Below are 115,343 nucleotides of genomic sequence, written 5' to 3'. Positions count from 1 at the left end.
ATTAATTAAAAATACATTTCTTAAAAAGTGGATATTGAAGTTAGGGAAATTTATTGGACTTTATTGTATTACTGCTAAAATACTTGTCTTTATTAAGTGCCAAGTGGAATGAAACTTCATTTGAGGCTGTACTGAGTACACTAGATACAAACTAAACGCACATTTTATGATTAAATTAAATGAAAAAGGAGATAAAAATGGCTATAAACATAATTGAATATAATAGGTCTTATAAGGAAGAGTTAATCAAATTTATTTTATCGATTCAAAAAAATGAATTTAATATAAATATTGATAGGAATGATTAACCTGATTTGGAAAACATCGAACATAATTATTTGAATAACGGAGGTCAATTTTGGCTTGCAATAAACAATCATCAAAATATTGTTGGTACTATAGGTTTGATTAGACTAGATAATAATATGTCTGCACTTAAAAAAATGTTTGTTGATGAAGGTTATAGGAATTTAAAAATAGGTAAAAAACTTTTAGATAAAGTTATAATGACATGTAAAGAACAAAATATCGATGGTATTTATTTAGGAACAATTGATAAATTTATTAGTGCACAGTATTTTTATTCTAATAATGGCTTCCGTGAAATTAAGCGAGGAGATTTACCAAGTAGTTTTCCTAAATTAGATGTAGATAATAGGTTTTATTATAGAAATTTAAAAGATTAATTCAATGCAATGAATAATTGATATGACAATCTTAGTAATATTCATTTTAAAAGTGACACATAGCGTTTAAATATAAAGGCTGACGTGATATATCGTCTGGTTTAAATTAGAGGATAGGCTGCATTTCACTTTATTTTCAATACATGTTAGTTTATTCAACTTTTTAAAAGTAAATTCCGAATAGCATATCTTAATGATTCTGTTACAGTAAGATGCATAAAATATAAAACGAACCTTTTTTGTAAAAATATAATGAAAATAGCAGTTATTTTGTTAAAAATTCAAGAATCTATGATAATCTATGTTATGTAGTAAAATCGACAAATTTATATGTGGTTTGCAGTAATGAAATTAATTGTAATAATTGTTTTCTACTTAATAAAAAATTTAAAACTATCTTAATTAAGGGTTAAATCAATTAATGAAAATCAGTGCAATATTTTATTTTCAAAAATATTGTGATATGCTACAAAATAGAGAAAAATAAATGGGGCGTTTATTAACATGGATACAAAAGACTTTAAACGTTTAGAAAAAATGTATTCCCCGCGATACTTACCCGGATTAGATGGATTGAGGGCATTCGCAGTTATAGGAATCATTATTTATCACTTGAATGCACAATGGTTAAGTGGGGGCTTTTTAGGAGTAGATACATTCTTCGTTATTTCAGGTTATTTAATAACAAGTTTGTTGATAAGTGAGTATTATCGGACGCAAAAAATCGATTTGCTAGAGTTTTGGAAGCGACGATTGAAACGACTCATTCCGGCAGTGTTATTTTTAATCTGTGTCGTGCTTACGTTCACACTGATATTTAAACCGGAATTGATTATACAAATGAAACGAGATGCTATTGCAGCTATATTCTATGTTTCAAACTGGTGGTACATTTCACAGAATGTAGATTATTTTAACCAATTTGCTATTGAACCACTCAAACATTTATGGTCTTTAGCCATTGAAGAACAATTTTACTTGCTTTTCCCATTGGTTATCACGTTCTTATTACATAGATTTAAACCGAGAAATATTATTCAAACGCTATTTATTGTATCGTTGATTTCTTTAGGACTTATGATAGTGATTCATTTTATCACTGGAGATAATTCACGTGTGTATTTTGGGACAGATACACGACTGCAAACTTTATTGCTTGGTTGTATATTAGCATTTATTTGGCCTCCGTTTGCTTTGAAAAAAGATATTTCTAAAAAGATTGTCGTATCATTAGATATTATAGGGATATCTGGTTTTGCGGTGCTAATGACTTTGTTCTTTATAGTTGGAGACCAAGATCAATGGATATATAATGGAGGATTTTACATTATATCATTTGCAACTTTATTCATTATTGCGATTGCGGTACATCCTTCTAGTTTATTTGCTAAATTTTTAAGTATGAAACCTTTACTAATTATAGGTAAACGATCATATAGCTTATATTTATGGCATTATCCTATCATTGTTTTTGTGAACAGTTATTACGTACAAGGACAAATACCGGTATACGTTTATATTATAGAAATTTTGTTAACAGCGTTAATGGCTGAAATTTCGTATCGCTTTATTGAAACACCTATACGTAAAAAAGGATTTAAAGCTTTTGCATTTTTACCTAAAAAGAAGAGTCAATTTGCTAGAACTGTGTTAGTTATCTTATTATTGATTCCATCTATCATTGTGCTCAGTGGGCAATTTGATGCACTTGGTAAACAACATGAAGCTGAGAAGAAAGAGAAGAAGACTGAATTTAAAACAACGAAGAAAAAGGTCGTTAAAAAAGATAAGCAAGAGGATAAGCAGACGGCGAATAGTAAAGAGGATATTAAAAAGTCATCACCACTATTAATTGGTGACTCGGTTATGGTGGATATTGGTAATGTCTTTACTAAGAAAATACCAAATGCACAAATTGATGGTAAAGTTGGACGGCAACTCGTTGATGCTACACCAATTGTGAAATCGCAATATAAAGACTATGCTAAAAAAGGTCAAAAAGTTGTAGTAGAGCTTGGTACAAATGGGGCATTTACGAAAGATCAATTAAATGAATTATTGGATAGTTTTGGAAAAGCAGACATATATTTAGTTTCTATTAGAGTACCTAGAAATTATGAAGGTAGAATAAATAAATTAATATACGAAGCAGCTGAAAAGCGTCCTAATGTACATCTAGTCGATTGGTATAAAGCTTCTGCAGGTCATCCAGAGTACTTTGCTTATGACGGCATACATTTAGAATATGCAGGTAGTAAAGCATTGACTGATTTGATTGTAAAAACGATGGAAACACATGCTACAAATAAGAAATAACTTGATGCACTAAACTTTTGAAATATTACATTACTTCTGATATTTATTATCAAAAAGGATGTATTTCATTAAAAGTTTAGTGCTTTTTTATTTTCAAATCCCATGTTAACAGTGCAGAAAAAGTGTTGTGAACATTCTAATTGGTATATTACATTCAATGATGCTTTGTTAGGAACAGATTACATTATGATAACAAAGACCACAAGGTACCTAATCTCTGTTATAGTTTGTTTTGTCGCAAAACTATAAAAGTTATAATTATTTGCATACTAAAAAAATAAAAAATATAAAATTTAAAATAATTGAGTCGCTAATGACTATATGTATAGAGTGTTTTGATTATTGGGAGGATATTTAATTATGAAAAAAATCGTTACAGCTACAATCGCTACAGCAGGACTTGCCACTATCGCATTTGCAGGACATGATGCACAAGCCGCAGAACAAAATAACAATGGATATAATTCTAATGACGCTCAATCATACAGCTATACGTATACAATTGATGCACAAGGTAATTATCATTACACTTGGACAGGAAATTGGAATCCAAGTCAATTAACGCAAAACAACACATACTATTACAATAACTACAATACTTATAGTTATAACAATGCATCTTACAATAACTACTATAATCATTCATATCAATACAATAACTATACAAACAATAGCCAAACAGCAACAAATAACTATTACACTGGTGGTTCAGGTGCAAGTTATAGCACAACAAGCAATAATGTTCATGTGACTACAACTGCAGCGCCATCTTCAAATGGTCGTTCAATTTCTAATGGTTATGCATCAGGAAGTAACTTATATACTTCAGGACAATGTACTTATTATGTATTTGATCGTGTTGGTGGGAAAATTGGTTCAACATGGGGCAATGCTAGTAATTGGGCTAGCGCAGCTGCATCATCTGGCTATACAGTGAACAATACACCAAAAGCTGGCGCTATCATGCAAACAACACAAGGCTATTACGGTCATGTTGCTTACGTTGAAGGCGTTAACAGCAACGGTTCTGTTCGTGTTTCAGAAATGAACTATGGACATGGTGCTGGTGTGGTTACATCTCGTACAATTTCAGCAAACCAAGCAGGTTCATATAATTTTATTCATTAATCAAATGTAAATCAAATGACGTCAATATTCTCTAACATGAGAGTATTGGCGTTTTTGTTTTATATAAATATAAATGAGAGCGGTTTATTCACTGATCTTTAGGGAACTAAGTAATAAAATGATAATTTATACTATGTCAGTATGATTGAGAGTGATTCAATTTAGATGAAAAGCATGAAAAAATATATCAAAACAGCATTTTTCTGTAGTATGTATTGGTTAATTGTTCAACTAAATATAGCAAATTTAGGTACAAGAATTCCTGACAAGTATTTTCGTCAGAAGCATATAATATTTAAATCATTTAACTTTGAGAAGCATGGAAAATTTTGGAACAAATGGTTTTACGTAAGAAAATGGAAGCATAAGATTTTAGATGGTCATAAGCTTAATCGAAATATATATGATCAGCGTCATTTAATGACAATCAATACTGATGAAATTGAAAAAATGATTATAGAGACAAAGAGGGCAGAGTTGATCCATTGGATATCGATACTTCCAGTCATCATATTCATTAAAGGACCTCGTTTAGTAAAGTATATAAATGTTTTCTATGCAATGATAGCTAATGTTCCAATCATTATTGTGCAACGTTATAATCGACCGAGATTAACGCAGTTACTACGCATATTAAAACGAAGAGGTGAACGTCATGACTAAACATATCATCGTTATTGGTGGTGGCTTAGGTGGGATTTCTGCAGCAATTCGAATGGCACAAAGTGGCTATTCGGTCTCATTATATGAACAAAATAATCATATAGGAGGCAAAGTGAATCGTCATGAATCAGATGGCTTTGGCTTTGATTTAGGTCCATCTATTTTAACGATGCCTTATATTTTTGAAAAATTATTCGAATATAGCAAGAAGCAAATGTCAGACTACGTTACAATCAAGAGATTGCCACATCAATGGCGTAGCTTTTTTCCAGATGGAACGACTATCGATTTGTATGAAGGTATTAAAGAAACAGGTCAGCATAATGCGATATTGTCGAACAAGGATATAGAGGAACTGCAAAATTATTTGAATTATACAAGACGAATCGATCGTATTACTGAAAAAGGGTATTTTAACTATGGTTTAGATACACTATCTCAAATTATTAAATTTCATGGACCATTAAATGCACTTATTAATTATGATTATGTACATACTATGCAACAGGCCATAGACAAGCGTATCTCGAATCCATTCTTGCGACAAATGTTAGGCTATTTTATTAAATATGTAGGTTCTTCATCATACGATGCGCCAGCAGTATTATCTATGTTATTCCATATGCAACAAGAGCAAGGCCTTTGGTATGTAGAAGGTGGAATCCATCATTTAGCCAATGCCTTGGAAAAGCTAGCGCGTGAAGAAGGTGTCACAATTCATACAGGTACACGTGTGGACAATATTAAAACATATCAAAGACGTGTGACGGGTGTCAGATTAGATACAGGTGAGTTTGTAAAGGCAGATTATATTATTTCAAATATGGAAGTCATACCTACTTATAAATATTTACTTCACCTTGGTACTCAACGATTAAACAAATTAGAGCGGGAATTTGAGCCAGCAAGCTCAGGATATGTGATGCATTTAGGTGTTGCTTGCCAATACCCGCAATTAGCACATCATAATTTCTTTTTTACGGAAAATGCTTATCTCAATTATCAACAAGTTTTTCATGAAAAGGTATTGCCAGATGATCCGACCATTTATCTAGTAAATACGAATAAAACTGATCACACACAAGCGCCAGTAGGTTATGAAAATATCAAAGTCTTACCACATATTCCATATATTCAAGATCAGCCTTTTACAACTGAAGATTATGCGAAGTTTAGGGATAAAATTTTAGATAAATTAGAAAAAATGGGACTCACTGATTTAAGAAAACACATTATTTATGAAGATGTTTGGACACCGGAGGATATTGAAAGAAATTATCGTTCTAATCGTGGTGCAATATATGGTGTTGTAGCAGATAAAAAGAAAAACAAAGGATTTAAATTTCCTAAAGAAAGTCAGTATTTTGAAAACTTGTACTTTGTAGGGGGATCAGTAAATCCTGGTGGTGGCATGCCAATGGTTACATTAAGTGGGCAACAAGTCGCAGACAAAATAAACGCGCGAGAAGCGAAGAATAGGAAGTGATATCTATGAAATGGTTATCACGAATATTAACAGTAATAGTGACCATGTCTATGGCGTGTGGTGCATTGATATTTAATCGTAGACATCAGCTAAAGGCGAAAACGCTGAACTTCAATCATAAATCATTAACAATTATTATTCCGGCTAGAAACGAAGAAAAAAGAATAGGTCATTTACTACATTCGATAATACAACAGCAAGTTCCAGTAGATGTCATTGTTATGAATGACGGATCGACAGATGAAACAGCACGTGTAGCGCGTTCGTATGGTGCGACTGTAGTAGATGTTGTTGATGATGTTGACGGTAAATGGTATGGGAAATCACATGCTTGTTATCAAGGTGTGACGCATGCATGTACGAATCGTATTGCTTTTGTAGATGCTGATGTAACTTTCTTAAGGAAAGATGCTGTTGAAACGTTGATTAATCAGTATCAATTACAAGGTGAAAAAGGATTGTTAAGCGTACAGCCTTATCATATAACAAAGCGTTTCTACGAAGGGTTTTCAGCGATATTTAATTTAATGACAGTCGTTGGTATGAATGTATTTTCTACCTTAGACGACGGTCGGACTAACCAGCATGCATTTGGACCGGTGACATTAACAAATAAAGAAGATTATTATGCAACTGGAGGTCATAAAAGTGCGAACCGTCATATTATTGAAGGATTTGCTTTAGGAAGTGCATATACTTCACAATCATTGCCCGTAACAGTTTATGAAGGATTTCCATTTGTTGCATTTCGCATGTATCAAGAAGGATTTCAGTCATTACAAGAAGGATGGACAAAGCATTTGTCGACTGGGGCAGGTGGCACAAAGCCTAAGATCATGGCAGCAATTGTGTTGTGGTTGTTCGGTTCTATTGCGAGTATTTTAGGGCTATGTCTTAGTTTAAAATATCGCCAAATGTCTGTAGGAAAAATATTAACAGTTTACTTGAGCTATACTACACAATTTATTTATCTGCATCGAAGGGTCGGCCAATTTTCTAATTTATTAATGGTATGTCATCCATTGTTATTTATGTTTTTTACTAAAATTTTCATCCAATCTTGGAAACAAACGCATCGTTATGGTGTAGTTGAATGGAAAGGTCGTCAATATTCTATATCTAAAGAACAATAAATCAAGGTAATGGCATTTCAATATAGGAGGACTAGTATGACAATGATGGCTATGAATTTTAAATATTGTCATAAAATCATGAAGAAACATTCAAAAAGCTTTTCTTACGCTTTTGACTTGTTACCAGAAGATCAAAGAAAAGCGGTTTGGGCAATTTATGCTGTGTGTCGTAAAATTGATGACAGTATAGATGTTTATGGCGATATTCAATTTTTAAATCAAATAAAAGAAGATATACAATCTATTGAAAAATACCCATATGAACATCATCACTTTCAAAGTGATCGTAGAATCATGATGGCTCTTCAGCATGTTGCACAACAAAAAAATATCGCCTTTCAATCTTTCTATAATCTCATTGATACTGTATATAAAGATCAACATTTTACAATGTTTGAAACGGACGCTGAATTATTCGGATATTGTTATGGTGTTGCTGGTACAGTAGGTGAAGTATTGACGCCGATTTTAAGTGATCATGAAACACATCAGACATACGATGTCGCAAGAAGGCTTGGTGAATCGTTGCAATTGATTAATATATTAAGAGATGTCGGTGAAGATTTTGAAAATGAACGGATATATTTTAGTAAGCAACGATTAAAGCAATATGAAGTTGATATTGCTGAAGTGTACCAAAATGGTGTTAATAATCATTATATTGACTTATGGGAATATTATGCAGCTATCGCAGAAAAAGATTTTCGAGATGTTATGGATCAAATCAAAGTATTTAGTATTGAAGCACAACCAATCATAGAATTAGCAGCACGTATATATATTGAAATACTGGACGAAGTGAGACAGGCTAACTATACATTACATGAACGTGTTTTTGTGGATAAGCGGAAAAAAGCAAAGTTGTTTCATGAAATAAATAGTAAATATCATAGAATATAGGTGGTTGAATAATGAAGATTGCAGTAATTGGTGCAGGTGTCACAGGATTAGCAGCGGCAGCCCGTATTGCTTCTCAAGGTCATGAAGTGACGATATTTGAAAAAAATACTAACGTAGGCGGGCGTATGAATCAATTAAAGAAAGACGGCTTTACATTTGATATGGGTCCCACAATTGTCATGATGCCAGATGTTTATAAAGATGTATTTACAATGTGTGGTAAAAATTATGAAGATTATATTGAATTGAGACAATTACGTTATATTTACGATGTGTATTTTGACCGCGATGATCGTATAACGGTGCCTACAGATTTAGCTGAATTACAGCACATGCTAGAAAGTATAGAACCTGGTTCAACGCATGGTTTTATGTCATTTTTAACGGATGTTTATAAAAAATATGAAATTGCACGTCGCTATTTCTTAGAAAGAACGTATCGCAAACCAAGTGACTTTTATAATATGACGTCACTTGTGCAAGGTGCTAAGTTAAAAACGTTAAATCATGCAGATCAGCTAATTGAACATTATATTGATAACGAAAAGATACAAAAGCTTTTAGCGTTTCAAACGTTATACATAGGAATTGATCCAAAACGAGGCCCGTCACTATATTCAATTATTCCTATGATTGAAATGATGTTTGGTGTGCATTTTATTAAAGGCGGTATGTATGGCATGGCTCAAGGGCTAGCGCAATTAAATAAAGATTTAGGCGTTAATATTGAACTTAATGCTGAAATTGAGCAAATTATTATTGATCCTAAATTCAAACGAGCTGATGCGATAAAAGTGAATGGTGACATAAGAAAATTTGATAAAATTTTATGTACGGCTGATTTCCCTAGTGTTGCGGAATCATTAATGCCAGATTTTGCACCTATTAAAAAGTATCCACCACATAAAATTGCAGACTTAGATTACTCTTGTTCAGCATTTTTAATGTATATCGGTATAGATATTGATGTGACAGATCAAGTGAGACTTCATAATGTTATTTTTTCAGATGATTTTAGAGGCAATATTGAAGAAATATTTGAGGGACGTTTATCATATGATCCTTCTATTTATGTGTATGTTCCAGCGGTCGCTGATAAATCACTTGCGCCAGAAGGCAAAACTGGTATTTATGTGTTAATGCCGACTCCGGAACTTAAAACAGGTAGCGGAATCGATTGGTCAGATGAAGCTTTGACGCAACAAATAAAGGAAATTATTTATCGTAAATTAGCAACAATTGAAGTATTTGAAGATATAAAATCGCATATTGTTTCAGAAACAATCTTTACGCCAAATGATTTTGAGCAAACGTATCATGCGAAATTTGGTTCGGCATTCGGTTTAATGCCAACTTTAGCGCAAAGTAATTATTATCGTCCACAAAATGTATCGCGAGATTATAAAGATTTATATTTTGCAGGTGCAAGTACGCATCCAGGTGCAGGCGTTCCTATTGTCTTAACGAGTGCGAAAATAACTGTAGACGAAATGGTTAAAGATATTGAGCAAGGCGTTTAAGGGAGTAGTCTAAGAGAAAGATGTGAGAAAAGTATAAGGGGAACGTAAAAGGCATAGTGAAATAAGTATGTGCTTAAGAAGTTTTATTTAACAATGAATGACGCCTGTTAAGGTTCACGTTTGAATACGTACCTTGATGGGCGTTATACTTTATATAAGCATATCTAACTGGTTGCGCATGCGGATATGCATGGCAGTTAAATCCTAACGATTGAGCGCATATTAATCTGAAAATTCCTAATATTGACAATAATATTGTACCTACCTAAAATTAAAATAAATTCATTCAATACAACGTGTGTCATAAGTTCTGTTGAACATAACGGTGAATGGCGATGTCATTGTAACCATCTAAATGAGAGTGATACAAGTTGTTAGGATTATGATAGTCGCCCAGGCTATGTTTAATGATAGAGGAGGAATTTGATGATCTCTAACAAATTAGCAAATATCCCTGATAGTTATTTCGGGAAAACGATGGGACGTAAAATCGAACATGGACCATTGCCATTAATTAATATGGCAGTTGGAATCCCTGATGGGCCCACGCCACAAGGTATTATTGATCATTTTCAAAAAGCACTAACTATTCCTGAAAATCAAAAATATGGTGCTTTTCATGGTAAAGAGATGTTCAAGCAAGCCATTGTAGATTTTTATCAAAGACAATATGATGTGACGTTAGATAAAGAAGATGAAGTATGTATTTTATATGGTACAAAAAATGGATTAGTGGCAGTACCAACATGTGTTATCAATCCAGGAGACTATGTATTACTACCTGACCCAGGCTACACTGATTATTTAGCAGGTGTACTTTTAGCTGATGGCAAGCCTGTTCCGCTTAATTTAGAACCGCCGCATTATTTGCCAGATTGGTCCAAAGTTGATTCACAAATAATAGATAAAACAAAACTCATTTATTTAACGTATCCAAATAATCCAACTGGATCGACAGCTACGAAAGAAGTTTTTGATGAAGCGATAGCTAAATTTAAAGATACAGACACTAAAATCGTGCATGATTTTGCTTATGGTGCTTTCGGTTTCGACGCTAAAAATCCTAGTATACTTGCTTCGGAAAATGGGAAAGATGTTGCGATTGAAATTTATTCCTTGTCTAAAGGTTATAACATGTCAGGTTTTAGAGTCGGGTTTGCAGTTGGTAATAAAGATATGATTCAAGCTTTGAAAAAGTACCAAACGCACACAAATGCTGGGATGTTTGGTGCATTACAAGATGCCGCAATATATGCTTTGAATCATTATGATGATTTTTTAGAAGAACAAAGCAATGTATTTAAAGCACGACGTGACCGATTCGAAGCCATGCTTGCAAAAGCTGATTTGCCATTTGTTCATGCTAAAGGTGGTATATATGTATGGTTGGAAACACCGCCTGGTTATGACAGCGAGCAATTTGAGCAATTTTTAGTGAAAGAGAAGTCAATACTTGTTGCTCCAGGGAAACCATTTGGAGAGAATGGTAATCGTTATGTGAGAATCTCATTGGCGTTAGATGACCAGCAATTAGACGAAGCTGCAATAAGATTAACAGAACTAGCATATTTATATGAATAATAAAGTTAAGGGTGATGTTAAAATGACAAAAATTAAAATCATGAGTGTACGTGATGAAGATATGCCTTATATCAAGGCGTGGGCAGAGAAACATCATGTTGAGGTAGATATTACTAAAGAAGCATTAACTGATGACAATGTTGAAGGTGTCGCTGGTTATGATGGCTTATCGCTATCACAACAAATACCATTATCAGAGCATGTTTATAAACGATTAAATGAACTAGGTATTAAACAAATCGCACAACGTAGTGCTGGATTTGATACATATGATTTGGAGTTAGCAAATAAGTATAACTTGATTGTGTCAAATGTGCCGTCATACTCTCCGAATTCAATTGCGGAGTTTGCTGTGACCCAGGCTATTAATGTGGTTCGTCATTTTAATCAAATTCAAACGAAAGTGCGAGAGCATGATTTTAGATGGGAACCTACTATTTTATCGAAATCCATTAAAGATTTAAAAGTAGCTGTTATTGGTACAGGTCGAATTGGCCGTGTAGTAGCCGATATATTTGCCAATGGTTATCAAAGTGATGTGGTCGCATATGATCCGTTTCCTAATGCTAAAATTGCAACGTATGTCGATTACAAAGATACGATTGAGGAAGCGGTTGAAGGTGCTGATATCGTGACATTACATGTACCTGCAACGAAATATAATCATTATCTATTTAATGCTGAATTATTTAAACATTTTAAAAAGGGCGCAGTATTTGTCAATTGTGCGTGAGGTTCTTTAGTAGATACTAAGGCGTTATTAGACGCATTAGACAATGGTGTGATTAAAGGTGCAGCACTTGATACGTATGAATTTGAACGCAAACTTTTCCCAAGTGATCAAAGGGGCAAAACACTGAACGATCCATTGTTAGAATCGTTGATTGACAGGGAAGATGTCATATTAACACCACATATTGCGTTTTATACTGAAGCTGCAGTTGAAAATCTAATTGTCGATGCATTAGATGCAACATTAGATGTATTGCAGACTGGAGATACTAGGTTACGAGTAAATTAAAAATCGAACTGATGAGATAATTTGGATTGTTGGGATTCTCATCAGTTCGATTTTTTAATTTGGTGTTGATGACGTTGAATATTGCCTAATTAAACGACATCGTAACCTTGATCTTCAATTGCGTCTTTCATTTGAGATACAGCAACTTTACTGTCATCATATTGAACACTTACTTGACCATTTTCAAGGTTAACTTCAGCTGAAGTGACACCGTCAATATTATTTAATGCAGATTCAACAGCACTTTTGCAGTGACCACAGCTCATACCTTCAACATTTAAAATTTCTTGTGACATAGCATTCACCTCCTTTTAGGGAGTGGGACAGAAATGATATTTTCGTAAAATTTATTTCGTCGTCCCACCCCGGCAAGGTTGACTAGAATTGAAAAAAGCTTGTTACAAGCGCATTTTCGTTCAGTCAACTACTGCCATTATAACTTTGTAGAGCATAGAACATTGATTTATGTCTCAGGCTCTTATGCAGTTGGAGCGAAGATCCAACTGTAAACCATAGTGTACTTATTATTTATAATAATGTTGGAACCTAATAGGCAAAGCTATTAGGTAAGATACACTAATTCGCCAAGCGAAAAGTGTAACTATATATGCAGTTGGAGCGAAGACCCAACTGTAAACCGTGACATTATAGAGCCAATCACTAGCCTATCTCAGAATCACCAACGAATCCTTCATTATTAAGGAATCTAGGCATCTTTACGGCGTGGTTCTAATCGCATCTTTTTCAATCTAAGTGCGTTTGTGACAACACTTACTGAACTTAGTGCCATTGCAGCACCAGCAACCCATGGCGCAAGTAAGCCCAATGCAGCTATAGGGATACCGGCAATATTATAGCCGAATGCCCAAAATAGATTTTGACGAATATTACGAATGGTTGCTTTACTTGCATAAATGGCTTTAGGAATAAGCATCAAGTCGCCACCAAGAATAGTAATATCAGCTGCTTCAATGGCAACTTCTGTACCTGTACCAATGGCGATACCGATATCAGCTTTAACTAATGCAGGTGCATCATTTACACCGTCACCAACCATCGCAACCTTCTTACCTTGTTGCTGTAGTTTCGCAATTTGTGCAGCTTTTTCTTCTGGTAAAATATCTGCAATAACAGTATCTATGCCTACTTGTTTTGCAATAGCTTGAGCAGTATTTTTATTATCGCCAGTTAACATGGCAACTTCAATGCCCATATCATGCAATTGTTTTATAGCATCTTTAGCATGATCTTTTACAGTATCTGCCACTGCGATGATACCAGTTAATGAATAATTAACAGCAATGAGCATAGCAGTTTTACCATCTCGTTCATAATGTGTTAAATCATCAGAAATATGCTTAGGCAAGCTAATATCATTGTCAGCCATTAATTTACGGTTACCAACCAATATATGGTGATGATCAATCGTTGCTTCAATTCCATGACCAGGTACTGCTTTAAATGTTGTTGTCTCAGTTAATGTTAATTGCTTTTCTTTTGCATAATTGACAATGGCTTCTGCCAATGGGTGTTCAGAATCTTTTTCAGCAGTAGCAAGTAGTTGTAGCGTTTGATCGTCACCATGATAATCTGTCACGACTGGACGACCATTTGTAATGGTACCCGTCTTATCTAAAACGATGGTATCAATTTGATGTGTGCGTTCAACAAACTCGCCACCTTTAAATAAAATACCATTTTCAGCAGCGCGACCGGTACCTACCATAATAGAAGTTGGTGTAGCAAGTCCTAATGCGCATGGACAAGCAATGACGAGAACGGAAATACTCGCAACAAGTGCAGGTTCAAATGTACCTGGTGTAACTAAAGTAATCCACACGATAAATGTTAATAGTGCGATACCAACAACGATAGGAACGAAATAACCAGAAATAATATCTGCCAATCGCTGAATCGGCGCTTTAGAACTTTGAGCTTCTTCGACAACTTTAATAATATTTGCCAACGCAGTGTCCCCGCCAACTTTTGTTGCTGTCATAGTAATAGTACCGTTTTTGTTCATCGTTGAACCAATTACAGTATCATCAACATTCTTTTCAACAGGGATAGATTCACCTGTTAACATAGATTCGTCGATGGCAGTCATACCTTTAATAATTTTGCCATCAACAGGTATCTTTTCACCTGGTTTAACGATAAGTGTATCTCCAACATGTACCTCATTTAGAGGAATCATCACTTCATTACCATCTTTTAAAATGCGTGCTTCTTTAGCTTGTAAACTTAATAATTCGCCAAGCGCATTGGTTGTTTGAGACTTCGCTCTAGCTTCTAAATACTTACCGAATAAGATTAAGGTAATTAGTACGGCGCTTGTTTCAAAGTATAAATGCGGTTGCGTTGTTGAGCCATTTAGCCAACGAACCATTTCATAAATACTGTAAAAATATGCTGCACTTGTACCAACAGCAACAAGTACATCCATATTGGCGCCACCATTTCTTAAGTTTTTATAAGCACCTACATAAAATTGCCATCCAATAATAAATTGTACAGGTGTAGCTAAAATAAATTGGAACCATGGATTCGTAAATAGTGCTGGTATATGCATATTGAAAAGATGCACAAACATTAACATTAATAGCGGTAAAGATAATACTGCTGATATGATAAGCTTAATCAATTTATGTTGTAGCGCTTCAGCTTTGCGTGACGTTTGATCTTTATTGTTATCTTTAATAGACGCGTCATAACCTAATTTTTGAATGCGAGTGACAAGTTTATCAGCATCTGTTTCTTCAGGATAATAGTCAACTTTAGCTTGCTCTGTTGTTAAATTGACCGTTGCATTTTGAACGCCGTCCATTTTATTTAACACTTTTTCAATACGGCTTGAGCATGCGGCACAAGTCATGCCTGTAATGTCTAATTCGACAGTTTCTACAGCGACACCGTAACCTAAATGTTGAATCGTATTAATAAATTCTTGGACATCATGTTGATCAGGGTTATACTCAACAGTTGCTTTCTCTGTAGTTAAATTCACTTGGGCATTAACGTCATCAAGTTTATTCAGTTTCTTTTCGATACGATTTGAACATGCGGCACAAGTCATACCAGTGATATCTAATGTTGTTTTTTTCGTATTAGCCACATTATTGCCTCCCTGTGATTCATTGTTACACGTCTAATGTACCCCCTATAGGTATATAAGTCAATCGTTGCGTTTTACTTTTACCAATTTTAAAAAGAAAAAGAGAGATTGCCGTGCAAACATTGCACAACAATCTCTCTATTTAGCATCTATATAAAAGAAGTCGTAATTAATATTAAAGGATGTATGAATGAAAGGTAAAACTTAAATGACTTCTGGATTTGCAATTCTTAGGTGACTTAAAAGAAATCAGATGGGTTAAATTCTTTCGCATGTAAATTTTTAAAATTATTAAGATGGATGACTTTATCATCATCTTTGTTGTCTGACAACTGACGACTCGTGTCGTTTGTCATTTCGTAATCTTGTATCGTTTTAACTAAACCTAGAATGATTAAGATAGCAACTGTGCCTGTAATTAATATTCTCATCGCTATCATACTCCTTTATATTTCTCTTACTCACATTGTACGTTAATAGATTAAAAAATGAATGCGTCTGTAGTATTGAATTTATCTACTACTTTAGCAGTATTTGATGTGAGAATTGTATAGATAAGGGTGATAAGGTCATGATTTCATAATGTTATAGCGAATTAGTTGCATAGGCGAATGTTTATTTGATTAACTTTTAAACAAGTAAATAAGTTATTAGGAGTTGAAAGGTGTAATGACTGAAAAAGAAAAAATGTTAGCAGAAAAATGGTACGATGCAAACTTTGATCAAGACTTAATCAATGAACGTGCACGAGCGAAAGATATTTGCTTTGAATTAAATCATACAAGACCGAGTGACACAAATAAAAGAAAGGAATTAATCAATCAATTATTTCAAACAACAACGGACAATGTCGAACTCGCAATTCCTTTTGATACTGATTATGGATGGAACGTTAAACTTGGGAAAAATGTCTTTGTAAATACCAATTGTTATTTTATGGATGGTGGACAGATTACAATTGGCGATAATGTTTTTATTGGACCTAATTGTGGATTCTACACAGCGACACATCCACTTAATTTTCATCATAGAAATGAAGGTTTTGAAAAAGCAGGACCAATTAACATTGGCAGTAATACTTGGTTTGGCGGTCATGTAGCCGTGTTACCAGGGGTGACGATTGGAGAAGGTAGTGTGATTGGTGCAGGTAGTGTTGTCACAAAAGATATTCCGCCACACAGTTTAGCGGTTGGAAATCCTTGTAAAGTCGTTCGTAAAATTGATAATGAGGTACCATCAGAAACATTGAACTATGAAACACTAAATTAGTTGTCATGACGCTTCTAAATTTTAAAAAGTAACTAATCATTTTCAAAATGCTTGAGAAGAAAGGTATAAAGCACAAAAATGAAAGCGATTGCAAAACCGACCTTACTCATAGTAAAATGAGTTTAAATGATGTTATATCATTAAATCAAAGGGTTAAACCACTTTCAAAATTTATAGGGGGTAAGTGTACATGGTAGTAGAATTTAAAAATGAACCTGGTTACGATTTTTCAGTCCAAGAAAATGTGGATATGTTTAAGAAAGCATTGAAAGACGTGAAAAAAGAATTAGGTCAAGACATACCATTAGTGATTAATGGAGAGAAGATTTTCAAAGATGACAAAATTAAATCAATCAATCCTGCAGACACATCACAAGTGATTGCAAATGCATCAAAGGCAACAAAACAAGATGTTGAAGATGCATTTAAAGCAGCAAACGAAGCTTATAAATCTTGGAAAACATGGTCAGCAAATGATCGTGCAGAGCTTATGTTACGTGTTTCGGCAATTATTCGTCGTCGAAAAGCGGAAATTGCAGCAATTATGGTTTATGAAGCAGGTAAGCCATGGGATGAAGCAGTTGGTGATGCAGCTGAAGGTATTGATTTTATTGAATACTATGCACGTTCAATGATGGATTTGGCTCAAGGTAAGCCAGTACTTGATCGTGAAGGTGAACACAATAAATATTTCTATAAATCAATTGGTACAGGTGTTACAATTCCACCGTGGAACTTCCCGTTTGCGATTATGGCTGGTACGACTTTAGCACCAGTTGTTGCAGGTAATACAGTGTTATTGAAACCTGCTGAGGATACACCTTATATCGCTTATAAATTAATGGAAATTTTAGAAGAAGCAGGATTACCAAAAGGCGTAGTTAACTTTGTTCCTGGTGATCCGAAAGAAATTGGTGATTACTTAGTTGATCATAAAGATACGCATTTCGTTACATTTACAGGATCACGTGCGACAGGTACTAGAATTTATGAACGTAGTGCCGTTGTTCAAGAAGGTCAAAACTTCTTGAAACGTGTTATCGCTGAAATGGGTGGTAAAGATGCCATTGTAGTTGATGAAAATATTGATACAGATATGGCAGCAGAAGCTATTGTAACGTCAGCGTTTGGTTTCTCTGGTCAAAAATGTTCAGCATGTTCACGTGCAATTGTGCATAAAGACGTTTATGACGAAGTATTAGAAAAGTCAATCAAACTAACAAAAGAATTAACGTTGGGCAATACTGTAGACAATACGTATATGGGCCCGGTTATTAATAAAAAACAATTTGATAAGATTAAAAATTATATCAAGATTGGTAAAGAAGAAGGTAAATTAGAACAAGGTGGCGGCACTGATGATTCAAAAGGTTACTTTGTAGAACCAACAATCATTTCAGGACTTAAATCTAAAGATAGAATCATGCAAGAAGAAATTTTTGGTCCAGTTGTTGGCTTTGTGAAAGTTAACGATTTTGATGAAGCAATTGAGGTTGCAAATGATACGGATTACGGTTTAACTGGTGCAGTGATTACAAATAATCGCGAGCATTGGATTAAAGCGGTAAACGAATTTGATGTGGGTAATTTATACCTTAACAGAGGCTGTACTTCAGCAGTTGTTGGATACCATCCATTTGGTGGTTTCAAAATGTCAGGTACGGACGCTAAAACAGGTAGCCCAGACTACTTATTACACTTCTTAGAACAAAAGGTTGTTTCAGAAATGTTCTAATGCTTCATAATGAACAAGGGCCATCCATTGCGGTTGGCTCTTTTTATTTATAACTTTAAAAATTAAGTAATAGCAACCATATTTTTAGAAAAGGATTATAGGTATAAGAATGTGAGATACGTTATTTTAATAATCATGGCAATTGTATTAGCAATTTGGTCATTTAAACAATTGAGTCAAAGTCATTTAGATAGCGGATTTATGTTTTTCTTCATAGTTTATGTGTTGTGTATCAGTTATTTTAATAGCGATAAGCACGATAAAAATAAAAAACGATAGTAGTACACGAATTCATTAATGTGTAAACTATCGTTTTTATTATGAATGTTGGTAACGCTTATGAGCCTCTAATCTACTATTTAATCTTAATATTTATTACCTTATGGAAAATTTTATCAATTTCCTCGCTAGGCCAATCAATTTTTTCATCTTTAATCCAATGTAAAAATCCTTCAATCAATGAACCGTATATATAAAATAATAAATTATTAGGAATATCTCCATCGACATCAATTCTGTCGCTATTGTTTTTGATGTCGTCATTCATAATTTTAATGCAAACATTTTTTAAAACTTTATTAAACTCTGCATCTTCTTGTTGGAAGTCTGCTACTTTTTGTAAGTCTTCTTTATTATTAATTGTATCGTTAATCGTTTGGAATGGGTGGTTAAGGCGATCACTAATATCAGTCGCAAAATATGCTTTGGTCAATTGATTGAACAAATATTCAAGTAAGTCATATTTATCATAAAAATGTTTATAAAATGTTGTACGGTGTACGAGCGCGTTATGACAAATTTGGTTGACAGTAATTGTCTGGAACAAATGTTGTTCTAACAATTGAAGCAAACTTGAAGACAATGCTTTCTTTGTCTTAATCACTCTTAAATCGGTCTCTTTCATCTACATTTCTCCTTAATATGTAGTTTAAAATACAGAATTCAAAAATTAGTTCTTTAAGATGTATGGTATAGATACTATAATCGAACAATAATCTACACTGTATAGTTAAACTATAACGTTGATTTTAAAGGGAGGCAATATATTTGGCGAAATTTTTATACAAGATGGGTACATTTATCGCAAAGCATAAGTGGTCCACATTAATCGCATGGGTAATTATTGTAGCTGCAATATTTATACCAATTGCTACAAATGCACCGAAATTTGACAATGATATTAAAATGACTGGATTAAAGTCATTAGACACGAATGAAAAGATTGAAAAGTATTTTAATCAAGATAGTGAAAAGGCACAAATTCGTGTGGTCTTTAAGACGACTAAAGATGATGGAATTGTACAACCGAGTATCACTAAAGATATTAAGAAAACGTTAGACGATATTAAAAAAGATGACAAACACATCGATAAAATATCAGATCCATATGAAAATAAGCAAATTAGTAAAGACAAAACAACGGCATTTGCAGATATCACATATAACGTGAGTCAAACATCTTTGAAAGATGATTCTAGAGATAATATTAAAAGTCATTTAAAAGATTTGCGTGACAATCATAATGTACAGACTGAATTAACAGGAACAGGTATGACCTCTACAGAAGTAGGCGGTAATTCTGAACTAGTTGGTATCATTGTTGCATTTGTAGTGTTATTGATTACATTTGGTTCAGTCATTGCTGCAGGATTACCAATTATAAGTGCATTGATTGGTTTAGCATCTGGAGTTGGTATTATTAGCCTATTGACCTATGTCTTTGATATACCTAATGTTACATTAACTTTAGCGGTAATGATTGGGCTCGCTGTTGGTATCGATTATGCATTATTTATTTTGTTTAGATATCGACAAGTAATGAAAACTGAAACAGACTATGCTAAAGGTATCGGACTTGCAGTGGGAACAGCAGGTAGCGCAGTCATCTTCGCTGGTGTGACAGTTGTGATTGCCGTATGTGGTTTATCGCTAGTTGGCATAGATTTCTTAGCAGTGATGGGGTTTGCTTCGGCAATTAGTGTTATATTTGCTGTATTCAGTGCACTGACTTTATTACCTGCGTTAATTAGCATTTTCCATAAACGCATTAAAGTGAACAAATTGCAGTCTAATTTTAAAAAAGATATTGATACGCCGTGGTCTAAATTTATTACTGGTAATGCACTTGCAGCAGTATTATTAGGTTTAATTATATTAGTTGCAGCGGCTATTCCAGTTAGTCATATGCGTCTAGGCATTCCGGATGATGGCGTAAAGCCAGCAGATTCTACTCAGAAAAAGGCATACGATATTATTTCAGATAAGTTCGGTGAAGGATTTAATGGCCAAATACCGATGCTGATTAACGTTAAAGATAAAAAAGATGATCCACAAGGATTACAACAAGATTTACAATCTGTGTATAAAGATATTAAAGATAAGAAAAATGTAGATATTGTTACGCCGCCACAAATGAGTAAAGATAATGATTACGCTTTGATGGTCGTGATACCTAAGCAAGGGCCTAATGCAGAGAGTACAAACGATTTAGTGCATGATTTACGAGATTATCATAAAGATGCACAAGATAAATATGGGTTCAAAACGGAGATTTCAGGACAAAGTGTCATTAATATTGATATGTCTAAAAAGTTAAATGAGGCGATACCTTTATTTGCAACAGTAATTGTTGTATTGGCATTTTTCTTATTAATGATTGTCTTTCGTTCAATTCTAATACCGTTAAAAGCAGTTTTAGGATTCGTCTTGTCATTAATGGCAACACTAGGTTTTACAACCTTTGTAATGCAAGATGGCTTTATGAAAGGATTATTCGGCATAGAAACGACAGGACCAATGCTAGCCTTCTTGCCGGTTATTACAATTGGTATACTATTCGGCTTAGCAATGGATTACGAAGTCTTCCTTATGTCGCGAATTCATGAAGAATATAGTAAAACAGGGGATAATGATTATTCTATCAAAGTAGGATTGAAAGAAAGTGGTCCTGTTATTGTAGCAGCTGCATTAATCATGTTTAGTGTCTTCTTTGCGTTTGTATTCCAAGAAGATGTCATGATTAAATCAATGGGTATGGCATTAGCGTTTGGTGTACTCTTTGATGCCTTCGTAGTCAGAATGATGTTAATTCCTGCATTAACTAAATTGTTTGGAAAAGGTTCGTGGTATTTACCAGCATGGTTGAATCGTATTATTCCACGAGTTGATATTGAAGGACATGCACTTGAAAAATATAAAACGGTTGAATCACAGGAATCTGAAGCTAAAGATAGTAAGGAAACATACGACACAACCTTTAAAGTATATCCACAAGGTGCAACAAATGTATCGAAACATCAAGATGTACATGGGCAAGATGATGCACGTTCAATAGTACTAGATGATAAAACGATGGCATTGTACCAAGAAGTGAAACAGCAAACGACGAATCCATTGTTCTTATATGATGCTTTAATGGATTATCAAAACAAGCATCAACTAAATTCAAAACAACAAGCAACGAATATAGAACAGTTGAATAAAAATATTGAAAAACTCAATCAATTGTTAGAAAAAAACTTAAGAAATAAATCATAAAATAACATGTACATGCCTCCGCTTTAAATGTCTATCAATGACATTTGAAGCGGAGGTTTTTTGCATGGAAGCGATTATACAAAATATTTTTGCAATGTCACAAATTTTACATGAAAAATGAAATTTATTTAAATAAAGTATTGCGAGCTACAATTTTAAGGGTTATGATTTTTAAGTGATAATGATTATTATTTCTAATAGGAGAGCGAAATAGTATGTTAAACATTAAAAATGGTGAAATGAATAAGGCTTATAAAATAAAGCGAATGGATATTGCTAATGAGAATATGTTGTATCGTCTAAGTGCCTTTGGGTTAACAGATGACGCTATCATAACGATTAAACAAAAATGTTTATTTAAAGGGCCATGCATTATTGAAGTAAACGGACAACAGTTAAGTATTAGACATTGCGATGCTTGTTCTATTGCATTAGAAGAATAGGAGTCGGACGAATGGAAAATTATTGTATTTTAGGAAATCCTAATGTTGGTAAAACATCTTTGTTTAACGCTTTAACTGGTTCGTATGAATACATAGGCAACTGGAGTGGCGTAACGGTAGAGAAAAAAGTAGGGAAGCTAAAAGAAAATGTAGGACAATTAATTGATTTACCAGGTACATATGATTTATCGCCGATTTCTAAAGATGAAACTGTAGTGACAGACTATTTATTAAACGATTCATTTTCAGGAATCATTAACATTGTTGATTCGAGTCAACTAAAAAGAAATATGCAATTAACAGTACAATTGTTAGAACTTAATCAACCAATATACATCGGATTAAATATGATCGATGTAGCTACAAAGCGCGGGATAAAAATCGATTATCATAAATTGATGAAAAAGTTAAAAACACCTATTTTTCCAGTTGTGGCACGTACAGGCAAAGGAACTAAACATTTACTTGGCGAAATAAAGCATCTAGGGGAAGGGTATCGACCGCATTTTAAAATCAATTATGGTGAGAAGATTGAAGAGACAATTAAAAATATGTGTTAAATAATAATGACAGAGACATCTCATGATAAGTATCAAGCTAGGTTTATTGCGATTCAATTCTTATTAAATAACATGCAAATTGCAAACGAACTTAATTCAGAGGTTGTAAATAAATTGTCGAGTTTACGTTATCAAGTTGCTGAACAAGTAGGGGCTGTATCTGTTCGTCGAGAGATGGAGCGTATACGCAATCATTATATTGAGACATTATTGCAAGACGTGGTAACGTATCCAGATGAAGATAAGCAATATTTCAGCTCTAGAATAGACAAGATATTAACACATAAATATATAGGGATGCCTATTTTTCTAGCGATTATGTGGTTGATCTTTCAAACTACATTTACATGGATTGGCACACCTTTGTCGGATCAACTCGATGCATTTATAGGTGGTACATTTACAGATAGTGTGAAGACGATTATGAATTATCTTGGCGTTATACCATTTTTACAAGATTTAATTACAGATGGCATTATTGCTGGTGTAGGATCAGTATTAGTCTTTGTACCACAAATTGTTGTGCTCTTTTTCTTTATATCTTTATTAGAAGATTCAGGTTATATGGCACGTATTGCGGTTTTAATGGATCGTATTATGGAATCGTTCGGTTTAAGCGGGAAGTCTTTTATACCGATGATTATCGGATTTGGTTGTAACGTACCGAGTATTATGGCTGCGCGCAGTATTGAAAATGAAAAAGAGCGTTTAACAACGATATTAATTGCACCATTCATGTCATGCTCTGCTAGACTGCCAGTGTATGCGTTGTTCGTAGGTATCTTTTTCAAAGAGAATCAATCTTTAGTAGTATTAAGCTTGTATGTTTTAGGTATTATTATGGCATTTTTAGTCAGTACAGTACTTACTAAGACGGTTTTAAAAAATGATAATGCAATCTTTATTGTGGAATTGCCAACATACCGTGTGCCTTCCATTAAAACGTTGTGGCGTAGTACTTGGGAAAAGGCTAAGGGCTTTGTTCGTAAAGCAGGTACATTTATTTTTGGCGGCTCAGTAGTCATTTGGCTATTAAGTTATGTAGGGCCACATGGTATCAATGTGAATATCAATCAAAGTTTTTTACATATGGTTGGTAGCTTCTTTGGTATGTTAGTGCAACCGCTCGGATTTGGAACATGGCAAGCAGGTGCTACGTTAGTGCCAGGATTTTTAGCAAAAGAAGTTATCGTAAGTTCGATGGCGATTATCTATTCATCAGGTGATGCAGGCCTTGTTAATGTGATTCAAAATCAATTCACACCGCTATCTGCGTATGCATTTATGATATTTATACTATTGTATATTCCTTGTGTTTCTACAGTGGCAGCAATCCGTAAAGAGACTTATTCATGGAAATGGACGGCACTTGCAGTTGCCTATCCTCTAGTCACTGCATATGTCTTAACATTCATTTTTTATCAAGTCGGACATTTATTTGTTTAAGGAGTGGTTAAAGTGTCAATCATTATTAACATTTTAATTTTTTTAGCAATTTTCGGATATGCCTTGTATACGTTAGTTAAATTTTTCAAACGTTCGAAACAAGGAAAATGTGGTACATGTGACATTGATCGTGATTGTTGTGGAACAGAACAACACACAGCGAATCATTTTCCTGGGAAATAATTTTAAAAATGAGCACAGGAGAGGGCGTCCTGATGCTCATTTTTTGATACGCTATATGTTAAAGTATCATGATTTACCTTTGACGACTAATTCGTTGTCTTCGATATCTAAATCCACATGTTTAACGTCTGTATGATCTAAATAATAATCTGTTATTTTGTCACGCACTTGTTGTTCAACAATACGTCTTAATGGGCGTGCGCCTAAGTCTTCATCATAACCTTCTTCAATTAACCAATCTTTTGCATCTTGAGAGACATTCATCGTAATACCTTTTTTATCTAATGTTACTTGGACATCATCCAACAATAAATTAATGATTTCTTGTAGTGACTCTTTATCTAGGTGTAAGAATTCCACAATACCATTGAAGCGGTTAAGAAATTCAGGGCGGAAGAATTTTTTCATTTCTTGCATAATGTCATCGTATTCTTGGTCTGTACCGTTACCAAAACCAGCGTTTGACGTACAAATAATGATTGTGTTTTTAAAGTTGATGACGTTACCTTGACCATCTGTTAAATTACCATCATCCATCACTTGTAGTAATAATGTTAATATTTGTGGATTAGCCTTTTCAATTTCATCAAATAGAATGACTGAATATGGATTGCGTCGTACTTTTTCAGTTAATGTATTTGAATTATCGTCATAACCGACATAACCAGCAGTTGTACCAATCATTTTAGAAACAGCAGTAGTATCACTATATTCACTCATATCAAGTCGAATCAGTGCCTCTTTATTACCAAATAAATCAATGGCTAACTGTTTGGCAAGCTCTGTTTTACCAACACCAGTAGGACCGACAAATAGGAAGCTACCAATTGGACGATTGCCATCATCAAAACCAGCTCGATTACGACGAATGGCACGAGAAACCATTTCTACAGCTTTATCTTGACCGATGATTTTACTTCTTAAACGACTAGAAATATTTTTTAAACGTTCAATGTCATTGGCATCCATTTGAGATACAGGAATACCAGTTAATCGTTGAATGGTATCAGAAATATCGTGCACCGTTGCTACTGCAGTATGTTCACCATTACTGTTTTCTAATTTATCTTGTAGAGATTTAATTACATTTTGAATGTCATCTGCTTTTTTATATTCTTCAGCACTTACAGCTTTACGCTTATCATGTTCCAATTCAGAAATACGTTTTTCAGTCGCGACTTTATCAATAGCAGGGCTTTGTGCAGATAAATGTGCAGCTGTAATATCTAATACATCGATTGCTTTGTCAGGCAATAAGCGTTGTGGAATATATTGAATGGATAAGTCTACACATGCCTTTAATACGTCATCAGGTAATTTGACTTGATGGTGTGTTTCAAATTTTTCGCGAATACCTTTTAAAATTTCAACAGTATCTTTAGCGCTTGGTTCACTAACAAGCACTTCATTAAATCTGCGCGTTAATGCAGCATCTTTAAGAATATTATTGCGATATTCATCTTGAGTCGTTGCACCTATAATTGAAATTTCACCACGACTTAATGCTGGTTTTAAAATATCAGATAACCCTTTACTACCGGAATCACTTCCTGTTGCGCCGGAACCGATGATTTGGTGAATTTCGTCAAAGAAGAGCACAGCATTTTGTGATGATTTAACGCCTTCAACTAACTTTTGGATGTTTTCTTCAAAGGCGCCACGATATTGCGTTCCAGCTTCAAGCGATGAAATATCTATAGATATAATTTCTTTATCTTTGATTGCTGCAGGTACGTTCCCTTCAACGATTGCTTGCGCTAAACCTTCGACAATCGCAGTTTTACCAACTCCAGCTTCTCCGACTAGGATAGGATTGTTTTTAGTGCGTCTACTTAAGACTTCTGCAGTTTCTTGGATTTCTTTATCACGACCGATGACTGGATCTAATAATCCGTCACGAGCCTCTTGCGTTAAGTTACGACCAATTTGTTCTAGATAATTGCCATTGCCACTTTGTTGACCTTGTTGTCTTAGTGCTGCTTGTTGAAAAGCTTGCGCACTTTGTTCGGCAGAATGATTACCACCTTGTTGCGTAAATTGTGCTAATTCTTCCGGTGAAACTTCTTTACCATTAATATAGTATTTCTTGTTACTAGTCTGATTTGAGTTTTGCATGTCTTGCATCATTCTTCGTAAAATAGAATCGAAGTCACTATTGAAAAAATTGTTATTCATAAACATCACCTCTAAAATTTTAAACTAATAAGTAAAAGAAAATACATTGAAACTATATGCAAACTATAAACAATGGCAATTCTATTTTTCCACCATTGTAGTTTTAAAAACGGCGCATTGTAGGCACTTTATGAACTTTTTGTGTAATTTTTGAAGTAAGTAAGAATTTAAAAGTAAATATTAATCAATGGTTAAGAAATGTATGTGTTGATACATAGTTAATTAAGAAATGGTATATTGTGTTGGTAGTCTATGTGAATTTTGATTTGGAAGTGAATAGTTGATCTTGATAAAGCATAAAGTGTTAATCATTTTCATAAAGTTAAATGAATAGTATGATGATGCAAAAGGAGTGTGTGTTTATGGTATATAAGAGTTACTATGATTCGCCTGTAGGACGATTGGAACTTGTGAGTGATGGGGTAAGTCTGACCGCTGTTTTGTTTGAAAATCAACAAGATGATAGTACTAGGGAAGAAAATACGTCTTTAGCGATATTTAAAGAGGCGACACAGTGGTTAGACGCGTATTTTAAAGGGGACAATCCTGAAATCACAATACCTTTAAAGCCAACAGGTAGTCATTTTCAACAGTGTGTTTGGAATGAATTAAGACGGATTCCTTATGGGACGTTAACAACGTATGGTGCTATTGCCAAAAAAGTAGGCAAGGTACTTGATAAGCCAAAAATGTCAGCCCAAGCGGTTGGAGGTGCAGTCGGAAGTAATCCATTATCTATTATCGTGCCATGTCATCGTGTTGTCGGTAAAACGGGTAGCTTAACAGGATTCGGTGGAACGATTAATAATAAAATTAAGCTGTTAGAGTTGGAGAATATCGATATGTCAAAGCTTTATGTACCAAAACATAGCACGAAGCCGTAACGTATAAATATGTTAGAAAAATAAATCTATGCATTGTTAAATACGTTAAATTATTTTAAAAACTAATCAAACTAAATTAATGATAATTTTAGAAAATTAACATCTAGAAATATTGATATATAGATCATTCGGTAATAACATTAAATTGCGCGCAAAGCATTTGATGCATTTAATCTTAAATGAGAAAAGGATGATCTGAAAATGAAAGCGAAACTATGTTTTTTATTGACAACTTTGGCATTTTTGATTGCAGTAACGGGATCTATTGGAATAGCAGAAGTAAAAGCAAAAACAACTGGATTGATTACAGAAAATAGTAATGACAGTTTAAAAGAGCATTATGCACAAAAATTTGAAGTTTATACGAATAAAGAAGTAACAGGAGTTGGGGAAAATTATATAGACGCGAAAGTTGACACCTACAATGTACGGACAGTGCTCTACAACACTGATTATTTGAAACAGTTTAAAAATCAAGACAAAGTTAATATATGGGGAACATTATATGAAAACCAACAATCTAAAGTATATCGTGGCACAGTAGTTAAGTATGATCCTATATCAAAAGTAACTAACTTATCTTATAGAATGAACTTGTTTGTTAACGGTCATCAAACTAAAGTCAATCCAGACAGTTTATTAGAAGTTAAGAATAAACAGATTTCTCTAAAAGAAACAGATTTTAGAATTAGAAAATATTTATTAGAAAAAGAACACCTATATAGTAATTACAATTCAGGGGAACTAATTGTAGAAATGAAAAATGGAGCAAGACATAAAATAGATTTAGGCGACATATTGAGCGACTCACAAGAAAAAACGTTTGATTTTGATAATATTAGTCATATAGATATTTATATGAAATAGGTCGTTCCAACATAAAATGCGTCTAGGGTACTTTGACTTTGACAATTTAAAATAGAATAGCTTAGGACATTAAGTTCTTAGGAAAACTTCAATAATATGTCAAATAGGCATAATGAATTCATTCAAGACGAAGCATTATAAATAGAAAACAGCAGTAAGACGATTTCGATGAGAAGCTGTCTTACTGCTGTTTTTAGGTTGTATTTAAATGTCTTTCAAATACACAGATTACTCTGGTCTGTGATATTCGCGAACGTTATTTTCAATATTTGATAAGTAGAAAATATGACGATCTTCATGAACAGCATCTTGTTCTTCGTCAAAGTCAACGTCATCAAAACGTTTGAAGAATGTTTCATATGCATCAACAGATACTTCAGTACGGTTATTTAATAATGCTTTGTGCGCAGCCTGATCTAAATGATCTTTGTAGCCTTCAACTAATGTCGCACTATAAAATTCACCAACTGAACCTGAGCCATAACTGAATAAACCGATTGTTTCACCAGCTTGTAAATCACGATTTTCAAGTAATGATATTAGGCTTAAATATAATGATCCAGTATAAATATTACCGACATAACGGTTATAATCTACAGCATCTTCATATCCTGAACGTAAACGCTCTTGAGTTGTTTCATCAGCGTTATCAATGATTGACTCTAATGCCTTTTTACCCATTTTTGTAAATGGAACATGGAAGCATAGTGATGCGAAGTCAGCTAGCGACTTACCTTGACGTTTTGCGTATTCATTCCAGCTTTGTTGGAATGAGCGGATATAAGCATCTTTAGATAATGCACCATCAACTAATGGATATTTATGTCCAGTTGGACGCCAGAAATCATAAACGTCTTCAGTGTAAGCAACAGCATCTTCATTTAATGCCAAAATGCTTGGATTATGTGCAATAACCATCGCAACTGCGCCAGCACCTTGTGTTGGCTCGCCGCCTGAATTCAATCCATAACGTGCTGTATCTGTAGCAATAACTAATACTTTTTCATTCGGTCTAGTTGCTAAATAATCTTTAGCTAATTGAATTGCTGGTGTTGCAGCATAACAAGCTTCTTTCATTTCAAAGCAACGTGCAAAAGGTTGAATACCTAATAAGTTGTGAATTTGAACAGCGGCTGCTTTAGCAGCATCAACTGCTGATTCAGTTGCCACAATTACCATACCAATTTTCTTTTTATCTTCGTCTGTTATAATGTCCTTAGCAGCGTTAGCGCCCATTGAAACGATGTCTTGATTTACAGGACTAACAGCCATTTCAGTTTGACCAATTCCAATTAAAAATTTGTTTGGGTCTACTTGGCGTGCTTCTGCTAATTTAGCCATGTCTACATAGTACTTTGGAACGTAAAAGTTTATTTTGTCGATACCTATTGTCATAAGGTTTTACATCCTTTCAAATTTATAAAAGCAACACTTGTATCATATCAGAATATGCTAATCTTATACAAAGAAATACACTAAATTTAAAAATGATTTGACGTTTCTTGTAAGCGTTTTAATTTACCTTGCTTTATTTTATAGTTAAAACAACAATTATTCAATTGAATTTTAAGACGAATAACGTTATTTTATGGTAAAAATAGTAGTGATTGAAATGTTAAAAAATTATGTGAAGTAAAAGGAGTATGTCCATGCAAAGTTTAGATAAGAATTTCCGACATTTATCTCGTCAACAAAAGTTACAACAATTGGTAGATAAGCAATGGTTATCAGAAGAGCAATTCAACATTTTATTGAATCATCCATTAATTGATGAGGAAGTAGCAAATAGTTTAATTGAAAATGTCATCGCGCAAGGTGCATTACCCGTTGGATTATTACCGAATATCATTGTGGACGATAAGGCATATGTTGTACCTATGATGGTGGAAGAGCCTTCAGTTGTCGCTGCAGCTAGTTATGGTGCAAAGCTAGTGAATCAGACTGGCGGATTTAAAACGGTATCTTCTGAACGTATTATGATAGGTCAAATCGTCTTTGATGGCGTTGACGATACTGAAAAATTATCAGCAGACATTAAAGCTTTAGAAAAGCAAATTCATAAAATTGCGGATGAGGCATATCCTTCTATTAAAGCGCGTGGTGGTGGTTACCAACGTATAGCTATTGATGCATTTCCTGAGCAACAGTTACTATCTTTAAAAGTATTTGTTGATACGAAAGATGCTATGGGCGCTAATATGCTTAATACGATTTTAGAGGCCATAACTGCATTTTTAAAAAATGAATTTCCGCAAAGCGACATTTTAATGAGTATTTTATCCAATCATGCAACAGCGTCCGTTGTTAAAGTTCAAGGCGAAATTGATGTTAAAGATTTAGCAAGGGGCGAGAGAACTGGAGAAGAGGTTGCCAAACGAATGGAACGTGCTTCTGTATTGGCACAAGTTGATATTCATCGTGCTGCAACACATAATAAAGGTGTTATGAATGGCATACATGCCGTTGTTTTAGCAACAGGAAATGATACGCGTGGTGCAGAAGCAAGTGCGCATGCATACGCAAGTAGAGATGGACAATATCGTGGTATTGCAACATGGAGATACGATCAAAAACGTCAACGTTTAATTGGTACAATAGAAGTGCCTATGACATTGGCAATCGTTGGCGGTGGTACAAAAGTATTACCAATTGCTAAAGCTTCATTAGAATTGCTAAATGTAGATTCAGCACAAGAATTAGGTCATGTAGTTGCTGCCGTTGGTTTAGCACAAAACTTTGCAGCATGTCGCGCGCTCGTTTCCGAAGGTATCCAGCAAGGCCATATGAGCTTGCAATATAAATCTTTAGCTATTGTTGTAGGTGCAAAAGGTGATGAAATTGCGCAAGTAGCTGAAGCATTGAAGCAAGAACCCCGTGCGAATACACAAGTAGCTGAACGCATTTTACAAGATTTAAGAAGCCAACAATAATCAAATGCGAATAGCGATTTTAAAGAAAAGTTTAAGTCAGTCCATCGTAGCACTTAAATAAATTAATATGAACAAAAAATAAAAAACTTCTATCACACGCATACAGGAATTTGAAGCGTTCGTGATAGAAGTTTTTTGATTAGTAAATATAGTTAAAGTTACGTGCTGCCTTTTTGCTTAGTACACGTGTATTGTATTTTAATGGGCGATAAAAGTTGTATTCTGAAACTTTAATACTACCGTTTTTATATACTTGTTCAACAACTGCGACATGTCCATAATATCCTGCAGTTGATTGCATGACAGCAAATTTTCTTGGTGTACGACCAGTCGCATATTTTGATTTACGTGCATTGTAATACCAATTTTTAGCATTGCCCCATCTATTAGAAACAGGTTTGCCGACTTGTGCGCGACGTTTAAATGCCCACCATGTACATTGGTTTTTACTATAATAATTAACTGCGGCATGCGATTGATGCGTTTGTTCGACGGATTGATAAGTGAAATCTGCTGAGAAAAGTACTGCAAAAGCAATTAATAAACGAATTAGTATCTTTTTATATTCCATTTTTATCTCCCAAGTTAATTTTTTTCTTTATTCAACGTTATTTATGATAACAAAATTTTTTTAGAAAACAATGCAAGCAATCAACAATAAAAGTAACTGTAATGAAGCTGTCATATAAAGTGTTAAATTGTAATAAAAATGGATTTTTTTCATAAAATGTAGAAATTCATGTATCTAACAATTAATTGTCATAGTGATACAAAGATGTCAGGATTGATTAACAGCGGATATTAGTGGGAAAATATAAAATGATTTAAAAGAAAAGATACCTGGTTCTATAACGGAAAGAAAATAGCAATCACAACATAATAAATGAAGCAATAGCATTAAAAATAGCGCCCTGCAATCAGAGCGCTAACATGAGATGATGTGACTCCATGTATTCATGTATCATTGTACATTTGTGAATTGGTTGAAAACTGATAGTGCCCGTTTAATTACAGGTACTGAGATGCTTTCAGGACATGGATTTGTTCGAAAATATGACAATATTTCACTATGGCTCTTCACTTCTCTAGGGAAATTGCTATCTTGATTAATCCAATCAACCAATTCACCTAATGGTGTGTCATCACCAAGAAAATTTTGCATAAATTCGTAAAAGCTCAATACCTCACCTCGATTAATATACTTGAGCCATTATTATAATAACATAAAAGAATGTGTATTTTACATGAAACTTTTTATAAAGCAATTTTATAAATCTAAATTTATTGAATGTTTAAGAAGTTGTGTATAATGAAATAAACGTGTTGAAATAGTTAGGATGATGTTAGTGGATATCAAACATATGAAATATTTTATTGAAGTCGTAAAGCAAGGAGGCATGACTAATGCTTCCAAATCATTATATATTGCACAACCTACAATTAGTAAAGCAATTAAAGATATTGAAAATGAAATGGGCACGCCCTTATTTGATAGAAGTAAAAGACATTTAATACTTACCGATGCAGGTCAAATTTTTTATGAGAAAAGTAAAGAAATTGTTGCACTGTATGATTATTTACCATCTGAAATGGAACGCTTGAATGGACTGGAAACAGGGCATATAAACATGGGCATGTCGGCAGTCATGAATATGAAGATTCTTATCAATATTCTTGGTGCATTCCATCAACAATATCCAAATGTTACATATAATTTAATAGAAAATGGCGGAAAAACGATTGAGCAGCAAATTATCAATGATGAAGTAGATATAGGCGTGACCACTTTGCCAGTCGATCACCATATTTTCGATTATACTACCCTAGATAAGGAAGATTTGCGACTTATCGTGAGCAGAGAACATCGACTCGCAAAATATGAAACCGTTAAACTCGAAGATTTAGCAGGTGAAGACTTCATTTTATTTAATAAAGACTTTTACTTGAATGATAAAATTATTGAAAATGCTAAAAACGTTGGCTTTGTTCCGAATACTGTAGCGCAAATTTCACAATGGCATGTTATAGAAGATTTAGTTACGAATGAATTAGGTATTAGTATTTTACCAACATCAATTTCAGAGCAACTAAATGGAGATGTGAAGCTACTACGCATTGAAGATGCGCATGTACATTGGGAATTAGGTGTTGTTTGGAAGAAGGATAAACAATTAAGTCATGCCACAACGAAATGGATAGAATTTTTGAAAAATCGTTTAGGCTAACATATTAATACAGCACTCATTATTTAAGGCGCATCATTACGTGGGTCATTGAAATAATGAGTGTTTTTTTGTGAAAATGAAGTGAAATTTAGAGAGCGTTTCCATAGAAAATAGTAATACAAACTATAAAAAAAGAGTATTTTTATATTGTGTACGCCATCTTTATAATAGTTATTGTAACAATTTAGACATATTTAGAAAGGGATGGCGCCATGCACAAAGTCCAATTAATAATCAAACTACTACTACAACTAGGAATCATCATTGTGATTACTTATATTGGCACAGAAATTCAAAAGATTTTTCATCTTCCCTTAGCCGGCAGTATTGTTGGTCTATTTTTATTTTATTTACTATTACAATTTAAGATTGTACCGCTAACTTGGGTAGAAGACGGTGCAAACTTTTTATTAAAGACGATGGTCTTTTTCTTCATACCGTCAGTTGTAGGTATTATGGATGTTGCTTCCGAAATTACACTAAATTATATACTCTTTTTCGCAGTCATTATCATAGGAACATGTATCGTTGCATTATCATCAGGTTATATTGCTGAAAAAATGTCTGTTAAACATAAACATCGTAAAGGTGTAGACGCTTATGAATGATTACGTGCAAGCCTTATTAATGATTTTGTTGACTGTCGTTTTATTTTATTTCGCTAAAAGGTTACAACAAAAATATCCGAACCCATTTTTGAATCCAGCATTAATTGCATCTTTAGGAATTATTTTTGTCTTACTTATCTTTGGAATTAGTTATAACGGGTATATGAAAGGTGGCAGTTGGATCAACCATATTTTAAACGCAACGGTCGTATGTTTAGCGTACCCACTTTATAAAAATAGAGAGAAAATTAAAGACAATGTCTCTATCATTTTTGCAAGTGTATTAACTGGCGTCATGCTGAATTTCATGTTAGTGTTCTTAACACTTAAAGCATTTGGCTATTCTAAAGACGTCATTGTAACGTTATTGCCCCGATCTATAACAGCCGCAGTAGGTATCGAAGTGTCACATGAACTAGGTGGTACAGATACGATGACCGTACTTTTTATTATCACAACGGGTTTAATCGGTAGTATTTTAGGTTCGATGTTATTAAGATTTGGAAGATTTGAATCTTCTATCGCCAAAGGTTTAACGTATGGGAATGCGTCACATGCATTTGGCACAGCTAAAGCACTAGAAATGGATATTGAATCCGGTGCATTTAGTTCAATTGGGATGATTTTAACTGCAGTTATTAGTTCAGTGTTAATACCTGTTCTAATCTTACTATTTTACTAATTAGAAAAAGACACTAAGAAAGGGAGGCTATTAGTAATAATGGCAAAAATAAAAGCAAATGAAGCATTAGTTAAAGCATTACAAGCATGGGATATAGATCACTTGTATGGTATTCCAGGAGACTCAATCGATGCAGTTGTCGATAGTTTACGTACAGTGAGAGATCAATTTAAATTTTATCATGTACGTCATGAAGAAGTAGCAAGCTTAGCGGCTGCTGGTTACACAAAATTAACTGGTAAAATCGGTGTGGCATTAAGTATCGGTGGCCCTGGTTTAATTCATTTATTAAATGGTATGTACGATGCCAAAATGGATAATGTACCGCAATTAATATTATCTGGACAAACGAATAGTACAGCACTTGGAACGAAAGCATTCCAAGAAACAAATTTACAAAAATTATGTGAAGATGTAGCCGTTTATAATCACCAAATTGAAAAAGGTGACAATGTGTTTGAAATCGTTAACGAAGCAATTCGTACGGCATATGAACAAAAAGGTGTCGCTGTTGTTATTTGTCCTAACGACTTATTAACTGAAAAAATTAAAGATACAACGAATAAACCAGTAGATACATCAAGACCAACAGTTGTATCACCAAAATATAAAGACATCAAAAAAGCGGTTAAACTAATTAATAAAAGTAAAAAGCCTGTCATGTTAATTGGTGTAGGTGCGAAACATGCGAAAGATGAGCTACGTGAATTTATTGAAATGGCTAAAATTCCTGTCATTCATTCATTACCAGCTAAAACAATCTTACCGGATGATCATCCATATAGTATCGGTAACTTAGGTAAAATCGGTACCAAAACATCTTATCAAACAATGCAGGAAGCGGATTTATTAATTATGGTTGGTACAAACTATCCATATGTGGATTACTTACCTAAGAAAAATATTAAAGCCATTCAAATTGACACAAATCCTAAAAATATCGGACATCGTTTCAATATTAATGTGGGAATTGTTGGAGATAGTAAAATTGCGTTGCATCAGTTAACTGAAAATATTAAACATGTTGCTGAAAGACCATTCTTAATCAAAACGTTAGAACGTAAAGCGGTTTGGGATAAATGGATGGAACAAGATAAAAATAATAATAGTAAACCATTACGTCCAGAACGATTAATGACATCAATCAATAAATTTATTAAAGATGATGCAGTGATTTCAGCAGATGTAGGTACAGCAACAGTTTGGTCAACTCGTTACTTAAACCTTGGTGTAAATAACAAGTTCATCATTTCAAGTTGGTTAGGTACAATGGGTTGCGGTCTTCCAGGTGCAATGGCATCAAAAATTGCATATCCAAATAGACAAGCCATCGCAATTGCTGGTGACGGTGCATTCCAAATGGTGATGCAGGACTTTGCAACAGCTGTACAATATGATTTACCTTTAACAGTGTTTGTTCTAAATAATAAGCAATTAGCGTTTATTAAATATGAACAACAAGCTGCTGGTGAATTAGAATATGCGGTTGATTTCTCTGATATGGATCATGCCAAATTTGCTGAAGCAGCAGGTGGTAAAGGTTATACAATTAAAAGTGCTAGCGAAGTAGATGCTATTGTAGAAGAGGCACTAGCACAAGATGTACCAACAATTGTAGATGTTTATGTTGATCCTAATGCTGCGCCATTACCAGGTAAAATTGTAAATGAAGAAGCGCTTGGTTATGGTAAATGGGCATTTAGATCTATTACTGAAGATAAACATTTAGATTTAGATCAAATTCCACCTATTTCAGTTGCAGCAAAACGTTTCTTATAACTGATTGAAAGGTTATCACAATTGAATTGAACTATAAAAACGGTAATTTCTATTTCAACAAAATGGGAATTGCCGTTTTGTTTATTTATCACAAATGATTGTACTGAATTGATGATAAAATTGTGAAAAAGTTGTTGAAAACGCTTTTACAAATATGTATAATAGCTATGAATTACATATCACTTGCGTGTTACTGGTAATGCAGGCATGAGCAAACAACCGTACTATGAGAATAGTCTTGTTTGTTCATGCCTGCTTTTTTGTACATGGAAGCGGAAATTGAGATAGGGGATGTTTATATGTTTAAGAAATTGTTTGGACAATTGCAACGTATCGGTAAAGCATTAATGTTACCTGTTGCGATTTTACCAGCAGCTGGTATTTTATTAGCGTTTGGTAACGCAATGCACAACGAACAATTAGTAGAAATTGCACCATGGTTAAAAAACGATATCATTGTAATGATTTCGTCGGTCATGGAAGCAGCAGGACAAGTTGTATTTGATAACTTGCCATTATTATTTGCAGTTGGTACAGCACTTGGATTAGCAGGAGGAGACGGTGTTGCAGCATTAGCAGCGCTAGTAGGTTACTTAATTATGAATGCAACAATGGGGAAAGTGTTGCACATTACAATTGATGACATTTTCTCATATGCCAAAGGGGCAAAAGAATTAAGTCAAGCAGCAAAAGAACCAGCACATGCCTTAGTATTAGGTATTCCAACGTTACAAACGGGTGTGTTTGGTGGTATTATCATGGGTGCTTTAGCAGCATGGTGCTACAACAAATTTTATAACATTACACTACCACCATTTTTAGGATTCTTTGCAGGTAAACGATTTGTACCGATTGTGACATCGGTCGTAGCGATTGCAACAGGTGTGGTTTTAAGCTTTGCGTGGCCACCAATTCAAGACGGATTAAATAGTTTATCGAATTTCTTATTAAATAAAAATTTAACATTAACAACGTTTATATTCGGTATTATTGAACGCTCATTAATTCCATTTGGTTTACATCATATTTTCTATTCACCGTTCTGGTTTGAATTCGGAAGTTATACAAATCACGCAGGTGAGTTAGTTCGTGGTGACCAACGTATTTGGATGGCACAATTGAAAGATGGCGTACCATTTACTGCTGGTGCATTTACTACTGGTAAATATCCATTCATGATGTTTGGTTTACCAGCGGCAGCATTTGCTATTTATAAAAATGCACGACCAGAACGTAAAAAAGTCGTGGGTGGTTTGATGTTATCAGCAGGATTAACTGCATTTTTAACTGGTATCACTGAGCCATTAGAATTTTCATTCTTATTTGTAGCACCAGTACTTTATGGAATTCACGTATTATTAGCTGGTACATCATTCTTAGTAATGCATTTATTAGGCGTTAAAATTGGTATGACATTCTCAGGTGGTTTCATAGATTATATTTTATATGGTTTATTAAACTGGGATCGTTCACACGCATTATTAGTTATTCCAGTCGGTATTGTATACGCTATCGTGTATTACTTCTTATTCGACTTTGCAATTCGTAAGTTTAAATTGAAAACACCAGGTCGTGAAGATGAAGAAACTGAAATTCGTAACTCTAGTGTCGCAAAATTACCATTTGATGTCTTAGATGCAATGGGTGGAAAAGAAAACATTAAACATTTAGATGCATGTATTACACGTCTGCGCGTAGAAGTGGTTGATAAATCAAAAGTAGATGTAGCAGGTATTAAAGCTTTAGGCGCATCAGGTGTATTAGAAGTTGGAAACAATATGCAAGCTATCTTTGGTCCAAAATCAGATCAAATTAAACATGATATGGCCAAGATTATGAGTGGCGAAATTACGAAACCAAGTGAAACGACAGTGACTGAAGAAATGTCAGATGAACCAGTTCACGTAGAAGCACTTGGAACAACAGACATCTATGCACCAGGTGTCGGTCAAATCATTCCATTATCAGAAGTACCTGATCAAGTATTCGCTGGTAAAATGATGGGTGATGGTGTTGGTTTTATCCCTGAAAAAGGTGAAATTGTAGCACCGTTTGATGGTACAGTGAAAACAATCATCCCTACGAAACATGCGATAGGATTAGAATCTGAAAGTGGTGTCGAAGTACTTATTCATATTGGTATCGATACAGTGAAACTGAATGGTGAAGGATTCGAAAGTCTGATTAACGTTGATGAAAAAGTAACACAAGGTCAACCATTAATGAAAGTGAATTTAGCATACTTGAAAGCGCACGCACCAAGCATCGTTACACCAATGATTATTACAAATCTTGAAAATAAAGAACTTGTCATTGAAGATGTACAAGATGCTGATCCAGGTAAGCTAATTATGACAGTCAAATAATGATTAAAAGTGAAATAGCATATCAAATGAATGAACTTTTAGTCATTCGTAGTGCGTATGCGAAGTAGCGAGTTGAAAGAGAATACGTTACAAAAGGCAGTAGCTTAAAATGAAGCTACTGCCTTTTTAGTGCGCAATGATGTATAGCAGGTGTGTTGATGAGAATAAGTTAAATATTAGTGTTAGATATAGAAAACATTGCTTATGTTTATGTCACATTTTAGAAAAATGCATCTTCGCGACTAGCCAAATTAATAGCGTCATTGAAAAGTTTGATTTTCCGTAATAAAGTTCAATTGCTTGTATTTTTATCATGAAAGTAATAAAAATAAATTAACATGATTTTAAATCTATTTGTAAGATAAGGAGATTTGTCGTTATGACAACTGAAGGTCTATTAGTTGCAGAGAAAGAAATCGAAGTGAATGGTTACGACATTGATGCGATGGGTGTCGTTAGTAATATCGTTTATATTAGATGGTTCGAAGATTTGAGAACAGTGTTTATTAATCAGCACATGAATTACTCAACAATGATCAATCAAGGCATTTCACCTATACTTATGAAAACGGAAGCAGAATATAAAGTACCTGTCACAATACATGACAAACCAGTAGGCCGTATTTACTTAGTTAAAGCAAGCAAGATGAAATGGGTGTTTCAGTTTGAAATTGTGTCCGCACATGGCGTGCATTGTATTGGTACACAGACAGGCGGTTTTTACAGATTGAGCGATAAGAAGATTACCTCTGTGCCACAAGTATTTCAAGACATTTTAGCAACAAAATAATGACTTCATTTTAAAATATAAAAAGTAAGAAGGTGTTCGAAATGGTTAAGCAATTAAATAGTGTCGAAGCATTCCGTGAATTTATTCATCAATATCCGTTAGCAGTTGTACATGTCATGCGCGATCAGTGTAGCGTGTGTCATGCCGTTTTACCACAAATTGAAGACTTGATGCAATCATATCCCAATGTGCCATTAGCTGTGATTAATCAAAGTCAGGTGGAAGCTATTGCTGGAGAATTAAATATTTTCACTGTACCTGTGGATTTAATTTTTATGAATGGAAAAGAAATGCATCGTCAAGGGCGTTTTATCGATATGCAACGTTTTGAACATCATCTTAAGCAAATGAATGATAGTGTGAATAACGATGTCGATGAGCATTAATATCGCAAATGATTAGCATTGCTAAGATTATGTAGACATCATAACTTATTTCCCAGTAAATATTGGTAGTAATTAGAATCAGCATGGTACAGTAGAACTATAGTAGAAATCATCAAAGAGGAGTGACGACAAATGCGTAAAAAATGGTCTACACTTGCGTTTGGATTTTTAGTAGCGGCATACGCACATATTAGAATTAAAGAAAAACGCAGTGTGAAAAGTTATATGTTAGAACAAGGTATACGATTATCTAGAGCTAAGCGTCGTTTTATGTATAAAGAAGAAGCGATGAAAGCATTAGAAAAAATGGCGCCACAGACAGCAGGTGAATATGAGGGCACCAATTATCAGTTTAAGATGCCAGTAACAGTGGATAAGCACTACGGTTCAACCGTTTATACCGTTAACGATAAACAAGATAAGCATCAACGCGTTGTATTATACGCACATGGAGGCGCATGGTTCCAAGACCCACTCAAAATTCATTTCGAATTTATTGATGAACTTGCAGAAACACTCAATGCTAAAGTCATCATGCCAGTATATCCGAAGATTCCGCATCAAGATTATCAAGCGACGTATGTGCTTTTTGAAAAGTTGTACCATGATTTATTGAATCAAGTAGCAGATTCTAAACAAATCGTTGTAATGGGTGACTCTGCGGGCGGTCAAATTGCTTTATCATTTGCTCAATTGTTAAAAGAAAAACATATTGTGCAACCAGGACATATTGTATTAATTTCACCAGTTTTAGATGCAACGATGCAGCATCCTGAAATTCCTGACTACTTAAAGAAAGACCCAATGGTAGGTGTGGATGGCAGTGTGTTCTTAGCTGAACAATGGGCAGGGGACACACCTTTAGATAACTACAAAGTATCACCAATTAATGGTGACTTAGATGGTTTAGGTCGTATTACATTAACTGTTGGCACAAAAGAAGTACTGTACCCAGATGCTTTGAACTTATCGCAATTGTTGAGTGCGAAAGGTATCGAACATGACTTTATACCTGGATATTATCAATTCCATATTTATCCAGTATTTCCGATACCAGAGCGCCGACGCTTTTTATACCAAGTAAAAAATATTATTAACTAAAATAAAAAACTCTGATATCACATACAAGGTAGCTACATTGCTAAAATAGTTACTTGCTAAAGTGATTATCAGAGTTTTCTTATTCATCTAATGCTTCAGGTTGTCTTTTAAGTGATAGTAATAAAATTAAAACCATAATAAGAATGATGCCTACGATTTGAAATGGTTTGAATGCCACATGTAACCATAGACTGCTTGCGATAACGGCTACGACAGGTTCAACAGTTCCGAATAATGTTGTTTCTTTCGCTGATATGTATTGTAAACTGTCGATAAAGAAATAAAATGCGAGTGCGGTACCACCGATAATACCAAAGATTAAAAATAATATAATTGATATGTCCCATTTAGTGATATCAATGTGCCAAATTGGATGGCGTAAATTCATCGCAACACCAGAAATAAGCATTGCCCACCCGACAATTAGAATCGAACCGAAGCGGTTAAGTAGGTCTGAAGGATAAATTGTGTAAAAAGCGAGTGCTACACCAGCTAAAATACCCCAGAATAAACTTGCAGGATTGACGACTAAATTAGAAAATGAACCATTCGTTAATAATAAAAATGTTCCTAATAGTGTCATGATAATAGCAAGCACATCAAATAATGTTAGTTTTGCAACGCCTCTTATGACAAACCAAATAATAATATAAACAGGCGCAATGTATTGTAGTAATGTTGCAATCGCAGCATTACCTGTATTAATAGATGCCATATAAGCATATTGTACAACTAACATGCCCAGTATACTGAAGATAAGTAATTTGCCTAACATACGTCGATCTTGGAATACGCTAAATATAGAACGTTTGGGTTGCATCATTTTGTACATAATAAGTAAGAAAACACCACTGACTACAAGACGAGCAGTGACGTACCAATCGACATTAATATTCTTATATTTGAACAAGAAATCAGAAACAGTACCACCTAATCCCCATAAACAAGCACCGACAATAGCAAGTATAATTCCTTTTAAACGCAAAGCTGAATGATTATTCGCCAAGTATCTCACCCCTTTAAAACTTAACACCAACAACATAAAATATGTCAGTGTATGATAATGATTTAATTCATTATATCGACTTTTAAGAAAGAGTGAAATGAGAAAATAAAAAAAATCATCTAAGATGTAGTGGTCTAGATGATAGATAAATGAATTGATATGGGAAATGAATGTTGAAACACAGAGGATAAACTATTTAAATGAGATTTCAGGAAGACTCAAATGTTTTTGCGTAAGAGATCCATGATGAGAATGCTGACTATCTAACACGAAATGTGATACATCATGTCCAGTCATACTCGTATATAAAATAATGACTAAATAAGAAGTGAACGTTATAAAGATAAGTGCTAAATAGATAGAAATTGCAACTTTAACGGAATGACTCAATTGCATCTTTACCGCCTCCACTAAGTTATACTAAATATTTTCATCTTCAGTATAACCAGCCATTGTTAAGTTGATGTAAATTTAGCTTTAAAAAAAGTAAAGATTCAACCTATAGACTATCATCATTCCTATCAGAAAACTAAAAATAATATCCTACTTTAATTATCTTATTGCAAATATATGTGTAATAAGTTATTTTTGAATATAGTGTGCGGTTTTATAAACACAGCACAAAAACAAAAATAAATAGCTCGAAAGATAAAATGTATAAATATTAAAAATTTTTAGAAATATTACTTACTTTCAGATGTAAAAAAGTTATCAAAAAACTGTCACACAACTGTTTGGAATATAGAGTAAAAAGTTAATTAGTAAATATTAATGACAATATAAGTAGTTTTTGAAACAATCCATTTTAAAAATCTTTCACAAATATGAAATATTTCACTTAAATATTTGATTTGATAACAGATAAAAGTTGAAAACGTTTTCTTAAGGGTGTACGATGTTTATGGTCTGAAAATAAAATAAACATAGAGAGAGGTTTTTGGGAAATGGATATTCTGTTAGGTGTAGGCACATTAGTCTTGGTTTTAGTTATCATGACGCTATTTTTAAAGTATGCACCGTACGGTAAACAAGGACTACAAGCATTATCCGGTGCAGCTTGTGCGACATTTCTACCACAAGCATTCTTAAGTTACGCTATTGGTGGCGTATTTGATATTAAATTTCTACAAGATATTGGGGATTTAGCAGGAAGTTTAAGCGGTATCGCAGTAGGTATTCTAACGTGCTTAAACTTAGGCGTTGCACCAGTATTTGCGGTCATTGTTGGTTTAGTATTACATGACTTTAAATTATTACCAGCATTCATCGCAGCTTATGGCGTAGCTTTTTTAATTAAATGGATTGAAAAGAAAGTTCCAGAAGGCTTGGACTTAATTGTGGTGATCTTATTTGCACCAGCAATTGCTTTCGGACTTGCATCAATCATTACACCTGGTGTGCTAGCAACATTAAAACAAATAGGTAGTGCTGTCACTGCGGTAGGTGATAACAATCCATATGCATTAGCGGTCATTTTAGGACTAGTGATTCCTGTTACAGGTATGACACCGCTAAGTTCAATGGTATTAACAAGTTTATTAGGACTGACAGGTGTTCCTATGGCTATTGGAGCACTAACATGTACAGGTAGCTCATTTGTTAACCTTATTTTATTCCGAAAATTAAACATTGGTGGACCGTCAAAAGCATTTGCAGTTTGTATTGAGCCATTGACGCAAATTGATTTAATAGCGCAATATCCAGTACAACTATATGGTACAAATGCACTGATTGGGGTCGTCAACGCATGTATCGTGACATTTAGCGGACTAGTAATAGGTGTCAAAGGTATGGCAACACCAATTGCAGGTGCCATCGTATTATTTGGCTTTAATAATGCAGTGACATCAATTGTAACAATCGCAACAGTGATTATTGTCAGCATTGTCTTAGCCTATATTATTGGAACACTAATTAATAAGTTTAATTTAATGAATATCAACTTTAAAATGCCGAGCAAAAAGAATCATATTAAGGAGAGTGTTTAATTATGGCAAAGAGCTATGATTATCAAAGTGCTTTCGATATTATCGGACCAGTTATGATGGGACCTTCAAGTTCTCATACGGCTGGTGCAGTAAAGATTGGGAATTCAGCACGCGCAATATTGGGAGATATTCCTAAAAATATTGAAATACATTATTATGAATCATTTGCTCAAACACACCAAGGACATGGTACAGATGTCGCTATTGTGGGTGGAGCAATGGGATATTCAACATTTGATAACCGAATTAAATCTTCATTAGAAATTGCAGCTGATGATGGTATTAAAATAGATATCATCGAAGAAGAAGGCGATAGTATTGGTCAACATCCAAACTGTGCTTATATTAAATCATCTCGTAATGATGGTCGCTACATTGAAATTATCGGTATTTCAATCGGTGGTGGTACAATTAAAATTAAAGGTATTCATATAAATGGACTAGAAGTAGATTTAAATCATGGATTACCAATTTTAGTTGTTGACGGAAATATGACTAAAGCACAAGTAAATCATTTCATTAATGATATCAACGATATGAAATTAGACTGTAAAGATGAATTTATTAAGATAGATGAAGATAAATGCTTGGTTGTAATACCATTAAATAAAGCAATCTCAGAATCGACATTAAATACAATTAAAGAGAAATACAGTGACGTAAACGTTTCCTATATAAATTAGAGGGGGAATAAACATGTTTGATTCAATTAGAGAGACTATAGATTATGCCGTAGATAATAATATGTCATTTGCGGATATCATGGTTAAAGAAGAAATGGAATTAAGCGGTAAATCACGTGATGAAGTGCGAGCGCAAATGAAACAAAATTTAGATGTCATGCGAGACGCAGTAATCAAAGGGACGACAGGTGATGGCGTTGAAAGTGTAACGGGCTACACTGGTCATGACGCTGCTAAACTACGTGATTATAATGAAACACATCATGCTTTGTCTGGATATGAAATGATTGATGCAGTCAAAGGTGCTATTGCAACAAATGAAGTCAATGCTGCGATGGGTATTATTTGTGCAACGCCAACAGCTGGTTCCTCGGGTACCATTCCCGGTGCACTTTTTAAATTAGAAAAAACACATGATTTAACAGAAGAGCAAATGATTGACTTCTTATTCACTTCAGCATTGTTTGGGCGTGTCGTAGCAAACAATGCAAGTGTAGCTGGTGCAACAGGTGGCTGCCAAGCTGAAGTTGGTTCAGCATCTGCAATGGCGGCAGCTGCAGCAGTAGCTATATTCGGAGGATCACCAGAAGCATCCGGGCACGCTATGGCATTAGCGATAAGTAATTTATTAGGTTTAGTTTGTGACCCAGTAGCCGGACTTGTTGAAATTCCTTGTGTTATGAGAAATGCAATTGGTTCGGGTAACGCTTTAATTTCAGCAGATTTAGCATTAGCAGGTATTGAAAGTAGAATCCCAGTTGATGAAGTTATTGAAGCAATGGATAAGGTTGGTCGTAACCTTCCTGCATCATTACGTGAAACTGGATTGGGTGGACTAGCAGGCACACCAACAGGCGAAGCAATTAAACGTAAAATCTTTGGCACAGCTGAAGATATGGTTAAAAATAATTAATAAGATAACAATAAAATATTGATAAAAAAGAAGCATCTGTCTGGATCATTCGTACCAGATAGATGCTTCTTATTTATCTTTCATAAAGTTGAAAAATTTATGGGAAATGCATGCTCATCAAAATAGTGATTGCAAAAGCGCCCCCGTATATCTAAAATAACTTAAAAGGAGTGATGATATGCTAAGACTATCAATCATCTTTATAGCATTCATCATTAACACAACGATTACATATGGATATACGACTGAGGGAACGTGGGTCAATCTATTATTTAAATCTTTATCGCTCAGCATGATTATCGTTTTCATGTTCTACTATATTCGTTTTGTTATTGAGAAAAAGCGTTAAATCAAAGCTATGGGGATAGTATTTGAAAAGAATAAATAAAAGGGACGATGTAAATTGTCCCTGAGAAGTTTTAAATTTTATATGTTGGCTTGTTATGTTAAGTGAATTGACATGGTTGTCTTGTTTATATTATGTGATTCAAAGATTACTAGTCTTGTAAATCTAATTCGTAAAATGCTAAATCTAACCATTGATTAAATTTAAAACCTACATTGGTCAGTGTGCCGGCATGCTTAAAAGCAAACTTTTGATGCAACTGAATACTCGCTTTGTTGGAAGCATCAATGCCTGCAACTAGCGCACGATAACCTTTAGCTTTTGCTTCAACAATTAAATGGTGTAGTAATTGACTAGCAATACCTTTTCCTCTAGCTGAAGCATCGACATAAATAGAATGTTCGATTGTATATAGGTATGCTGGCCAAGGTCTAAACGAACCGAACGTCGCAAACCCTAAGACACTTCCATTTTCCTCAAATACAAAGATAGGCTCATGCTTACGTTGTTTCGTTTCAAACCAAGCGACACGTTCGTCTATGGTTTGTGGTTCATAAGTATAAACAGCTGTAGTATTGATAATGGCATCATTGTATATCGCTAATATAGCGTTTAAATCCTCTTTTTTAGCGCATCTAATCATAACAATTCCCCCTTAGTAATTATTAAAAGCGTTTCGTTATTTGAATGCAAATATGTGTAATGAAATCTAACGTAAAAGTATACATGTAAATTTTATAGTATAAAATGAATTGCTATGAGTCATTTTGAAATTAATGGTATACTATATGAAATGTTAATAGGCATTGTGAAATGTATAAAAGGAGCCTTAACGTATGAAAAAATGGACAAATCGATTAATGACAATCGCTGGTGTGGTACTTATCCTAGTGGCAGCATATTTGTTTGCTAAATCACATATCGATAATTATCTTCACGATAAAGATAAAGATGAAAAGATTGAACAATATGATAAAAATGTAAAAGAACAGGCGAGTAAGGATAAAAAGCAGCAAGCTAAACCTCAAATTCCGAAAGATAAATCGAAAGTGGCAGGCTATATTGAAATTCCAGATGCTGATATTAAAGAACCAGTATATCCAGGACCAGCAACACCTGAACAATTAAATAGAGGTGTAAGCTTTGCAGAAGAAAATGAATCACTAGATGATCAAAATATTTCAATTGCAGGACACACTTTCATTGACCGTCCGAACTATCAATTTACAAATCTTAAAGCAGCCAAAAAAGGTAGTATGGTGTACTTTAAAGTTGGTAATGAAACACGTAAGTATAAAATGACAAGTATAAGAGATGTTAAGCCTACAGATGTAGAAGTTCTAGATGAACAAAAAGGTAAAGATAAACAATTAACATTAATTACTTGTGATGATTACAATGAAAAGACAGGCGTTTGGGAAACACGTAAAATCTTTGTAGCTACAGAAGTTAAATAATCCATTACGCTAATGGATGAATATATTGAGTGGAAAACAGTCTTGATTGCGAGACTGTTTTTTTGTTTGGTCTGAGGTAACAATGACGACGTGTCATTGGTGGAGATTGTAAAAATACATAATAAAAAGGAGCGACAATGGATGCCGCTCCTTTTTATGTACTACATACCGATTTTCAACCATCTCTTTCTACTTAGTAATAAGACAATAGTATTAACTATAAATAGAAGAACGAAGAATGATACTGTATTTATAATTTCAGTAGGACATATAAATGTTGACTCGTTATTCAATATTTTTTCTACGGCACGATACATCGTATTGCTCGCCTCAAATGGAGCAACGATACCAAATATATTTTTATTAATGGCAACTAAGATGACTGAACCAATCCAATATACAATACTGATACCTAAGCTGATTAAAATGTTAGGTGAAACCATACTAATTGTTCCAACAACTAAGATATATTGTAAGATAACGAGTGAAAATAAGATTATTAATAGTAAGTAATGTGAGAAATCCGAATATATTATTGAAATAATTGTGATACTTAGAATTATGAACACTAAACATTCAAAAAATAACACTGCTACCTTTTTATAGAAGAAGGTAAAGATATTATCGCCAATCAATTTATAAAACAGGATATTTTTATTCGAATACTCTTTATTAATAAAATATGCAATAACAAATGAAAATAGTAAGAACCCTAATTGCGTTGCAACAGTATATGAACTGAAGAAAAACTGGCTATAGCTTAAACTTTTAACTTTGTCTATACCTATTGGTAAAAAATACCCAAGTAAGAAAAGGAATATGAATAGCACACCAAGCGTGTAAATAATTTTATTGGAAATACTTTTTTTAAATTCTAATTTCAAAGTGGACACCTCAATTATAAATTAATGTAATCATTTATGACTTCTTCTTTTGATTGGTACTCTTCTATTTGAAGATCTTTAAAAATAAAGTATTTACCCGGCAAAGCACTTAAATCGGATAAATTATGTGTAATATTGATAATAGTTTTAGTTTGATGGCTTTGAATAAAATCATTTAAAAATTCATAAATTTCATTAACTGTTTTTTTGTCTAAAGCGTTTGTAACTTCATCTAATATGATTAAATCATGATCTTCCAATAAGAAACTTAATAATTTAAGCTTTTGTTTTTGACCATCACTCAAGTTTTTTAGTAGTACGTTAGACGGTATTGCTTCGATGTTTAGTATGTTATAAATCTTATCGAATGTTTGTCGATTGTTTTTAAATTTTGATTTTAACAATGATAATAAAAAATCTTTTGTTATATCATTAGGAATATTTGATGAACTTGATATTAAGGTTACATTTTGAGAAATGGACTTAGGGATATTTCCACTATTATTTAGTAAGAAATCTTTAGCTAATAAAGATTTTCCTACACCATTTTTACCAACAATGTGATTGATCTGACCAAGATAGAAATTTAAATCACAATTGTCAACTAGTTGTTTGTTTTTAACTTTTAAAGAATAGTTATTTAGTTTCATGTATACAACTCCTATGTATAAAGGGATTTATTACACCGATATTTAATTGTATTTTTAAAAATTCTTTCACATTATGTATAGATGTTATAAATTAGTATATCACACTATATTTTGTCCAAATGATAAATATATCGTTATAATTTTACAATATTCTGAAATTTACGTTCGCCTCTGAATGCTATATCCAGTGTAATGTGTTTTGCATATATGAAAGCAATTTCAAAATGTGAATATAGGTTCATTGTGGTATGACAAACTTCATTGCTTGTCGTGAGATGGATATAATGAAGACGACTAAAAGAGCAATGAGGAGGATAATCATGGTTAAGGCTATTGCGGTAGATATGGACGGGACGTTTTTAGATTCGAAAAAGACATACGATAAACCTAGATTTGAAGCGATTTTTACTGAACTTAGAAATAGAGATATTACATTTATTGCTGCGAGTGGCAATCAATATGCGAAGTTGAAGTCTATTTTCGGGGACAGAGATATGTATTTTATTTCTGAAAATGGTGCAGTTATTTATAAAGGCAATGAGTTATATAATTATAAAAGCTTTAATCGTCAGGTGTTTCAACAGGTTGTCGATTACTTAAATATGAACCAAGGTATTGATCAACTCGTCATCTGTGGTTTGAAAAGCGCGTATATTTTAAAACATACTTCTGAAGCGTTTAAAGAAGATACGAGATTTTATTATCATCAGTTAAAAGAAATTGACAGTCTACAACAATTACCTGAGGATGATTATGTCAAAATAGCATTCAATATTAATCGTGAGACGCATCCAAATGTAGACGAAGAAGTAGCGACGCAATTCAGCAATGATATTAAACTTGTCTCAAGTGGGCACGATAGCATTGATATTATTATGCCAAACATGACTAAAGGACAGGCTTTAAAACGATTGTTAGATAAATGGGGAATGTCTCCTTCAGAGCTCATGGCCTTCGGAGATGCGAATAATGATAAAGATATGCTAGCGTTCGCTAAGCATAGTTATGTGATGGAAAATAGTCATGATGAAGAATTGTTCAATATTGCCTCTGCTGTCGCTCCAAGTAATGATAAGCAGGGTGTTTTAACGATTATCGAACAAGAAGTGTTGAAAAAGTAGGTAGTATATCATCAATGAAGCAGCTATCATGATACTAAATACATGTTAAATGAAAACTTTGAATACGAATCAGCAAATATTAATATATCTCAAACAGGTTAGGCAATAATGCCATAGTAAAATAAGCGCACTAAAATCATTTGAATAGATGATAAAATAAAGCGGATTTTAATCAAACCGATTTTGATACAGATATACAAAATAAAAAGCAAAGGCACATGGCGCGCCTTTGCTTTTAAATATATATTAATTTAAACGTGTTTCACATGTACCAGTGTTAATGACAGATAATGCTGCGTTTAAACCACCTTCAACAAGGTTTTGTACTGCTTCATCAGAGAAGAAAGCAATATGTGGTGTTACTAAAATTCTTTCATGTTCGATTAACTCTAATAATGTTTTATCGTCAATGTCTTTATTAGTCCAGTCATTTGTGAAGTATGCTGCTTCATTTTCATAAGTATCAATCGCAGCACCTAACAAAGTACCATCGTTCACTGCAGCGATTAAATCAGGTGTATTGATGACTGCACCACGTGCTGCGTTAACTAAGATTGCACCTTTTTTCACATGATCAAACATTGCTTTATCGAATAAATGATAGCTTTCTTTGTTCGCTGGAACATGTAAAGAAATAATATCGGCATCTTTAATAGCTTCTTTAACACTATCTTTATAAGTTAAAAAGTCTAAATCTTTATTAGGATAAGCGTCATAAGCTGTAATTGTAGCACCAAATCCTGCATATATTTTAGCTGTAGCAGCACCGATACGACCCGTACCGATAATTGCAACAGTCATATTTTTAACTGGTTTAGACATGATTTCTGCTTGCCAAGTAAAATCATGTGCTTGTACACGGCGTTCAATATCTGGGAAGCGACGCACTAATTGTAGGGCGATAGAAACAGAATACTCTGCAATTGTTTCAGGTGAATAACTAGGAACGTTAGATATCACAATGTTGTGTTTTTTAGCTAAATCTAAATCATACATATCAAATCCAGCAGTACGTTGTGCAATTTGTTTAATACCGTAAGATTCTAATTTAGGATAAACGTCATTTTCTAACTTACCAAATTGCATTGTAGTTACGCCATCGTAATCTTTTAATTGATCGACTGTAGCACTTGATAATAGCTCTTTAGAAGTAGTTACTTCGACATTATTCTTTTTCCCCCAATTTAATGCCATCTCTTTCTCATAATCACGCGTACCAAAGAACATAATTTTTGTCATTATTAAAAACCTCGCTTTTAAAAGATTGAAAAGTAAATGAGTGAAATTAAAGATTATGTACATTAAAATCACGCCACAATTTAATTGTGAAAAATATCACAAATATATTATAACACTAAATTTTCCAAAATTCAAAAGTGTGTTTTATTGCAGAAAACTTATAACATGTGCACAAGTTATAGTGAATTGCAAACGGATTACTTTAGTCTTTTTAAAACATGAAGTATAATTTGTATAGCAATAAATATAAAAATTGGAGGCTATGTTCAATGAGCAATATGAATCAAACAATTATGGATGCATTTCATTTCAGACATGCGACTAAGCAATTCGATCCACAAAAGAAAGTTTCGAAAGAAGATTTTGAAACAATATTAGAGTCAGGTAGATTGTCTCCAAGTTCTCTTGGGTTAGAACCTTGGAAGTTCGTCGTGATTCAAGATCAAGCGTTACGTGATGAATTAAAAGCGCACAGTTGGGGTGCAGCGAAACAATTAGATACAGCGAGCCATTTTGTGCTAATTTTTGCGCGTAAAAATGTAACGTCAAGATCACCGTATGTACAACATATGTTAAGAGATATTAAAAAATATGAGGCACAAACGATTCCAGCTGTTGAACAAAAATTCGATGCATTCCAAGCAGATTTCCATATTTCTGATAATGATCAAGCCTTGTATGACTGGTCAAGTAAACAAACGTATATCGCATTAGGCAATATGATGACGACAGCCGCATTGTTAGGTATTGATTCATGTCCGATGGAAGGTTTTAGTCTGGATACAGTGACAGACATTTTAGCAAATAAAGGTATCTTAGATACTGAGCAATTTGGTTTATCAGTGATGGTTGCATTTGGCTACAGACAACAAGATCCACCGAAAAATAAAACACGCCAAGCATATGAAGATGTTATTGAATGGGTTGGACCAAAAGAATAAATAGAATACAGTATGTCTAAATATATAAAATTAAAAAGTTAGCAATAAAAAAGCCTGCGATTACATAAATGAATCGCAGGCTTTTGCGTGAAAAAAATTGTATTAATAAAGTATGGATGATTATTTTTCTGGAACAAGGTCAGTATTTGAATGAACTGTGATGTCAAACCCTTCTGGTGCCGTAAATGTATGTGTTGAGGCGTCGGGTTGATAAATATCAACATGTGTTAATCCATAACTTTGTGCATTGTTTTGTCTTGCTTGATTGGATTGCCAAGTATTAGCAGCAATATGATGGTGATAATGATTCGTTGACATAAATAGCGCATGTGGAAAATCAGACACATGTTGGAATCCTAATTGTTCAATGTAACATTGATATGCTGCGTCTAAATCATGTGTTTTTAAATGTAAGTGTCCAATCATGCCTTTTGCTGGCATTCCTTGCCAACCTTCATCAGTACGATGTGTTAATAAGGTTTGGCTATCAACTTCTAAAGTATCCATTTTAACTTTGCCATTTTGCCATTCCCATGAAGATGAAGGTCTATCGCGATAGACTTCAATACCATTACCTTCGGGGTCGTTGAAATATAAAGCTTCACTTACTAAATGATCACCAGCGCCGATGCCCATATTTTTTTGTGCCACGAAATATAAGAAGTTAGCTAGATCCTCAGTAGTTGGTAATAAAAATGCTATATGAAAAAGCCCTGCTTCACGTGGGGAAGTCTGACGGCCGTCTTCTAATAAATGTAACGTTAGAGTATGGCCACCAGTCCCAACAGATAATACGGTTGTGTTATCGTCAGAACTTTTAACGGATAGTCCTAAAATGTTTTTGTAAAATGTTGTCATTAAGTCTAAGTCTCTTACGTTCAGTTCAATGTTTGTCACTTGTGTTGCTGTTTTATCGTGAAATGCCATTATGCATCGCCTCGTTTTCTATTTTTCTATAAGTTAGTATAAAAAGTATACCAGAAAAGAAAATGAATTGACAGCAAAAAGTTTGAAATGCAAAATAACATGATGTTTCGCAATTTTATATTGATACGAACAAATAAAAAAACGATGGCACTGGCGCACCATCGCGAGATTTATTTAACCAAGATACACATCTTGATATGAATCTTCTTTTTCTAACATATGTTTGGCAAATGAACATGAGGCAATAATTTTTAAATGATTTTCGCGAGCATGTTCAACAACTGCTTTAACTAGTTTTTTGCCAACACCTTGACCACCGAGTTCATCAGATACGCCTGTATGATCAATGTTAATTTCATTATTATCCACAAAACGGTATGTGATTTCAGCTAAAGCATGATTTTCATCATCACCAATATAGAATTTGTTCTCGCCTTGTTTAATTTCAAGGTTACTCATACATATCAACTCCTATCATGATTGATTATAGTATTTCCCTATTCTATTTTAACTTAAACGAAGTCAAAGGTGCATGACAGTCATGTGACGACATTGCCACATCTATGTAGTCGTTTTTATTAAGCGCAATTTGAAATAAAGATGAAAACACGTATCTTGACATTAAATCCATTCAGCTATATAATTTATCTCGAAATCGAAATAAATTAAAAAGTTGGTGATGATATGGATCGAACGAAACAATCGCTCAATGTCTTTGTCGGAATGAATAGGGCGTTAGACACATTAGAGCAAATTACAAAAGAAGACGTAAAGCGATATGGCTTAAATATTACTGAATTTGCAGTGCTCGAGTTGCTTTATAATAAAGGTCCGCAACCAATTCAACGTATTAGAGACCGCGTATTAATTGCAAGTAGCAGCATTTCATATGTTGTAAGTCAATTAGAGGACAAAGGTTGGATTACACGTGAAAAGGATAAAGATGATAAACGTGTATATATGGCTTGTTTAACTGAAAAAGGTCAAAGTCAAATGGCAGATATTTTCCCTAAGCATGCTGAGACATTAACAAAAGCGTTTGATGTGTTAACAAAGGATGAATTAACAATCTTACAACAAGCGTTTAAGAAACTAAGTGCACAATCTACAGAAGTGTAAGGCGTGCACTAAAATTTTACATTAAAATATCTCGGTTTCGAGATAAATACACTAAAAATATAAAGAGGGTATATAAAATGACAAATAATCATGAATTACTAGGTATTCACCATGTCACAGCAATGACAGATGATGCAGAACGTAATTATAAATTTTTTACAGAAGTATTAGGAATGCGTTTAGTTAAAAAGACAGTCAATCAAGATGATATTTATACGTATCATACATTTTTTGCAGATGACGTTGGTTCGGCAGGTACAGACATGACGTTCTTTGATTTTCCAAATATTACAAAAGGGCAGGCAGGAACAAATTCCATTACAAGACCGTCTTTTAGAGTGCCTAACGATGACGCGTTAATGTATTATGAACAGCGCTTTGATGAATTTGGTGTTAAACACGAAGGTATTCAAGGATTATTTGGTAAAAAAGTGTTGCCATTTGAAGAAGTCGATGGCCAAGTGTATCAATTAATTTCAGATGAGTTAAATGAAGGGGTAGCACCTGGTGTACCTTGGAAGAATGGACCGGTTCCAGTAGATAAAGCGATTTATGGATTAGGACCCATTGAAATTAAAGTAAGTTATTTTGACGACTTTAAAAATATTTTAGAGACTGTTTACGGTATGACAACTATTGCGCATGAAGATAATGTCGCATTACTTGAAGTTGGCGAAGGAGGCAATGGTGGCCAGGTAATCTTAATAAAAGATGATAAAGGGGCAGCAGCACGTCAAGGTTATGGTGAGGTACATCATGTGTCATTTCGTGTGAAAGATCATGATGCAATAGAAGCGTGGGCAACGAAATATAAAGAGGTAGGTATTAACAACTCAGGCATCGTTAATCGTTTCTATTTTGAAGCATTATATGCACGTGTGGGGCATATTTTAATAGAAATTTCAACAGATGGACCAGGATTTATGGAAGATGAACCTTATGAAACATTAGGCGAAGGGTTATCCTTACCACCATTTTTAGAAAACAAAAGAGAATATATAGAATCGGAAGTTAGACCTTTTAATACGAAGCGTCAACATGATTAATTGGAATGAGAGGGATTTGTAATGGAACATATTTTTAGAGAAGGACAAAATGGTGCGCCAACGCTAATATTATTGCATGGTACAGGTGGTGATGAGTTCGATTTATTACCATTAGGCGAAGCATTGAATGAAAATTATCACTTGTTAAGTATTAGAGGACAAGTTTCAGAAAATGGGATGAACCGTTATTTCAAACGTCTTGGTGAAGGTGTTTATGATGAAGAAGATTTGGCATTTCGTGGACAAGAATTGCTAACGTTCATTAAAGAAGCTGCTGAACGTTATGATTTTGATATTGAAAAGGCTGTGCTTGTTGGATTTTCAAATGGATCAAATATAGCGATTAACTTAATGTTGCGTTCAGAAGCACCATTTAAAAAAGCATTGTTATATGCACCATTATATCCAATTGAAGTAACGTCAACAAAAAATTTATCAGATGTCAGTGTGTTGCTTTCTATGGGGAAACATGATCCAATTGTGCCATTAGCTGCAAGTGAACAAGTCATTAACTTGTTTAAGACACGTGGGGCACAAGTCGAAGAAGTTTGGGTGAATGATCATGAAATTACAGAAACTGGATTAACGGCTGGTCAACAATTACTTGGGAAATAACAGTTCTATTAAGAAGCGGACAGATGGAAAAGATTTTTACTTTTCATCTGCCCGCTTTTTTGATTTTGAAGTGTTGTACTAAATTTTACAATAGTATAGATATTTTAATCGATATGAGATTTGCTGGTAATACGCTTAATTAAACCTTTATAGAGTACAGGTATGAGTAAGATGAAACCGAACAATCCCATAATAGGGAATACTTTTCCAATTAATGAAATGAAACCGATAAATGTACTAATATAAGTGATGACAGCCATTGTAATAATAATGATGAAGTAACGTCTGCTAAATGGCACGCTGAAACGTGACGCAAATGCATACATTAATCCAACAACAGTATTGTAGATGACAAGTATCATAATGACAGACATAATAATACCAATTGACGGAGACATTTGTGTCGCTAATTTTAATGTAGGTAAATCGACGTGTTTAATTTTATCGAATTGAGAAATTAAACCTAGGTTAATCATCATGAGTAAAAATGTAATGATTAAACCGCCAATTAAGCCCCCGTATAACGTTGAGTCACGATACTTAACTTTACTACCCATCACTGATAAGAAGCTGAAGGCAGCCGCAATTTGCAAGCTTGCATAGTTAATCGCATCAAACCACCATCCAGGTGATAATGATTTCTGCTTATGAATCTGAGCATCATTATTAGCGGCAGTAAAATCAAGATGACTCGTTGTGAAATAGTAGACCGCAATCATAATGACAATCGCAATTAAAAATGGGGTAACACCGCCAAGCACAGCAATTAAACGATCGAATTTTAGAAACAGTGTTGCTAAAATAAGCACGACTAATATGAGTGCGCTCAGCCAATACGGTAAGTTGAAACTTTGATGAATGGTTGACGCGCCACCTGCAGTCATAATAATAGCTAAAGACAACATAAACATTGTCAAAATAATATCAAAACCTCTTGCAATAGAGGGATATAAGAAATAGTTAATTGAATCAGAATGATTTCTAGACTTTAGATGATGACCTGTATGCATGACAATCATTCCACCTAAAGTAATCAATAGTCCTGTCACAATAATGCCTGAAATGCTATACGCGCCATGACTTGTGAAAAACTGGAAAATTTCTTGACCAGTAGCAAAGCCGGCACCAACGACAACACCAACAAAGGCAAATGCCACAATAATGGACTCTTTTAAGATGCGCATGATTTAAAAATGTCCCTTCGTAATTTTAAGTAATATAGAAAATGTAACATACATGTGAATGAAAAATATAGTACTAATATAGTATTTTGTTAAATTGGAGTAGAAGCAAGGGCGTCGGTCATTTTATTAATTTATTAGTTAATTTTGCATTTTTTTGCTGTAATGTTGTTATAATACAGTTAACAAGGAACTAGCATAGATACACCAATCCCCTCACTACTCGTAATAGTGAGGGGATTTTTTCGGTGTAGCTAGGTCGCCTATTTAGCATCGCATTTGCATAGCCAATGCGTAAACACAGCACCTCTAAATAAGTGCACGATACGTGCATCAAATGTCGTCTTTAGTCTAAGTAACGATCATGCATTAACATTTTCAAAATATCTATTTGAGCCTGAAGCTCTTTACCTTTATTTGTATTGCGGATTTTTTTACGTTGTAATTCTTTATCAACAATCCGTTTAATTGACAGTTCGTCGATACCTTCGGAAAGAATTTTTTCTTTTGCGTTAAATTGTTGATGTGCAACGAGTTGCATTCCGAATGAATTATACAACAATGTATAGCCTGCAATGCCAGTTGTTGACTGATAAGCTTTTGAAAAGCCGCCATCAATGACAAGCATCTTTCCATCAGCCTTGATAGGATCTTCCCCATTAATTTCTTTCACTGGTGTGTGACCATTAATAATGCGTCCTTCATCTGGATTTAATCCGAAATCACTGAGCATTTTACGAACCATATTCACATCTTCACGAAGATGATAGTACGGATTCTTTTCTTCTTTATGAGAAGCTTTATCTTCAATAAAGTATCGTTCGAACGTAGTCATTGCACGTTTACCAAATAGTGAAGAATATTTCCCAGTCCATAAATACCAAACTAAATCAGTGGATAAGTCATCAGTATTTTCTTTTTCATCAAATGATTTACGGACATGATATTCAAACACATCTAATAACTCTTGGCCACTGTATGTCTGACCATCAATTTCGAATGATTCCATCTCACCATTTTCATCAACTGGAATACAACCATGAATGAGTAAATTGCCATTACAAGGTAAGTAAAGTGAGCCTTTACGCATCAAGAAAGACATATGACGACGTAATTTTTCAGATTGCTGGAATGACAATAATAGTTTGTTCATGACTTCTTCTTCTTCAGGTAGTAATTCTGCTGGGTTATCACGGTTAACAGTTTGGAAGCATGTATCTTTTAATGGATATGTTTTTCCATATACTGTTATTTCATTAGTATCATAATTAACTTTTTCTAGTACAAGTCGTTCGTCCATTTCAAAGTTTGGACGGCGCTTAATAACCGGTATTTCCAGTTTGAATTGAATCATCGCAATAGCTTGATGAATTTTAGTAATCTGACTTTCTTCGCGTTGTGTTAAACGTTCATGTTTGTCAGGTCTTTTTTTAGGTTTAAAAGCAGGATTATCTGCATCATAGTATTTTTCGGCTAATGTTAGCAAAGGTCTTAAATTAATACCGTAAGCATCTTCAACGATATCTAGATTGTCATAACGTGCACAAATACGTAGTAAATTAGCTAAACATACTTTAGACCCTGCATAAGCACCAACCCATAGCACATCATGATTACCCCATTGAATATCCAGAGAATGATAATTAATCAGCGTGTCCATGATTTTATCTGGTTGCGGGCCACGATCATAAATATCACCGACAACGTGTAAATGATCGACGACTAAGCGTTGTACAGAATACGCAAGCCCTATAATTAAATCATCCGCTTGCTTAAGCTCAATCACTTGATTTACAAGTGTTTCGTAGTAAGATTTTTTATTTTTGAATTCGTTGTTCTTATATAATAACTCTTCTACGATGAAAACGTATTGCTCCGGCAAGGCACGTCGAAGTTTTGAACGCGTATATTTTGAAGAACAATATTTAATTAGCTGAATGAGGTGTTCAATCGTCGTAATATACCAAACATTTAATTGTCCATAATTTTGAAAATCGCATTTAATAAGCTGCAATTTGTCTTCTGGATAGTAAACAAGAGCAGTCAAATCGTTAAGTTCTTTCGTTGATAACTTGTCTTTGAAAATATCATTAATTTTCGCTCGCACGTTCCCAGAACCGTTGCGTAATACGTGTTGGAAAGCTTCATATTCACCATGTAAATCGCTGACGAAATGCTCCGTACCTTTAGGCAATTCTAAAATAGATTCTAAATTAATAATTTCAGTCGCAAGCTTTTCTGGAGTATCGAAATGTTGAGATAATAAATCCAAATATTTCTTTTTTAATTCTCTTTCAGTAATTTGAGTCATTGTGTGTCACTCCTGTAGTATATTTCAATCATTGGTTTGTAAAATTAATACGCTTACAATGATTATCAAGAAAACGTTAACATTTTTCAATAAGTATGCTTGAATTGATAAAAATAGAGTAAACATATTGTGAATTTTAGTGTTGAGAATCTGTGGTTGTATCATTCATATTAGTAGCGTTGAAGTGTACCCGCATAAATATGAAGTGATAAAGTTGTTGAAGCGGCGTTGAAATATCATGATAGAGATATAAGCATCCCATCCTGGAGAAAAATTTATATATTAAAGCAGAGTTGAAATAGCTTGGCAGAGATACGATTATCATTTAAGTGAGCATATTTTGTACATTACAAGTGGGGGGGATTTTGGAATATATAAAAGATAGAATGAGTGGTATGCTGACATATCAAAAATCCCCGCACCATTATTTGGGTGAAGGGATTTGAAAATGATTTTGAATTACGATGGAATCTGTGTGTATTTATTCATCTAATACTTTAAGTTACTAAATATTTTTCTTCTTGAAAATAAATACTACAAGTATTAAGAAAATAGAAATATAAGCAATATTACCAATAAACAATTCATGAAGTTCTAATTTCGTCGACTTACTAAAGCCTTTTTCAACTGTTTGAAGCATAATATTCATCATATTAATAGGATTCCACTTTAGCCAGTCTATTTTTTCTAAAAGTGCCGTTTGAATAACTGCTAAAATAGAACTTGCAAAATAAAAAACAATACCTACAGCAATGGCTACTCCCGTTGAATTTGTTGCAGATGATAATAGCAACGTTAAGCTTAAAACTAACCAAACGCCAACAAATGTGCCTAAACTAACTAATAATAATTGATTCAATAAAGATAATTGATTACCGCTACTTTCAAATATATTTAAATCATTAAAGAATAAAGACCCAATAACAATTGAAGCAATAATTGTAATAACAAAATAAATTAAAGAAATAATAAATAATGTGATGATTTTGCTAACAATCATAGTTGTTCTTGAATATTCACGATAGAGTAAATTTTTAATCGTACCGTAATGAAATTCCATTGAAATGATTGTGCTTGCTTGAATAATTAATAAAAATGCAAACCATGAAAAACCATTATAAGCAGATGTGAAAGATTCCTGTGGCGTAAAAATTTTATTGTATTTTGTAGCAATATAACCTTGAGCAACCATTAGTAGAATAAAGACAATAGGTGCGATAAAAGTTGATTTCTTTTTAAATAATTTGAAACATTCTTGTTTAATTAAAGTTCCCATTTTATGCTTGATCCTCCTTTTCTATGATGTCTAGTAATACATTTTCTAAATCATTATCTTTAAATTGTTTAAGTTCTTCTTCCGATGTTTCTGTAACAATTTTACCTTTGTTAATAATAAGGATAGAGTTTGTGATTTTAACTAATTCACTTAAAATATGACTCGAAATTAAGAAAGTGACACCTTCTTGCGCTTTTTGGACAATCAATTCACGTACATCTCGCACAGCTTTTGGATCTAAGCCATTCATTGGTTCATCTAAGATAATAAATTGAGGTTCATTTAAAAATGCTATAGCAATTCCTAATTTTTGTTTCATACCAAGAGAATACGTTTTAGCTTTTTTATGAATGTATTCATCCATATGAAGTTGTGAGACAATTTTATCGATATCTTGAGTGTTTTTTGATTCGTTCAATAACTTCAAGTTTTCATATCCAGACATAAAAGGATATATTCCTGGATTTTCAATCAATGCACCGATATTGCTTTTGCTGTCCTTGCTGTTAATAACATTAAAATTCCCGCTTTGGAAACTAGAGTAACCTAATATAACTTTCATTAAAGTTGTTTTACCTGCACCATTCGCTCCAACAAGACCAACTATTTGTCCGCGTTTCAGCTTAAATGATACATCTTCGAGAATCGTTTTGTTGCCTATCTTCTTTGTTAAATGTTCTATTGTTAAAACATCCATATCACTATCTCCTTTGCTATTAAATAATCTGAATCTTAAGATTTTATATATAAAATTAATTTTATCATATAGCAAGTGTTATAAAAATATGGATTTAAAAAACTTAAATAATATAAAATATAAATATGAATACGAGTATTTTTGCGGCATGCAAATGGCATTGCTACATTTATTAAAATGCGCAATTTGTTATGAGTGACTTTTTTGAATAGAAGGCATATTAAAGTGACGAAAATAGTTTGTGTGTAAGACAGGGTAAATTCTGCTTATTTAAAATGATAGTTTGTATTATAGATGGATTTGTGAGATGGGTTTACGGAATAAATGGTGCATAACTAAGTAAATATATGTTAATTACAACAATATTTGACAAAAGTGGGAGTGACGACAATAATACAGTTAACCGGTTAACTAATGAAGAGGAGGAATAATAGTGGATATGAAGAGAGAAGTTATTTTAAAGTTACAACAATTTATTATAGAAAGAGAAAATGCCGATAAAAGAAGACAGTATAAAAAGGAAAATGAGGAACTGGATTTATCTCTAACACAATTTCATATCATAGAGTTGATTGATAATAATGATAAAGTGAATAATAAATTTTTGTCTGAAATGTTAAATGTATCAAAACCAGCAATTACTAAATCGATAAAAAAACTTTTAGCGAAAGACTTAGTAGTTGAATCGCACAATGAATTTAACAAAAGAGAAGTTAATTATTCATTAACACAAAAAGGGAAAAAATTATCTTATATACATGATGAATTACATGAAAAAGCGGTAAAAAAATATGAAGAAGTACTTAAAGTCTTTGATAATGATGAAATGGCAGTTATTGTAGAGTTTTTAAACCGTAGTATAGAAGAATTAAAAAAAGAAGAAGATGGTTTAAATGACTAATAGTAATATCAGATTATATATTCTAGGATTTTTAGCATTTTTCGCATCATTGATTCAAAACATATACACACCTATTATTCCGAGACTATATGACGATTTTCAAGTACCACTATTTTGGATAAATGCGACAGTTGGCGGTTTTATATTTATCGTTGCAGTTATGCAAATTGTACTTGGTAGAAGTATAGATTCTCGTGATTCTAAAAAAGTACTTTTAACGGGATTAGGAATAGTAATCATATCTAGCTTTATTTGTGCAGTGACACATAACTTTATATTATTTGCTATATCAAGGTTATTTCAAGCAATTGGTTGCGGAATTATTCCTCTCGTGACTTTAACTTTATTAGCCAAACTAAGTACAGATAATGGTAGAGCTCAAGCTATGGCGAACTATCAAATATTTTTATCATGTGCGCCAGCTTTGGCACCAATCCTAGGGAGTACTTTAGGTGCAAGATGGGATTATATTGGTATTTTTAGTTTTTTGCTTGTTATATCTATCGTATTATTTCTGATTATCTTTTTTATTGATATTCCAAATGTTGAAAAAGGGATTGTAAAATTAACTGAAAAAATTGAAGAAAAATATTTGACCGATAAAGTGTTTATTACTTTAGTTACATTGGGATTTTTAATATTTTTGACGTACTTTTCAATATTAGTTTATTTACCGACATTATTAAATAATACCTATGATATAGGCGTTGGAATATCAGGAGTTTTGTTTTTACCTATTACTGTTAGTGTTATATTAGGAAGTTTATTTTATAAGCGATTGTCAAAAAAATATAATGAAATAATGATACTTCGTGTTACTATAACTGGATTTGCTATATTTACGTTATTGTTTGGTTGGTTAAACGAATCAAATGTAATTATATTATCAGTAATTATATTTATATTAGGTACTTGTGTTGGTATTGTGCCAGCTTTGCTTTCTACTATAATTTCTAAAAGATTTGAACGTATAAAAGGAAAAGTGTTAGGTGTATTTAACTTTGTGAGATATATTGGAATGACTGTCGGTGCATTATTAATTGGTATCATTTCTCAGCCGTTGGTAGCCTTTTACTTCACAACTATAACTATCATGTTAATAATAATATTTCTTTATATAAAGATAGGTGACTTTCAACTAAAGTATGCCAAATAAACTTAAAAAAGCAGTGAATCATTTCAATAGATGGAATGATTCACTGCTTTTTGTTTATAGAAATTTAAAATTCATGCCTTTATGCTAACAACAATATTATTTTACTCTCTTACGTTTGCCTATGTAACGTATAGCAAAGTAAATGACTGCGATAATGATGACAACATACATAATACGTGAATATGTATGAAGACCAGTCATCAACATACCAAAGCTATCGCTCAACGTGCGTCCTAGTAAAATTAAACCGAAATTCCAAATTGTTGTACCTATTAATGAAATAACGGTAAATGTCACAACATTCATACGGTTTACACCGGCTGGAATGGTAATCAATACACGTAATACAGGTATAAAACGACAGATAAATACAGCCCATACGCCATACTTTTTAAACCAATCATTTGCTCGCTTTAAATCCTTACTTTTCAATTTAATCCACTTACCGTGTCGATCAATAAAGCGATATAGACGTTCTTCTGAAATCAAACGACAGATATAATATAAAATTAACAGCCCTATAAACGAGGCGATGGTTGCAATAATAAATAAGGTTAAAATTGATAAATGTGATTTAACAGACATAAGACCAGCAAATGTTAGAATAATTTCCGATGGTACGATAGGTAAAACATTTTCTAATAAAATTAATATAAAAATGGCTGCATACCCAAAACGACTAATAAATTCAGTGATAATTTGTTCCATTATTAAAAATAAGCTCCTTTAATTTTCAGCAATTGCAGACAAATAGAAACTGGATAAATTCAAATGAATAATGAATGATGTCGTATGCGATGTTGAAACAAGCATTTGTCTTAAAATGTATTATAAGCAATAAATCAAAAAATTGCTTGCTATAAGTACGAAAAGTCAACAAATGATCATCTAAATAACAGGCGCTGCACAATGAATGAGCAATGTAGTTTTATGCAATTTAAAATGAATGTCAAATATGTAAGAAAGCCTGCAACATACGTTTTAAAACACTAGTATTGCAGTATTTTTAATTAACAAATGATAGGCTACTATGTAACTAAAAGTTCCTTTATATCGTTTTAATAGCAAAAGTTAAGCGGAATTTAATAAAATTTTTATAGATTCTATTGTAAACGCTTTCCATGTCTGATAATATTATAAAAAATAACTTTGGTACAATTTTGTGACAAAGTAGGGGTGGACATGCCAGATGTCCGAAAATTTTAACGTTTCAGGGTAAGTTTTAAAAAATTAATTAGGGAAGTAGGAATAGTTATGAAGGAAAAACGAACTAACGTAAGGTGGATGTTCGCGCTTGCGTTCTTCTTTATTGGGGTTATTGCGTATATGGATAGAGCAAACATTTCATATATCGCTAAGCAAATGATGGATGATTTAGGGATGACAAAACCACAATTTGGTTTATTGGCATCATTCTTCTCTCTAGGTTATGCATTAATGCAAGTACCATCGGGGATGTTGGCTGAAAAATTCGGTCCACGTAAGATGATTACAATTGCATTAGTTTGGTGGAGTGCATTTACAATCTTAACGGGTATGATTAAGAACCACGGTTTAATTTATTTAGTGAGATTCTTATTTGGTGTGGGTGAGGCGCCAATGTACCCTTCTAATGCTGTGTTTAACTCATTTTGGTTCTCTAAAAATGAAAAAGGTAGAGCATCAAGTGCATTATTAGCAGGATCATATTTCGGACCTGTATTAGCACCAATAGTTACAATTGCTATTGTTAACGCATTTAACTGGCAAGCAGTATTTTACATTTTTGGTGCAGTAGGTATTTTAATGGCTGTATTATGGGCGATTATTGCCAAAGACTTACCTGAGCAACATAGAATGGTTAATGAAGCGGAGAAACGTTTCATTATGGAAAATCGTGATATCGTAGCTACTGAAAAGTCATCACCACCATGGAATGATTTCTTTAAGCGTTTTAGCTTCTATGCAATTGCAATTCAATACTTTGTTGTACAATTTATCATTACATTATTCTTAATTTGGTTACCGACGTATTTAACAGAAGTATTCCACGTTAACTTTAAAGAAATGAGCATTAGTTCATTACCTTGGTTATTAATGTTCTTCTTAATCTTATCAGCAGGTGCAATTTCTGACCGTGTATTAGGATTAGGTCGTTCAAAATTCGTAGCTAGAGGTGTCATTGCAATCGCAGGATTTATTGTATTTGCAGTTTCAATTATCTTTGCTGTACGTACAGGAAATTTATATGTAAGTATTTTCTGGTTATCACTAGGTCTTGGTGGTATCGGTATTTCAATGGGTATGAGTTGGGCAGCAGCAACTGATTTAGGACGTAACTTCTCTGGTACAGTATCAGGATGGATGAACTTATGGGGTAATATAGGTGCATTAATCAGTCCGCTATTAGCAGGTCTATTCGTAGAACATTTAGGTTGGACAATGACATTCCAATTGTTAATCGTTCCAGCAGTAATCGCTGTGATTATGTGGTTCTATGTGAAACCAGATCAACCTTTAATTGTTAGTGATGATAAAGCAATAGAAAAATAATTTAAACAAGCAGTAAGCTTTCACATTGTTGAGGCTTATTGCTTTTTTTACGTTGAAATTGAAACTTTTTAAAACCGATATGGTTTAAGATGAACGGGAAGTTATTAAAATGATATATGTAGAAGAAATAAAGTTTTAAAACATTAGTCAGGTAACGCTTGTAAAAGTACATTTAAATTTTAGGAGGTTATGCATATGAAGGAAAACTTAGAGAAATATATTAGAAGTTTGCCTCTTATAGGTCTAATTATAAGTATTTTTTTAATTATTTTATACTTCTTAATTTATCGAGTAGAAGGAAATTTTTGTGTAATCATTTTGTACTGCTTACTGCCATTATTTGTAAATACGTCACTATATATATTATACGTAAGCATCTTTCGATATTTTAAGAAATGAACTGACATCGAATGTCATTTTAAATAACGAATATAGGAACTATTCAAGCTTATGAGGCAAATATGTTTTATAAACTTTCTTAAATTCACTATAGTTTGGATCTTGAACCCTAGGAATAATATGAAGTAAATAGACACTAAGTTTATGTGAATGTATTTCTAACCCTAAATGTATAATTCACTAAAATAATCTCAACATGTCACAAATAAATTTTAACTAGCGCAAAAGTGGGCGACCAAAGGTTCAACGATGTTAAATAACATTAGAAAATAATTTTAATTGGACTTTAAAAGTTTTTAAATTTAGATAATTGAGCATAAGGTGTTATAATGACATATGTTGCGTAATTAAAATTTATAGCAACAAATTCATTTTAACTATGCTATTAAAAAGATTATGGAAATATTTTGACAAGGAAAGGAGAAGTCGAAATGACATCTTTTTGACATCACTCATAAAAATCAATCGACTTAACTTAGACTTTTATAAAGGTGTAAGACAGGGACTGTTAATGATTATTCCTGCAATAATCGGTTACTTATGTGGTAATTTCCAATTTGGATTATTAGTTGCAACTGGAACACTAGCCCATATTTATGTTTTTAAAGGTCCGTCGCGATCTAAGCTGAGAACTGTAATAATTTGTAATTTAGCGTTTGCAATATGTATGATGCTTGGTACGCTAACAGCCAAAACGCCACTCGTTTTTGGAATGACATTATTAATTGTTACGGTTATACCATTTTATATATTTACTGCCTTAAAAATAGCTGGACCGTCATCGACATTCTTCATTGTGACATTCAGTCTACCCATTAACTTACCTATAGCTCCCGAAGAAGCATTATATAGAGGCTTTGCGATTTTAGTAGGCGGTATACTTGCCACTATGATGGTGTTAATCACGATCGTATTTTCTAAAAACAAAGCTGAAGAACAAGCAATTCAAAATGATTTTAAACTCATATCTAAGTTGTTACACACTTATAATGATAAATTTGCTTTTTTAAAAGTAGCAAAAACAGCGGTGGATAGTTTTAAAGCATCTGATAAATTATTAATCACTTCTACTTCAAGTAACGATAAATTAAGTAGACGTTTCCAAAAATTATTATTATTACACACATCTGCCCAAGGGATTTATTCTGAACTGTTAGAGTTGAACGCTAAACAAATTCGACCATTGCCAGATGAGTTAATTGAAATGATGGATCATATCATTGCACAACTAGATAATAGTGATGAAAATGTAAGATATTGGCGAAAAGAAGTGACAGTAACAGAGGAATTTCAAAATTTATTCAACCATATATTGAAAATTGATGAAATGGTGCATGCAAATGAAGCGCGTATTGCGTATGAAGCAGACATGCGAAAACCTTTATATAGTAAACGCATTTATCAAAATTTAACATTAGACTCTATTGTTTTTAGAAATACATTGAGATATACAGCGATTATGATGATAGCGATATTTATTGCGTTAATGTTTAATTTTGAAAAAGCATACTGGATACCGTTATCTGCACATACAATATTACTAGGAACATCAACTATACATGCAATCGAGAGAGGTATGGCACGAGGTTTAGGTACTATTTTAGGTGTGTTAGTACTTTCTGTTATATTGCTATTTTCAATACCAACACCTGTTGCAGTAATTTTAATGGGCATTGCAGCATTATTTACTGAAGCATTGGTGGGAGCAAATTATGCGATTGCAGTAGTTTTTATTACAATACAAGTTATTTTAATGAACGGCTTAGCATCACAGAATTTAACAATTAACATTGCGTTTCCAAGAGTTATTGACGTTGCAATGGGTATTGTGATTGCAATCATAGGTTTATTTGTCCTTGGACAACGTACCGCATCCGCATTGTTTCCTAATGTAATGGCTGAAGTTGTTCGTAAAGAAGCAACGCTCTTCCATTATTTATTTTCTGAAAACCAATATAAAGATGATGTGTATCAGAAAAACACGGCCATGAACCTATCTGTGAAATTAAATAACATGACGCAAATTTATAATGCAGCTAATGGTGAATTATTTAGTGATAAGACATTGATTCAAAATTATTATCCTAGCTTATTCGCATTAGAAGAAATTAGCTTTATGTTAAATAGAGCCATGGCTAATAAAGATAGACTTACAATAAATGAACAATTAATGGGCGAGTATTTAGCAACATTTGAAAACATCGCTAAGCATTTAGAATTAAATACAGGATTAGAAATAAAGATATTACCAGATTTACCACAGTATAATTATATTCAATCAGCAATGATGAATATTCAACACAATGGTTTTCGTGAGAGAGATAAGAACGTTTAAAATAAAATATTTATCAGGTCAGACTAACGTTTGTCTGAAGTTATTATGACGGGAGTCTAAAAAATTGTGTTTAATATGTTTCATTTTATAATTATGGTGGTATATAACATGAATTATAACATATTGAAGGTTAAGGAAATGCCCTTTACAATGAAAGGTTACCCCGAAAAATGGAAAGAATTTGAAGTAATTAAACGGCAAAAAGCGATAGAAATTGCGAATGCAATGTTAAAAGAAGGATATCTTGAAAAAGATGTTGTTCCTATTGCGGCGAAAAAAGCGAAAGATTGGTATCGAGCGTTATCGAAAGAAGAAATCAAAGCATTAGAAGAAGAGAACTTCGTACAATTCCATACAGCAACAATGGAAAAAACAGAGGTGGATAGTGAATATGCAACAACTGATAATGAAGAACATATTCAAGAACAATCAAATCAAGATAAATCGTACTTTGATAGCGAATCAATTAGCAACCAAAGTGGTGGCGTTCGACAAAGAGAACCGCTTATGGATGGTCCACATCCAAAAGTTGTGGAATCATTTAAAGACGTATAACATCTCTATCAATTAAGCACTTGTACCTATATAACGGTAACAGGTGTTTTTTTGCGTTAAATCATTTTAAAATTACTTCCTATAATTGAAGGTTTTGATACAAAATTCGAATTGTTTGAGTTTCTTTGAGCTGTTTCAGTATCAGCCCAAAGTTCGATAGTGTATTAGTATTATCTTAATAAAATGTTAGGTACAATAAAGATGATTATATATCGGAGGTAAGTATAAAAATGTATGTAGATCGAAAACCATCACTATATTTAGAGGATTTGCGACATGATTTTAAAAATAGTTTAAGTAAATTTGAAAATGGTGATGAAGCATTTGATACGTTATTAGGTTTCGTAGAGTTAGTTCATATTTATTCATCAGCACTAAAGGAAATAAGCACTAAACTGAGTATTTTAGACGACAATTTCAATCACATTTATAAACACAACCCTATACATCATATGGAGCGACGTGTGAAAGAAATGCGTAGTTTAATAGAAAAGCTTAATCGTAAAGGATTACAGATTAGCGCAGAAACTGCCAAAGAACACATACTGGATATTGCCGGAATTCGCGTAGTATGTAATTACTTAGATGATATTTATTTGATTGAAGAGATGTTGCTTAAACAAGAAGACGTACAATTGATAAAACGTAAAGATTATATTCAGCACCCTAAAGAAAATGGTTACCGCAGTTTACATATCGTTGTATCAATTCCAGTCTTTTTAGCAGAACGCGTTGAGGTATTGCCTGTTGAAATTCAAATTAGAACGATAGGTATGGATATGTGGGCAAGTTTAGAACATAAAATACGTTATAAAAACAATGCAGAGACGGAAAAGTATCGAGATTTATTGAAAGAATGTGCGACAGAGATTACTGAAGTTGAAGATAAATTACAACAAATTCATTCTGAAATAACAGAGTAGACGTTTAGTAGGAGTGTTGCTTAATTTGAGTGATTTTGTAAATCAACATGGTACGAAATCACAAAAATAAGACGCCTAGTATAATAAATTCCTTTAAAATGTGGAAATTGTACTTGCTCGTGACGTCGGGTCATCAACTATGGTGATTGTAGGAGGTGGAATCTATGTCTAACTATTCGACTGGAGAACTCGCAAAATTATGCAATGTGACAACACGAACGATTCAATATTATGATCGCAAAGGTATTTTGAAACCACAAGGATTTACAGAAGGAAAGCGTCGTGTATATACAGAACAACAGCGACAAACATTAGAGTTAATCTTATTGCTTAAAGATTTAGGTTGTGCGTTAAGCGATATAGATATGTTGCTAAAAGGTGAAGGTACTTTGAAGACACTCAATACCTTACTAACTATGAAACAACAAGAAATTAATCAACAAGTCAAACAGCAACAAGCGGTATTAGACAAAATTAAAAATGTTCAATATTACGTAAATGAAGCGTCGACGTCTCCAATCACACATTTAAAAGACATAGAGCATGTCATGAGTAAATCAGCTGAAATGAAAAGTATTCGTCGTAACATTTGGATTAGTGCTGGTATTATAGGAATAATTCAATATTCTAGCATTATGAGTTCAATCTTGATGAAAAACAAATGGCCGTTTTTAATTGCTTTACCATTTATGATCGGTTATGGCATTGGTATTACTATCTACTATCAACGCAAAGTTGCCTATTTATGCCCTAACTGCCAGCATATATTCTCACCGTCTTTGTGGGCAGTTATCAAAGCGAAACATACAGCGACAACACGTCGATTCGAATGTCCAAACTGTCATGAAACGCATTATTGCATTGAAGTACCTAAAACACATATGAGTACAGAACAATTAGAAATATCCCGCATACAACATAACAATTAAATCATTCGTGTGATAGTGACCATTCCCTTTGAATTTACATCGAAAAGGGATGGTCACTATTTTAGTACGCGTAAAGAAAGCGCTTGCAAACACTTGAGAACTATATTAACATACTTGTATACAAGTATGTCGTGTAATGAAGGAGTGGCTTTGATGATGTATGGATATCCAGAGAAATGGTTGGAAGGTATGACAACTGGAGAAAGTATCGCAGCAGAATTACGCTTAGGCATTGTGAATGGTCACATAGCTGAAGGTACGTTACTCACTGAAAATCAAATGGCAAAGCAATTTAATGTGAGTCGTTCGCCAATTCGAGATGCATTTAAATTATTGCAACAAAATCAACTCATCCAATTAGAAAGAATGGGTGCACATGTGTTGCCGTTTGGGGAACAAGAAAAGAAAGAAATGTACGATTTGCGACTGATGCTAGAGTCATTTGCATTTTCAAGAGTTAAAAATCAAGAGCGACTACCTATCGTAAAAGAAATGAAGAAACAACTTGAAATGATGAAAGTGGCAGTAAAATTTGAGGATGCAGAATCATTTACGAAGCATGACTTTGAATTTCATGAAACATTAATCAAAGCATCTAATCATCAATATTTAAACTCATTTTGGAGTCATTTAAAACCAGTAATGATGGCACTCGTTTTAACATCCATGCGACAACGTATGCAACAAAACCCGCAAGATTTTGAACGCATACATTATAATCATCAAGTGTTTATTGATGCAGTGGAACAATACGACAGTCAAATTTTGAAAGAAGCGTTTCATTTAAATTTCGACGATGTTGGTAAAGATATTGAAGGATTTTGGTTGAATTAAAATGAAAAGAAAGAAGGATTTGTCATGAAATATATGATTGGTGTCGATATTGGAACGACGAGTACCAAGTCAGTCTTATATGATGAAAATGGAACTTTCATCATGAAACATCAAATCGGCTATGATTTACACACACCAAACGTTGATGTCTCAGAAGAAAACCCAGATGAATTATTTGATGCGGTATTAATGACGATTAAATACATAATGAGGGAATCGAAAGTTAATCAAGACGATATTAAATTTGTGTCATTTAGTGCGCAAATGCATAGCTTGATTGCGATGGATCAGCAACATCAAAGATTAACAAATAATATTACTTGGGCAGATAACCGCGCTGCAAAATATGCAACAGTAATAAATGAAGTGCATGATGGCAATGCGATTTATCAGCGAACAGGTACGCCTATACATCCTATGTCGCCATTAGCGAAGATTTTTTGGATGAAACATGAATGGCAAGATGTATTTCAACGTACTGCTAAGTTTGCAGATATTAAAACATACATTTTCTATCATTTATTTGATAGATATATCATTGATTATTCAATGGCTTCCGCAACAGGGATGTTTAATTTAGAAACATTAGATTGGGATGTTGGGGTATTAGAATTGCTTGGTATTTCCGAGGAAATGTTGCCGGAATTAGTTCCAACAACGTATGTGATGAAAGGTATGAAAAAACGTTATGCAACATTAATGGGGCTTAATGAAGATACACCGTTTGTTATTGGTGCGAGTGATGGGGCCCTTTCTAATTTGGGTGTCAATAGTGTTGGTAAAGGAGAAGTAGCTGTCACAATCGGTACATCTGGAGCGATTCGTACAGTGATAGATAAACCACGTACTGATTACAAAGGTAGAATATTTTGTTATGTCTTAACAGAGGACCACTACGTCATTGGAGGCCCTGTAAATAATGGTGGTGTCGTATTGAGATGGTTGCGCGATGAGTTGTTAGCAAGCGAAGTTGAAACTGCGAAACGTCTCGGTGTTGATCCTTATGATGTTTTAACTCAAATTGCAAAGCGTGTTAAACCAGGTGCAGATGGTTTAATATTCCATCCCTATTTAGCTGGAGAACGTGCACCGCTTTGGAACGCAAATGCAAGAGGTTCATTCTTCGGTTTAACTTTATCTCATAAAAAAGAACATATGATTCGCGCTGCATTAGAAGGTGTTCTTTACAATTTGTATACCGTCTATCTTGCGCTTATTGAAGTAATGAATGAAACACCTAAGATGATAAAAGCAACAGGTGGTTTTGCGAAAAGTGAAGTATGGCGTCAAATGATGTCAGATATATTTGACACAGAGTTAGTGGTTCCTGAAAGTTATGAAAGTTCATGCTTAGGTGCCTGCGTACTCGGGCTTAAAGCTGTAGGTGACATTGAAGATTTTTCAATCGTTTCATCGATGGTCGGTGCCACAAACAATCATACGCCGATTAAAGAAAATGTCGCTGTTTATCAAGAGCTCGTATCCATTTTTATCAATTTAAGTCGTTCTTTAACAGAGAATTATGAACAAATTGCAGATTTTCAACGCCAACATATGGCTGAAAATAAAACACAATAAATACGTCACTCAAGCATCTTAGATAAAGTTGTTGTGCCATGACTACTATATATTATGTGGAATACGTGCGCGACGACGGTGTTACATTCTATTGAAAAGAGAAAGAGGGGAATGTCATGTTTAACGAAATATGGCCGTTAATCAGTGTTGTTTTAGGTATCGTTATTTTATTAGTATTAATTATTGGGTTTAAATTAAATACATTTATTTCATTAATTATCACATCAATGATTACAGCATTAATGCTAGGTATACCATTGACTAAAATTATGGAGACGATTGAGAAAGGAATGGGCAGTACGCTCGGCCACATTGCACTGATATTCGGTTTAGGTGCCATACTTGGGAAATTACTTGCTGATGGTGGTGGTGCAACTCGAATTGCAGACACGTTGATTCAAAAATTTGGTCAAAAACATGTACAATGGGCAATGCTTGTTGCAGCATTTATCGTCGGGATTGCATTGTTCTTTGAAGTAGGTTTAGTCTTATTGATTCCATTAGTATTTACAGTAGCAAAACGCGCAAATGTTTCAGTGTTAAAACTAGGGCTACCTATGGTAACAGCCTTATCAGTGACACATGGCTTTTTACCACCACATCCAGGACCGGTAGTCATCGCAAAAGAATTAAAGGCGAATGTAGGAGATGTATTACTATACGGTATGATTATTGCCATTCCAGTTACACTCATTGCAGGACCTATATTTAACAAAGTTGCACAAAAAATGATTCCGTCTGCGTATACACGAGAAGGCGATATTTCAGCGTTAGGTGCACAAAAAGAATTTACGGATCAAGAGATGCCAGGATTTGGTATGAGTTTATTAACAGCAACATTACCAGTTATATTAATGTTAGTGTCTACGATAACGCAACTTGTAACCGGGCACGACAAACCTACAAATCTATTTGAATCTATCATTTATATGATAGGAACAGCAGGGACAGCCATGCTAATAGCAGTATTATTTGCAATCGTTACGATGGGATTAATGAGAAAACGTAAGATGAATCATATTATGGAATCAGTAACGAATGCGATTTATCCAATCGGAATGATGTTATTGATTATTGGCGGTGGCGGTACATTTAAACAAGTATTAATTGACGGTGGTGTCGGAAATACAATTGCTAAAATGTTTGAAGGTACAGAGATGTCTCCGATTTTACTAGCATGGATTGTTGCAGCTGTGCTACGTATCGCATTAGGTTCGGCTACAGTAGCTGCGATTTCAACTACAGGTATTGTCTTACCATTATTACAATCATCAGATGTAAATGTTGCATTAGTTGTACTTGCGATAGGTGCAGGTAGTGTGATTTTGTCTCATGTAAATGACGCAGGATTTTGGATGTTTAAAGAATATTTTGGTTTAACTGTAAAAGAAACATTCCTAACATGGTCATTATTAGAAACGATTATTTCCGTTTCAGGTATCATCTTCATTTTATTCATCAGCTTATTTGTTTAACTAAATATTAAGTAAACGTGTTTTTAGGTAATTACAATATATTGCCTTGAAACACGTTTATTTTTATGCAGAAAATCGTCTGAAATACTCAGAATCCGAACGATATAAAAAGTATATTGGATATTTTTGAGTAATGAAAGGCGTTTCAAGACATGTTTTTGTGCGTATTGTACAGGCGATAATTATGAAACGTTTAGTATATTGTTTTAAATTAGATAATGGTGAATTTAATTTAAAAAATAAGTATAAAAAATAAAAGCCTTGTGTGACAAGGGTTTATGATAACTTGAATACAATTTATAGATATATTTCAAATAATAAAATTATCAATTAACATAAAATTAATGACAATCTTAACTTTTCATTAACTCGCTTTTTTGTATTGCTTTTAAAAACCGAACAATATAGACTTGCATTTATTAAGTTTAAAAAAATTAATGAATTTTGCATTTAAAGGGAGATATTATAGTGAAAAATAATCTTAGGTACGGCATTAGAAAACATAAATTGGGAGCAGCATCAGTATTCTTAGGAACAATGATCGTTGTTGGGATGGGACAAGACAAAGAAGCTGCAGCATCAGAACAAAAGACAACTACAGTAGAAGAAAATGGGAATTCAGCTACTGATAATAAAGTAAGCGAAACACAAACAACTACAACTAACGTTAATCATATAGAAGAAACTCAATCATATAACGCAACAGTAACAGAACAACCGTCAAACGCAACACAAGTAACAACTGAAGAATCACCAAAAGCAGTACAAGCACCACAAACTGCACAACCAGCAAATGTAGAAACAGTTAAAGAAGAGGTAGTTAAGGAAGAAGCGAAACCTCAAGTTAAGGAAACGACACAACCTCAAGACAATAGCGGAGATCAAAAACAAGTAGATTTAACACCTAAAATGGCTACACAAAATCAAGCAGCAGAAACACAAGTTGAAGTGGCACAGCCAAGAACAGTATCAGAAAGTAAACCACGTGTGACAAGATCAGCAGACGTAGTGGACGCTAAGGAAGCTAGTGACGCGAAAGTGGAAACGGGTACAGATGTGACAAGTAAAGTTACAGTAGAGAGTGGTTCTATTGAGGCGCCTCAAGGAAATAAAGTAGAACCGCATGCTGGTCAACGTGTCGTATTGAAATACAAATTGAAATTCGAAAAGGGTTTACACAAAGGGGATTATTTTGATTTCACCTTGTCTAATAATGTAAATACTTATGGAGTTTCAACAGCTAGAAAAGTACCAGAAATCAAAAATGGTTCAGTCGTAATGGCGACAGGACAACTTCTTGGAAATGGGAAAATTAGGTATACATTTACAGATTATATTGATTATAAAGTAAATGTGACTGCTGATTTAGAAATCAATTTATTTATTGACCCTAAAACTGTACAAAGCAATGGACAACAAACAATAACTTCAACGTTGAATGATAAGGAAACAAAAAACACATTGCCAATAGAATATAATCCAGGAGTAAGTAATAGCTATGCTAATGTAAATGGTTCTATTGAAACTTTCGATAAAGGAAATAATAAATTCACTCATGTGGCTTACATAAAGCCACAAAATGGGCATAAATCAGATAGCGTTTCAATTACTGGTACATTAACTCAAGGTAGTAAAGCAGATGGGAAGGCTCCTACTGTAAAAGTATATGAAGTTTTAAAGGATGCTAATGAATTACCACAAAGTGTATACGCAAATGTATCAGATTCTTCAATGTTTAAAGATGTAACTGAGGAAATGAAAGATAAATTAAAAGTAGAAAATAATGGGAACTATAAATTAGATATTGAAAAATTAGAAAAAAGTTATGTTATACACTATGACGGTGAATACTTAAGTGGGTCAGATCAAGTGAACTTCAGAACACACATGTTTGGATATCCAGAACAGCAGTATAAGTATTACTATACTCATTTAGGATACAAACTTACATGGGATAATGGATTAGTTTTATATAGTAATAAAGCAAAAGGCGATGGCACAAATGGAACAATAACAGAATCGAATAATATGACATTTGATGAAGAATATGGAACTGGAGTTATTACAGGTCAATATGATAAGAATTTAGTAACTACTGTTGAAGAAGAATATGATTCTTCAACTCTTGACATTGATTACCACACAGCTATAGATGGTGAAGGTGGTTATGTTGATGGATACATTGAAACAATAGAAGAAACGGATTCATCAGCTATTGATATCGATTACCATACTGCTGTGGATAGCGAAGCGGGTCACGTTGGAGGATACACTGAATCCTCTGAGGAATCAAATCCAATTGACTTTGAAGAATCGACACATGAAAATTCAAAACATCACGCTGATGTTGTTGAATATGAAGAAGATACAAACCCAGGTGGTGGTCAAGTAACAACTGAGTCTAACTTAGTTGAATTTGACGAAGAGTCTATAAAAGGTATTGTAACTGGCGCAGTGAGCGACCATACAACAATTGAAGATACGAAAGAATATACAACTGAAAGTAATCTTATCGAACTAGTGGATGAATTACCTGAAGAACATGGTCAAGCTCAAGGTCCAATCGAAGAGATTACTGAAAATAACCATCATATTTCTCATTCTGGTTTAGGAACTGAAAATGGTCACGGTAATTATGGCGTGATTGAAGAAATCGAAGAAAATAGCCACGTTGATATTAAGAGTGAATTAGGTTACGAAGGTGGCCAAAATAGCGGTAACCAGTCATTCGAGGAAGACACAGAAGAAGACAAACCGAAATATGAACAAGGTGGTAATATCGTAGATATCGATTTCGATAGTGTACCTCAAATTCATGGTCAAAATAATGGTAACCAGTCATTCGAAGAAGATACAGAGAAAGACAAACCTAAGTATGAACAAGGTGGTAACATCATTGATATCGACTTCGACAGTGTGCCACAAATTCATGGATTTAATAAACATAATGAAATTATTGAGGAAGATACAAATAAAGATAAGCCAAATTATCAATTCGGTGGACACAACAGTGTTGATTTTGAAGAAGATACACTTCCAAAAGTAAGTGGTCAAAATGAAGGTCAACAAACGATTGAAGAAGATACAACGCCGCCAACACCAGAAGTACCGAGTGAGCCGGAAACACCAACACCACCGACACCAGAAGTACCAAGTGAGCCGGAAACGCCAACACCACCGACACCAGAGGTACCAAGTGAGCCGGAAACACCAACACCACCAACGCCAGAAGTGCCAAGTGAGCCAGGTAAGCCAACACCACCAACGCCAGAGGTACCAGCTGAACCTGGCAAACCAGTACCACCCGCAAAAGAAGAACCTAAAAAGCCTTCTAAACCAGTGGAACAAGGTAAGGTAGTAACACCTGTCATTGAAATCAATGAAAGGGTTAAAGCAGTGGCACCAACTAAACAAAAACAATCTAAGAAATCTGAACTACCTGAAACAGGTGGAGAAGAATCAACAAACAAAGGTATGTTGTTCGGCGGATTATTTAGTATTCTAGGTTTAGCATTATTACGCAGAAATAAAAAGAATCACAAAGCATAATCAATCCAAAATTGACGGGTTTATTTCATAATTTATATGAAGTAAGCCTGTTTTTTTAGATTAAATCAAATTTATAATAGAAAATTAGAGTGTTTTCTGATCGCTTCATTGGTTTATGTCTGATGATTGATAACGAACTGAGAGATAAAGTTAGAATTTAAAGCTAGTTTGTAACTACAAATAAGATTGGATCAATAAGACAAATTTGATAAATGCAATTATTAACTAGATGCAAATTTAGTTAAATTTAAAATGTCGTCTTGAAATACGGCTATTTCTGTATGAAGAATCATTAAAATAAAACAAAAACCGAACGATATAAAAATTATATTGGCGTTATTAATACAATGAAAGGCGTTTCAGTAACTTGTTAATGATGCATTGTACAGGCGATTATTATGTATGCTTTAGTATATTGTTTTAAATTAGATGAATTTGAATTTAATTTAAAAAGTAAGTATAAAAAATACAAGCCTGTTATATCAAGGTATTCAAGAGCTTTGTATGCAATATATATGTGAGTTCCAAATAATAAAAACTCATTATACATAAAGTTAACAACAATCTTAACTTTTTATTAACTCGCTTTTTTTCATTGCTTTTAAAAACCGAACAATATAGAATTGCATTTATTGAGTTAAAAAATAAATGAATTTTACATTTAAGGGAGAATATTATAGTGAAAAGCAATCTTAGATACGGCATAAGAAAACACAAATTGGGAGCGGCCTCAGTATTCTTAGGAACAATGATCGTTGTTGGAATGGGGCAAGAAAAAGAAGCTGCAGCATCGGAACAAAACAATACTACAGTAGAGGAAAGTGGGAGTTCAGGTACTGAAAGTAAAGCAAGCGAAACACAAACAACTACAAATAACGTTAATACAATAGATGAAACACAATCATACAGCGCGACATCAACTGAGCAACCATCACAATCAACACAAGTAACAACAGAAGAAGCACCAACAACTGTGCAAGCACCAAAAGTAGAAACTTCGCGAGTTGATTTGCCATCGGAAAAAGCTACTGATAAGGAAATAGCGGGAACTCAAGTTGACACAGCTCAACCAAGTAACGTCTCAGAAATTAAACCAAGAATGAAAAGATCAGCTGACGTTACAGCAGCTTCAGAGAAAGAAGTAGTGGAAGAAGCTAAGGTGACAGGTACAGATGTAATAAATAAAGTGAAAGTTACTGAAAGCTCTTTAGAAGGACATAAACAAGGAACAAATGTTGTTAATCCTCATAACGCTGAAAGAGTAACCTTAAAATATAAATGGAGCTTTGAAGAAGGAATTAAGGCGGGAGATTATTTTGATTTCACATTAAGTAATAATGTTGAAACTCATGGTATCTCAACACTACGTAAAGTTCCAGAAATAAAAAGTTCAGCGGATAATCAAGTTATGGCAAATGGCCAAGTTATAAATGAACGTAAAATTCGCTATACATTTACTGATTATATAAATAACAAAAAAGATTTAACTGCTGAATTAAACTTAAACCTATTTATCGACCCAACAACAGTGACAAAGCAAGGGAGTCAAAAAGTTGAAGTAACACTAGGTCAAAATAAAGTCTCAAAAGAATTTGATATCAAATATTTAGACGGTGTTAAAGATAGAATGGGGGTTACTGTTAATGGGCGAATTGATACTTTAAATAAAGCAGAGGGGAAATTTAGCCATTTTGCATATGTGAAACCTAACAACCAGTCGTTAAGCTCTGTGACAGTAACTGGTCAAGTAACATCTGGATATAAACAAAACGCTAAAAATCCAACAGTTAAAGTATATAAACACATTGGCTCAGATGAATTAGCTGAAAGTGTTTATGGAGATTTAGAAAATACAATGAAATTTCAGGATGTAACAGGGGAAGTTACTTTACAATATACAGATAATGGTGGTTATTCTTTAAACTTTAATAATTTAGATCAAAGTAAAAATTATGTAATAAAGTATGAGGGAGACTATGATTCAAATACTAACGCATTAGAGTTTCAAACACATCTTCTTGGTTATTATAACTATTACTATTATAATACAAGTAATTTAACTTGGAAAAATGGCGTTGCATTTTACTCTAATAATGCTAAAGGCGACGGCAAAGATAAGCCAAATGATCCTATCATTGAGAAGAGTGAACCAATTGATTTAAACATTAAATCAGAGCCACCAGTGGAGAAGCATGAATTGACTGGTACAATCGAAGAAAGTAACGATTCTAAGCCAATTGATTTTGAATATCATACAGCTGTTGAAGGTGTAGAAGGTCATGCTGAAGGTATTGTAGAAACTGAAGAAGATTCTATTCATGTAGACTTTGAAGAATCGACACATGAAAATTCAAAACATCACGCTGATGTTGTTGAATATGAAGAGGATACAAACCCAGGTGGTGGCCAAGTAACAACTGAGTCTAACTTAGTTGAATTTGACGAAGAGTCTACAAAAGGTATTGTAACTGGCGCAGTGAGCGACCATACAACAGTTGAAGATACGAAAGAATATACAACTGAAAGTAATCTGATTGAACTAGTAGATGAACTACCTGAAGAACATGGTCAAGCACAAGGACCAATCGAGGAAATCACTGAAAACAATCATCATATTTCTCATTCTGGTTTAGGGACTGAAAATGGTCACGGTAATTATGGCGTGATTGAAGAAATCGAAGAAAATAGCCACGTTGATATTAAGAGTGAATTAGGTTACGAAGGTGGCCAAAATAGCGGTAACCAGTCATTCGAGGAAGACACAGAAGAAGACAAACCGAAATATGAACAAGGTGGTAATATCGTAGATATCGATTTCGACAGTGTACCTCAAATCCAAGGTCAAAATAATGGTAACCAGTCATTCGAAGAAGATACAGAGAAAGACAAACCTAAGTATGAACAAGGTGGTAATATCATTGATATCGACTTCGACAGTGTGCCACAAATTCATGGATTCAATAAACATAATGAAATTATTGAGGAAGATACAAATAAAGATAAGCCAAATTATCAATTCGGTGGACATAACAGTGTTGATTTTGAAGAAGATACACTTCCAAAAGTAAGCGGTCAAAATGAAGGTCAACAAACGATTGAAGAAGATACAACGCCGCCAACACCACCGACACCGGAAGTGCCAAGTGAGCCGGAAACACCAACACCACCGACACCGGAAGTGCCAAGTGAGCCGGAAACACCAACACCGCCAACACCAGAAGTACCAAGTGAGCCGGAAACACCGCCAACACCGCCAACACCAGAGGTACCAAGTGAGCCAGGCACACCAGTACCACCAACACCAGAGGTACCAGCTGAACCTGGTAAACCAGTACCACCCGCAAAAGAAGAACCTAAAAAGCCTTCTAAACCAGTGGAACAAGGTAAGGTAGTAACACCTGTTATTGAAATCAATGAAAAGGTTAAAGCAGTGGCACCAACTAAACAAAAACAATCTAAGAAATCTGAACTACCTGAAACAGGTGGAGAAGAATCAACAAACAAAGGTATGTTGTTCGGCGGATTATTCAGCATTCTAGGTTTAGCATTATTACGCAGAAATAAAAAGAATGACAAAGCATAATTAAACAAAAATTGACAGGTTTATTTCATAAATTATATGAAGTAAGCCTGTTTTTTTATATTAAATCAAATTTCCCAAGAAATAATTACATACTCAATGACACTATGAAGGCGTTCTAATTAGTGTTAAAATGACGTTGATACATAGATTTAATACTTAGGAAAAGGAGCACATTAACTTTGAAAAAAATAAAAAAGGCAATCATTCCCGCTGCTGGTTTAGGGACTAGATTTTTACCAGCAACTAAAGCGATGCCAAAGGAAATGCTTCCTATCTTAGATAAACCCACAATACAATATATCGTTGAAGAAGCTGCAAGAGCTGGAATTGAAGATATTATTATAGTAACAGGTCGCCATAAACGCGCGATTGAAGATCATTTTGATAGTCAAAAAGAATTAGAAATGGTGTTAAAAGAAAAAGGTAAATCTGAATTACTAGAAAAAGTTCAGTATTCAACGGAACTTGCGAATATTTTTTATGTAAGGCAGAAAGAACAAAAAGGTTTAGGGCATGCGATTAGTTCTGCGCGTCAATTTATCGGCAATGAACCATTTGCGGTATTATTAGGTGACGATATTGTTGAATCTGAAGTGCCAGCAGTGAAACAGTTGATTGACGTTTATGAAGAAACGGGGCACTCAGTTATAGGTGTTCAAGAAGTTCCGGAAGCAGATACTCATCGTTATGGAATTATTGATCCATTAACTAAAAATGGACGTCAGTATGAAGTGAAAAAGTTTGTTGAAAAGCCAGCACAAGGTACGGCACCATCAAACCTAGCTATTATGGGACGTTATGTACTAACACCTGAAATTTTCGATTATTTAAAAACGCAAAAAGAAGGCGCAGGTAACGAAATTCAGTTAACAGATGCGATTGAGCGTATGAATAACGATAACCAAGTGTATGCATATGACTTCGAAGGCGAACGTTATGACGTTGGAGAAAAATTAGGCTTCGTTAAAACTACCATAGAATATGCATTGAAAGATGACAGTATGCGAGAAGAATTAACACGATTTATTAAAGAATTAGGTTTGTGACATTAAAAAGCATAAATTTTTCTATATTAATGCAACTTTGTATTCGTACAAGGTTGTATTTTTTTCGCAAACAATGCTTATTGGCAGTAAACCATTAAATCTAACCAACACACTATCGCAACCATTTATGGGTATTTTGTAATTTTATAAAAGCAAACGTAGAATAATGCGATAAGTAATAATGCTATCGTTAAAAATAAGAATGACAATGCAATAAAATCATATTCAAAGCATAGAATTGCAGACATTAAAAATACTGCACTCAAACTGATACATAACGCAAATATATATGCAATTTGGTTCTTGTGTTTATCTGCAATGGTCGTTTGATTTATATAAGAAATTAGTGTGAAATCTTTAGTTATTGCGACATAAATGCCTAATATAACCATACTGATACAGAACACGATAGAAACTACGATGTTGACGGTCATTGTTGCACCTTCCCGATAGAATATAATGTACTGTCTTTTAGTAATGGATGCGTTTCTTATATATGTATGTTTCTAAAAAACAGTACGTTTTTATCATTTTTTAATTTATTAGTTGAATGAATGGGGTTATGAAAAAGGAAGTTTTAATCTTTTGTCATGAAATAAATGGGATGAATATCACGACTAGAAGTAATGTTACGAACAGGAGCGTATAAATCTAGAGACGCTAAATTCGACATAGTATGTTGCTCAATTATGGCTGATGATGAATTTAAAGTATGTGCGTTGGAACTGTCGGATTTTTGTTCATAATGTTTTGCATATTGTGCCATGATGAATAGTGTAAAAATAAATAAAACAATAAGAGATATAATGCCCATAATCAAAAGTATTTGTTTAGAGCCTTTCATTATTTCACATCCTTTCTAAAATATATTTGTAACTAAATTTAAAATAGTTATTTTTGTAATTCTAAACCTTTTTCATCGCGAAAACAATTAAATAGGTCGCGGTATTAATTATTATATTATTACCGCTTAATATGAAAAATACATGAAAATTAATTTTCTAATATACTTTTGAAAAATTATTACAAATTAGCCCCTTCAAAACGCGAAAACATAAGGATTCTAGTTTCAAAAGGGCTGATAAGTATAAAATGAAATGTAATATTTCGATGTATAAAATTTTTAATTAGCTAAAAATCATCGCATTAATTTTTTGAGCTACATCATCAAAATTCGGACATTTTAACGACACATATAATTTAATTTTAGGTTCAGTACCAGAAGGACGTAAAGCGATAAATCCTTCGTCAAATAAGACACGAATAACATTTGATTTAGGAGAATTAATCTGCGACGTTGTATCTTTGTCCAACTGATAAACCTCGCTAGTTAAATAATCTTCAATTGCTTTCACTTTCAGTCCTTGAATCTCTTGCGGTGGATTTGAACGGAAATGTGTCATAATTGATTCAATTTTTTTCTTACCTTCTAATCCTTCTAGCGTATGCGAGAATAATGTATCCTCATGTCTACCAACAGTTTGATAAATCTGTTCTAATTCATCTTTCAATGTTTTGCCATATAATTTTAACTCAGAAGCGTATTTTATAATAAGTGGCACAATTTGTACGGCATCTTTATCACGTACAAAAGGCTCTGATAAAAAACCGTAACTCTCTTCAAAGGCGAAAATCATATTTTGATGATCGTCCAGTTGTCTTATTTCCTGAGCAATAAATTTAAAGCCAGTCAGCACCTCTTTGTATTCAACATTATTATAGCGTGCTAATGACTTTGTTAACTCACTACTTACAATAGATTGAATCATTAAGCGGTGACGTAATTGAGACGTTTGTTGAATACGATAATTAAGTAACAGCGCACCAATTTGGTTGCCATTAAAATACGTGATATGACCATGTGCATCACGTTCAGCAATACCAAGTCGATCCGCATCAGGGTCAGTTGATATTAATAAGTCTGCATGACTTTTATTTGCAAGTTCGACTGCTTGATCAAAAGCGCGATGATCTTCAGGATTAGCACTTTGAACTGAGCTGAAATTCGGATCAGGTTTACATTGTGCTTCTACAAGATTAAATTGATTGAAATTCAAAGATTTTAATAACTTAGGTACAATCGGAACACTTGTACCATGCAAACTAGTGAACACAACTTGTAAATCAGATTTAGGAATATAGCCAATCATATTTTGAATGTGTTTCATATAGTCATCAGTTACAGATTTCGGAAATGGCTTGATATAAGATGTATTTTGTTTTGAAATAGGTATATCAATCTGTAATGGATCGCCAACTTCTTCGATATAACGACTTGCAAGCTCAGATGCATCAGTCGATAGTTGCGCGCCATCAGAACCATATACTTTAATGCCATTATAGTCTTTCGGATTATGACTTGCTGTAATCATAATGCCAGCAGTAGTATTAAGATTGCGCACCGCGAACGATAATTCCGGTGTCGTTTTATATGTATCAGGTAAATAAACTGTTATTTGATGGTTTGCTAATACATTAGCAATAATTTGGGCGAATTCAGTTGAAAGATGTCTAATATCATAATGAATGACTATTGTTGGACTGTTTGTTTGGGCATTTAAATAACGCGCTAAACCTAATGCTAATTTTTCAATAGTAAACTTATTAAGTCGACCTTCACCAAGACCGAATTTTCCGCGTATACCCGCAGTACCGAACGTTAATTTACTTTCAAAACCTTCTCGCTGTTCAATGTCAGATTGCTGCTCATAAAAATGTTTAACTAAACTATCATTAGCTCTTTCTATCCATAATTCTTTATCCATTGTTGCTAAACATCCTTTCAAAATCTCAGTTAGACTTAATAAAACATGAAAACTAAAGCCCTTACATTTATGTAATGAATTATAAAGAAATACGCCCCAAAAGTAAAAAAACACAGCCCCAAGACAATACTTTTCACAAGTATTATATAATAGATGTGTATGAAAATGCATGGAGTAGATGTAAGAGTGATATTCAAAATGTGTAAAAAATATGGATAATTCTATATAATTATATTATTGAAATTTTAAATAGCGGAAATAATTATTTAATGTTAAGAGGGGATAATTTTGGAAAGTTATTTGACAAAACAAGCCGTACATAATCGCGCAAAAGAAGCAGTTGGTAAAAGCATATTAGAATTAAATGGTGGTGAATCGATTAAACAAAGTAAGAGCTCAGTTGGTGATGCGTTTGAAAATTGGTTTGGTAAGAAAAAAGACAGTGATAGTAAACCAGATATGGCAGAAGCTGGGGTGGAACTTAAGGCAACGCCATTTAAAAAGTTGAAAAACGGAAAGTATAGCTCCAAAGAAAGATTAGTATTAAATATTATAAACTATGAGAAAGTGGCAAATGAAAATTTTGAAACTAGTAGTTTTTTATCTAAGAATAATACTATAGAATTAGCTTTCTATGAATATATCAAGGGAACACCTAGTGATAATTGGGTTATTAAAGAAGCGGTGCTTTATGAAATGCATAAAAACCCGATTGATTATGAAATAATTAAACAAGATTGGGAAATAATAAATCAATATATTAATGAAGGAAAGGCACATGAATTGAGTGAAGGTTTGACAAGTTATTTAGCGCCATGTACAAAGGGTGCGAATGCTAGCTCTTTAAGAGTACAGCCTTATTCAGACATAAAAGCAAAGCAAAGAGCATTTTCTTTGAAGTCTGGGTATATGACATCTATTTTACGCAAATATGTTCTAGGTGATGAAAAAATAGATTCGATAGTCAAAGATCCATTTGAAATAAAAGAAAAATCAATAGAGGACATAGTCTTTGAAAAATTTCAGCCATATATAAATTGGTCAATCGATAAATTATGCGAACATTTTTCTATCAATAAAGGTGAGAAAGGTTTAAATTATAGAATAGCATCAGCCATTTTAAATCTAAAAGGTAAAACTAGTAAAAGTAAACCTTTCCCGGAAGTTGAAGAGTTTGAAAAATCATCTATAGTAGTCAAAACAGTTCATTTTAATAAAAAGAATGTGAATAAAGAAAGTATGTCATTTGGAGCTTTTAAATTTGAAGAACTAGCTAATGAGGAGTGGGAAGATAGTGAAGGATATCCTAGTGCACAATGGCGAAACTTTTTGTTAGAAACAAGGTTTTTATTTTTTGTTGTTAAAGAAAATGAAGATGGTGTAGACATATTCAAAGGAATAAAATTTTTTAGTATGCCTGAAGAAGACATAAACGGACCTGTCAAAAGAATGTGGGATGATACGGTGAAGAAATTAAATGAGGGTGTCACATTAGAAGCTGTACCGGACAAAAGTACAAAGGATGGTTGGCGAATTAAAAATAATTTTGTAGATAAAAGTGATGATTTAATATGCCACGTTAGACCACACACTAATAACAGAGACTATCGAGGGGGAAGTAATGCAGATAAGCTTCCTAAAAAGATTAACTGGATTAATAGACCTGACTCAGATGATTATTCGGATGAGTGGATGACTAAGCAAAGTTTTTGGATAAATAATGACTACATTAAAATGCAAGTTGAAGATTTATTGTAGTTAAAGTATGTTAAAATATAAGATATTTCTTTCAAAATATCGAACGATCGTTCGCTTTTATGTTATAATAAGGTTGAATTAATTATAGGAGGTCGCCTAATGAATAAAATTAAAGTAGTAGAATTGTTTGCGGGTGTAGGCGGGTTTCGTTTAGGTTTAGAAAATACGAAAAATGGTATATTTGACATAACTTGGGCAAATCAATGGGAGCCCTCACGAAAAATCCAACATGCATTTGATTGTTATAGTAAAAGATTTCAGAACGGCATCCATAGCAATAAGGATATTGCTGAGGTATCCGATGAAGAAATGGCAAATACTGAAGCTGATATGATTGTAGGAGGATTTCCTTGTCAAGATTATTCAGTTGCAAGGAGTTTAAATGGAGAATTAGGAATACAAGGGAAAAAGGGCGTTCTATTTTGGCAAATTATTAGATATATTCAAAATACATTTCCCAAATACTTGTTGCTTGAAAATGTCGATAGATTATTGAAATCTCCTTCAAGTCAGAGAGGGAGAGACTTTGCTGTCATGTTATCAACTTTAAATGAGTTAGGCTATAATGTTGAATGGCGTGTGATTAATGCTGCTGATTATGGTAATGCTCAAAGACGTAGAAGGGTATTTATATTTGGATATAAGCAAGATTTAAACTATAGTAAAGCTATGGAAGAAAGTCCGTTGGATAAAATAATATATCATAATGGTTTGTTTGCCGAAGCTTTTCCGATTGAAGATTATGCGAATAAAAATAGAGTTAATAGCACTCACATTTCTCATGATATAGTTGATATTTCAGATAATTTTAGTTTTCAATTTCATAATAGTGGAATCATGAAAAATGGAGAAATTTTAACTATTGACACAATACCAAAATATGAAAAATCAGTGACCTTAGGAGAAATCATCGAAAGTAATGTAGATGATAGTTTTTCATTAAATCAAGATCAAATTGATAAATTTAAATATTTAAGAGGACCAAAAAAGATTAAACGAACTACTAAAGATGGTCATGAATATTATTTTTCAGAGGGTGGTATGTCTGAAACAGATTCATTAGAGTTACCTGCAAGAACAATGCTTACAAGCGAATCGTCTATTAATAGAAGTACTCATTTTTTAAACGTAGGTGGTGTTTATAGAACTTTGACACCTATTGAAGCAGAAAGATTGAATGGTTTTCCAGATGATTGGACAGTAGGTATGCCAATTAAGATGAGATACTTTTGTATGGGCAATGCTCTTGTTGTGCCATTGATTACTAGAATTGGTAATCAAATTGAAAAAATTGATAGTATGACAAATGATGAATTCAGTCAACTACGTTTATTTTAAATAAATCAAATGTAGAGTGCGTTTGATTTAACAAGTTTATATACTAAAGATTCATAGATTATTGTATATTGACCAGTATTTATCAGCGTATTATTTTAATATATACAATTTTATAAAATTGAGGTAGCGTCATGTGATTTCATTTTATTATTAGGTTTTTGAGCCTCGATAATGATTTGAGATTCGCATGGCGTTTTTATTTTAATATGATTTAATAGGTTAAAATTTATCGACTATGCTATATAATTTGAACTTAACTTTGAGTCAAAAATAAAATGGGGATGTGAAATGATGATTCACTCAAGAAAGTTGAGAATTTGGCTGTATATAGTATTATTAGCTGTTTTTATAGGGGCTTGCGGAATGAAAAAGGAAGAAAGCAGTAAGGATAAACAAATTAAAGAAAACTTCAACAAAACGTTGAGCTTGTATCCAACTAAAAATCTTGAAGACTTTTATGATAAAGAAGGATTTCGAGATCAAGAGTTTGAAAAGGGCGACAAAGGCACTTGGATAATTCACTCTAAAATGACAATAGAAACAAATGGAAAGGATATGGAATCCAGAGGCTTGGTCCTGTATGTAGACCGTAATACCAGAACGACAAAAGGTGAATTTATTGTGAGAGAATTATGGGAAGATAAAAAAGGATACTCACGTAGTAAAGAAAAAGAATATCCAGTAAAAATGGAACATAATCGAATTATCCCAACTAAACCGATAGCTGATGATAAATTAAGAAAAGAAATTGAAAACTTCAAGTTTTTTGTACAATACGGTGACTTTAAAGATATTAATGATTATAAAGATGGTGACATATCATATAATCCCAATGTACCTAGTTATTCGGCCGAGTATCAATTGAGTAACAATGACTACAATGTTAAGCAACTTAGAAAGAGGTATGATATACCAACTAAGAAAGCACCTAAATTATTAATAAAAGGCGATGGTGATTTAAAAGGATCATCTATAGGACACAAAAATTTAGAATTTTCTTTTGTAACAAGTAAAGAAGAAAACATCTATTTTACGGATAGTATTAATTTCAAACCTACTGAATAGGGTTAATAGAAGTTTGAAATGAAAATTTCATACAGTACTAGGTAAAAAATTATAACGATAACTCTTAAAATTAATAATAAATCACAGAAACTTTATCTTTTGATTTAATTGTTTTATAATTCTGATAAGAAGATTTAAAATACAAAATAATTACAATTAAATTCATTTGTTCAAAACAATTTTTCGTTTTAGTTGTAAATATTAAAAACTGAGTCACTATTAAAAATATAAGGTGGAGAAATGATGATTCATTCAAAAAAATTAACGCTCGGTATATGTTTGGTATTACTCATTATATTGATTGGAGGTTATGTCATTATGACAAAAACAAATGGTCGAAACGCCCAAATTAAAGACACATTTAATCAAACATTAAAATTATATCCAACCAAAAATCTCGATGATTTTTACGATAAAGAAGGCTTTCGAGATCAAGAATTTGATAAAAGAGATAAAGGGACTTGGATTATTAATTCTGGAATGAACATCCAATTAAAAGGAGGAGCCTTAAAATCCAGAGAGATGGTACTTTACATCAATCGTAACACTAGAACAACGAAAGGATATTTTATAGTAGGTGAGATAACTAAAGATAAAAAAGGATATACACATGATAAAGATAAAAAATACCCTGTCAAGATGGAACATAATCAAATTATCCCAACAAAACCTATAAAAGACGAGAAGTTAAAAAAAGAAATTGAAAACTTCAAGTTTTTTGTACAATATGGTAACTTTAAAGATTTTAAAGATTATAAAAATGGGGATATTTCATACAATCCAAACGTACCAAGTTATTCGGCACAATATCAATTAAGTAATGATGATTATAATGTCCAACAATTAAGAAAAAGATATGATATACCAACGAAACAAGCACCAGAACTATTGTTGAAAGGTGATGGCGATTTAAAAGGTTCATCCATAGGCTCTAAAGACTTAGAATTTAACTTTGTAAGAAATAAAGAGGAAAACGTCTATTTTTCAGATTCTGTTCTATTCACTCCAAGTGAGGATGATAAATTATGAGCCTACCAGAATATAAAATAAAATCTGACAATATCAAAGGTAACTCTGAAGAAACAAGTGCAGTATCTAAAATCAGTTATGAGATAGAAAACGCAAATAATAATGGATTGAATGACGAAAGCATTAAAAGGCAAATAAAAAAAGCGCAAAATAATAATCGATTTCCTGAAAACTTGTCTTATGTAAGAAGCTATACAGACCCAAAAACAGGTACGACTACAAGCGCCTTTTTAAATAAAGACACTGGCAAAGTTACTTTAGGTATGACAGGTACTAATGTACACAAAGACGCAATATTAAAACAAACATTTGGTGTTCCTTCTTATCAAGGATATATAGATGCGAGTGAAACGCTAAAGGATATTGGGGCCGATGTTAATATTGGCCTTCATTCCGTCACAGATAAAGATCCACATTATAAAAATACCCAAGACTTTATCAAAAATATCAAAAAAGACTATGATATTGATATTATTACCGGACATTCGCTGGGCGGTAGAGATGCGATGATTTTAGGTATGAGTAATGATATTAAACATATCGTTGTGTATAATCCAGCTCCATTAGCGATCAAAGATGTGAGCGGCCTTTATGCCGATCAAGAAGAACTTAAAAAATTGATTGAAAAGTACGATGGTCACATTGTAAGATTTGTGTCTGATGAAGACGAATTAGATGCAGGTGTCCGCAATCATTTATATGAAACTGCTGGAGAAAAAATAGTACTTAAAAATGGAGAAGGCCATGCAATGAGTGGTATTTTAATGAGCAGAACACAGGCTATAATCTTAGCTGAATTAAACAAAGTTAAAGGCTACCAAGACGAAAATAATAAAGCATTAAAATCCGTTCGTAAACAAACGAGGCATAGATTACATAAAGTAGAGACGTTAAGAGCGAATTGGATTCAAATAACAGGTGGACCCCTCTCTTCCTCCCAACAACAATTATTAGAAGCTTTAACAGCACTAACCATTGCCGAAGGATTAAATCAATTAGTGAATGAAGAAAGCCAACATTTGAAAAAAATGTATCATGTGATGGCGCATAAATTTGGAGACAACTGGAAAAAAGCGCAAAAAGTTGGAAATGAAATTGGTGAAAAATTGACCTCTGCAGAGGTTATAGATGAATTAAGAAAAGGTGGCGCGTATGAAAGTAAACTTGAAACAGATCCTAAAAGAAAAATTGATGATAAGATAAAGAAATTAAATGATGTTTATAAAAATTGTAATGGCTATATCGCAAAAATTAAACAGAGTATCGAAGCAATTGTTTCTAATGACCAAATGTTAGCGAGCCAGATTGATGGGATGATGTAATGTTTACTACGTATAAAAATATTAATGAACTTGAAAATGCCTATGATGAAGAAAGAAAACAATTGAATGATGCATTCAATCAAATTGATGAATTAAGACATCAAACACGCAAGAAATGTGAACAAATGTATGATCATTTCTTATATCTCAAACATAAAATGAATTATAGTGAAGACGCTATGATCAGGATGACACGTATTATAGAATCTTTCGATAGAGAAACGAATGAACGTATCCGACATCACGAAATGAAATTAGAAGATTATAAAGATGAGTTAAGAAGAGAATATCTAAAACAATCTGACAGAATTGAAGGAGATGAATAAGCGTGGGACTTGATTTTAGTGGTTTACCAGATTTAGCAGTATTGGAACAAATGAAGGAAAAAGAACAGATTAGTGAGGTTATTGCGCCTGAACATGTTCGTATGCATCATGATCATCAAAATAAGCTGAAAAGTGATGAGAAAATATTACTTGACCAAATGGTAAGTCATTTCAAAAAATTTGAAGATGATTTTAAAAATGCGGCACAAGGGGCTTGGGTGAAAAATGCCACAGACGAATTAAAAGATATTAGTAATGATTTAGAAAAAATTCAAGATATTAAAGTGTAAAAAGGTATTAAGAAACACAATAACTATATAATCCATTTAATAATAAATGAATTATATAGTTCGTAATTTCGACTATAAGTGGCTATTAGCCATTATTTTTCGGGATCTATGTCAAATCGGACTAATGAATTCAATAATGGAAGTTAAGCAACCAATCTTTGTTTAACTTCTTTTTTATTTTTTGGAAAATAAAGTTTTGAACATAATAAAATTTGATTATGTTTTAACGAATTTTGATGTTTCTTGAACTATATATCATCTAGTCGTCATTTACAATTGGTAAATATGACTTCAAACTGTATGAAGGTGATGGCGATTAAAAGGCTCATCCGTAGGTTCTAAAGAACTAGAATTTAACTTTATAAGAAATAAAGAAGAAAATGTGTATTTTTCTGATAGTATTAATTTCAAACCTACTGAATAGAGTTAATAGAAGTTTGAAATGAAAATTTCATAAAGTGTAAAAAAATTTTCTCTTTAGATGTATAAATTAAAGATCGAGTCAGTATTTAAAATATAAGGTGGAGAAATGATGATTCATTCAAAGAAATTAACGCTCGGTATATGTTTGGTATTACTCATTATATTGATTGTAGGTTATGTCATTATGACAAAAACAAATGGTCGAAACGCTCAAATTAAAGAAGCATTTAATAAAACATTAAATGTATATCCAACCAAGAATCTCGATGATTTTTACGATAAGGAAGGCTTTCGTGACGAAGAGTTTGAAAAAGGAGATAAAGGTACTTGGATCATTTATTCTGAAATGGTTATCGAGCCAAAAGGGAAAAGTATGGAAACGAGAGGAATGGTGCTTTATATCAATCGCAATACTAGGACAACAAAAGGTAATTTTATTGTCAATGAAATTACAGATGATAACGATGGTAGACCCATTGATAATAAAAAGAAATACCCTGTAAAAATGGAACATAATAAAATCATACCAACGAAGCCACTACCGAATGACAAGTTAAAAAAAGAGATTGAAAACTTTAAGTTTTTTGTACAATATGGCAACTTTACAGATATTAATGATTATAAAGATGGTGATATTTCATATAATCCTAATGTACCAAGTTATTCGGCAAAATATCAATTGAATAATGATGATTATAATGTCCAACAATTAAGAAAAAGATATGATATACCAACGAAACAAGCGCCTAAACTATTATTGAAAGGCGATGGAGATTTAAAAGGTTCATCCGTAGGTTCTAGAAGTCTTGAATTTACCTTTGTCGAAAATAAAGAAGAAAATATCTTTTTTACAGATTCAGTTGAATTTACTCCTAGCGAGGTTGATAAATCATGAGTCAAACTGAATATAAAATAAAACCTGATAATATAACAAGTAACTCTGAAGAAACAAGTTCGATATCTAAAGTGAGCTGTGAAATATAGGTAGTCATTTCAAAAAATTTAAAGGTGAATTTGATAATGTAGCTCAAGGGGATTGGGTTAAAAAGGCGAAGAATGAACTGGATGATATTAGTAAGAAATTAAAAAACATTCAAAGAACTGAAATTTAATATCTTATATGATTCCTGAAGCTAAGACAGCATGCGTTCATTCATGCCATTATTAATATAATCACCACAACAAAAAAGCTTCTAATGTGATATTGGAACCTCAAATTCCGTATCATGTTAGAAGCTTTTAATGTCTAAAGAACACCTACATTTTATCATATTTTCTGACTTATTAAACTTTTATATAATTAACTATTTCTTAATTTTCCAAAATAGTGATAAATTTGTGAAATGCATCACAAACCCCTTTATTTATTTGGAAATTCATGTAATATTAGTCTTGTAAGAAGTTAATAAATAGAGAGAGACGAGAGAGTTTATATAAATAATATATAAACATTGGAGTGATGATTATGAGAAAAGAGATTGAAGCGCTTATTTTCTCAGACGTAAGTAGCTATGATATTTACGTGAACACTGGTGTAAATCAAGGATTAATTGGTGACATCAAAGATGGTTACTTAACTATTGATTCTATGCCTTACATTGATGCTGAGCGTTTGTATCACTTTGCTATGGAACGTAAATCGTTAGTCACTAACTAGTTCTTATTGCCAATGATTACTACCCCTAGTCGGCGGCAATTGAAGTGTGATTGATGTAACTTGCCCTCGTTGGTGAGCAATTGAGGGCAGACCCCTTTAATTAAGTAAACCCTAACTCCCCACAAATCTGGAACGATACTAAAAGCCACGTCCAATATTGGATGTGGCTTTAGTCATGTCTACATTGAATTTTAGTATGATTACCTACAAGATTATATATAAAACTGTATCATGTCCTCGATATATAAACGAAATGATATTAGAATCCTTCATTTTCAACTTGTTTGAAATTACGTTTAATGCCATTGTAAGAATACACAACATTATACAGTTTTACTTGGGCATCATGTGCACTTGAGAAGGGCATTCTTACATCATCTAATTTTTTGACTTCGTGTCGAAATGCTTTCTCGGCTTTTTGTCTTTCTGCAAGCGACATACTTAGCCATTCTTCTTTGCTAAATAAATCCTCGAATCTAAAATCAAATGCAGTTCTTTTACTTTCTGCTCTCAGTGCTAACACACGCTCATGATATGTCACAATAACTCCCCCTTTTCTAACAGCCTTGCCATTGTTTACTAATACTTATAACTTTAGTACTAACTTTCGACTTTTACAATAAAGAAGTGACAATTTTTCAACATTTTTAAAAATAAAAAATATGAACAACGATCATTTGTATATTTCGAATAACTTAAAAATGTACTTTATCAGTGTAAATAAATCGAGTTAGTATAACCAGAATATGAATTGTGATACGCTTTTTAAAAGTATAAATAGTAATATGTACTTATGATTTACCCTGAAAAAATAAAAAAGAATCAAAGGAGTCGATCATTATGACAGTATTAACAGATAAAGTAGCAGTAGTTACAGGTGCAGGCAGTGGTATTGGAGAAGCAATTGCAACATTACTACATGAAGAAGGTGTGAAAGTCATCTTAGCCGGTAGAAATAAAGATAAACTACAAAATGTGGCGAATCAATTAGCTCAAGATAGTGTGAAGGTAGTGCCAACAGATGTAACGAAAAAAGAAGAAGTCGATGAATTGATAAAAATTGCACAACAAACATTCGGTGGTTTGGATATTGTTATCAATAGTGCGGGGCAAATGTTGTCGTCTAAGATTACTGATTATCAAGTAGATGAATGGGATAGTATGATTGATGTGAATATCAAAGGCACTTTATACACGGCACAGGCTGCATTACCAACTATGTTAGAACAATCAAGTGGCCATCTTATTAACATTGCATCTATTTCTGGCTTTGAAGTAACGAAAAGCAGTACGATTTATAGTGCGACGAAAGCAGCAGTTCACACTATTACTCAAGGATTAGAAAAAGAGTTGGCAAAGACAGGTGTTAAAGTAACAAGCATATCTCCAGGAATGGTAGATACAGCAATAACTGCCGCATACAATCCAACAGATCGTAAAAAACTTGAACCACAAGATATTGCAGAAGCAGTATTATATGCATTAACACAACCAAAGCACGTTAACGTGAATGAAATTACAGTGCGTCCTGTATAAAAAGGTATTTGAGGTGTGGGAGATAGGCATTAATGTAATAGCTATCGGTTTTGTTAATATTAGTAAGGCAATAATGATATAAAAGCATGATAGGCAATTATTCCTTGCACAATTCTCAGTAACTGGTGATTTTAACAATCGAGTGAGTGAAGGCGACGATATTAGTGTTATGATTTATAATCTATAATGTTCATAATTACAGAACTATAAAAACTTTTTCATTTTCCACCACATTTTAGGAGTTGCTTTAATGACCAAAAAACATGTATTTATAATTATTGGTGTTATTTTATGTATATGTATAGTTGCTACAGTCATTTATTTAAAAGTGAAATATGACGAAAAAGAAAAACAAAAAGCACTTTACTACAAAGAACAACAGGAGCGTATTACACTCTATCTCAAGCATAATACCAAAGAACCCAATACCATCAAAACTGTGCATTTCACAAGTTTAAAGACAGGACCTATGGGCGATGCAGTAATTGAAGGTTACATCAATGAAAACAAAAAAGCTGATTTTGTTGCATATGGGTCACCTGAAGAAAACTATCAATTCACTGGAGGATTGACAGGAAGTAATGAAGTCTTAGGAAAATTAAAGAACGCTGAAAATTTAAAATCTCCTGAAAAAATTAAAGAAGAAATAAACAAAAAGAAAAACACTAAACAGTGATTTTCACGTAATATTTAGCTTGATTTGTACATGTTTAATATCGATTACTATCGAAGATATTTATGTTAGTGGGGTGTCGAATTTTATAGAAGCGGAATATCATATCGTTCAATTCTCAGCAATAGTTAATTCTAATATTCACGTTGTTGGATACGACGATAGTGGTACTATGATTTATAAACTATAACATTAATTATTACAGAACTATAAAAATTTTTCATTTTCCACCTTACATTAGGAGCTGGTGATACATGTCGAAAAAGAAAATTTTAATATTAACTAGTATTATGTTAATCATATTAATCAGTGTTGCAGGTATCCATTTAAAAATGAAATATGACGAAAAAGAAAAGCAAAAAGCAATTTATTATAAAGAACAACAAGAGCGTATTACACTTTATCTCAAGCATAACACTAAAGAACCGAATACGATCAAATCTGTACACTTCACAAATTTGGAAACAAGTCCTATGGGAAGTGCAGTGATTGAAGGATACATAAACGAAAACAAAAAAGATGATTTTGTTGCTTATGCATCGCCTGAAAATAACTTTCAATTTGTAGGGGATATAGTACTAAGCAAAAATTTATCGGAAATAATTAAAATAAAAACAAAATCACCTGACGAAATCAAAGAAGAATTAGATAAAAAAGAAGGCCACTAGGGTCTTCTTTATTTTTGATTGATTTAATCTTCCAATAATCTATGTCATTGCTATCGAAGGTGTTTCGCAATTAATATAAATCACTTCATCATCACCAATACTTCCCCAGTTTTTACAGTACATCAACACAAGCGAACCCCATTAATATAAATGAAATAATAGTTTGGCCATTATAAAAACATTATATACCGAATAACAATGGCGATGACGTGATTTATTGACATTATCAAATTTTCTCAAATGTGTGTGATTTTTTATAAAAAAGGGTAGAGCAAGGTATAATATCCTTTCAATCTGTTTTCATATTTTATATATTTTTTAAATATAAGCGCTAAATGTTTTAACTAAAGCATAGATTGACAAGATGTTATACAGAATTTCAAATTCTATCCAATATTGTTCGAAGTGTAGTATCACTGGATTGGTATTAAACAATGTAAAGAAGGAGAGATTGCAAATGCCGTATAATTACAAGAAACAAAATGGAGAGTTAATGTCTGTAATGAGCCAAGGTGAAAAGTTTATTCATCAATCACCCGTTAATGATGAACTTAGTGCATTGATTAAGTTATTAATTTCAAAAATCAACGGTTGTCATTATTGTGTTGATATCCATAAAAAAGAATTAAAGGAATTGGGTGTAACACAAATGAAAATTGATGAAGTCTTGAGTTTTAGACATTTAGATTTATTTACTGATCAAGAAAAAGTGACGCTTGAATTTGCAGAAATGTTAAATTCAATCAAAGACTTTAAGAAGTTTGAAATTATTGACCGGCTAAAATCATTTTATGATGAAGAGCAAATTATTGATCTTGTCTTTGTTGTAAACCAAATTAACGGTTGGAACAGACTAAATATTATTAGTGATAAACTATAATTGTTCATATAAATACAGAGTTTCATCTCGAACGCTATATCATAACAAATCATGCCACTATACAGGTCAAATCTTGTATAGTGGCATTTTAAATTATCCCCTTGAATACTGTTATTTAACGAATATCGGACCACCTGGTCCAACAGGGATACCTAATAAGAACCAAATAATGACAAATACTGTCCACATAATACTTAGCGCGATTGAATACGGCATTAAACTAGAAAGTAAGGCTCCGAGTTTCATGCGTTTATCGTATTTTTGTGCATAAGTTAATAATAAAGGTAAGTACGGCATCATCGGTGTAATTGGATTGGTAATTGAATCTCCTACACGGTAAATGACTTGTGTAAATGCGGGATGAAAGCCGATAAGGATTAACATTGGTACGAATATCGGTCCTAAAATACCCCATTTAGCCGATGCGCTTCCGATTAACATGTTGACCATTGCACTCAGTACAATAATACCTAGTATCAATACAATACCGTTTTGATGTTCTAATAATTTGGCACCTTTAACAGCAGCGATAATTCCTAAATTACTCCACTTTAAATATGCAAGTAGCTGTGCTGCAAAAAACACAATAACGATAAATGTTCCCATTGATCCTACAGCATCGCCAAACATTTTACCTAAGTCTTTTGTATTTTTAATTTCTTTGCTTAAAATCCCATAAACTAATCCAGGTACTAAAAATACGACAAGAATAATTAATCCGACACCGTTAATTAATGGCGCATCGTCTAGTAAGCTGCCTGTTTTAGCATTTCTTAAAAAGCTATGTTCAGGAATGGCTGTAATAATTAATAAAATAATTGTGACTATGAAACTGATATTTGCCCATTTTAAAGCATGTGCTTCTTTGTCAGTAATATGTGAAGACGTTTCTTCATGATCATCATGCATTAAACGATTATCATATTGACCTAACCTAGGAATAATCAGTTTAGTTGTAACTAGCAATATCGTAGGAAGTAATACAACGACACTCGCTGCGATAAAGTACCAGTTCATAGCAACGTTTGTTTTAATAGAATCTGAAACGATACGTGTTGATGGTTCTGTAAATGAATAGACCAAAGCATCTTGCATACCAACAACTATATTTGCGGCAAAGCCACCTACAGCGGAAGCATATGCCATTGTTAGTCCAGCGATAGGGTGATAGCCAATTTTAATAAAAAGCATCGCTGCGAGCGGCGGCAAGATAATTGTAGCAGCATCGCCGGCTGTACTACCTAAAATACCAATTAGTATAATAGTCGGTAAAATTAAGAAACGTGGTGCGCGATTCACAACAGAAATCATTAACTTGTCGAAGTATCCTGTTTTCTCTGCAACACCTATACCAATCATCACTGCTAGTACTAAGCCTAATGCTGGGAACTCTGAGAAATTTTTAATCGTATCATTCATTATCATCGTAAATCCATCATGGCTAATTATATTTTTAATATAAATGGTTTGATGCGTACCTGGATGCTTAACAGATACATTAAATAATGAGATAACCCACGTCATAATGGCTAAGCCCACACACATTAAAAAGAATAAGACGCTAGGATCTGGCAATTTATTTCCAATTTTTTCAACACTATTCAAGAAACGATTGACGATAGACCCCTTTTGTTGATGTTTTGATGTCATCAATTATTCCCCCCTTTGTTAAATATTTAAAGTGTAACAAAAAACACTCTCAAAAGTAACAATTTTCAGAAAATGGAAATCTAATATTGTTAAATATTTTGAGTTATTCAATAGAAATTCTATAGCAGAGAGTAGCTAAGACTGCCTGGAGACTTAGCTATTAGGTTTATGAAGCATTGAACAGTGGAAAATAAGGACTGTAAGTTTAAGATATGTTGTATAGGAGTGACTGAATGAAACGTTTGGAAAATAAAGTTGCAGTCGTAACAGGAGCAAGTACAGGTATCGGACAAGCTTCTGCAATCGCTTTAGCTCAAGAAGGTGCGTATGTATTGGCGGTAGACATAGCTGAAGCGGTATCGGAGACTGTCGATAAAATTAAAAGTAATGGTGACAAAGCAAAGGCTTATATTGTGGATATTGCAAGCGAACAACAAATTGACAATTTTGCATCAGAAATTAGAGAACAGTTTGAGCATGTTGATGTGTTATTTAATAATGCCGGTGTGGATAATGCGGCTGGTAGAATTCATGAGTATCCAACAGATGTATATGACAAGATTATGAATGTAGATATGCGTGGAACATTTTTGATGACGAAAATGATGTTACCTTTAATGATGACTAAAGGTGGCTCTATTGTTAACACATCTTCATTTTCAGGACAGGCAGCAGATTTGTATCGCTCAGGATATAATGCTGCGAAAGGGGCAGTGATTAATTTTACTAAATCCATTGCAATCGAATATGGTAGAGATGGCATTCGAGCTAATGCAATTGCACCAGGTACGATTGAAACCCCGTTAGTAGATAATCTGACAGGTACTTGTGAAGATAAGGAAGGCAAAGCATTCAGAGAAAATCAGAAATGGATGACACCGCTGGGGCGTTTAGGTAAACCAGAAGAAGTAGGCAAGCTCGTTGTCTTTTTAGCATCTGATGAGAGTTCATTTATTACTGGTGAAACAATTCGCATTGATGGCGGTGTTATGGCTTACACATGGCCTGGCGAGATGTTGAGTGATGATTCGTGGAAGCGGACATTGGAATAATTGTTTAAAAATCGATATCCAGTGGAAAATAATTTGGCATGAAGTAGGCAATGTATGCATATTGTCGCAATGACAGACATATGAAATAGGGGGATTTAACATGAATATTAGACATATAAGAAATGCCACGGCCGTGATTGAGTATGGAGGTAAACGCATTTTGATTGATCCAATGTTAAGTGACAAAGGCGCATTTGAACCATTTCCAAATTCACCGAGACAAGATGAAAACAATCCACTTGTAGAACTACCATTAGCAATTGAAGATATCATTAACAACATCGATTTAGTAATTTTAACACATTTGCATATTGATCATTTTGATCCGAAAGCGATTGAAGTATTGCCAAAAGATATTAAAATTTATACACAAAACGAAGCAGACGCTAGTGAAGTGGAGGGTTATGACTTTACAAACGTTTCGGTATTTAATGATGTGACACACATTGGAGAAATTGAGTTGATTAAAACAGATGCTCAACATGGTCATGGTGAAATCTTGAAAATGACAGGACATGTTCACGGTTTAGTGCTGAAACATTCTGAAGAGCCAACGTTATATTTAGCTGCTGATACGGTTTGGTTCGACGGTGTTGAGAAGACTTTAAAAGCGCATCATCCAGATGTCGTAGTACTTAATGGTGGTGCAAATCAATTCTTTGAAGGCGGGCCGTTAGTGATGGATGAACATGATGTATTGAAAGTCGCTCATACATTGCCGCTTGCTCAAATAGTTGTTGTGCATATGGAAGCGGTCAATCATTGGCATTTATCTCGTGAAGAGCTGAATGAATTTATAAATTCTAACGACTTAGGTAATAGAGTTGTTGTACCAAATGACGGGGAATTATTAACCTTTGAAAAATAAATGTTTGTTTATTTGATGAAGTGTATCGCTTAAAGCTAGTTTTAACGTATTTTACGTTGAAGCTGGCTTTTTTGTTTGATAAAAATTTTCAAAAAGACTTGAATGTGCTGAGAATACGAAGTTTATGGAGGGATTCACAAAATATAAATGGGCTTTCATTTACAACCTTTATTGACAATGATTCTCAACTAATATAGTATATAATCAAATCGTAATAGTTACGATTTGTTTTCTGCAACTTTTTTGAAGTTTTAGTTGAGGTGAAAACAGTAAAAGCATCTAAGTGAATGTAGTTAACGGACAACTGCATTCGCTTGTAGAGCCACAAGAAGCAACTTTAAATAAGGTTTACGGTTGCATGTTGATGCAACAACCGATTACTAAGTCATGCTTTCCACTTTGCGGATTAGCATGACTTACCTAATAGATGGGAAACTATTAGGTTCATCTTCTAAAAAATTACAGGTATAGAGGAATACAGTTGCTTGCTTCGCAACAACTGCATAAGAGCCTCTAGTAATTAAAATTACAGGTATAGAGGAATACAGTTGTTCGCTTCGCAACAACTGCATAAGAGCCTGAGACATAAATCAATGTTCTATGCTCTACAAAGTTATAATGGCAGTAGTTGACTGAACGAAAATGCGCTTGTAACAAGCTTTTTTCAATTCTAGTCAACCTTGCCGGGGTGGGACGACGAAATAAATTTTACGAAAATATCATTTCTGTCCCACTCCCTAAAAATACATCTAAAGGAGTGTCGTATGAATCGGCAGGTTATAGAATTTTCTAAGTATAATCCTTCGGGGAATATGACGATACTTGTTCATTCAAAACATGATGCTAGTGAATATGCATCTATCGCCAATCAGTTGATGGCCGCAACACATGTATGTTGTGAACAGGTAGGCTTTATAGAATCAACACAAAATGATGATGGCAATGATTTTCACTTAGTTATGAGCGGTAATGAATTTTGCGGTAATGCGACGATGTCATATATACATCATTTGCAGGAAAGTCATTTGCTTAAAGACCAACAGTTTAAGGTGAAGGTATCTGGCTGTTCGGATTTAGTGCAATGTGCAATTCATGATTGCCAATACTATGAAGTTCAAATGCCACAAGCCCATCGTGTTGTGGAAACAACAATTAATATGGGTAATCATTCATGGAAAGCAATAGAAATTATTTATGAAACATATGTACATTATGTGATTCCAGTTAAACAAGTAACAACTGAAATTCAACATTTGGTTGAAACATATGTGCGTGAGCAACAATGGAATCACAAATATAAAACAGTAGGTATGATGCTTTTTGATGAACAACGTCAATTTTTACAGCCATTAATCTATATACCAGAAATACAAAGTTTAATTTGGGAAAATAGCTGTGGTTCTGGTACAGCATCAATTGGGGTTTTTAATAATTATCAACGTAATGACGCATGCAAAGATTTTACAGTACATCAGCCAGGGGGCAGTATTTTAGTGACATCAAAGCGATGTCATCAATTGGGATATCAAACTTCAATTAAAGGACAGGTTACAACTGTAGCTACAGGAAAAGCATATATAGAATAAGGAGCCTACAATGAATAACTTTAATAATGAAATCAAATTGATATTACAACAATATTTAGAAAAGTTTGAAGCGCATTACGAGCGTGTATTACAAGACGATCAATATATCGAAGCATTAGAAACATTGATGGATGACTATAGTGAATTTATTTTAAATCCTATTTATGAACAACAATTTAATGCTTGGCGTGACGTTGAAGAAAAAGCACAATTAATAAAATCACTGCAATATATTACAGCGCAGTGTGTTAAACAAGTGGAAGTCATTAGAGCTAGACGTCTATTAGACGGACAGGCGTCTACCACAGGTTACTTTGACAATATAGAGCATTGTATTGATGAAGAGTTTGGACAATGCAGTATAGCTAGCAATGACAAATTATTGTTAGTTGGTTCAGGTGCATATCCAATGACGTTAATTCAAGTAGCAAAAGAAACAGGTGCTTCAGTTATCGGTATTGATATTGATCCACTAGCCGTTGACCTAGGACGCAGAATCGTTAACGTCTTAGCACCAAATGAAGATATAACAATTACGGATCAAAAGGTATCTGAACTTAAAGATATCAAAGATGTGACGCATATCATATTCAGCTCGACAATTCCTTTAAAGTATAGCATTTTAGAAGAATTATATGATTTAACAAATGAAAATGTCGTAGTTGCAATGCGCTTTGGTGATGGCATCAAAGCAATATTTAATTATCCGTCACAAGAAACAGCGGAAGATAAGTGGCAATGTGTGAATAAACATATGAGACCACAGCAAATTTTTGATATAGCACTTTATAAAAAAGCAGCTATAAAGGTAGGTATTACGGATGTCTAAATTATTAATGATAGGCACTGGTCCGGTCGCAATCCAATTAGCGAATATTTGCTATTTAAAATCAGATTATGAGATTGATATGGTTGGACGTGCCTCAACATCAGAAAAATCAAAACGCTTATATCAAGCGTATAAAAAAGAGAAACAATTTGAAGTCAAAATACAAAACGAGGCGCATCAACATCTGGAAGGTAAGTTTGAAATTAATCGTTTGTATAAAGATGTTAAAAACGTTAAGGGTGAATACGAAACGGTTGTCATGGCATGCACAGCAGATGCTTATTATGACACACTACAGCAATTGTCGTTAGAAACTTTGCAAAGTGTCAAACATGTCATTTTAATTTCACCGACATTTGGATCGCAAATGATTGTGGAACAATTTATGTCTAAGTTCAGTCAGGATATCGAAGTGATTTCATTTTCAACTTATCTTGGCGATACACGTATTGTTGATAAAGAAGCACCTAATCATGTGTTGACAACAGGTGTAAAAAAGAAATTGTACATGGGATCGACACATTCAAACTCAACAATGTGTCAACGAATCTCTGCTTTAGCTGAGCAGTTGAAGATTCAATTAGAAGTCGTTGAATCGCCACTGCATGCTGAAACACGTAACAGTTCGCTTTATGTGCACCCACCACTATTTATGAATGACTTTTCATTGAAAGCCATTTTCGAAGGAACGGATGTACCGGTTTATGTGTATAAGTTATTTCCTGAAGGACCGATAACGATGACACTAATCCGTGAAATGCGTTTAATGTGGAAGGAAATGATGGCTATTTTACAAGCATTTAGAGTGCCGTCAGTCAACCTGCTTCAATTTATGGTGAAGGAAAATTATCCAGTACGTCCTGAAACTTTGGATGAAGGTGATATTGAGCATTTCGAAATCTTGCCAGATATCTTACAAGAATATCTGCTTTATGTAAGATATACCGCAATCCTCATTGATCCATTTTCACAGCCAGACGAAAACGGACATTACTTTGATTTTTCAGCTGTACCATTTAAGCAAGTCTATAAAAATGAACAGGATGTTGTTCAAATTCCAAGAATGCCAAGTGAGGATTATTACAGAACAGCGATGATTCAGCATATTGGGAAAATGCTAGGTATCAAAACGCCAATGATTGATCAGTTCCTAACTCGCTATGAAGCAAGTTGTCAGGCGTACAAGGCTATGCATCAAGATCAACAACTATCTTCTCAATTTAATACAAATTTATTTGAAGGAGATAAGGCACTCGTCACAAAATTTTTGGAAATCAATAGAACGCTTTCATAATAAGGGGTTGAAGTTTTATAATAGAAAAAAATTATTGAATTATGTTTGACATTTACATAAAAATAAGCAAATAATTGAGAAAAATAATCATTACGATTTGATTAAGTAATGCAACTTATCAATTTAGAAAGAGGAAAAGCAAATGAGAAAACTAACTAAAATGAGTGCAATGTTACTTGCATCAGGGCTAATTTTAACTGGTTGTGGCGGTAATAAAGGTTTAGAGGAGAAAAAAGAAAACAAGCAATTAACGTATACGACGGTTAAAGATATCGGGGATATGAACCCGCATGTTTACGGTGGATCGATGTCTGCTGAAAGTATGATATACGAGCCGCTTGTACGTAACACGAAAGATGGGATTAAGCCTTTACTAGCTAAAAAATGGGATGTGTCTGAAGATGGGAAGACATACACGTTCCATTTGAGAGATGACGTTAAATTCCATGATGGTACGCCATTTGATGCTGACGCAGTTAAGAAAAATATTGACGCAGTTCAAGAAAACAAAAAATTGCATTCTTGGTTAAAGATTTCAACATTAATTGACAATGTTAAAGTTAAAGATAAGTACACGGTTGAATTGAATTTGAAAGAAGCATATCAACCTGCATTGGCTGAATTAGCGATGCCTCGTCCATATGTATTTGTATCTCCAAAAGACTTTAAAAACGGCACAACAAAAGATGGCGTTAAAAAGTTCGATGGTACTGGTCCATTTAAATTAGGTGAACACAAAAAAGATGAGTCTGCAGACTTTAATAAAAATGATCAATACTGGGGAGAAAAGTCTAAACTTAATAAAGTACAAGCAAAAGTAATGCCTGCTGGTGAAACGGCATTCCTATCAATGAAAAAAGGTGAAACGAACTTTGCCTTCACAGACGATAGAGGTACAGATAGCTTAGACAAAGACTCTTTAAAACAATTGAAAGATACAGGTGACTATCAAGTTAAGCGTAGTCAACCTATGAATACGAAAATGTTAGTTGTCAATTCTGGTAAAAAAGATAACGCTGTCAGTGACAAAACAGTCAGACAAGCGATTGGTCATATGGTAAACAGAGATAAAATTGCCAAAGAAATTTTAGATGGTCAAGAAAAACCAGCAACTCAATTATTTGCGAAAAATGTAACAGACATTAATTTCGATATGCCAACACGTAAGTATGACCTTAAAAAAGCAGAATCATTATTAGATGAAGCTGGTTGGAAGAAAGGTAAAGACAGCGATGTTCGTCAAAAAGATGGTAAAAACCTTGAAATGGCAATGTACTATGACAAAGGTTCTTCAAGTCAAAAAGAACAAGCAGAATACTTACAAGCAGAATTTAAGAAAATGGGTATTAAGTTAAACATCAATGGCGAAACATCAGATAAAATTGCTGAACGTCGTACTTCTGGTGATTATGACTTAATGTTCAACCAAACTTGGGGATTATTGTACGATCCACAAAGTACTATTGCAGCATTCAAAGCAAAAAATGGTTATGAAAGTGCAACATCAGGCATTGAGAATAAAGATAAAATATACAACAGCATTGATGACGCATTTAAAATCCAAAACGGTAAAGAGCGTTCAGACGCTTATAAAAACATTTTGAAACAAGTTGATGATGAAGGTATCTTTATCCCTATTTCACACGGTAGTATGACAGTTGTTGCGCCGAAAGATTTAGAAAAAGTATCATTCACACAATCACAGTATGAATTACCATTCAATGAAATGCAGTATAAATAAAGGAGCGTTTAGATGTTCAAATTTATCTTAAAACGTATTGCGCTCATGTTTCCATTGATGATTGTAGTAAGTTTTATGACATTTCTATTGACGTATATTACAAATGAAAATCCAGCTGTGACAATTTTACATGCACAAGGAACGCCAAATGTAACACCAGAGTTGATTGCAGAAACGAATGAGAAGTACGGTTTCAATGATCCATTATTAATTCAATATAAAAATTGGTTACTTGAAGCGATGCAATTTAATTTTGGTACAAGCTACATTACAGGTGATCCTGTTGCTGAACGCATTGGTCCAGCATTTATGAATACATTGAAATTAACAATAATTTCAAGCGTTATGGTGATGATTACATCAATTATTTTAGGTGTAGTTAGTGCATTAAAAAGAGGAAAGTTCACTGATCGTGCGATACGTTCAGTGGCTTTCTTTCTAACTGCATTACCATCATATTGGATAGCTTCAATACTTATTATTTACGTTTCAGTGAAGTTAAACATATTGCCGACTTCTGGATTAACAGGTCCAGAAAGTTACATATTGCCAGTGATCGTTATTACGATTGCCTATGCTGGTATTTACTTTAGAAATGTTAGACGCTCGATGGTGGAACAATTAAATGAAGATTATGTACTTTATTTAAGAGCAAGCGGTGTGAAATCTATCACATTAATGTTGCATGTGTTGCGTAATGCTTTACAAGTTGCGGTATCAATCTTTTGTATGTCTATACCAATGATAATGGGTGGACTAGTTGTTATCGAGTATATCTTTGCATGGCCTGGACTAGGTCAATTAAGTTTAAAAGCAATACTTGAACATGATTTTCCAGTCATTCAAGCATATGTATTAATTGTAGCGGTATTATTTATTGTATTTAATACATTAGCAGATATCATTAATGCGCTATTAAATCCAAGATTAAGGGAGGGCGCACGATGATAATTTTAAAACGATTATTACAAGATAAAGGTGCAGTGATTGCTTTAGGCATTATTGTATTATATGTCTTTTTAGGATTAGCAGCACCACTTGTGACATTTTATGATCCTAACCATATCGATACAGCAAACAAATTTGCTGGTATGAGTTTTCAACATCTACTAGGTACGGACCATTTAGGTAGAGATATTTTAACTAGGTTAATTTATGCGATTAGACCAAGTTTGTTATATGTCTTTGTTGCACTATTTGTTTCTGTACTTATTGGATCTATTTTAGGATTCTTATCAGGATATTTCCAAGGGTTTGTTGACGCCTTAATCATGCGTGCGTGTGATGTTATGTTGGCATTCCCAAGTTATGTTGTAACGTTAGCATTGATCGCATTGTTTGGTATGGGTGCCGAAAACATTATCATGGCATTTATTTTGACGCGTTGGGCATGGTTCTGTCGTGTTATACGTACAAGTGTTATGCAGTACACTGCTTCTGACCATGTAAGATTTGCTAAAACAATCGGTATGAATGATATGAAAATTATTCACAAACATATTATGCCGTTAACATTAGCGGATATTGCTATCATCTCTAGTAGTTCGATGTGTTCAATGATCTTGCAAATATCTGGCTTTTCATTTTTAGGATTAGGTGTCAAAGCGCCTACTGCAGAGTGGGGCATGATGCTTAACGAAGCTAGAAAAGTGATGTTTACACATCCTGAAATGATGTTTGCGCCAGGTATTGCCATAGTGATTATAGTGATGGCATTTAACTTCTTATCCGATGCTTTACAAATTGCCATTGATCCTCGCATCTCTTCCAAAGATAAACTTCGTTCTGTGAAAAAAGGAGTGGTGCAATCATGACATTGTTAACAGTTAAGCATTTGACGATTACAGATACCTGGACAGATCAACCACTCGTGAGTGATGTGAATTTTACATTAACTAAGGGTGAAACTTTAGGCGTTATTGGAGAAAGTGGTAGCGGTAAATCAATTACATGCAAATCGATTGTAGGTTTAAATCCAGAACGATTACGCGTAACAGGTGATATAACCTTTGATGGTAAGCCAATGTTGTCGTTATCGGAAGCACAATTGAAAAAATACCGTGGTAAAGATATTGCGATGGTCATGCAACAAGGTAGTCGTGCCTTTGACCCATCAACTACTGTCGGTAAACAAATGTTTGAGACTATGAAAGTACATACGTCAATGTCTACACAAGAAATTGAAAAGACATTGATTGAATATATGGATTATTTAAGTTTGAAAGATCCTAAACGTATATTAAAATCATATCCTTACATGTTATCAGGAGGAATGTTACAGCGATTGATGATTGCTTTAGCGTTAGCTTTGAAACCAAAGTTAATCATTGCTGATGAGCCGACAACGGCTTTAGATACAATTACACAATATGATGTACTGGAAGCATTTATAGATATTAAAAAACACTTTGACTGTGCGATGATTTTCATTTCACATGATTTAACGGTTATTAACAAGATTGCAGACCGGGTTGTTGTGATGAAAAATGGTCAACTGATTGAGCATGGTACGCGTGAATCAGTCTTGCATCATCCAGAACATGTTTATACGAAGTATTTATTATCCACTAAGAAGAAGATTAATGATCATTTTAAACATGTGATGAGGGGTGATGTACATGATTAAAATTAAAGATGTTGAAAAGTCATATCAAAGTGCACATGTTTTTAAGCGTCGTCGAACACCTATCGTGAAAGGTGTGTCATTTGAGTGTCCAATCGGTGCGACGATTGCGATTATCGGAGAAAGTGGTAGCGGTAAATCGACATTGAGTCGTATGATATTAGGTATTGAGAAACCGGATAAAGGCTGTGTAACCTTAAATGATCAACCGATGCATAAGAAGAAAGTGAGACGTCATCAAATTGGTGCGGTATTTCAAGATTATACGTCATCATTACACCCATTTCAGACTGTTAGAGAAATCTTATTTGAAGTGATGTGTCAATGTGATGGACAACCTAAAGATGTTATGGAAGTCCAAGCAATTACATTGTTGGAAGAAGTTGGTCTATCTAAGGCATACATGGATAAATACCCTAATATGTTATCAGGTGGAGAGGCACAGCGTGTTGCGATTGCGCGCGCAATATGTATTAACCCTAAATATATTTTGTTTGATGAAGCCATTAGTTCACTCGACATGTCAATTCAAACACAAATATTAGATTTATTGATTCATTTACGTGAAACGCGTCAGTTGAGTTATATTTTTATCACACATGATATTCAAGCTGCCACGTATTTATGTGATCAATTAATTATTTTTAAAAACGGAAAAATAGAAGAACAAATTCCGACAAGCGCATTGCATAAAAGTGACAATGCTTATACAAGAGAATTAATAGAAAAACAACTATCATTCTAAGGAGTGAGATAATGAAAGGTGCAATGGCTTGGCCCTTTTTGAGATTATATATATTAACATTGATGTTCTTTAGTGCCAATGCAATCTTAAACGTGTTTATACCTTTACGAGGGCATGATTTAGGCGCAACGAATACGGTTATCGGTATCGTTATGGGGGCATACATGTTAACAGCAATGGTATTTCGACCATGGGCAGGACAAATTATTGCTCGTGTCGGTCCCATTAAAGTATTAAGAATTATTTTGATTATCAATGCCATAGCTTTAATTATTTATGGTTTTACTGGCTTAGAAGGTTATTTCGTAGCACGTGTTATGCAAGGTGTGTGTACGGCATTCTTTTCTATGTCTTTACAGCTAGGTATTATTGATGCATTACCAGAGGAACATCGTTCTGAAGGTGTATCATTATACTCGCTATTTTCAACGATTCCAAACTTAATCGGACCATTAGTTGCCGTAGGTATTTGGAATGCAAATAATATTTCACTATTTGCAATTGTCATTATCTTTATCGCATTAACAACAACATTCTTTGGCTATCGCGTGACCTTTGCTGAACAGGAACCCGATACGTCAGATAAGATTGAAAAAATGCCGTTTAACGCTGTAACTGTTTTTGCGCAATTTTTCAAAAATAAAGAGTTGTTGAATAGTGGTATTATCATGATTGTTGCATCGATTGTATTTGGTGCAGTTAGTACATTTGTACCGTTATACACAGTGAGTTTAGGATTCGCGAATGCGGGAATCTTTTTGACAATACAGGCCATCGCAGTTGTTGCGGCAAGATTTTACTTAAGGAAATACATTCCGTCAGATGGTATGTGGCATCCTAAATATATGGTATCTGTACTATCATTATTAGTGATCGCGTCATTTGTAGTGGCATTTGGTCCGCAAGTAGGTGCAATTATTTTCTATGGTAGTGCAATATTAATAGGAATGACACAAGCAATGGTGTATCCAACATTAACATCATACTTAAGTTTCGTCTTACCAAAAGTAGGTCGTAATATGTTGTTAGGTTTATTTATTGCCTGTGCAGACTTAGGTATATCGTTAGGTGGCGCATTGATGGGACCTATTTCCGATTTAGTAGGATTTAAATGGATGTATCTAATTTGTGGTATGTTAGTCATTGTAATAATGATTATGAGTTTATTGAAAAAACCAACACCACGCCCAGCAAATAGTCTTTAATGAAGTGAATTAAAGCATATTAAGTTAATGAATATTTAAATTTTAAAAGGTATATTGAGCATGGCGATTCATGTGCTTCATGCTAGGACATGAAACATTCTATATGGCTCGTTTTTAGAACGACAGTATATCTAAATAAAGCACGCTTAAAAGTGAGTTGTGATACTGACTTTTAAGTGTGCTTTTTGATGTGTATGGATAATGGATATTACTCTGAAAAATTTTACATGAAAATATGCAAAACGAGTATAACTGCTAATTGATAAAAATAGCTCACCATAAAATTACGGTTTGATTTTAAATATAAGTAGGTCGCACTACTTGCTAGTATCAATGCTGGAATGAATTCCCACCATGTATTAATGTATGGATAATAGTACAGTGTTTCAAGGATAACGGATAATACTATTGTAATCTTTAAAGGCATTAATCTGCTTAATTCTTGAATTAAAATATGACGGAAAATAAGTTGACAAATCAAAGTATTTAATATAATGGTTAACGAAAATATAGCTATTAAACTGATGGAACCATATTCTCTAATGAGCGGGTAAATGTCAAAGACAGTAAAGGAATCTACATTTAGTGCGAAAATATCGAAATGATTTAAAAGTAAAAAGAGTACGATACTTAATGTAAATGATATAAGAATATGCCATTTATATTTAGCACTGGCAACGATTTGCAAACGTATCATTGGAACAAATGCATCTTCATGCATCCGACGAAAAATAGCTAGTGAAATAATAACTGCGAGTAAATAGCTAATGTTCATTGAAATAGGAAAAGAGAAACCCCATGGGGCTTGTTGAGTGAATACAGCTACTAACCCAAAAGTTAAAAAGACGATAATGATTGGCAAGATGTTAACCAAAAATATATAAAGGAAAATAAATCCAATATCACGTTTGAAAAAACGCGATTGTTCGGTAGCGTATTCTTCTTCTATGTAATGTTTATTTGTATTTGACATAGTGTACCTCTTAAATAGTTGTATTATATAGATACTTTAGCACATATTACTTTGTATTGTATGTTTTATACATTAAAATTTAAAATGAAAAACATATCATAAAATTGTTTTATAAAATGAAGCGCTTCCATTGTGTTTTGTTTTGTAAGGTGTATCATAAATATTGAATTGAATTTTTTGGGGGAGGTATTGTAATGATGTTTCTTACAGTCATGCAATTTATAGTTAACATTATCGTTGTAGGCTTCCTGCTTACGGTTATTGTTATCGGGCTTATTTGGTTAATTAAAGATAAAAGACAATCACAACATAGTGTATTAAGGAATTATCCTTTACTAGCACGTATTAGATATATTTCAGAAAAAATGGGACCGGAATTACGTCAGTATTTATTTTCTGGGGATAATGAAGGAAAACCTTTTTCACGTAATGATTATAAAAATATCGTTTTGGCTGGAAAATATAACTCTCGTATGACCAGCTTCGGTACTACTAAAGATTATCAAGACGGCTTTTACATACAGAACACAATGTTTCCGATGCAACGTAATGAGATTTCAGTAGATAATACAACATTGTTATCAACATTCATTTATAAAATCGCGAATGAGCGTTTATTTAGTCGTGAAGAATATCGTGTACCGACAAAGATTGATCCGTATTACTTAAGTGATGATCATGCAATAAAATTAGGTGAACATTTAAAATATCCGTTTATTTTAAAACGTATCGTAGGACAATCTGGTATGAGTTATGGAGCCTTAGGAAAAAATGCCATTACAGCTTTATCTAAAGGTCTAGCTAAAGCGGGCACTTGGATGAATACAGGTGAAGGTGGCTTATCAGAATATCATTTAAAAGGTAATGGGGATATCATTTTCCAAATTGGTCCCGGTTTGTTTGGTGTTCGTGATAAAGAAGGTAATTTTAGTGAAGATTTATTTAAAGAGGTCGCACAGTTATCTAACGTACGCGCATTTGAGCTGAAGTTGGCACAAGGTGCTAAGACTCGTGGTGGTCATATGGAAGCGGAAAAGGTAAACGAAGAAATTGCTAAAATCCGAAATGTTGAACCTTATAAAACAATCAATTCACCTAACCGTTACGAATTTATTCATAATGCTGAAGATTTGATTCGTTTCGTCGATCAGTTGCAGCAATTAGGTCAAAAACCAGTAGGATTCAAAATTGTAGTAAGCAAAGTTTCAGAAATTGAAACACTTGTACGTACGATGGTGGAACTAGATAAGTATCCAAGCTTTATTACGATTGATGGTGGTGAAGGTGGTACTGGTGCAACATTCCAAGAATTACAAGATGGTGTTGGCTTACCGCTG

General features: G+C 33.5%; 103 protein-coding genes and 7 pseudogenes (1 of these 110 cut by a window edge). 82 read left to right on the top strand and 28 right to left on the bottom strand.

What is annotated here, in order from left to right; genetic code table 11:
* The first annotated feature begins 197 nt into the window (after window positions 1-197).
* The 10 genes and pseudogenes from IDG45_RS01760 to IDG45_RS01715 all read left to right on the top strand — a co-directional run bounded on the left by IDG45_RS01760 (window position 198) and on the right by IDG45_RS01715 (window position 12,434).
* Window positions 198-686 (top strand): annotated as a pseudogene (locus tag IDG45_RS01760) (GNAT family N-acetyltransferase).
* Window positions 687-1,190: 504 nt separating this feature from the next.
* Window positions 1,191-3,002 carry an acyltransferase family protein gene (locus IDG45_RS01755; protein WP_000379826.1) on the top strand — a complete coding sequence of 604 codons (1,812 nt, stop codon included), beginning with the start codon at window positions 1,191-1,193 and terminating at the stop codon, window positions 3,000-3,002.
* Window positions 3,003-3,362: 360 nt separating this feature from the next.
* The gene (locus tag IDG45_RS01750; protein WP_000725226.1) at window positions 3,363-4,130 is read left to right on the top strand and encodes a CHAP domain-containing protein; all 768 of its coding nucleotides are present in this window, start codon (window positions 3,363-3,365) and stop codon (window positions 4,128-4,130) included.
* 174 nt (window positions 4,131-4,304) lie between these two features.
* Window positions 4,305-4,793, top strand: coding sequence for a glycosyl-4,4'-diaponeurosporenoate acyltransferase (crtO, locus tag IDG45_RS01745; protein ID WP_001807273.1), 489 nt, complete (start codon window positions 4,305-4,307; stop codon window positions 4,791-4,793).
* The gene (locus tag IDG45_RS01740; RefSeq protein ID WP_000160465.1) at window positions 4,786-6,279 is read left to right on the top strand and encodes a phytoene desaturase family protein; all 1,494 of its coding nucleotides are present in this window, start codon (window positions 4,786-4,788) and stop codon (window positions 6,277-6,279) included. Before crtO ends, IDG45_RS01740 begins: the two co-directional genes overlap by 8 nt.
* Window positions 6,280-6,284: 5 nt before the next feature.
* Window positions 6,285-7,412, top strand: a complete 1,128-nt coding sequence (gene crtQ, locus IDG45_RS01735) for a 4,4'-diaponeurosporenoate glycosyltransferase (RefSeq protein WP_000871737.1) — start codon at window positions 6,285-6,287, stop codon at window positions 7,410-7,412.
* Window positions 7,413-7,448: 36 nt separating this feature from the next.
* A complete protein-coding gene (gene crtM, locus IDG45_RS01730) occupies window positions 7,449-8,312 on the top strand; it encodes a 4,4'-diapophytoene synthase CrtM (RefSeq protein WP_000178303.1) in 864 nt (287 codons plus the stop codon).
* Window positions 8,313-8,323: 11 nt separating this feature from the next.
* Entirely contained in the window at window positions 8,324-9,832 is a 1,509-nt protein-coding gene (locus IDG45_RS01725; RefSeq protein WP_000686193.1) for a phytoene desaturase family protein, read from the top strand.
* Between the two features lie 426 nt (window positions 9,833-10,258).
* Window positions 10,259-11,413: an aminotransferase class I/II-fold pyridoxal phosphate-dependent enzyme gene (locus IDG45_RS01720; RefSeq protein WP_000625068.1), complete on the top strand. Its 1,155-nt coding sequence runs from the start codon at window positions 10,259-10,261 to the stop codon at window positions 11,411-11,413.
* Window positions 11,414-11,435: 22 nt separating this feature from the next.
* Window positions 11,436-12,434: pseudogene (locus tag IDG45_RS01715) on the top strand (D-2-hydroxyacid dehydrogenase).
* 89 nt (window positions 12,435-12,523) lie between these two features.
* Here IDG45_RS01715 and copZ read toward each other — a convergent pair.
* From copZ to cwrA, 3 genes are all read right to left on the bottom strand, one after another.
* Window positions 12,524-12,730 (bottom strand): copper chaperone CopZ, encoded by a 207-nt coding sequence (copZ, locus tag IDG45_RS01710; protein WP_000076662.1) that lies wholly within the window; start codon window positions 12,728-12,730, stop codon window positions 12,524-12,526.
* A 410-nt stretch (window positions 12,731-13,140) separates the two neighbouring features.
* Window positions 13,141-15,549 (bottom strand): heavy metal translocating P-type ATPase, encoded by a 2,409-nt coding sequence (locus IDG45_RS01705; protein WP_000024126.1) that lies wholly within the window; start codon window positions 15,547-15,549, stop codon window positions 13,141-13,143.
* Between the two features lie 239 nt (window positions 15,550-15,788).
* Window positions 15,789-15,980 (bottom strand): cell wall inhibition responsive protein CwrA, encoded by a 192-nt coding sequence (gene cwrA, locus IDG45_RS01700; protein ID WP_001221404.1) that lies wholly within the window; start codon window positions 15,978-15,980, stop codon window positions 15,789-15,791.
* 238 nt (window positions 15,981-16,218) lie between these two features.
* Here cwrA and IDG45_RS01695 point away from each other — a divergent pair, with 238 nt between their 5' ends.
* The 3 genes from IDG45_RS01695 to IDG45_RS01685 all read left to right on the top strand — a co-directional run bounded on the left by IDG45_RS01695 (window position 16,219) and on the right by IDG45_RS01685 (window position 18,832).
* Window positions 16,219-16,818 (top strand): sugar O-acetyltransferase, encoded by a 600-nt coding sequence (locus tag IDG45_RS01695; protein ID WP_031927583.1) that lies wholly within the window; start codon window positions 16,219-16,221, stop codon window positions 16,816-16,818.
* 190 nt (window positions 16,819-17,008) lie between these two features.
* A complete protein-coding gene (gene pruA, locus IDG45_RS01690) occupies window positions 17,009-18,553 on the top strand; it encodes an L-glutamate gamma-semialdehyde dehydrogenase (RefSeq protein WP_000259700.1) in 1,545 nt (514 codons plus the stop codon).
* Window positions 18,554-18,664: 111 nt separating this feature from the next.
* Window positions 18,665-18,832: a hypothetical protein gene (locus tag IDG45_RS01685; RefSeq protein WP_072357687.1), complete on the top strand. Its 168-nt coding sequence runs from the start codon at window positions 18,665-18,667 to the stop codon at window positions 18,830-18,832.
* 76 nt (window positions 18,833-18,908) lie between these two features.
* Here the strand turns inward: IDG45_RS01685 and farR are convergent, their stop codons facing one another.
* Window positions 18,909-19,457 (bottom strand): fatty acid efflux pump transcriptional regulator FarR, encoded by a 549-nt coding sequence (gene farR, locus IDG45_RS01680; protein WP_000665224.1) that lies wholly within the window; start codon window positions 19,455-19,457, stop codon window positions 18,909-18,911.
* A gap of 143 nt (window positions 19,458-19,600) precedes the next feature.
* On the opposite strand from farR, the gene farE reads away from it, so the two are divergent.
* From farE to IDG45_RS01660, 4 genes and pseudogenes are all read left to right on the top strand, one after another.
* The gene (gene farE, locus IDG45_RS01675; protein WP_042907898.1) at window positions 19,601-22,090 is read left to right on the top strand and encodes a fatty acid efflux MMPL transporter FarE; all 2,490 of its coding nucleotides are present in this window, start codon (window positions 19,601-19,603) and stop codon (window positions 22,088-22,090) included.
* Between the two features lie 215 nt (window positions 22,091-22,305).
* Window positions 22,306-22,533 (top strand): FeoA family protein, encoded by a 228-nt coding sequence (locus IDG45_RS01670; protein ID WP_000932073.1) that lies wholly within the window; start codon window positions 22,306-22,308, stop codon window positions 22,531-22,533.
* Window positions 22,534-22,544: 11 nt separating this feature from the next.
* A pseudogene (gene feoB, locus IDG45_RS01665) lies at window positions 22,545-24,539 on the top strand (ferrous iron transport protein B).
* 12 nt (window positions 24,540-24,551) lie between these two features.
* Window positions 24,552-24,722 (top strand): FeoB-associated Cys-rich membrane protein, encoded by a 171-nt coding sequence (locus IDG45_RS01660; protein WP_000022350.1) that lies wholly within the window; start codon window positions 24,552-24,554, stop codon window positions 24,720-24,722.
* 66 nt (window positions 24,723-24,788) lie between these two features.
* Here the strand turns inward: IDG45_RS01660 and clpL are convergent, their stop codons facing one another.
* Window positions 24,789-26,897: an ATP-dependent Clp protease ATP-binding subunit ClpL gene (gene clpL, locus IDG45_RS01655; RefSeq protein ID WP_001063328.1), complete on the bottom strand. Its 2,109-nt coding sequence runs from the start codon at window positions 26,895-26,897 to the stop codon at window positions 24,789-24,791.
* A 362-nt stretch (window positions 26,898-27,259) separates the two neighbouring features.
* Here clpL and IDG45_RS01650 point away from each other — a divergent pair, with 362 nt between their 5' ends.
* Window positions 27,260-27,781 (top strand): methylated-DNA--[protein]-cysteine S-methyltransferase, encoded by a 522-nt coding sequence (locus tag IDG45_RS01650; RefSeq protein WP_000262603.1) that lies wholly within the window; start codon window positions 27,260-27,262, stop codon window positions 27,779-27,781.
* Window positions 27,782-27,982: 201 nt separating this feature from the next.
* Window positions 27,983-28,648: a staphylococcal enterotoxin type Y gene (gene sey, locus IDG45_RS01645; protein ID WP_031927579.1), complete on the top strand. Its 666-nt coding sequence runs from the start codon at window positions 27,983-27,985 to the stop codon at window positions 28,646-28,648.
* A 228-nt stretch (window positions 28,649-28,876) separates the two neighbouring features.
* Here the strand turns inward: sey and IDG45_RS01640 are convergent, their stop codons facing one another.
* Window positions 28,877-30,043, bottom strand: coding sequence for a hydroxymethylglutaryl-CoA synthase (locus IDG45_RS01640; protein WP_000151980.1), 1,167 nt, complete (start codon window positions 30,041-30,043; stop codon window positions 28,877-28,879).
* Window positions 30,044-30,297: 254 nt separating this feature from the next.
* Here IDG45_RS01640 and IDG45_RS01635 point away from each other — a divergent pair, with 254 nt between their 5' ends.
* Entirely contained in the window at window positions 30,298-31,578 is a 1,281-nt protein-coding gene (locus tag IDG45_RS01635) for a hydroxymethylglutaryl-CoA reductase (RefSeq protein WP_111063720.1), read from the top strand.
* Window positions 31,579-31,717: 139 nt separating this feature from the next.
* Here the strand turns inward: IDG45_RS01635 and IDG45_RS01630 are convergent, their stop codons facing one another.
* Together IDG45_RS01630 and IDG45_RS01625 are read right to left on the bottom strand one after the other, a co-directional pair.
* Complete coding sequence (locus IDG45_RS01630; RefSeq protein ID WP_000455861.1) at window positions 31,718-32,149, bottom strand: CHAP domain-containing protein; 432 nt, start codon at window positions 32,147-32,149, stop codon at window positions 31,718-31,720.
* 390 nt (window positions 32,150-32,539) lie between these two features.
* On the bottom strand, window positions 32,540-32,758 hold the full coding sequence (locus IDG45_RS01625) for a sterile alpha motif-like domain-containing protein (protein WP_000011686.1): 219 nt from the start codon (window positions 32,756-32,758) through the stop codon (window positions 32,540-32,542).
* A gap of 166 nt (window positions 32,759-32,924) precedes the next feature.
* Between IDG45_RS01625 and cidR the strand changes: the two genes are divergently transcribed.
* The 8 genes from cidR (at window position 32,925) to IDG45_RS01585 (ending at window position 41,515) form a co-directional block, all read left to right on the top strand.
* Complete coding sequence (gene cidR / locus IDG45_RS01620; RefSeq protein WP_000351762.1) at window positions 32,925-33,803, top strand: cidABC operon transcriptional activator CidR; 879 nt, start codon at window positions 32,925-32,927, stop codon at window positions 33,801-33,803.
* A gap of 212 nt (window positions 33,804-34,015) precedes the next feature.
* Window positions 34,016-34,411 carry a holin-like murein hydrolase modulator CidA gene (gene cidA / locus IDG45_RS01615; RefSeq protein WP_000549734.1) on the top strand — a complete coding sequence of 132 codons (396 nt, stop codon included), beginning with the start codon at window positions 34,016-34,018 and terminating at the stop codon, window positions 34,409-34,411.
* Window positions 34,404-35,093, top strand: coding sequence for an LrgB family protein (locus tag IDG45_RS01610; protein WP_001001013.1), 690 nt, complete (start codon window positions 34,404-34,406; stop codon window positions 35,091-35,093). The genes cidA and IDG45_RS01610 overlap by 8 nt, the downstream gene beginning before the upstream one ends.
* Window positions 35,094-35,132: 39 nt before the next feature.
* Window positions 35,133-36,872, top strand: a complete 1,740-nt coding sequence (locus IDG45_RS01605) for a pyruvate oxidase (protein ID WP_042907901.1) — start codon at window positions 35,133-35,135, stop codon at window positions 36,870-36,872.
* A 299-nt stretch (window positions 36,873-37,171) separates the two neighbouring features.
* Window positions 37,172-39,238 (top strand): glucose-specific PTS transporter subunit IIBC, encoded by a 2,067-nt coding sequence (gene ptsG, locus IDG45_RS01600; RefSeq protein ID WP_111063722.1) that lies wholly within the window; start codon window positions 37,172-37,174, stop codon window positions 39,236-39,238.
* A 379-nt stretch (window positions 39,239-39,617) separates the two neighbouring features.
* Window positions 39,618-40,028: an acyl-CoA thioesterase gene (locus tag IDG45_RS01595; protein ID WP_000206039.1), complete on the top strand. Its 411-nt coding sequence runs from the start codon at window positions 39,618-39,620 to the stop codon at window positions 40,026-40,028.
* Window positions 40,029-40,069: 41 nt separating this feature from the next.
* Entirely contained in the window at window positions 40,070-40,414 is a 345-nt protein-coding gene (locus IDG45_RS01590; protein WP_000240662.1) for a thioredoxin family protein, read from the top strand.
* Between the two features lie 132 nt (window positions 40,415-40,546).
* Window positions 40,547-41,515, top strand: a complete 969-nt coding sequence (locus IDG45_RS01585) for an alpha/beta hydrolase fold domain-containing protein (protein ID WP_001228169.1) — start codon at window positions 40,547-40,549, stop codon at window positions 41,513-41,515.
* 79 nt (window positions 41,516-41,594) lie between these two features.
* Here IDG45_RS01585 and IDG45_RS01580 read toward each other — a convergent pair whose 3' ends face one another.
* On the bottom strand, window positions 41,595-42,530 hold the full coding sequence (locus tag IDG45_RS01580; protein ID WP_072357689.1) for an EamA family transporter: 936 nt from the start codon (window positions 42,528-42,530) through the stop codon (window positions 41,595-41,597).
* A gap of 183 nt (window positions 42,531-42,713) precedes the next feature.
* Window positions 42,714-42,917 carry a hypothetical protein gene (locus IDG45_RS01575; RefSeq protein ID WP_001177186.1) on the bottom strand — a complete coding sequence of 68 codons (204 nt, stop codon included), beginning with the start codon at window positions 42,915-42,917 and terminating at the stop codon, window positions 42,714-42,716.
* A 548-nt stretch (window positions 42,918-43,465) separates the two neighbouring features.
* On the opposite strand from IDG45_RS01575, the gene IDG45_RS01570 reads away from it, so the two are divergent.
* The 5 genes from IDG45_RS01570 to IDG45_RS01550 are packed head-to-tail and all read left to right on the top strand — an operon-like array spanning window position 43,466 to window position 46,454.
* Window positions 43,466-44,509 (top strand): PTS sugar transporter subunit IIC, encoded by a 1,044-nt coding sequence (locus IDG45_RS01570; protein WP_000353634.1) that lies wholly within the window; start codon window positions 43,466-43,468, stop codon window positions 44,507-44,509.
* A 2-nt stretch (window positions 44,510-44,511) separates the two neighbouring features.
* Entirely contained in the window at window positions 44,512-45,192 is a 681-nt protein-coding gene (gene sdaAB / locus IDG45_RS01565; RefSeq protein WP_001140234.1) for an L-serine ammonia-lyase, iron-sulfur-dependent subunit beta, read from the top strand.
* A gap of 13 nt (window positions 45,193-45,205) precedes the next feature.
* Entirely contained in the window at window positions 45,206-46,105 is a 900-nt protein-coding gene (sdaAA, locus tag IDG45_RS01560) for an L-serine ammonia-lyase, iron-sulfur-dependent, subunit alpha (protein ID WP_031927576.1), read from the top strand.
* An 18-nt stretch (window positions 46,106-46,123) separates the two neighbouring features.
* The gene (locus tag IDG45_RS01555; protein ID WP_031927575.1) at window positions 46,124-46,231 is read left to right on the top strand and encodes a hypothetical protein; all 108 of its coding nucleotides are present in this window, start codon (window positions 46,124-46,126) and stop codon (window positions 46,229-46,231) included.
* Between the two features lie 52 nt (window positions 46,232-46,283).
* The gene (locus IDG45_RS01550) at window positions 46,284-46,454 is read left to right on the top strand and encodes a hypothetical protein (RefSeq protein WP_001549802.1); all 171 of its coding nucleotides are present in this window, start codon (window positions 46,284-46,286) and stop codon (window positions 46,452-46,454) included.
* Between the two features lie 148 nt (window positions 46,455-46,602).
* Here the strand turns inward: IDG45_RS01550 and IDG45_RS01545 are convergent, their stop codons facing one another.
* Window positions 46,603-47,094: a GNAT family N-acetyltransferase gene (locus tag IDG45_RS01545; protein ID WP_000617348.1), complete on the bottom strand. Its 492-nt coding sequence runs from the start codon at window positions 47,092-47,094 to the stop codon at window positions 46,603-46,605.
* Window positions 47,095-47,287: 193 nt separating this feature from the next.
* Between IDG45_RS01545 and srtA the strand changes: the two genes are divergently transcribed.
* A complete protein-coding gene (gene srtA / locus IDG45_RS01540) occupies window positions 47,288-47,908 on the top strand; it encodes a class A sortase SrtA (RefSeq protein WP_000759369.1) in 621 nt (206 codons plus the stop codon).
* A 161-nt stretch (window positions 47,909-48,069) separates the two neighbouring features.
* Here srtA and yydJ read toward each other — a convergent pair whose 3' ends face one another.
* Together yydJ and yydI are read right to left on the bottom strand one after the other, a co-directional pair.
* Entirely contained in the window at window positions 48,070-48,792 is a 723-nt protein-coding gene (yydJ, locus tag IDG45_RS01535) for a YydJ family epipeptide exporter permease subunit (protein WP_001670189.1), read from the bottom strand.
* A 14-nt stretch (window positions 48,793-48,806) separates the two neighbouring features.
* On the bottom strand, window positions 48,807-49,442 hold the full coding sequence (yydI, locus tag IDG45_RS01530; protein ID WP_000773922.1) for a YydI family epipeptide exporter ATP-binding subunit: 636 nt from the start codon (window positions 49,440-49,442) through the stop codon (window positions 48,807-48,809).
* A 320-nt stretch (window positions 49,443-49,762) separates the two neighbouring features.
* Between yydI and IDG45_RS01525 the strand changes: the two genes are divergently transcribed.
* The gene (locus IDG45_RS01525; RefSeq protein WP_000237525.1) at window positions 49,763-50,563 is read left to right on the top strand and encodes a Cof-type HAD-IIB family hydrolase; all 801 of its coding nucleotides are present in this window, start codon (window positions 49,763-49,765) and stop codon (window positions 50,561-50,563) included.
* A gap of 246 nt (window positions 50,564-50,809) precedes the next feature.
* Here IDG45_RS01525 and IDG45_RS01520 read toward each other — a convergent pair whose 3' ends face one another.
* Window positions 50,810-51,802, bottom strand: a complete 993-nt coding sequence (locus tag IDG45_RS01520; protein WP_000161536.1) for a D-lactate dehydrogenase — start codon at window positions 51,800-51,802, stop codon at window positions 50,810-50,812.
* Window positions 51,803-52,071: 269 nt separating this feature from the next.
* On the opposite strand from IDG45_RS01520, the gene IDG45_RS01515 reads away from it, so the two are divergent.
* The gene (locus IDG45_RS01515) at window positions 52,072-52,743 is read left to right on the top strand and encodes an NAD(P)H-dependent oxidoreductase (RefSeq protein ID WP_000069098.1); all 672 of its coding nucleotides are present in this window, start codon (window positions 52,072-52,074) and stop codon (window positions 52,741-52,743) included.
* Window positions 52,744-52,863: 120 nt separating this feature from the next.
* Here the strand turns inward: IDG45_RS01515 and IDG45_RS01510 are convergent, their stop codons facing one another.
* Window positions 52,864-53,670: a VOC family protein gene (locus tag IDG45_RS01510; protein ID WP_000863966.1), complete on the bottom strand. Its 807-nt coding sequence runs from the start codon at window positions 53,668-53,670 to the stop codon at window positions 52,864-52,866.
* A 174-nt stretch (window positions 53,671-53,844) separates the two neighbouring features.
* The gene (locus tag IDG45_RS01505; RefSeq protein WP_000067112.1) at window positions 53,845-54,129 is read right to left on the bottom strand and encodes a GNAT family N-acetyltransferase; all 285 of its coding nucleotides are present in this window, start codon (window positions 54,127-54,129) and stop codon (window positions 53,845-53,847) included.
* Window positions 54,130-54,354: 225 nt separating this feature from the next.
* On the opposite strand from IDG45_RS01505, the gene mhqR reads away from it, so the two are divergent.
* The 3 genes from mhqR to mhqD all read left to right on the top strand — a co-directional run bounded on the left by mhqR (window position 54,355) and on the right by mhqD (window position 56,450).
* Window positions 54,355-54,789, top strand: a complete 435-nt coding sequence (mhqR, locus tag IDG45_RS01500) for a MarR family transcriptional regulator MhqR (protein WP_000376235.1) — start codon at window positions 54,355-54,357, stop codon at window positions 54,787-54,789.
* Window positions 54,790-54,866: 77 nt separating this feature from the next.
* Entirely contained in the window at window positions 54,867-55,835 is a 969-nt protein-coding gene (gene mhqE / locus IDG45_RS01495; protein WP_000183739.1) for a ring-cleaving dioxygenase MhqE, read from the top strand.
* Window positions 55,836-55,856: 21 nt separating this feature from the next.
* Window positions 55,857-56,450 carry a methylhydroquinone degradation carboxylesterase MhqD gene (gene mhqD, locus IDG45_RS01490; protein ID WP_000400030.1) on the top strand — a complete coding sequence of 198 codons (594 nt, stop codon included), beginning with the start codon at window positions 55,857-55,859 and terminating at the stop codon, window positions 56,448-56,450.
* A gap of 104 nt (window positions 56,451-56,554) precedes the next feature.
* Here the strand turns inward: mhqD and IDG45_RS01485 are convergent, their stop codons facing one another.
* The 4 genes from IDG45_RS01485 to IDG45_RS01470 all read right to left on the bottom strand — a co-directional run bounded on the left by IDG45_RS01485 (window position 56,555) and on the right by IDG45_RS01470 (window position 61,915).
* Window positions 56,555-57,634 (bottom strand): YkvI family membrane protein, encoded by a 1,080-nt coding sequence (locus IDG45_RS01485; RefSeq protein ID WP_001807260.1) that lies wholly within the window; start codon window positions 57,632-57,634, stop codon window positions 56,555-56,557.
* A gap of 343 nt (window positions 57,635-57,977) precedes the next feature.
* On the bottom strand, window positions 57,978-59,942 hold the full coding sequence (locus IDG45_RS01480; RefSeq protein ID WP_031927573.1) for a fructose-bisphosphatase class III: 1,965 nt from the start codon (window positions 59,940-59,942) through the stop codon (window positions 57,978-57,980).
* Between the two features lie 505 nt (window positions 59,943-60,447).
* Window positions 60,448-61,218: a DUF2705 family protein gene (locus IDG45_RS01475; RefSeq protein WP_000536966.1), complete on the bottom strand. Its 771-nt coding sequence runs from the start codon at window positions 61,216-61,218 to the stop codon at window positions 60,448-60,450.
* A 1-nt stretch (window position 61,219) separates the two neighbouring features.
* The gene (locus IDG45_RS01470) at window positions 61,220-61,915 is read right to left on the bottom strand and encodes an ABC transporter ATP-binding protein (protein WP_000382902.1); all 696 of its coding nucleotides are present in this window, start codon (window positions 61,913-61,915) and stop codon (window positions 61,220-61,222) included.
* A 439-nt stretch (window positions 61,916-62,354) separates the two neighbouring features.
* Here IDG45_RS01470 and IDG45_RS01465 point away from each other — a divergent pair, with 439 nt between their 5' ends.
* From IDG45_RS01465 to IDG45_RS01455, 3 genes are read left to right on the top strand one after another with little or no spacing between them, the layout of a single operon-like run.
* Window positions 62,355-62,816, top strand: coding sequence for a MarR family winged helix-turn-helix transcriptional regulator (locus IDG45_RS01465; RefSeq protein WP_014532703.1), 462 nt, complete (start codon window positions 62,355-62,357; stop codon window positions 62,814-62,816).
* Window positions 62,809-63,972, top strand: coding sequence for an MFS transporter (locus IDG45_RS01460; protein WP_000185196.1), 1,164 nt, complete (start codon window positions 62,809-62,811; stop codon window positions 63,970-63,972). Before IDG45_RS01465 ends, IDG45_RS01460 begins: the two co-directional genes overlap by 8 nt.
* The gene (locus IDG45_RS01455) at window positions 63,962-64,060 is read left to right on the top strand and encodes a hypothetical protein (RefSeq protein ID WP_001791763.1); all 99 of its coding nucleotides are present in this window, start codon (window positions 63,962-63,964) and stop codon (window positions 64,058-64,060) included. Before IDG45_RS01460 ends, IDG45_RS01455 begins: the two co-directional genes overlap by 11 nt.
* A gap of 8 nt (window positions 64,061-64,068) precedes the next feature.
* On the opposite strand, the gene uptA is transcribed toward IDG45_RS01455, so the two are convergent.
* On the bottom strand, window positions 64,069-64,680 hold the full coding sequence (uptA, locus tag IDG45_RS01450; protein WP_000435044.1) for an undecaprenyl phosphate transporter UptA: 612 nt from the start codon (window positions 64,678-64,680) through the stop codon (window positions 64,069-64,071).
* Between the two features lie 546 nt (window positions 64,681-65,226).
* On the opposite strand from uptA, the gene IDG45_RS01445 reads away from it, so the two are divergent.
* From IDG45_RS01445 to galU, 14 genes and pseudogenes are all read left to right on the top strand, one after another.
* Window positions 65,227-66,504, top strand: a complete 1,278-nt coding sequence (locus IDG45_RS01445; protein ID WP_000660709.1) for a pyruvate MFS transporter — start codon at window positions 65,227-65,229, stop codon at window positions 66,502-66,504.
* Between the two features lie 195 nt (window positions 66,505-66,699).
* A complete protein-coding gene (locus IDG45_RS13815) occupies window positions 66,700-66,903 on the top strand; it encodes a hypothetical protein (protein ID WP_011382393.1) in 204 nt (67 codons plus the stop codon).
* Between the two features lie 511 nt (window positions 66,904-67,414).
* On the top strand, window positions 67,415-69,238 hold the full coding sequence (locus IDG45_RS01440; RefSeq protein WP_001807274.1) for an FUSC family protein: 1,824 nt from the start codon (window positions 67,415-67,417) through the stop codon (window positions 69,236-69,238).
* Window positions 69,239-69,376: 138 nt separating this feature from the next.
* A complete protein-coding gene (locus IDG45_RS01435; RefSeq protein ID WP_001117056.1) occupies window positions 69,377-69,793 on the top strand; it encodes a DUF2188 domain-containing protein in 417 nt (138 codons plus the stop codon).
* Between the two features lie 230 nt (window positions 69,794-70,023).
* On the top strand, window positions 70,024-70,716 hold the full coding sequence (locus tag IDG45_RS01430; RefSeq protein ID WP_000289144.1) for a GTP pyrophosphokinase: 693 nt from the start codon (window positions 70,024-70,026) through the stop codon (window positions 70,714-70,716).
* 164 nt (window positions 70,717-70,880) lie between these two features.
* Window positions 70,881-71,645, top strand: coding sequence for a MerR family transcriptional regulator (locus tag IDG45_RS01425; RefSeq protein ID WP_000074002.1), 765 nt, complete (start codon window positions 70,881-70,883; stop codon window positions 71,643-71,645).
* 153 nt (window positions 71,646-71,798) lie between these two features.
* Window positions 71,799-72,479 carry a GntR family transcriptional regulator gene (locus IDG45_RS01420; RefSeq protein ID WP_000990136.1) on the top strand — a complete coding sequence of 227 codons (681 nt, stop codon included), beginning with the start codon at window positions 71,799-71,801 and terminating at the stop codon, window positions 72,477-72,479.
* A 24-nt stretch (window positions 72,480-72,503) separates the two neighbouring features.
* Window positions 72,504-74,057, top strand: coding sequence for a gluconokinase (gntK, locus tag IDG45_RS01415; protein ID WP_000876650.1), 1,554 nt, complete (start codon window positions 72,504-72,506; stop codon window positions 74,055-74,057).
* 116 nt (window positions 74,058-74,173) lie between these two features.
* Entirely contained in the window at window positions 74,174-75,532 is a 1,359-nt protein-coding gene (locus tag IDG45_RS01410; RefSeq protein WP_000481425.1) for a gluconate:H+ symporter, read from the top strand.
* A gap of 382 nt (window positions 75,533-75,914) precedes the next feature.
* Window positions 75,915-76,011, top strand: a pseudogene (locus tag IDG45_RS01405) (hypothetical protein).
* On the top strand, window positions 76,001-79,081 hold the full coding sequence (gene fnbA, locus IDG45_RS01400) for a fibronectin-binding protein FnbA (RefSeq protein WP_000794627.1): 3,081 nt from the start codon (window positions 76,001-76,003) through the stop codon (window positions 79,079-79,081). The pseudogene IDG45_RS01405 and the gene fnbA overlap by 11 nt, the downstream one beginning before the upstream one ends.
* Window positions 79,082-79,676: 595 nt before the next feature.
* Window positions 79,677-79,777, top strand: a pseudogene (locus IDG45_RS14145) (hypothetical protein).
* A complete protein-coding gene (fnbB, locus tag IDG45_RS01395) occupies window positions 79,761-82,664 on the top strand; it encodes a fibronectin-binding protein FnbB (RefSeq protein WP_042907906.1) in 2,904 nt (967 codons plus the stop codon). Before IDG45_RS14145 ends, fnbB begins: the two are co-directional and overlap by 17 nt.
* A 179-nt stretch (window positions 82,665-82,843) precedes the next feature.
* On the top strand, window positions 82,844-83,710 hold the full coding sequence (galU, locus tag IDG45_RS01390) for a UTP--glucose-1-phosphate uridylyltransferase GalU (protein ID WP_000721337.1): 867 nt from the start codon (window positions 82,844-82,846) through the stop codon (window positions 83,708-83,710).
* 125 nt (window positions 83,711-83,835) lie between these two features.
* Here galU and IDG45_RS01385 read toward each other — a convergent pair whose 3' ends face one another.
* From IDG45_RS01385 to IDG45_RS01375, 3 genes are all read right to left on the bottom strand, one after another.
* Entirely contained in the window at window positions 83,836-84,144 is a 309-nt protein-coding gene (locus IDG45_RS01385) for a hypothetical protein (RefSeq protein ID WP_000217724.1), read from the bottom strand.
* A gap of 143 nt (window positions 84,145-84,287) precedes the next feature.
* Window positions 84,288-84,554: a SaeRS system activator ScrA gene (gene scrA, locus IDG45_RS01380; RefSeq protein WP_000678764.1), complete on the bottom strand. Its 267-nt coding sequence runs from the start codon at window positions 84,552-84,554 to the stop codon at window positions 84,288-84,290.
* A gap of 283 nt (window positions 84,555-84,837) precedes the next feature.
* Window positions 84,838-86,646: a phospho-sugar mutase gene (locus IDG45_RS01375; RefSeq protein WP_072357699.1), complete on the bottom strand. Its 1,809-nt coding sequence runs from the start codon at window positions 86,644-86,646 to the stop codon at window positions 84,838-84,840.
* A gap of 117 nt (window positions 86,647-86,763) precedes the next feature.
* Here IDG45_RS01375 and IDG45_RS01370 point away from each other — a divergent pair, with 117 nt between their 5' ends.
* The 10 genes and pseudogenes from IDG45_RS01370 (at window position 86,764) to IDG45_RS01320 (ending at window position 95,683) form a co-directional block, all read left to right on the top strand.
* A complete protein-coding gene (locus IDG45_RS01370; RefSeq protein WP_031927568.1) occupies window positions 86,764-88,233 on the top strand; it encodes a Sau3AI family type II restriction endonuclease in 1,470 nt (489 codons plus the stop codon).
* A 99-nt stretch (window positions 88,234-88,332) separates the two neighbouring features.
* On the top strand, window positions 88,333-89,571 hold the full coding sequence (dcm, locus tag IDG45_RS01365) for a DNA (cytosine-5-)-methyltransferase (protein WP_001033637.1): 1,239 nt from the start codon (window positions 88,333-88,335) through the stop codon (window positions 89,569-89,571).
* Between the two features lie 288 nt (window positions 89,572-89,859).
* Window positions 89,860-90,636: a tandem-type lipoprotein gene (locus tag IDG45_RS01360; protein WP_025174489.1), complete on the top strand. Its 777-nt coding sequence runs from the start codon at window positions 89,860-89,862 to the stop codon at window positions 90,634-90,636.
* Between the two features lie 243 nt (window positions 90,637-90,879).
* Complete coding sequence (locus IDG45_RS01355) at window positions 90,880-91,665, top strand: tandem-type lipoprotein (RefSeq protein ID WP_000581883.1); 786 nt, start codon at window positions 90,880-90,882, stop codon at window positions 91,663-91,665.
* Window positions 91,662-92,987: a hypothetical protein gene (locus tag IDG45_RS01350; protein ID WP_000056386.1), complete on the top strand. Its 1,326-nt coding sequence runs from the start codon at window positions 91,662-91,664 to the stop codon at window positions 92,985-92,987. The genes IDG45_RS01355 and IDG45_RS01350 overlap by 4 nt, the downstream gene beginning before the upstream one ends.
* A complete protein-coding gene (locus tag IDG45_RS01345) occupies window positions 92,987-93,313 on the top strand; it encodes a hypothetical protein (protein WP_000495497.1) in 327 nt (108 codons plus the stop codon). Before IDG45_RS01350 ends, IDG45_RS01345 begins: the two co-directional genes overlap by 1 nt.
* 2 nt (window positions 93,314-93,315) lie before the next feature.
* On the top strand, window positions 93,316-93,603 hold the full coding sequence (locus IDG45_RS01340) for a hypothetical protein (RefSeq protein ID WP_000521958.1): 288 nt from the start codon (window positions 93,316-93,318) through the stop codon (window positions 93,601-93,603).
* Window positions 93,604-93,919: 316 nt separating this feature from the next.
* Window positions 93,920-94,027, top strand: a pseudogene (locus tag IDG45_RS01335) (Csa1 family protein); the annotation flags it as partial.
* A 108-nt stretch (window positions 94,028-94,135) separates the two neighbouring features.
* Window positions 94,136-94,921 carry a tandem-type lipoprotein gene (locus IDG45_RS01330; protein ID WP_000581896.1) on the top strand — a complete coding sequence of 262 codons (786 nt, stop codon included), beginning with the start codon at window positions 94,136-94,138 and terminating at the stop codon, window positions 94,919-94,921.
* Between the two features lie 570 nt (window positions 94,922-95,491).
* Window positions 95,492-95,683 carry a hypothetical protein gene (locus IDG45_RS01320; RefSeq protein ID WP_001224379.1) on the top strand — a complete coding sequence of 64 codons (192 nt, stop codon included), beginning with the start codon at window positions 95,492-95,494 and terminating at the stop codon, window positions 95,681-95,683.
* Window positions 95,684-95,821: 138 nt separating this feature from the next.
* Here the strand turns inward: IDG45_RS01320 and IDG45_RS14140 are convergent.
* Both IDG45_RS14140 and IDG45_RS01315 read right to left on the bottom strand, forming a co-directional pair.
* A pseudogene (locus IDG45_RS14140) lies at window positions 95,822-96,007 on the bottom strand (hypothetical protein).
* Window positions 95,943-96,224, bottom strand: coding sequence for a single-stranded DNA-binding protein (locus IDG45_RS01315; protein ID WP_000220934.1), 282 nt, complete (start codon window positions 96,222-96,224; stop codon window positions 95,943-95,945). The pseudogene IDG45_RS14140 and the gene IDG45_RS01315 overlap by 65 nt, the downstream one beginning before the upstream one ends.
* A 299-nt stretch (window positions 96,225-96,523) precedes the next feature.
* Between IDG45_RS01315 and IDG45_RS01310 the strand changes: the two genes are divergently transcribed.
* From IDG45_RS01310 to IDG45_RS01295, 4 genes are all read left to right on the top strand, one after another.
* Window positions 96,524-97,219 carry an SDR family oxidoreductase gene (locus IDG45_RS01310; protein ID WP_000217469.1) on the top strand — a complete coding sequence of 232 codons (696 nt, stop codon included), beginning with the start codon at window positions 96,524-96,526 and terminating at the stop codon, window positions 97,217-97,219.
* A gap of 250 nt (window positions 97,220-97,469) precedes the next feature.
* The gene (locus tag IDG45_RS01305) at window positions 97,470-97,895 is read left to right on the top strand and encodes a DUF1433 domain-containing protein (RefSeq protein WP_000162200.1); all 426 of its coding nucleotides are present in this window, start codon (window positions 97,470-97,472) and stop codon (window positions 97,893-97,895) included.
* Between the two features lie 251 nt (window positions 97,896-98,146).
* A complete protein-coding gene (locus IDG45_RS01300; RefSeq protein ID WP_000038226.1) occupies window positions 98,147-98,560 on the top strand; it encodes a DUF1433 domain-containing protein in 414 nt (137 codons plus the stop codon).
* A 457-nt stretch (window positions 98,561-99,017) separates the two neighbouring features.
* Window positions 99,018-99,440, top strand: a complete 423-nt coding sequence (locus IDG45_RS01295) for a carboxymuconolactone decarboxylase family protein (RefSeq protein ID WP_001146762.1) — start codon at window positions 99,018-99,020, stop codon at window positions 99,438-99,440.
* A gap of 111 nt (window positions 99,441-99,551) precedes the next feature.
* On the opposite strand, the gene IDG45_RS01290 is transcribed toward IDG45_RS01295, so the two are convergent.
* Window positions 99,552-101,090, bottom strand: coding sequence for an AbgT family transporter (locus tag IDG45_RS01290; protein WP_000202041.1), 1,539 nt, complete (start codon window positions 101,088-101,090; stop codon window positions 99,552-99,554).
* Between the two features lie 233 nt (window positions 101,091-101,323).
* On the opposite strand from IDG45_RS01290, the gene IDG45_RS01285 reads away from it, so the two are divergent.
* The 11 genes from IDG45_RS01285 (at window position 101,324) to cntE (ending at window position 113,033) form a co-directional block, all read left to right on the top strand.
* Window positions 101,324-102,142: an SDR family oxidoreductase gene (locus IDG45_RS01285; RefSeq protein ID WP_000824927.1), complete on the top strand. Its 819-nt coding sequence runs from the start codon at window positions 101,324-101,326 to the stop codon at window positions 102,140-102,142.
* Window positions 102,143-102,242: 100 nt separating this feature from the next.
* Window positions 102,243-103,010, top strand: a complete 768-nt coding sequence (locus IDG45_RS01280; protein WP_001026116.1) for an MBL fold metallo-hydrolase — start codon at window positions 102,243-102,245, stop codon at window positions 103,008-103,010.
* A gap of 764 nt (window positions 103,011-103,774) precedes the next feature.
* The gene (gene cntK / locus IDG45_RS01275; protein WP_001081678.1) at window positions 103,775-104,596 is read left to right on the top strand and encodes a histidine racemase CntK; all 822 of its coding nucleotides are present in this window, start codon (window positions 103,775-103,777) and stop codon (window positions 104,594-104,596) included.
* A 10-nt stretch (window positions 104,597-104,606) separates the two neighbouring features.
* Window positions 104,607-105,425, top strand: coding sequence for a D-histidine (S)-2-aminobutanoyltransferase CntL (gene cntL / locus IDG45_RS01270; RefSeq protein ID WP_001058842.1), 819 nt, complete (start codon window positions 104,607-104,609; stop codon window positions 105,423-105,425).
* Window positions 105,418-106,719, top strand: coding sequence for a staphylopine dehydrogenase CntM (gene cntM, locus IDG45_RS01265; protein WP_000040586.1), 1,302 nt, complete (start codon window positions 105,418-105,420; stop codon window positions 106,717-106,719). Before cntL ends, cntM begins: the two co-directional genes overlap by 8 nt.
* Before the next feature lie 142 nt (window positions 106,720-106,861).
* Complete coding sequence (gene cntA / locus IDG45_RS01260) at window positions 106,862-108,460, top strand: staphylopine-dependent metal ABC transporter substrate-binding lipoprotein CntA (protein ID WP_001229078.1); 1,599 nt, start codon at window positions 106,862-106,864, stop codon at window positions 108,458-108,460.
* 12 nt (window positions 108,461-108,472) lie between these two features.
* Window positions 108,473-109,408, top strand: a complete 936-nt coding sequence (gene opp1B / locus IDG45_RS01255) for a nickel/cobalt ABC transporter permease (protein WP_000472235.1) — start codon at window positions 108,473-108,475, stop codon at window positions 109,406-109,408.
* Window positions 109,405-110,274: a staphylopine uptake ABC transporter permease subunit CntC gene (gene cntC, locus IDG45_RS01250; RefSeq protein ID WP_000584765.1), complete on the top strand. Its 870-nt coding sequence runs from the start codon at window positions 109,405-109,407 to the stop codon at window positions 110,272-110,274. Before opp1B ends, cntC begins: the two co-directional genes overlap by 4 nt.
* Window positions 110,271-111,086: a staphylopine uptake ABC transporter ATP-binding protein CntD gene (gene cntD, locus IDG45_RS01245; protein WP_000173873.1), complete on the top strand. Its 816-nt coding sequence runs from the start codon at window positions 110,271-110,273 to the stop codon at window positions 111,084-111,086. Before cntC ends, cntD begins: the two co-directional genes overlap by 4 nt.
* Window positions 111,079-111,828 (top strand): ABC transporter ATP-binding protein, encoded by a 750-nt coding sequence (locus IDG45_RS01240; RefSeq protein WP_000590515.1) that lies wholly within the window; start codon window positions 111,079-111,081, stop codon window positions 111,826-111,828. Before cntD ends, IDG45_RS01240 begins: the two co-directional genes overlap by 8 nt.
* Before the next feature lie 11 nt (window positions 111,829-111,839).
* A complete protein-coding gene (gene cntE, locus IDG45_RS01235) occupies window positions 111,840-113,033 on the top strand; it encodes a staphylopine family metallophore export MFS transporter CntE (protein WP_000675402.1) in 1,194 nt (397 codons plus the stop codon).
* 223 nt (window positions 113,034-113,256) lie between these two features.
* On the opposite strand, the gene lnsB is transcribed toward cntE, so the two are convergent.
* Window positions 113,257-114,006, bottom strand: a complete 750-nt coding sequence (lnsB, locus tag IDG45_RS01230) for a CPBP family lipoprotein N-acylation protein LnsB (RefSeq protein WP_111063729.1) — start codon at window positions 114,004-114,006, stop codon at window positions 113,257-113,259.
* A 194-nt stretch (window positions 114,007-114,200) separates the two neighbouring features.
* Between lnsB and IDG45_RS01225 the strand changes: the two genes are divergently transcribed.
* Window positions 114,201-115,343: the 5' portion of an FMN-binding glutamate synthase family protein gene (locus IDG45_RS01225; RefSeq protein WP_000971447.1), read on the top strand. 435 nt of this gene lie beyond the right edge of the window; 1,143 of the gene's 1,578 nt are visible here — the first part of the coding sequence; its start codon is at window positions 114,201-114,203; the stop codon falls past the right edge of the window.

Origin of the sequence: Staphylococcus sp. EG-SA-10, from assembly GCF_017151945.1 — a bacterium.
GTDB lineage: Bacteria > Bacillota > Bacilli > Staphylococcales > Staphylococcaceae > Staphylococcus > Staphylococcus aureus.
The sequence above is the reverse complement of the archived record's forward strand: the minus strand, read 5'-3'. Positions and strand labels throughout refer to the sequence as shown.

What these genes read in the sequence shown, in the direction of transcription:
- IDG45_RS01755 (WP_000379826.1), top strand. Translation starts at nt 1,191, where the DNA reads ATGGATACAAAAGACTTTAAACGTTTAGAAAAAATGTATTCCCCGCGA.
- IDG45_RS01750 (WP_000725226.1), top strand. Translation starts at nt 3,363, where the DNA reads ATGAAAAAAATCGTTACAGCTACAATCGCTACAGCAGGACTTGCCACT.
- crtO (WP_001807273.1), top strand. Translation starts at nt 4,305, where the DNA reads ATGAAAAAATATATCAAAACAGCATTTTTCTGTAGTATGTATTGGTTA.
- IDG45_RS01740 (WP_000160465.1), top strand. Translation starts at nt 4,786, where the DNA reads ATGACTAAACATATCATCGTTATTGGTGGTGGCTTAGGTGGGATTTCT.
- crtQ (WP_000871737.1), top strand. Translation starts at nt 6,285, where the DNA reads ATGAAATGGTTATCACGAATATTAACAGTAATAGTGACCATGTCTATG.
- crtM (WP_000178303.1), top strand. Translation starts at nt 7,449, where the DNA reads ATGACAATGATGGCTATGAATTTTAAATATTGTCATAAAATCATGAAG.
- IDG45_RS01725 (WP_000686193.1), top strand. Translation starts at nt 8,324, where the DNA reads ATGAAGATTGCAGTAATTGGTGCAGGTGTCACAGGATTAGCAGCGGCA.
- IDG45_RS01720 (WP_000625068.1), top strand. Translation starts at nt 10,259, where the DNA reads ATGATCTCTAACAAATTAGCAAATATCCCTGATAGTTATTTCGGGAAA.
- copZ (WP_000076662.1), bottom strand. Translation starts at nt 12,730, where the DNA reads ATGTCACAAGAAATTTTAAATGTTGAAGGTATGAGCTGTGGTCACTGC.
- cwrA (WP_001221404.1), bottom strand. Translation starts at nt 15,980, where the DNA reads ATGAGAATATTAATTACAGGCACAGTTGCTATCTTAATCATTCTAGGT.
- IDG45_RS01695 (WP_031927583.1), top strand. Translation starts at nt 16,219, where the DNA reads ATGACTGAAAAAGAAAAAATGTTAGCAGAAAAATGGTACGATGCAAAC.
- pruA (WP_000259700.1), top strand. Translation starts at nt 17,009, where the DNA reads ATGGTAGTAGAATTTAAAAATGAACCTGGTTACGATTTTTCAGTCCAA.
- farR (WP_000665224.1), bottom strand. Translation starts at nt 19,457, where the DNA reads ATGAAAGAGACCGATTTAAGAGTGATTAAGACAAAGAAAGCATTGTCT.
- IDG45_RS01670 (WP_000932073.1), top strand. Translation starts at nt 22,306, where the DNA reads ATGTTAAACATTAAAAATGGTGAAATGAATAAGGCTTATAAAATAAAG.
- clpL (WP_001063328.1), bottom strand. Translation starts at nt 26,897, where the DNA reads ATGAATAACAATTTTTTCAATAGTGACTTCGATTCTATTTTACGAAGA.
- IDG45_RS01650 (WP_000262603.1), top strand. Translation starts at nt 27,260, where the DNA reads ATGGTATATAAGAGTTACTATGATTCGCCTGTAGGACGATTGGAACTT.
- sey (WP_031927579.1), top strand. Translation starts at nt 27,983, where the DNA reads ATGAAAGCGAAACTATGTTTTTTATTGACAACTTTGGCATTTTTGATT.
- IDG45_RS01640 (WP_000151980.1), bottom strand. Translation starts at nt 30,043, where the DNA reads ATGACAATAGGTATCGACAAAATAAACTTTTACGTTCCAAAGTACTAT.
- IDG45_RS01635 (WP_111063720.1), top strand. Translation starts at nt 30,298, where the DNA reads ATGCAAAGTTTAGATAAGAATTTCCGACATTTATCTCGTCAACAAAAG.
- IDG45_RS01630 (WP_000455861.1), bottom strand. Translation starts at nt 32,149, where the DNA reads ATGGAATATAAAAAGATACTAATTCGTTTATTAATTGCTTTTGCAGTA.
- cidA (WP_000549734.1), top strand. Translation starts at nt 34,016, where the DNA reads ATGCACAAAGTCCAATTAATAATCAAACTACTACTACAACTAGGAATC.
- IDG45_RS01610 (WP_001001013.1), top strand. Translation starts at nt 34,404, where the DNA reads ATGAATGATTACGTGCAAGCCTTATTAATGATTTTGTTGACTGTCGTT.
- IDG45_RS01605 (WP_042907901.1), top strand. Translation starts at nt 35,133, where the DNA reads ATGGCAAAAATAAAAGCAAATGAAGCATTAGTTAAAGCATTACAAGCA.
- ptsG (WP_111063722.1), top strand. Translation starts at nt 37,172, where the DNA reads ATGTTTAAGAAATTGTTTGGACAATTGCAACGTATCGGTAAAGCATTA.
- IDG45_RS01595 (WP_000206039.1), top strand. Translation starts at nt 39,618, where the DNA reads ATGACAACTGAAGGTCTATTAGTTGCAGAGAAAGAAATCGAAGTGAAT.
- IDG45_RS01590 (WP_000240662.1), top strand. Translation starts at nt 40,070, where the DNA reads ATGGTTAAGCAATTAAATAGTGTCGAAGCATTCCGTGAATTTATTCAT.
- IDG45_RS01585 (WP_001228169.1), top strand. Translation starts at nt 40,547, where the DNA reads ATGCGTAAAAAATGGTCTACACTTGCGTTTGGATTTTTAGTAGCGGCA.
- IDG45_RS01575 (WP_001177186.1), bottom strand. Translation starts at nt 42,917, where the DNA reads ATGCAATTGAGTCATTCCGTTAAAGTTGCAATTTCTATCTATTTAGCA.
- IDG45_RS01570 (WP_000353634.1), top strand. Translation starts at nt 43,466, where the DNA reads ATGGATATTCTGTTAGGTGTAGGCACATTAGTCTTGGTTTTAGTTATC.
- sdaAB (WP_001140234.1), top strand. Translation starts at nt 44,512, where the DNA reads ATGGCAAAGAGCTATGATTATCAAAGTGCTTTCGATATTATCGGACCA.
- sdaAA (WP_031927576.1), top strand. Translation starts at nt 45,206, where the DNA reads ATGTTTGATTCAATTAGAGAGACTATAGATTATGCCGTAGATAATAAT.
- IDG45_RS01550 (WP_001549802.1), top strand. Translation starts at nt 46,284, where the DNA reads ATGCTAAGACTATCAATCATCTTTATAGCATTCATCATTAACACAACG.
- IDG45_RS01545 (WP_000617348.1), bottom strand. Translation starts at nt 47,094, where the DNA reads ATGATTAGATGCGCTAAAAAAGAGGATTTAAACGCTATATTAGCGATA.
- srtA (WP_000759369.1), top strand. Translation starts at nt 47,288, where the DNA reads ATGAAAAAATGGACAAATCGATTAATGACAATCGCTGGTGTGGTACTT.
- yydI (WP_000773922.1), bottom strand. Translation starts at nt 49,442, where the DNA reads ATGAAACTAAATAACTATTCTTTAAAAGTTAAAAACAAACAACTAGTT.
- IDG45_RS01525 (WP_000237525.1), top strand. Translation starts at nt 49,763, where the DNA reads ATGGTTAAGGCTATTGCGGTAGATATGGACGGGACGTTTTTAGATTCG.
- IDG45_RS01520 (WP_000161536.1), bottom strand. Translation starts at nt 51,802, where the DNA reads ATGACAAAAATTATGTTCTTTGGTACGCGTGATTATGAGAAAGAGATG.
- IDG45_RS01515 (WP_000069098.1), top strand. Translation starts at nt 52,072, where the DNA reads ATGAGCAATATGAATCAAACAATTATGGATGCATTTCATTTCAGACAT.
- IDG45_RS01510 (WP_000863966.1), bottom strand. Translation starts at nt 53,670, where the DNA reads ATGGCATTTCACGATAAAACAGCAACACAAGTGACAAACATTGAACTG.
- IDG45_RS01505 (WP_000067112.1), bottom strand. Translation starts at nt 54,129, where the DNA reads ATGAGTAACCTTGAAATTAAACAAGGCGAGAACAAATTCTATATTGGT.
- mhqR (WP_000376235.1), top strand. Translation starts at nt 54,355, where the DNA reads ATGGATCGAACGAAACAATCGCTCAATGTCTTTGTCGGAATGAATAGG.
- mhqE (WP_000183739.1), top strand. Translation starts at nt 54,867, where the DNA reads ATGACAAATAATCATGAATTACTAGGTATTCACCATGTCACAGCAATG.
- mhqD (WP_000400030.1), top strand. Translation starts at nt 55,857, where the DNA reads ATGGAACATATTTTTAGAGAAGGACAAAATGGTGCGCCAACGCTAATA.
- IDG45_RS01485 (WP_001807260.1), bottom strand. Translation starts at nt 57,634, where the DNA reads ATGCGCATCTTAAAAGAGTCCATTATTGTGGCATTTGCCTTTGTTGGT.
- IDG45_RS01480 (WP_031927573.1), bottom strand. Translation starts at nt 59,942, where the DNA reads ATGACTCAAATTACTGAAAGAGAATTAAAAAAGAAATATTTGGATTTA.
- IDG45_RS01475 (WP_000536966.1), bottom strand. Translation starts at nt 61,218, where the DNA reads ATGGGAACTTTAATTAAACAAGAATGTTTCAAATTATTTAAAAAGAAA.
- IDG45_RS01470 (WP_000382902.1), bottom strand. Translation starts at nt 61,915, where the DNA reads ATGGATGTTTTAACAATAGAACATTTAACAAAGAAGATAGGCAACAAA.
- IDG45_RS01465 (WP_014532703.1), top strand. Translation starts at nt 62,355, where the DNA reads ATGAAGAGAGAAGTTATTTTAAAGTTACAACAATTTATTATAGAAAGA.
- IDG45_RS01460 (WP_000185196.1), top strand. Translation starts at nt 62,809, where the DNA reads ATGACTAATAGTAATATCAGATTATATATTCTAGGATTTTTAGCATTT.
- IDG45_RS01455 (WP_001791763.1), top strand. Translation starts at nt 63,962, where the DNA reads ATGCCAAATAAACTTAAAAAAGCAGTGAATCATTTCAATAGATGGAAT.
- uptA (WP_000435044.1), bottom strand. Translation starts at nt 64,680, where the DNA reads ATGGAACAAATTATCACTGAATTTATTAGTCGTTTTGGGTATGCAGCC.
- IDG45_RS01445 (WP_000660709.1), top strand. Translation starts at nt 65,227, where the DNA reads ATGAAGGAAAAACGAACTAACGTAAGGTGGATGTTCGCGCTTGCGTTC.
- IDG45_RS13815 (WP_011382393.1), top strand. Translation starts at nt 66,700, where the DNA reads ATGAAGGAAAACTTAGAGAAATATATTAGAAGTTTGCCTCTTATAGGT.
- IDG45_RS01440 (WP_001807274.1), top strand. Translation starts at nt 67,415, where the DNA reads ATGATTATTCCTGCAATAATCGGTTACTTATGTGGTAATTTCCAATTT.
- IDG45_RS01435 (WP_001117056.1), top strand. Translation starts at nt 69,377, where the DNA reads ATGCCCTTTACAATGAAAGGTTACCCCGAAAAATGGAAAGAATTTGAA.
- IDG45_RS01430 (WP_000289144.1), top strand. Translation starts at nt 70,024, where the DNA reads ATGTATGTAGATCGAAAACCATCACTATATTTAGAGGATTTGCGACAT.
- IDG45_RS01425 (WP_000074002.1), top strand. Translation starts at nt 70,881, where the DNA reads ATGTCTAACTATTCGACTGGAGAACTCGCAAAATTATGCAATGTGACA.
- IDG45_RS01420 (WP_000990136.1), top strand. Translation starts at nt 71,799, where the DNA reads ATGATGTATGGATATCCAGAGAAATGGTTGGAAGGTATGACAACTGGA.
- gntK (WP_000876650.1), top strand. Translation starts at nt 72,504, where the DNA reads ATGAAATATATGATTGGTGTCGATATTGGAACGACGAGTACCAAGTCA.
- IDG45_RS01410 (WP_000481425.1), top strand. Translation starts at nt 74,174, where the DNA reads ATGTTTAACGAAATATGGCCGTTAATCAGTGTTGTTTTAGGTATCGTT.
- IDG45_RS01385 (WP_000217724.1), bottom strand. Translation starts at nt 84,144, where the DNA reads ATGACCGTCAACATCGTAGTTTCTATCGTGTTCTGTATCAGTATGGTT.
- scrA (WP_000678764.1), bottom strand. Translation starts at nt 84,554, where the DNA reads ATGAAAGGCTCTAAACAAATACTTTTGATTATGGGCATTATATCTCTT.
- IDG45_RS01375 (WP_072357699.1), bottom strand. Translation starts at nt 86,646, where the DNA reads ATGCATTTTCATACACATCTATTATATAATACTTGTGAAAAGTATTGT.
- dcm (WP_001033637.1), top strand. Translation starts at nt 88,333, where the DNA reads ATGAATAAAATTAAAGTAGTAGAATTGTTTGCGGGTGTAGGCGGGTTT.
- IDG45_RS01360 (WP_025174489.1), top strand. Translation starts at nt 89,860, where the DNA reads ATGATGATTCACTCAAGAAAGTTGAGAATTTGGCTGTATATAGTATTA.
- IDG45_RS01355 (WP_000581883.1), top strand. Translation starts at nt 90,880, where the DNA reads ATGATTCATTCAAAAAAATTAACGCTCGGTATATGTTTGGTATTACTC.
- IDG45_RS01350 (WP_000056386.1), top strand. Translation starts at nt 91,662, where the DNA reads ATGAGCCTACCAGAATATAAAATAAAATCTGACAATATCAAAGGTAAC.
- IDG45_RS01345 (WP_000495497.1), top strand. Translation starts at nt 92,987, where the DNA reads ATGTTTACTACGTATAAAAATATTAATGAACTTGAAAATGCCTATGAT.
- IDG45_RS01330 (WP_000581896.1), top strand. Translation starts at nt 94,136, where the DNA reads ATGATTCATTCAAAGAAATTAACGCTCGGTATATGTTTGGTATTACTC.
- IDG45_RS01320 (WP_001224379.1), top strand. Translation starts at nt 95,492, where the DNA reads ATGAGAAAAGAGATTGAAGCGCTTATTTTCTCAGACGTAAGTAGCTAT.
- IDG45_RS01310 (WP_000217469.1), top strand. Translation starts at nt 96,524, where the DNA reads ATGACAGTATTAACAGATAAAGTAGCAGTAGTTACAGGTGCAGGCAGT.
- IDG45_RS01305 (WP_000162200.1), top strand. Translation starts at nt 97,470, where the DNA reads ATGACCAAAAAACATGTATTTATAATTATTGGTGTTATTTTATGTATA.
- IDG45_RS01300 (WP_000038226.1), top strand. Translation starts at nt 98,147, where the DNA reads ATGTCGAAAAAGAAAATTTTAATATTAACTAGTATTATGTTAATCATA.
- IDG45_RS01295 (WP_001146762.1), top strand. Translation starts at nt 99,018, where the DNA reads ATGCCGTATAATTACAAGAAACAAAATGGAGAGTTAATGTCTGTAATG.
- IDG45_RS01290 (WP_000202041.1), bottom strand. Translation starts at nt 101,090, where the DNA reads ATGACATCAAAACATCAACAAAAGGGGTCTATCGTCAATCGTTTCTTG.
- IDG45_RS01285 (WP_000824927.1), top strand. Translation starts at nt 101,324, where the DNA reads ATGAAACGTTTGGAAAATAAAGTTGCAGTCGTAACAGGAGCAAGTACA.
- IDG45_RS01280 (WP_001026116.1), top strand. Translation starts at nt 102,243, where the DNA reads ATGAATATTAGACATATAAGAAATGCCACGGCCGTGATTGAGTATGGA.
- cntK (WP_001081678.1), top strand. Translation starts at nt 103,775, where the DNA reads ATGAATCGGCAGGTTATAGAATTTTCTAAGTATAATCCTTCGGGGAAT.
- cntL (WP_001058842.1), top strand. Translation starts at nt 104,607, where the DNA reads ATGAATAACTTTAATAATGAAATCAAATTGATATTACAACAATATTTA.
- cntM (WP_000040586.1), top strand. Translation starts at nt 105,418, where the DNA reads ATGTCTAAATTATTAATGATAGGCACTGGTCCGGTCGCAATCCAATTA.
- cntA (WP_001229078.1), top strand. Translation starts at nt 106,862, where the DNA reads ATGAGAAAACTAACTAAAATGAGTGCAATGTTACTTGCATCAGGGCTA.
- opp1B (WP_000472235.1), top strand. Translation starts at nt 108,473, where the DNA reads ATGTTCAAATTTATCTTAAAACGTATTGCGCTCATGTTTCCATTGATG.
- cntC (WP_000584765.1), top strand. Translation starts at nt 109,405, where the DNA reads ATGATAATTTTAAAACGATTATTACAAGATAAAGGTGCAGTGATTGCT.
- cntD (WP_000173873.1), top strand. Translation starts at nt 110,271, where the DNA reads ATGACATTGTTAACAGTTAAGCATTTGACGATTACAGATACCTGGACA.
- IDG45_RS01240 (WP_000590515.1), top strand. Translation starts at nt 111,079, where the DNA reads ATGATTAAAATTAAAGATGTTGAAAAGTCATATCAAAGTGCACATGTT.
- cntE (WP_000675402.1), top strand. Translation starts at nt 111,840, where the DNA reads ATGAAAGGTGCAATGGCTTGGCCCTTTTTGAGATTATATATATTAACA.
- lnsB (WP_111063729.1), bottom strand. Translation starts at nt 114,006, where the DNA reads ATGTCAAATACAAATAAACATTACATAGAAGAAGAATACGCTACCGAA.